This is a genomic window from Streptomyces sp. NPDC045899, from assembly GCF_056431485.1.
Map to the genome: position 1 here is coordinate 283,280 of NZ_JBWKKP010000004.1, position 113,168 is coordinate 396,447.

At 71.8% G+C, this 113,168-nt stretch carries 100 protein-coding genes (2 of these 100 running past the window's edge); 49 read left to right on the forward strand and 51 right to left on the reverse strand.

From position 1 onward, the window contains the following. The 6 genes from AC07FT_RS08100 to AC07FT_RS08125 all read right to left on the reverse strand — a co-directional run. Positions 1–612, reverse strand: the start of a protein-coding gene (locus AC07FT_RS08100) for a DUF1266 domain-containing protein (protein WP_479174933.1). It extends 663 nt beyond the left edge of the window; only the first 612 of its 1,275 coding nucleotides appear in the window; it begins with the start codon at positions 610–612; its stop codon lies beyond the left edge, outside the window. Positions 613–627: 15 nt separating this feature from the next. After that, on the reverse strand, positions 628–1,248 hold the full coding sequence (locus tag AC07FT_RS08105; protein ID WP_479174935.1) for a hypothetical protein: 621 nt from the start codon (positions 1,246–1,248) through the stop codon (positions 628–630). Between the two features lie 61 nt (positions 1,249–1,309). Continuing rightward, on the reverse strand, positions 1,310–3,148 hold the full coding sequence (locus AC07FT_RS08110; protein WP_479174937.1) for a glycoside hydrolase family 15 protein: 1,839 nt from the start codon (positions 3,146–3,148) through the stop codon (positions 1,310–1,312). A gap of 115 nt (positions 3,149–3,263) precedes the next feature. Beyond that, positions 3,264–4,202 carry an ATP-grasp ribosomal peptide maturase gene (gene tgmB, locus AC07FT_RS08115; RefSeq protein ID WP_479174939.1) on the reverse strand — a complete coding sequence of 313 codons (939 nt, stop codon included), beginning with the start codon at positions 4,200–4,202 and terminating at the stop codon, positions 3,264–3,266. 15 nt (positions 4,203–4,217) lie between these two features. Then, positions 4,218–4,412, reverse strand: a complete 195-nt coding sequence (gene tgmA, locus AC07FT_RS08120) for a putative ATP-grasp-modified RiPP (RefSeq protein ID WP_431771550.1) — start codon at positions 4,410–4,412, stop codon at positions 4,218–4,220. 214 nt (positions 4,413–4,626) lie between these two features. Next, the gene (locus AC07FT_RS08125; protein WP_479174940.1) at positions 4,627–5,700 is read right to left on the reverse strand and encodes a mechanosensitive ion channel family protein; all 1,074 of its coding nucleotides are present in this window, start codon (positions 5,698–5,700) and stop codon (positions 4,627–4,629) included. A gap of 254 nt (positions 5,701–5,954) precedes the next feature. Here AC07FT_RS08125 and AC07FT_RS08130 point away from each other — a divergent pair, with 254 nt between their 5' ends. Beyond that, entirely contained in the window at positions 5,955–7,166 is a 1,212-nt protein-coding gene (locus AC07FT_RS08130; protein ID WP_479174942.1) for an MFS transporter, read from the forward strand. Between the two features lie 42 nt (positions 7,167–7,208). On the opposite strand, the gene AC07FT_RS08135 is transcribed toward AC07FT_RS08130, so the two are convergent. From AC07FT_RS08135 to AC07FT_RS08145, 3 genes are all read right to left on the reverse strand, one after another. Next, positions 7,209–7,664, reverse strand: coding sequence for a cytochrome P450 (locus AC07FT_RS08135; protein WP_479174944.1), 456 nt, complete (start codon positions 7,662–7,664; stop codon positions 7,209–7,211). 169 nt (positions 7,665–7,833) lie between these two features. Further along, a complete protein-coding gene (locus AC07FT_RS08140) occupies positions 7,834–8,730 on the reverse strand; it encodes an endonuclease/exonuclease/phosphatase family protein (protein ID WP_479174945.1) in 897 nt (298 codons plus the stop codon). Between the two features lie 168 nt (positions 8,731–8,898). Continuing rightward, positions 8,899–9,756 (reverse strand): lytic polysaccharide monooxygenase, encoded by an 858-nt coding sequence (locus AC07FT_RS08145; protein ID WP_479174947.1) that lies wholly within the window; start codon positions 9,754–9,756, stop codon positions 8,899–8,901. Positions 9,757–9,975: 219 nt separating this feature from the next. On the opposite strand from AC07FT_RS08145, the gene AC07FT_RS08150 reads away from it, so the two are divergent. The 5 genes from AC07FT_RS08150 to AC07FT_RS08170 all read left to right on the forward strand — a co-directional run bounded on the left by AC07FT_RS08150 (position 9,976) and on the right by AC07FT_RS08170 (position 15,640). Continuing rightward, entirely contained in the window at positions 9,976–10,422 is a 447-nt protein-coding gene (locus AC07FT_RS08150; protein WP_479174949.1) for a spore-associated protein A, read from the forward strand. Between the two features lie 288 nt (positions 10,423–10,710). Then, positions 10,711–12,021 carry a PucR family transcriptional regulator gene (locus tag AC07FT_RS08155; protein WP_479174951.1) on the forward strand — a complete coding sequence of 437 codons (1,311 nt, stop codon included), beginning with the start codon at positions 10,711–10,713 and terminating at the stop codon, positions 12,019–12,021. A 486-nt stretch (positions 12,022–12,507) separates the two neighbouring features. Then, positions 12,508–12,747: a hypothetical protein gene (locus AC07FT_RS08160; RefSeq protein WP_479174953.1), complete on the forward strand. Its 240-nt coding sequence runs from the start codon at positions 12,508–12,510 to the stop codon at positions 12,745–12,747. Further along, positions 12,744–14,333, forward strand: a complete 1,590-nt coding sequence (locus tag AC07FT_RS08165; RefSeq protein ID WP_479174955.1) for a sodium:solute symporter family transporter — start codon at positions 12,744–12,746, stop codon at positions 14,331–14,333. The genes AC07FT_RS08160 and AC07FT_RS08165 overlap by 4 nt, the downstream gene beginning before the upstream one ends. 164 nt (positions 14,334–14,497) lie before the next feature. Then, positions 14,498–15,640, forward strand: a complete 1,143-nt coding sequence (locus AC07FT_RS08170; protein WP_479174957.1) for a serine hydrolase domain-containing protein — start codon at positions 14,498–14,500, stop codon at positions 15,638–15,640. 88 nt (positions 15,641–15,728) lie between these two features. Here the strand turns inward: AC07FT_RS08170 and AC07FT_RS08175 are convergent, their stop codons facing one another. Beyond that, positions 15,729–17,648: an AMP-dependent synthetase/ligase gene (locus tag AC07FT_RS08175; RefSeq protein ID WP_479174959.1), complete on the reverse strand. Its 1,920-nt coding sequence runs from the start codon at positions 17,646–17,648 to the stop codon at positions 15,729–15,731. A gap of 58 nt (positions 17,649–17,706) precedes the next feature. Then, complete coding sequence (fabG, locus tag AC07FT_RS08180) at positions 17,707–18,468, reverse strand: 3-oxoacyl-ACP reductase FabG (RefSeq protein WP_471198794.1); 762 nt, start codon at positions 18,466–18,468, stop codon at positions 17,707–17,709. Between the two features lie 498 nt (positions 18,469–18,966). Here fabG and AC07FT_RS08185 point away from each other — a divergent pair, with 498 nt between their 5' ends. The 4 genes from AC07FT_RS08185 (at position 18,967) to AC07FT_RS08200 (ending at position 26,572) form a co-directional block, all read left to right on the forward strand. Next, on the forward strand, positions 18,967–20,115 hold the full coding sequence (locus AC07FT_RS08185; protein ID WP_479174961.1) for a CaiB/BaiF CoA transferase family protein: 1,149 nt from the start codon (positions 18,967–18,969) through the stop codon (positions 20,113–20,115). 61 nt (positions 20,116–20,176) lie between these two features. Further along, positions 20,177–21,382, forward strand: coding sequence for an acetyl-CoA C-acetyltransferase (locus AC07FT_RS08190; protein WP_431771289.1), 1,206 nt, complete (start codon positions 20,177–20,179; stop codon positions 21,380–21,382). 88 nt (positions 21,383–21,470) lie between these two features. After that, positions 21,471–23,654, forward strand: a complete 2,184-nt coding sequence (locus AC07FT_RS08195; protein WP_479174963.1) for a 3-hydroxyacyl-CoA dehydrogenase NAD-binding domain-containing protein — start codon at positions 21,471–21,473, stop codon at positions 23,652–23,654. A 119-nt stretch (positions 23,655–23,773) separates the two neighbouring features. Further along, on the forward strand, positions 23,774–26,572 hold the full coding sequence (locus AC07FT_RS08200) for an AAA family ATPase (protein ID WP_479174964.1): 2,799 nt from the start codon (positions 23,774–23,776) through the stop codon (positions 26,570–26,572). A gap of 108 nt (positions 26,573–26,680) precedes the next feature. Here AC07FT_RS08200 and AC07FT_RS08205 read toward each other — a convergent pair whose 3' ends face one another. The 5 genes from AC07FT_RS08205 to AC07FT_RS08225 all read right to left on the reverse strand — a co-directional run bounded on the left by AC07FT_RS08205 (position 26,681) and on the right by AC07FT_RS08225 (position 33,107). Next, positions 26,681–27,808, reverse strand: a complete 1,128-nt coding sequence (locus tag AC07FT_RS08205) for an acyl-CoA dehydrogenase family protein (RefSeq protein ID WP_479174965.1) — start codon at positions 27,806–27,808, stop codon at positions 26,681–26,683. Further along, on the reverse strand, positions 27,805–29,037 hold the full coding sequence (locus AC07FT_RS08210) for an acyl-CoA dehydrogenase family protein (protein ID WP_471198780.1): 1,233 nt from the start codon (positions 29,035–29,037) through the stop codon (positions 27,805–27,807). The genes AC07FT_RS08205 and AC07FT_RS08210 overlap by 4 nt, the downstream gene beginning before the upstream one ends. Positions 29,038–29,306: 269 nt before the next feature. Further along, on the reverse strand, positions 29,307–29,741 hold the full coding sequence (locus tag AC07FT_RS08215) for an acyl-CoA thioesterase (RefSeq protein WP_479174967.1): 435 nt from the start codon (positions 29,739–29,741) through the stop codon (positions 29,307–29,309). Between the two features lie 160 nt (positions 29,742–29,901). Then, on the reverse strand, positions 29,902–32,460 hold the full coding sequence (locus tag AC07FT_RS08220) for a LuxR C-terminal-related transcriptional regulator (protein WP_479174969.1): 2,559 nt from the start codon (positions 32,458–32,460) through the stop codon (positions 29,902–29,904). Positions 32,461–32,552: 92 nt separating this feature from the next. Further along, the gene (locus AC07FT_RS08225) at positions 32,553–33,107 is read right to left on the reverse strand and encodes a CGNR zinc finger domain-containing protein (RefSeq protein WP_479174970.1); all 555 of its coding nucleotides are present in this window, start codon (positions 33,105–33,107) and stop codon (positions 32,553–32,555) included. A 57-nt stretch (positions 33,108–33,164) separates the two neighbouring features. Here AC07FT_RS08225 and AC07FT_RS08230 point away from each other — a divergent pair, with 57 nt between their 5' ends. After that, a complete protein-coding gene (locus tag AC07FT_RS08230; RefSeq protein WP_479174972.1) occupies positions 33,165–34,430 on the forward strand; it encodes an MFS transporter in 1,266 nt (421 codons plus the stop codon). A 49-nt stretch (positions 34,431–34,479) separates the two neighbouring features. On the opposite strand, the gene AC07FT_RS08235 is transcribed toward AC07FT_RS08230, so the two are convergent. Continuing rightward, positions 34,480–36,819: an ATP-binding cassette domain-containing protein gene (locus AC07FT_RS08235; protein WP_479174974.1), complete on the reverse strand. Its 2,340-nt coding sequence runs from the start codon at positions 36,817–36,819 to the stop codon at positions 34,480–34,482. 134 nt (positions 36,820–36,953) lie between these two features. Here AC07FT_RS08235 and AC07FT_RS08240 point away from each other — a divergent pair, with 134 nt between their 5' ends. Further along, positions 36,954–37,685, forward strand: a complete 732-nt coding sequence (locus tag AC07FT_RS08240) for a MerR family transcriptional regulator (protein ID WP_471198767.1) — start codon at positions 36,954–36,956, stop codon at positions 37,683–37,685. A gap of 57 nt (positions 37,686–37,742) precedes the next feature. Continuing rightward, the gene (locus AC07FT_RS08245) at positions 37,743–38,225 is read left to right on the forward strand and encodes a VOC family protein (RefSeq protein WP_479174976.1); all 483 of its coding nucleotides are present in this window, start codon (positions 37,743–37,745) and stop codon (positions 38,223–38,225) included. A 66-nt stretch (positions 38,226–38,291) separates the two neighbouring features. On the opposite strand, the gene AC07FT_RS08250 is transcribed toward AC07FT_RS08245, so the two are convergent. Then, positions 38,292–39,242 carry a serine/threonine dehydratase gene (locus AC07FT_RS08250; RefSeq protein WP_479175213.1) on the reverse strand — a complete coding sequence of 317 codons (951 nt, stop codon included), beginning with the start codon at positions 39,240–39,242 and terminating at the stop codon, positions 38,292–38,294. Between the two features lie 110 nt (positions 39,243–39,352). On the opposite strand from AC07FT_RS08250, the gene AC07FT_RS08255 reads away from it, so the two are divergent. Further along, positions 39,353–40,006, forward strand: a complete 654-nt coding sequence (locus AC07FT_RS08255; protein ID WP_479174978.1) for a TetR/AcrR family transcriptional regulator — start codon at positions 39,353–39,355, stop codon at positions 40,004–40,006. A 13-nt stretch (positions 40,007–40,019) separates the two neighbouring features. Here the strand turns inward: AC07FT_RS08255 and AC07FT_RS08260 are convergent, their stop codons facing one another. The 10 genes from AC07FT_RS08260 to AC07FT_RS08305 form a co-directional block, all read right to left on the reverse strand. Continuing rightward, a complete protein-coding gene (locus AC07FT_RS08260; protein WP_479174980.1) occupies positions 40,020–41,126 on the reverse strand; it encodes a hypothetical protein in 1,107 nt (368 codons plus the stop codon). Between the two features lie 52 nt (positions 41,127–41,178). Beyond that, positions 41,179–42,234 carry an NAD(P)-dependent alcohol dehydrogenase gene (locus AC07FT_RS08265; RefSeq protein ID WP_479174982.1) on the reverse strand — a complete coding sequence of 352 codons (1,056 nt, stop codon included), beginning with the start codon at positions 42,232–42,234 and terminating at the stop codon, positions 41,179–41,181. Then, positions 42,231–43,094, reverse strand: a complete 864-nt coding sequence (locus AC07FT_RS08270; protein WP_479174984.1) for a carbohydrate ABC transporter permease — start codon at positions 43,092–43,094, stop codon at positions 42,231–42,233. The genes AC07FT_RS08265 and AC07FT_RS08270 overlap by 4 nt, the downstream gene beginning before the upstream one ends. Continuing rightward, a complete protein-coding gene (locus AC07FT_RS08275) occupies positions 43,091–44,017 on the reverse strand; it encodes a carbohydrate ABC transporter permease (RefSeq protein ID WP_471198752.1) in 927 nt (308 codons plus the stop codon). The genes AC07FT_RS08270 and AC07FT_RS08275 overlap by 4 nt, the downstream gene beginning before the upstream one ends. A gap of 2 nt (positions 44,018–44,019) precedes the next feature. Further along, positions 44,020–45,492, reverse strand: coding sequence for an extracellular solute-binding protein (locus AC07FT_RS08280; RefSeq protein ID WP_471198749.1), 1,473 nt, complete (start codon positions 45,490–45,492; stop codon positions 44,020–44,022). Between the two features lie 213 nt (positions 45,493–45,705). Then, positions 45,706–47,610 (reverse strand): molecular chaperone HtpG, encoded by a 1,905-nt coding sequence (htpG, locus tag AC07FT_RS08285; RefSeq protein ID WP_479174987.1) that lies wholly within the window; start codon positions 47,608–47,610, stop codon positions 45,706–45,708. Positions 47,611–47,808: 198 nt separating this feature from the next. After that, a complete protein-coding gene (locus AC07FT_RS08290) occupies positions 47,809–47,964 on the reverse strand; it encodes a hypothetical protein (protein WP_254751559.1) in 156 nt (51 codons plus the stop codon). 130 nt (positions 47,965–48,094) lie between these two features. After that, a complete protein-coding gene (locus AC07FT_RS08295) occupies positions 48,095–49,906 on the reverse strand; it encodes a coagulation factor 5/8 type domain-containing protein (protein WP_479174989.1) in 1,812 nt (603 codons plus the stop codon). A 263-nt stretch (positions 49,907–50,169) separates the two neighbouring features. Further along, the gene (locus AC07FT_RS08300; RefSeq protein WP_432010004.1) at positions 50,170–50,616 is read right to left on the reverse strand and encodes a nitroreductase family deazaflavin-dependent oxidoreductase; all 447 of its coding nucleotides are present in this window, start codon (positions 50,614–50,616) and stop codon (positions 50,170–50,172) included. Positions 50,617–50,774: 158 nt separating this feature from the next. Next, positions 50,775–51,386: a TetR/AcrR family transcriptional regulator gene (locus tag AC07FT_RS08305; RefSeq protein WP_471198740.1), complete on the reverse strand. Its 612-nt coding sequence runs from the start codon at positions 51,384–51,386 to the stop codon at positions 50,775–50,777. A 121-nt stretch (positions 51,387–51,507) separates the two neighbouring features. Between AC07FT_RS08305 and AC07FT_RS08310 the strand changes: the two genes are divergently transcribed. Both AC07FT_RS08310 and AC07FT_RS08315 read left to right on the forward strand, forming a co-directional pair. Next, a complete protein-coding gene (locus tag AC07FT_RS08310) occupies positions 51,508–52,977 on the forward strand; it encodes a cytochrome P450 (protein ID WP_479174991.1) in 1,470 nt (489 codons plus the stop codon). 2 nt (positions 52,978–52,979) lie between these two features. After that, positions 52,980–54,266: an APC family permease gene (locus tag AC07FT_RS08315; RefSeq protein ID WP_471198734.1), complete on the forward strand. Its 1,287-nt coding sequence runs from the start codon at positions 52,980–52,982 to the stop codon at positions 54,264–54,266. 23 nt (positions 54,267–54,289) lie between these two features. Here the strand turns inward: AC07FT_RS08315 and AC07FT_RS08320 are convergent, their stop codons facing one another. From AC07FT_RS08320 to AC07FT_RS08330, 3 genes are all read right to left on the reverse strand, one after another. Then, positions 54,290–54,481, reverse strand: coding sequence for a hypothetical protein (locus tag AC07FT_RS08320; RefSeq protein ID WP_479174994.1), 192 nt, complete (start codon positions 54,479–54,481; stop codon positions 54,290–54,292). Positions 54,482–54,591: 110 nt separating this feature from the next. Next, on the reverse strand, positions 54,592–55,557 hold the full coding sequence (locus tag AC07FT_RS08325) for a DMT family transporter (protein ID WP_479174996.1): 966 nt from the start codon (positions 55,555–55,557) through the stop codon (positions 54,592–54,594). Positions 55,558–55,633: 76 nt separating this feature from the next. Next, positions 55,634–56,107, reverse strand: a complete 474-nt coding sequence (locus AC07FT_RS08330) for an Lrp/AsnC family transcriptional regulator (protein ID WP_479174998.1) — start codon at positions 56,105–56,107, stop codon at positions 55,634–55,636. 94 nt (positions 56,108–56,201) lie between these two features. On the opposite strand from AC07FT_RS08330, the gene AC07FT_RS08335 reads away from it, so the two are divergent. Further along, positions 56,202–57,053 (forward strand): TIGR03619 family F420-dependent LLM class oxidoreductase, encoded by an 852-nt coding sequence (locus AC07FT_RS08335; RefSeq protein WP_479175000.1) that lies wholly within the window; start codon positions 56,202–56,204, stop codon positions 57,051–57,053. An 18-nt stretch (positions 57,054–57,071) separates the two neighbouring features. Here the strand turns inward: AC07FT_RS08335 and AC07FT_RS08340 are convergent, their stop codons facing one another. The 3 genes from AC07FT_RS08340 to AC07FT_RS08350 form a co-directional block, all read right to left on the reverse strand. Next, a complete protein-coding gene (locus AC07FT_RS08340; protein ID WP_479175002.1) occupies positions 57,072–57,644 on the reverse strand; it encodes a TetR/AcrR family transcriptional regulator in 573 nt (190 codons plus the stop codon). Then, a complete protein-coding gene (locus tag AC07FT_RS08345; protein WP_479175004.1) occupies positions 57,641–59,119 on the reverse strand; it encodes an MFS transporter in 1,479 nt (492 codons plus the stop codon). Before AC07FT_RS08345 ends, AC07FT_RS08340 begins: the two co-directional genes overlap by 4 nt. Before the next feature lie 135 nt (positions 59,120–59,254). Beyond that, complete coding sequence (locus tag AC07FT_RS08350) at positions 59,255–59,983, reverse strand: hypothetical protein (protein WP_479175006.1); 729 nt, start codon at positions 59,981–59,983, stop codon at positions 59,255–59,257. Positions 59,984–60,421: 438 nt separating this feature from the next. Between AC07FT_RS08350 and AC07FT_RS08355 the strand changes: the two genes are divergently transcribed. The 14 genes from AC07FT_RS08355 (at position 60,422) to AC07FT_RS08420 (ending at position 75,486) form a co-directional block, all read left to right on the forward strand. Further along, positions 60,422–63,223: a SpoIIE family protein phosphatase gene (locus AC07FT_RS08355; RefSeq protein ID WP_479175007.1), complete on the forward strand. Its 2,802-nt coding sequence runs from the start codon at positions 60,422–60,424 to the stop codon at positions 63,221–63,223. Positions 63,224–63,661: 438 nt separating this feature from the next. Continuing rightward, on the forward strand, positions 63,662–64,360 hold the full coding sequence (locus tag AC07FT_RS08360; RefSeq protein ID WP_479175009.1) for a hypothetical protein: 699 nt from the start codon (positions 63,662–63,664) through the stop codon (positions 64,358–64,360). A gap of 130 nt (positions 64,361–64,490) precedes the next feature. Beyond that, positions 64,491–65,111 (forward strand): DUF4352 domain-containing protein, encoded by a 621-nt coding sequence (locus AC07FT_RS08365; RefSeq protein ID WP_479175011.1) that lies wholly within the window; start codon positions 64,491–64,493, stop codon positions 65,109–65,111. Between the two features lie 57 nt (positions 65,112–65,168). Next, the gene (locus AC07FT_RS08370; RefSeq protein ID WP_479175013.1) at positions 65,169–65,960 is read left to right on the forward strand and encodes a GntR family transcriptional regulator; all 792 of its coding nucleotides are present in this window, start codon (positions 65,169–65,171) and stop codon (positions 65,958–65,960) included. Positions 65,961–66,134: 174 nt separating this feature from the next. Further along, a complete protein-coding gene (locus AC07FT_RS08375; protein ID WP_479175015.1) occupies positions 66,135–67,265 on the forward strand; it encodes a TIGR03364 family FAD-dependent oxidoreductase in 1,131 nt (376 codons plus the stop codon). Between the two features lie 5 nt (positions 67,266–67,270). Further along, complete coding sequence (locus AC07FT_RS08380) at positions 67,271–67,972, forward strand: phosphonatase-like hydrolase (protein WP_479175016.1); 702 nt, start codon at positions 67,271–67,273, stop codon at positions 67,970–67,972. Positions 67,973–67,985: 13 nt separating this feature from the next. After that, entirely contained in the window at positions 67,986–69,122 is a 1,137-nt protein-coding gene (locus tag AC07FT_RS08385) for an ABC transporter ATP-binding protein (protein WP_479175018.1), read from the forward strand. Positions 69,123–69,126: 4 nt separating this feature from the next. Next, positions 69,127–69,984: a 2-aminoethylphosphonate ABC transporter permease subunit gene (locus AC07FT_RS08390; protein WP_479175215.1), complete on the forward strand. Its 858-nt coding sequence runs from the start codon at positions 69,127–69,129 to the stop codon at positions 69,982–69,984. Next, positions 69,971–70,768, forward strand: coding sequence for an ABC transporter permease (locus AC07FT_RS08395; protein ID WP_479175020.1), 798 nt, complete (start codon positions 69,971–69,973; stop codon positions 70,766–70,768). The genes AC07FT_RS08390 and AC07FT_RS08395 overlap by 14 nt, the downstream gene beginning before the upstream one ends. Before the next feature lie 15 nt (positions 70,769–70,783). Then, entirely contained in the window at positions 70,784–71,842 is a 1,059-nt protein-coding gene (locus AC07FT_RS08400) for a 2-aminoethylphosphonate ABC transporter substrate-binding protein (RefSeq protein ID WP_479175022.1), read from the forward strand. A 176-nt stretch (positions 71,843–72,018) separates the two neighbouring features. Beyond that, entirely contained in the window at positions 72,019–72,174 is a 156-nt protein-coding gene (locus AC07FT_RS08405) for a hypothetical protein (RefSeq protein ID WP_471198681.1), read from the forward strand. Between the two features lie 125 nt (positions 72,175–72,299). After that, positions 72,300–73,538, forward strand: a complete 1,239-nt coding sequence (locus tag AC07FT_RS08410) for a hypothetical protein (RefSeq protein WP_479175024.1) — start codon at positions 72,300–72,302, stop codon at positions 73,536–73,538. A gap of 60 nt (positions 73,539–73,598) precedes the next feature. Next, positions 73,599–74,120, forward strand: coding sequence for a glycine-rich domain-containing protein (locus tag AC07FT_RS08415; RefSeq protein WP_471198675.1), 522 nt, complete (start codon positions 73,599–73,601; stop codon positions 74,118–74,120). 43 nt (positions 74,121–74,163) lie between these two features. After that, positions 74,164–75,486 (forward strand): MFS transporter, encoded by a 1,323-nt coding sequence (locus tag AC07FT_RS08420; RefSeq protein WP_479175026.1) that lies wholly within the window; start codon positions 74,164–74,166, stop codon positions 75,484–75,486. Between the two features lie 61 nt (positions 75,487–75,547). Here AC07FT_RS08420 and AC07FT_RS08425 read toward each other — a convergent pair whose 3' ends face one another. Continuing rightward, the gene (locus AC07FT_RS08425; RefSeq protein ID WP_479175028.1) at positions 75,548–77,086 is read right to left on the reverse strand and encodes a Rieske 2Fe-2S domain-containing protein; all 1,539 of its coding nucleotides are present in this window, start codon (positions 77,084–77,086) and stop codon (positions 75,548–75,550) included. 249 nt (positions 77,087–77,335) lie between these two features. Between AC07FT_RS08425 and AC07FT_RS08430 the strand changes: the two genes are divergently transcribed. From AC07FT_RS08430 to AC07FT_RS08440, 3 genes are all read left to right on the forward strand, one after another. Then, entirely contained in the window at positions 77,336–77,845 is a 510-nt protein-coding gene (locus tag AC07FT_RS08430) for an N-acetyltransferase family protein (protein ID WP_479175030.1), read from the forward strand. Between the two features lie 100 nt (positions 77,846–77,945). After that, positions 77,946–79,283 (forward strand): S1 family peptidase, encoded by a 1,338-nt coding sequence (locus AC07FT_RS08435; RefSeq protein WP_479175217.1) that lies wholly within the window; start codon positions 77,946–77,948, stop codon positions 79,281–79,283. A 211-nt stretch (positions 79,284–79,494) separates the two neighbouring features. After that, positions 79,495–80,289, forward strand: a complete 795-nt coding sequence (locus AC07FT_RS08440; RefSeq protein ID WP_471198664.1) for an SDR family NAD(P)-dependent oxidoreductase — start codon at positions 79,495–79,497, stop codon at positions 80,287–80,289. An 81-nt stretch (positions 80,290–80,370) separates the two neighbouring features. Here the strand turns inward: AC07FT_RS08440 and AC07FT_RS08445 are convergent, their stop codons facing one another. The 3 genes from AC07FT_RS08445 to AC07FT_RS08455 form a co-directional block, all read right to left on the reverse strand. Continuing rightward, on the reverse strand, positions 80,371–80,601 hold the full coding sequence (locus AC07FT_RS08445; protein WP_254746656.1) for a hypothetical protein: 231 nt from the start codon (positions 80,599–80,601) through the stop codon (positions 80,371–80,373). 90 nt (positions 80,602–80,691) lie between these two features. Next, the gene (locus tag AC07FT_RS08450; RefSeq protein ID WP_479175032.1) at positions 80,692–81,738 is read right to left on the reverse strand and encodes a cation diffusion facilitator family transporter; all 1,047 of its coding nucleotides are present in this window, start codon (positions 81,736–81,738) and stop codon (positions 80,692–80,694) included. A gap of 165 nt (positions 81,739–81,903) precedes the next feature. Beyond that, positions 81,904–82,542, reverse strand: a complete 639-nt coding sequence (locus AC07FT_RS08455; protein WP_479175034.1) for a hypothetical protein — start codon at positions 82,540–82,542, stop codon at positions 81,904–81,906. 252 nt (positions 82,543–82,794) lie between these two features. On the opposite strand from AC07FT_RS08455, the gene AC07FT_RS08460 reads away from it, so the two are divergent. Together AC07FT_RS08460 and AC07FT_RS08465 are read left to right on the forward strand one after the other, a co-directional pair. Continuing rightward, a complete protein-coding gene (locus tag AC07FT_RS08460; RefSeq protein WP_479175219.1) occupies positions 82,795–84,678 on the forward strand; it encodes an APC family permease in 1,884 nt (627 codons plus the stop codon). Positions 84,679–84,769: 91 nt separating this feature from the next. After that, positions 84,770–85,336 carry a hypothetical protein gene (locus AC07FT_RS08465; protein WP_479175036.1) on the forward strand — a complete coding sequence of 189 codons (567 nt, stop codon included), beginning with the start codon at positions 84,770–84,772 and terminating at the stop codon, positions 85,334–85,336. Positions 85,337–85,374: 38 nt separating this feature from the next. On the opposite strand, the gene AC07FT_RS08470 is transcribed toward AC07FT_RS08465, so the two are convergent. From AC07FT_RS08470 to AC07FT_RS08480, 3 genes are read right to left on the reverse strand one after another with little or no spacing between them, the layout of a single operon-like run. Continuing rightward, complete coding sequence (locus AC07FT_RS08470; protein ID WP_479175038.1) at positions 85,375–85,845, reverse strand: N-acetyltransferase family protein; 471 nt, start codon at positions 85,843–85,845, stop codon at positions 85,375–85,377. After that, positions 85,842–86,351 (reverse strand): hypothetical protein, encoded by a 510-nt coding sequence (locus tag AC07FT_RS08475; protein WP_479175040.1) that lies wholly within the window; start codon positions 86,349–86,351, stop codon positions 85,842–85,844. The genes AC07FT_RS08470 and AC07FT_RS08475 overlap by 4 nt, the downstream gene beginning before the upstream one ends. Positions 86,352–86,379: 28 nt before the next feature. After that, entirely contained in the window at positions 86,380–87,273 is an 894-nt protein-coding gene (locus AC07FT_RS08480; protein ID WP_479175042.1) for a LysR family transcriptional regulator, read from the reverse strand. 184 nt (positions 87,274–87,457) lie between these two features. On the opposite strand from AC07FT_RS08480, the gene AC07FT_RS08485 reads away from it, so the two are divergent. Beyond that, positions 87,458–88,351 carry a DMT family transporter gene (locus tag AC07FT_RS08485; protein ID WP_479175044.1) on the forward strand — a complete coding sequence of 298 codons (894 nt, stop codon included), beginning with the start codon at positions 87,458–87,460 and terminating at the stop codon, positions 88,349–88,351. Between the two features lie 46 nt (positions 88,352–88,397). Here the strand turns inward: AC07FT_RS08485 and AC07FT_RS08490 are convergent, their stop codons facing one another. Beyond that, positions 88,398–89,741 carry a radical SAM protein gene (locus AC07FT_RS08490; RefSeq protein ID WP_471198640.1) on the reverse strand — a complete coding sequence of 448 codons (1,344 nt, stop codon included), beginning with the start codon at positions 89,739–89,741 and terminating at the stop codon, positions 88,398–88,400. A gap of 199 nt (positions 89,742–89,940) precedes the next feature. On the opposite strand from AC07FT_RS08490, the gene AC07FT_RS08495 reads away from it, so the two are divergent. Genes AC07FT_RS08495 through AC07FT_RS08510 form a run of 4 tightly spaced genes read left to right on the forward strand, consistent with a single transcriptional unit; the run spans position 89,941 to position 94,749 of the window. Then, on the forward strand, positions 89,941–90,996 hold the full coding sequence (locus tag AC07FT_RS08495; protein WP_431771241.1) for an NAD(+)/NADH kinase: 1,056 nt from the start codon (positions 89,941–89,943) through the stop codon (positions 90,994–90,996). 20 nt (positions 90,997–91,016) lie between these two features. Further along, on the forward strand, positions 91,017–91,658 hold the full coding sequence (locus AC07FT_RS08500; protein ID WP_479175221.1) for a 2Fe-2S iron-sulfur cluster-binding protein: 642 nt from the start codon (positions 91,017–91,019) through the stop codon (positions 91,656–91,658). Continuing rightward, positions 91,655–92,653: an FAD binding domain-containing protein gene (locus tag AC07FT_RS08505; RefSeq protein WP_471198634.1), complete on the forward strand. Its 999-nt coding sequence runs from the start codon at positions 91,655–91,657 to the stop codon at positions 92,651–92,653. Before AC07FT_RS08500 ends, AC07FT_RS08505 begins: the two co-directional genes overlap by 4 nt. Beyond that, positions 92,650–94,749: a xanthine dehydrogenase family protein molybdopterin-binding subunit gene (locus tag AC07FT_RS08510; protein WP_479175046.1), complete on the forward strand. Its 2,100-nt coding sequence runs from the start codon at positions 92,650–92,652 to the stop codon at positions 94,747–94,749. The genes AC07FT_RS08505 and AC07FT_RS08510 overlap by 4 nt, the downstream gene beginning before the upstream one ends. Positions 94,750–94,874: 125 nt before the next feature. Here AC07FT_RS08510 and AC07FT_RS08515 read toward each other — a convergent pair whose 3' ends face one another. Both AC07FT_RS08515 and AC07FT_RS08520 read right to left on the reverse strand, forming a co-directional pair. Next, positions 94,875–96,131 carry a S1 family peptidase gene (locus AC07FT_RS08515; RefSeq protein WP_479175048.1) on the reverse strand — a complete coding sequence of 419 codons (1,257 nt, stop codon included), beginning with the start codon at positions 96,129–96,131 and terminating at the stop codon, positions 94,875–94,877. A gap of 87 nt (positions 96,132–96,218) precedes the next feature. Beyond that, entirely contained in the window at positions 96,219–96,482 is a 264-nt protein-coding gene (locus tag AC07FT_RS08520; RefSeq protein WP_479175049.1) for a hypothetical protein, read from the reverse strand. Positions 96,483–96,677: 195 nt separating this feature from the next. Here AC07FT_RS08520 and AC07FT_RS08525 point away from each other — a divergent pair, with 195 nt between their 5' ends. The 4 genes from AC07FT_RS08525 to AC07FT_RS08540 all read left to right on the forward strand — a co-directional run bounded on the left by AC07FT_RS08525 (position 96,678) and on the right by AC07FT_RS08540 (position 99,937). Further along, positions 96,678–97,901, forward strand: a complete 1,224-nt coding sequence (locus AC07FT_RS08525) for an MFS transporter (RefSeq protein WP_479175050.1) — start codon at positions 96,678–96,680, stop codon at positions 97,899–97,901. A gap of 100 nt (positions 97,902–98,001) precedes the next feature. After that, a complete protein-coding gene (locus AC07FT_RS08530) occupies positions 98,002–98,427 on the forward strand; it encodes a GlcG/HbpS family heme-binding protein (protein ID WP_479175052.1) in 426 nt (141 codons plus the stop codon). A gap of 128 nt (positions 98,428–98,555) precedes the next feature. Continuing rightward, positions 98,556–99,542, forward strand: coding sequence for an asparaginase (locus AC07FT_RS08535; protein ID WP_479175053.1), 987 nt, complete (start codon positions 98,556–98,558; stop codon positions 99,540–99,542). A 155-nt stretch (positions 99,543–99,697) separates the two neighbouring features. Beyond that, complete coding sequence (locus AC07FT_RS08540; protein WP_479175054.1) at positions 99,698–99,937, forward strand: hypothetical protein; 240 nt, start codon at positions 99,698–99,700, stop codon at positions 99,935–99,937. 28 nt (positions 99,938–99,965) lie between these two features. Here the strand turns inward: AC07FT_RS08540 and AC07FT_RS08545 are convergent, their stop codons facing one another. After that, a complete protein-coding gene (locus AC07FT_RS08545) occupies positions 99,966–100,559 on the reverse strand; it encodes a helix-turn-helix domain-containing protein (protein WP_471198611.1) in 594 nt (197 codons plus the stop codon). An 85-nt stretch (positions 100,560–100,644) separates the two neighbouring features. On the opposite strand from AC07FT_RS08545, the gene AC07FT_RS08550 reads away from it, so the two are divergent. Then, positions 100,645–101,709 carry an NAD(P)/FAD-dependent oxidoreductase gene (locus AC07FT_RS08550; protein ID WP_479175056.1) on the forward strand — a complete coding sequence of 355 codons (1,065 nt, stop codon included), beginning with the start codon at positions 100,645–100,647 and terminating at the stop codon, positions 101,707–101,709. Between the two features lie 83 nt (positions 101,710–101,792). Here AC07FT_RS08550 and AC07FT_RS08555 read toward each other — a convergent pair whose 3' ends face one another. The 3 genes from AC07FT_RS08555 to AC07FT_RS08565 all read right to left on the reverse strand — a co-directional run bounded on the left by AC07FT_RS08555 (position 101,793) and on the right by AC07FT_RS08565 (position 104,742). Continuing rightward, a complete protein-coding gene (locus AC07FT_RS08555; RefSeq protein ID WP_479175057.1) occupies positions 101,793–102,872 on the reverse strand; it encodes an acyltransferase family protein in 1,080 nt (359 codons plus the stop codon). A 76-nt stretch (positions 102,873–102,948) separates the two neighbouring features. Further along, positions 102,949–103,644 carry a dihydroxyacetone kinase subunit DhaL gene (dhaL, locus tag AC07FT_RS08560; protein WP_479175059.1) on the reverse strand — a complete coding sequence of 232 codons (696 nt, stop codon included), beginning with the start codon at positions 103,642–103,644 and terminating at the stop codon, positions 102,949–102,951. A 99-nt stretch (positions 103,645–103,743) separates the two neighbouring features. Continuing rightward, on the reverse strand, positions 103,744–104,742 hold the full coding sequence (locus AC07FT_RS08565) for a dihydroxyacetone kinase subunit DhaK (RefSeq protein ID WP_471198594.1): 999 nt from the start codon (positions 104,740–104,742) through the stop codon (positions 103,744–103,746). Positions 104,743–105,076: 334 nt separating this feature from the next. Here AC07FT_RS08565 and AC07FT_RS08570 point away from each other — a divergent pair, with 334 nt between their 5' ends. Next, complete coding sequence (locus tag AC07FT_RS08570) at positions 105,077–105,865, forward strand: SDR family oxidoreductase (RefSeq protein WP_471198591.1); 789 nt, start codon at positions 105,077–105,079, stop codon at positions 105,863–105,865. Here the strand turns inward: AC07FT_RS08570 and AC07FT_RS08575 are convergent. Then, the gene (locus tag AC07FT_RS08575) at positions 105,825–107,183 is read right to left on the reverse strand and encodes an MFS transporter (RefSeq protein ID WP_479175062.1); all 1,359 of its coding nucleotides are present in this window, start codon (positions 107,181–107,183) and stop codon (positions 105,825–105,827) included. The genes AC07FT_RS08570 and AC07FT_RS08575 overlap by 41 nt on opposite strands. Before the next feature lie 650 nt (positions 107,184–107,833). Between AC07FT_RS08575 and AC07FT_RS08580 the strand changes: the two genes are divergently transcribed. Beyond that, positions 107,834–109,852, forward strand: coding sequence for a spermine/spermidine synthase domain-containing protein (locus AC07FT_RS08580; protein ID WP_479175064.1), 2,019 nt, complete (start codon positions 107,834–107,836; stop codon positions 109,850–109,852). Positions 109,853–109,966: 114 nt separating this feature from the next. Here AC07FT_RS08580 and AC07FT_RS08585 read toward each other — a convergent pair whose 3' ends face one another. Further along, positions 109,967–111,079, reverse strand: a complete 1,113-nt coding sequence (locus AC07FT_RS08585) for a hypothetical protein (RefSeq protein ID WP_479175065.1) — start codon at positions 111,077–111,079, stop codon at positions 109,967–109,969. Positions 111,080–111,349: 270 nt separating this feature from the next. On the opposite strand from AC07FT_RS08585, the gene AC07FT_RS08590 reads away from it, so the two are divergent. Continuing rightward, positions 111,350–112,903 (forward strand): FGGY-family carbohydrate kinase, encoded by a 1,554-nt coding sequence (locus tag AC07FT_RS08590; RefSeq protein ID WP_479175067.1) that lies wholly within the window; start codon positions 111,350–111,352, stop codon positions 112,901–112,903. Here the strand turns inward: AC07FT_RS08590 and AC07FT_RS08595 are convergent. Continuing rightward, on the reverse strand, positions 112,890–113,168 hold the end of the coding sequence (locus AC07FT_RS08595) for a D-2-hydroxyacid dehydrogenase family protein (RefSeq protein WP_479175069.1). Its footprint extends 687 nt past the window's final position; the window shows 279 of its 966 coding nt (coding positions 688–966); the start codon falls outside the window, past its right edge; it ends in the stop codon at positions 112,890–112,892. The genes AC07FT_RS08590 and AC07FT_RS08595 overlap by 14 nt on opposite strands.

A 113,168-nucleotide genomic window follows, 5' to 3' on the forward strand; every position in this document is an offset into this window, starting at 1 on the left:
GCTGGTGTAGCCACCGCCGTGGTAGGCCATGGCGTTCCACAGCTCGCCGTTCTTCACGAACAGCAGTGCCGCGCAGGCCAGTCCGTGGGCCACCGGCCCCTCCGTGGCCCCGCCGGAGTCCAGTCCGCGCAGCTCCAGATGGGAGTGGCCGCAGCCCGGGGCGTTCTGGGCGTGCTGCTTCCACAGAGCGCGCTGTGCGGGCCCCGCGGGGAAGAACGTCTCGCACGGGGTGCCGGGGTTGATGACGATCCACGGCGGATCGTCGGGCCGCCACTCGTCGGCGAACCACTCCAGCGACTGCGAGAGGAAGACCGTCTCCGGATGGGGAGCGGGGAGCATGCCCTCGGTGAACACCGGCAGACACTCCGCCCCGACCTGCTGGTACCAGTACGGGGTGAACCGCACGGTCCTGGGATGTGTCTGGAGCCGGGTGTACGAGTCGGCCACGAACAGGTCCGTGCGCGCCAGCACATCGAAGTACGCGGCCCAGTCACCGCGGCTCTTCGCCGCGTAGAGCTCCCGCTCGACCCGGCTGGGTGCCTGCCAGCCCGTCGTCGCCCCGTGGCCGCCGTGTTGTTCCGGCCCGGCGGCGAGCCCCTCCCCGTTCCCCATGACGGCCAACCCTATCTATCCGAGCGCGGCGAGCACGAACAGGGACAGCACCCACAACACCGGCAGGAGGACCACGAACGACGCAGGACGCCGGAAAACGGGCTCACCGACGGCCGGGCGCGCGCCGAACTGGTCATGTCCCGGGTCCGGCAGCTTGTTCACCTTCGAGCGCGCCACCAGGTCCGCGATGATGGTGAACGGGTTGAACAGCGCCGCGGAGAACGGGCTCCACCAGCCCTGCCACAGTGTCCTGCTCATCATGTCGCGGAACACCGAGGTGCCGCAGATCCGGCAGAACGGCCCCTCCAGCTTGCGGAAGGTCATCAGCAGCACCAGCCCCTGGTGGCTGCGGAAGGTGACGTCCGCGGCGGGGAACCCGCCGCAGACCCGGCAGCTGTGCTGACCGTGGGCCGCGGCCTGGGGATGGACCCCGGGCCGCGGGTATGCCCCGGGCTGGGGATGGCCGCCGGGCCGGCCGTACGGGCCCGGCTGGCCGTACGCACCGGGGTGGGCCGGGGCGCCGGGCACCGGCTGCGGTGCCTGCTGCACCGGAGGGGCCGCCGGGGCCTGGGGCGCGCCGTACCCGGCACCGGGAACCGCGCCGTAGGGGTTTCCGGGCGGTGGTGGCTGTGACATGAACGTCCCTTGGAAAGACTTACGCATGGACAGGTCAAACCTATCGTCCGACGCGACCCGCTCAGCCCAGTGCCCGGTCGAGGTTGAAAGCGGCGCTGATCAGGGCGAGATGGGTGAACGCCTGCGGGAAGTTGCCGCTCTGCTCACCGGTGCGCCCGATCTCCTCCGCGTACAGCCCGAGGTGGTTGGCGTACGTCAGCATCTTCTCGAAGGCCAGCCGGGCCTCGTCCACCCGCCCCGCCCGGGCCAGCGCCTCCACGTACCAGAACGAGCAGATCGAGAAGGTGCCCTCCTCGCCCGGCAGTCCGTCCGGGCTGCGCTGCGGGTCGTAGCGGTAGACCAGTGAGTCGGACACCAGCTCATCGCCCAAGGCGTCCAGGGTGGACAGCCACTTGGGGTCGGTGGGGGAGATGAACTTGGCGAGCGGCATCATCAGCACCGCGGCGTCGAGCACATCGGCCCCCTCGTGCTGGACGAACGCCCGCCGGTCCGCGCACCACCCGTCGCGCATGATCCGGCGGTAGATGGTGTCCCGGGCCCGCGCCCAGCGCAGGGTGTCCGCGGGCAGTCCACGGCGGGAGGCGATCCGCATGGCCCGCTCGATCGCGACCCAGCACATCAGCTGTGAGTACAGGAACCGCTGGTCGCCGCTGCGGGCCTCCCAGATCCCCCGGTCCGGCTGGTCCCAGTGGTCGCAGACCCAGCCGACGAGGTCGCCGATGGTGTCCCAGTGCGCACTGGACAGCGGTTGGCCCCATTTGTCGTAGAGGTACAGCGAGTCCACCAGGGCGCCGTAGATGTCCAGTTGGAGCTGTTCCACCGCCCCGTTGCCGACCCGGACCGGGGCCGAGCCCCGGTATCCCTCCAGATGGGACAGTTCCTCCTCGGGGAGGTCGCTGCGGCCGTCGATGCCGTACATGATCTGGAGCGGTCCGCGCGCACCCTCGTGGAAGCGGATGTTCTCGGACAGGAAGCGGACGAAGTCCTCGGCCTCCTGGGTGAAGCCCAGCCGGAGCATCGCGTAGATGCAGAAGGCGGCGTCGCGGACCCAGACGTACCGGTAGTCCCAGTTGCGGGTGCCACCGATCAGCTCCGGCAGGCTGGTGGTGGGCGCGGCCACGATGGCGCCGGTGGGGGCGTAGGTGAGCAGCTTGAGGGTGAGCGCCGAACGGTGCACCATCTCGCGCCAGCGCCCCCGGTAGCGGGACTGGGACAGCCAGCGGCGCCAGTAGCGCACGGTCGCGCCGAACTGCTCCTCGGCCTCGGCCAGTGGACAGGACCGGAGCTGGACCGAGTCACCGATCCGGTCCAGCGCGAAGACCGCGCTCTCGCCCTCGACCAGTTTGAAGGTGGACACCGCGTCCTGGCCGTCGGCCTCGACCGTGACGCTGGAGGTCAGCGCGAGCGACAGACCGGGGCAGGTGAAGACGGTGTGGGTGGGTCCGATGTCCAGGGTGTGGGTCTGCCGTCCGTAGTCGAAGCGGGGGGCCACCCGCGCGGTGAACGGCATCGAACCGCGGACGCACAGCACCCGGCGGATCAGCCGGTGCCGGTCGGCCTCCCGGGAGTCGTCCACGATCGGCATGAAGTCCTGTACTTCGGCGACCCCGTCGTCGGCGAAGAACCGGGTGATCAGGATGTTGGTGTCGGGGAAGTAGAACTGCTTGTTCCGCACCGGTACGTCCGGGGCGAGCGCGAAGCAGCCGCCGCGGTCGGCGTCCAGGATGGAGGCGAAGACGCTGGGGGCGTCGAACCGGCCACAGCAGTACCAGTCGATGGTGCCGTCGGTGCCGACGAGCGCCGCCGTCCGCAGATCGCCGATCAGACCGTGCTCGGCGATCGGGAGGTAGCGCGGGGTGTCCATCCCGCTGGGGCGGAGGAGTCCTTCGGGCGCGGTCATCCGGACCTCCCGCGCTTGAGGGGGCAGGAGCTCTCGGTTTCAGGGTACGACCGGCCGGCCGGGGCGACGAGTCGGTCGCCGCCGGGCGGTACGGGTCAGCCTTCGGCGGTGCGGGTCAGCCTTCGGAGGTGCGGGGCGCGGCCAGCCAGGCCGCCACGGCCGCCGCGATGGGCTGGCCGGTCTCCAGCTCGATAAACCCGAACTGACCGCCTTGATTGCACTCCAGGAACCACCACACGTCATCCTCGTCCTCGGCGAAGTCGAAGGCTCCGTAGGCGAGATTCGTCAGTGACATGTACTCGTGGATCGAGCGGGCGATTCTGTCCGGGACTTCCACCGGTTCCCACAGATGTCCATGGTGGCCGAAGCGGCCATCCACCTGGTCGGCGGCGGAGACCTTACGCGCTGCGAACAACTGGTCACCGACACAGATCAGCCGGATGTCAGCTTGTTTAGGAATGAACCGCTGGAGAAGGGTGGCCCCCGCCGCGACGTCCGAGAAATCCGTTTCAGGCCCGATTCGGGTGGTCGGGAGGGTGACCGGGGGATCGACGCTGGGCGGGCCGGAAGTGGATTTCACGACGATGTCGCGGAACTCGGTCGCGAACTCGTGGGCCGCCCGGGGATACGTGGTGACGAGAGTGGCCGGCACGGCGAAACCGCTCCGCTGGGCAATCCTTAACTGGAAGGGTTTGCAGCGGGCCAGGGTGGCGGCCCCGGGGTGGTTCATCCACCGGGCCGTCGTGGAGTACAGCATCCCGTAGAGGGCCTGGCCGCACTCGGCGGTCAGCCACTCCGAGGGCTCCTTGGCGTGCGCCGCGGGCTGCCCCGGCCTGCGCACCCAGATGGAGCGCAGGCCGTGCATGCTCATCAGGCGCCCCCCGGTCGACAGATAGCCGGTGAAGTCGCCGCGGTCGAAGTCCGCCGACATGGCGGCGTCCCCGGGCAGGTCCGCGGGATCGAAGCGGACGAGGGGGACGCCGCGTTCGCGCAGCTCCGCCACCACCAGGTCCGCCGTCACATCCTGGCGGCACGTCAGGATGAGTACCGTCATCGAAGTTCTTATCGGTCAGTCGTCGAAGTGCGTCTTCGAACCCGCCGTTGAGGTGGTCGTGCCAGTGGCAAGAAGCACCGCACGGTCGGCGATGGCCGGACGCCCGTCGGAAAGGACATTCAACTGCAGGGCGACGTTATACGAGTAGGGCACAATCACCGGCGATTGGTCGTCGGCCGGGATTGCGTGGCTCAGTGCAAAAGGCTGCATGAGTGACCTCTGGTGCTCCATGAATTGTTCCAACCGTCACGCAACAGTACGCACCAAAAGTGTAGGAGACTCTCTACGAACTGTTATGTCATTTCTATGCCGGTATGAAATACGTCACAAGGGGAACCCTGTGCTCATTCGGGTACACCGGGTCATGACCACTTCATCGCCGGACGGGAAGTCATGTGGAGTACGTATGAGATGAAGCGGCGACTCAGAGTGAGGAAGAGGAGATGAACCCCGGTCCGCCCAGCGGTTGTTCCTGCTGGGGAAGGACGAGGGTGCGCGTCGGCAGCGGGATCTCGATGCCCTCGGTGCGGAACCTGCAGTGGAGTTCCTTCATGAACTCATGCCTGATCAGGTACTGGTCGCTGAACTCCAGGGCGCGCAGGAAGACCGAGAAGTCGATGCCCGACTCGCCGAAGGTGTGGAACCGCACGGTCGTCTCGTGGTCGGCGACCCCGCCCGCGACGGCGGCCATCACCTTCCCGGCGACCTCCAGCGTCACCCGTTCCACATGGGCGAGGTCACTTCCGTAACCGACCCTGCCCTGCACCATGACGGACATCTGCTCTTCCGGCTGGTGATAGTTGGTCATAATGGTATTGCCCAGTTTGGCGTTGGGGATGATGACGAGGTTGTCCGAGAGCTGACGCACCGCCGTGTTCCGCCAGTTGATGTCCACGACATAGCCCTCCTCCCCGCTGCTGAGCCTGATGTAGTGCCCCGGCTGCACCGTCTTGGAGGCGAGGATGTGCACGCCCGCGAACAGATTGGCCAGGGTGTCCTGAAGGGCCAGTGCCACCGCGAGCCCGCCCACTCCCAGTGCCGTCAGCAGCGGGGCGATGGAGACGCCCAGCGTCTCCAGCAGCACCAGCACCCCCATCGCCAGCACCGCTATCCGCGTGATGTTGACGAAGATGGTGGCCGTTCCGGCCACTCCGGAGCGGGACAGCGCCACGGTCCGGACCAGATCGGCCACCACGCGGGCCGCCGTCACCGTGGTGACCAGGATCAGCACCCCGACCAGTATCTGGTTCACGTCGTGGCGGACCGAGGAGGTCAGCGGCAGCGCCGCGGCGGCCGCCGAACAGCCGGCGGCCAGCGCCGCCCACGGTGCCAGGCTGCACAGGGTGTCGACGATGATGTCGTCGCCGCTCCACCGGGTCCGCCGGGCGCGCACTCCCAGCCAGCGCAGGGCCACCCGCAACAGCAGACCGACCGCCACGCTGGCGAGCAGCGCCGCGCCGACCACGATGATGTCGTGCAGGGTCAGTGCACGGTTCACCGGTCACCACCCCCTGTCTCCACCGGGGTGGAAGGCCGTCCGGAGTGCTGTTCTGTCACGCTGTCACCTGCTCGAGCCGGGAACTACGGGTCGCGTCGGGGCACATCCGTTCGGCCCCGCGCAAGATGCCTATCCTGCCCCATACGGTGAGTGCTCCCGGACGGCGGCCGCAGCACGGCCCGGAGGGCGACGCTGCGCCGGGCGGCGGTCCGGGGTCAAGGGAATCACGTCCCTTTGTGGTGAAATGACGCAGCATGGGGACTCAGCCATACGAAGCGGACCGGACCTGGCCGTTCGTCGTGGCCGCCTACGCCTTTGTGGTCACCATGGTCGGCACCACTCTGCCGACTCCGCTCTACGACAGTTACCAGCGGTGGCTCGGCTTCTCCCCGTTCATGGCCACGGTGATCTTCGCCGTCTACGCCCTCGGCGTCATCGCCGCGCTGCTGCTGTTCGGCCATCTGTCCGACGCCGTCGGCCGACGTCCCGTCATACTGGCGGCCCTGGTGCTGTCGGGCGCCAGCGCCCTGTGCTTCCTCGACGCGGACGGACTGCCGGAACTCTTCGCGGGCCGCACCCTGTCGGGGCTCTCGGCCGGGCTGGTCACCGGCACCGCCACGGTGACCGTCATCGAACTGGCGCCCCCGCGGCTTCGCGATTCCTCCACCCTCGTCGCCACCGTCGCCAACCTGGGCGGGCTGGGCCTGGGCTCCCTCCTCGCGGGCACGCTCGCGCAGTGGGCACCGGCCCCGCTGCGGCTGGTGTTCGTGGTCGACCTCGTCCTGGTGGCGGTGGCCGCGGCCGGGGTGCTGGGCCTTCCCGAGACCGTACGGCGCACCGGCCGCCCCCCGCTGCGGCCGGAACGGCTGCGGGTGCCCCGTGAGATGCGCTCCACCTTCGTGGCCGCCTCCATGGCCGGGTTCGCGGGCTTCGCCACCCTGGGGCTGTTCACCTCCGTCACCCCGACCTTCCTCATGGACGTGGAGGGGGTGCGGGACCTCGCCGTCGCCGGCGGTGTGGTGTTCTCGGTGTTCGCCGCGTCCCTCGGTGGTCAGCTGCTGGCCCAGCCCCTCGGTATCCGCCGGGCGCTGCCCGGCGGATGCTCCCTCCTGGTGGCGGGCATGGCCGCCATCGCGGGCTCGCTGGCCGCCTCCTCGCTGCTCCTGCTGGTGCTCGGCGCGGTGGTCGCGGGCACCGGGCAGGGGCTCTCGTTCCACGCTGCGGTACGGGCGGTGACCCAGCGCAGCCCGGCCGAACGGCGCGCCGAGGTCACCTCCGCGCTGTTCGTGCTGATGTACCTGGCCATCTCGATCCCGGTGATCGGCGTGGGCGCGCTGTCCGTCACCGTCGGGGTACGGACGGCCGGGCTGGTCTTCACCGGTTGTGTGGCGCTGCTGGCCACCGCCACCCTGCTCCGGCTGCTCCGCGACGGCGATCTGGACGACCCGCCGAGCCGCGGAGCCTGACGCCCCGGACGGTGCTCGCCCGCGGCCGGGCCGTGCCGGGGTTCACCAGGTGACGGGCAGCGCGTGGACGCCGTACACCATGGCGTCGTCCTTGAAGCGCAACTGGTCCATCGGCACGGCCGGTTTCAGACCGGGGATCCTGCGCAGCAGGGTGCAGTAGACCACTTCCAGCTCCACCCGGGCCAGATGGGCGCCGATGCACTGGTGGATGCCGTAGCCGAAGGCCAGGTGATCACGGGCCTCCGTGCGGCGGATGCCGAAGGTGTCCGGGTCGGGGAAGACCGTCTCGTCGTGGTCGGCCGCGTTGTTGAGGGCGAGGATGCCCTCACCGGCGCGGATCACGGTGCCGTCGAGTTCGATGTCCTCCAGGGCGACCCGCGCGGTGCCGGAGTCGGAGATGCTGAAGGTGCGCAGCAACTCCTCGATGGCCCCGGGCAGCAGCGAGGGATCCCTGCGGAGGGCCTCCATCTGCTCGGGGTGTTCCAGCAGTGCCAGCACCCCGAGGGAGAGAACGGCGCAGCATCTGGGGGCAATCGTCGTCGGTTGCGCATTCCCGGTACGGACGACGCAGGTCGGGCGCCCCCGGGGGCACTTCGGGCGTCGGATCATCCCGTTGATGACCGTTCGGGCATCCCCGGTTCCGCTGGGTGCGCCGCCCCCGCCCCGGTCAGAACTCCAGCACCGTCCGCACCGGCAGATGGTCGCTGGGGAACTGTCCGTCGAGGGAGAAGGTGTCGATGACGGCGTGCCGGGTGCGCACCCCCGGTGAGGTCAGGATCCAGTCGATCCGGTCCCCGCCGGGCACCAGCGGTCCGTAGCCGTGGAACGTGGCGTACTGCTTCCCGCGCCGCTCGGCGGTGTCCCAGGTGTCCACCAGCGCCCCGCCGTCGAGCATCGCGTCATGGACGGGATTGCCGTGGGCGGCCACGTTGAAGTCCCCGGTGACGACGCGGGGGAGTGTGCCGTCGAGCCCGTGCAGCCGCTCGGTGATCAGCGCGGCGGCCCGTTCCCGGGCGTGCTGACTGCGGTGGTCCAGGTGGGTGTTGAGGGCGTAGAACCGACGGCCGGTGGTCCGGTCGAGGAACCGGACCCAGGTGACCATGCGGACCACCGCCCCGCCCCAGGTGTTCGAGCCGATCACATACGGGGTGTCGGAGAGCCAGAAGTGGTCGTACTCCAGCGGCTCCAGCCGCTCGGTGTCGTAGAACACCGCCATGAACTCGTCCTTGCTGCCGCCCGCGCGCCCGGTGCCGAGCCAGGCGTGGCGCGGACCGAGGTCATGGGCGATATCGCGCAACTGCCCGTAGAGCCCCTCCTGGGTGCCCAGCAGATGGGGCCGGGCGCGGCGCAGCAGTTCGCGCATGGCGGGGCGGCGCCGCGCCCAGGAGTTGGGTTCGGTGTCGGAGGCGTAGCGGAGGTTGAACGTCATGGCGGTCAGCCCCGGACCGTCCCCCGAGGGGCTGTCCGCGGCGGCGTGCGGGGTCCGGGCGACGAGCGGGAGCGCGAGGGCGGTGACGGCCGCGGCGCGTACGCCGTGACGACGGCTGAACACAGATGCGGGCATGGCTCCTCCAGGGTCCGGCGGTGACCCCTCAGTCTCGGGCCGCACGGTGTGGGCGGAGTGTCCTGCGGGGACCGCGTGGGGGAACGTATGACCACGCGCCGACGGCCTCAAGGGGCACGGTGCGTCCGGATCCGGCGGCGGTGAGCCGTCCGCCGCGCTCCGCTGGGGTCAGCGGTGCGGCCGCCGCCGTCGTACGGTCGCCGCGACCCCGGCGCCGAGGACCAGCACCGCGGCCCCGCTCGCCAGCAGTACCGGGGCGGTGGAGTCCCCGTCGTCGCCGTCGGCACCGCCGCCGGCCGCCGCGGCGCGGGCGGCGGGGGACCGTCCGGCCGGTGCGGTGCGCGAGGGTTCCTCCGGCCGCCGGTCCCCGGACGCCGTGGCGTCGGCGGGTGCCGTCAGCACCACGTCCGAACAGGAGTAGTAGGTGTCGGGTGTGCTGCTGTTGCGCCAGACCGTGTACAGCATCTGACGGCCGGTCCGGTCGGCGGGCAGCTTGGCCCTGATCCGGTACGCGTTGTCCTTCAATGCCGGGTCGGTGGCCGTGGCGAACGGCTTCGCCTCCAGGTCCGACCAGGTCAGCGGCTGCTTCGGATCGTAGCCCTCCTTGCTGAGGTACAGCTCGAAGGTCCCGGTGTGGGGGATGGTCGACCGGTAGGTGAGCGTGAGGTCCTCGCCTGCGGTCAGCCGGGTGGACGGCCAGTCGTCACGCGGCAGGTCGAGCCCCCGGTAGGCGTCGAGCCCCGCGCTGCACAGCTTCCCGTCCGGGATCCTCTGCCGGTCCTTTCCGTTCACACCCGCCACTCGCAGGTTGTCCCAGTGCTCCGCACCCGGCCCGGAGGCACGGCCCGCGGCCTCGCACGCGGCCGACTCCGCGTCCTTCCCGCCTGCGGGGGAGCAGGCCACCGTCCGGCTGACCGGGTCCGTGGGCGCGCCGTGCGCGGCGGCGGGCCCGGCGGCCAGTGCCGTCAGCAGACAGGGGAGGGCCCCGAACAGGGCGGCCGCGGTGGCGGTGCGGTACGAGGTCATCCGATACGGCCCTCCAGGCTCCGGTTCACAGCGGGGCCGGGCCCCGCCTCGCCCATCCGGTACGCGGCGTAGCGGTCCGTTGTTCATTCCGGATCAGGGCCGCGCCACGGTCGGGCCACAGGTCGAACGAAGAAGCGGTTCAACGCGGTACAACCATCTTCGGTCGATACATGTCACTTTTTTCAGACGCAAGAAGCGTCTAGGAGACAAGGGGGATAAATGAAGATTTCCCGAGGCATCGCCGCGACCGCCGTCCTGGCTTCCGCCATCGCCGGTACCGCGGCCCTCGCCCCGCAGGCGTCAGCCGCCGCCAAGGCCGCGTACAACGGGGCCTGTGGAAGCGGCTACAAGGTGGTCAACTCGGCACCGATCGGGTCGAAGGGCACCGTCTTCCTCACCTACAACTCCTCCAAGGGCAAGAACTGCGTGGTCACCGTGCGCAACACGGCGGGCTCACCGGTTCCGATGTTCGCCTACCTCTACGCACACGGCGCCTCCGAGTCGGTCGAGGACAGTGGCCTCTACCGCTCCTACGCCGGACCGGTCTACACCTACGGGCGCGGCAAGTGCGTCGACTGGGCCGGGGGCATCGACAACCAGTCCACCTGGACCTACGGCTCCAACTGCGGCTCGCTGACGGCGCACCGCGTCACCAAGGGCTGGTGATCCGGTCCCGGTCGCACATCACCGGGACAGCGGCGGGGGCACCGTTTCGCGGTGCCCCCGCCGTCTTGTCATGAGAACCGGGGAGGCTAAGAGGAGGGGTGTGTTCCGTTGGGGCGACGTCGTGATCGATAGTGGGTGCGGGGCGGCGGACCGGTAACGAAATCGCGGAAGGCACCGACCAGGTGGTATGCCGGTGGTGCAATGGCGATGAGGCACCGGCCGTGGAGCGGGCCCCTGCCTCATCACGCCGCGCGGAGCGGCACTGCACGTCACAGGTGGAGGAACGTCATGCACCCAGTCACCGTCTCCGGTTCCCGCCCCTCCGTCCCCGCCGTGGGACGACCCGCTCCCCGCCTGTCCACCGACCGCGTCCGGGCGCTGCCCCGGATGCCCGCCGCCCGCCCGCCGATCCGCTCCCGGGCCGACACGGACACCATCGCGCTGCTGCACCGCACGACCTTGGTGATGGTCGACGAACTGCCCCGGCTGACGGACCGGATCGTCGCCCTGATGAAGGAGCGGGAGCCCGCCTACCGGGCCACCTGCGTCGATCCGCACGAGCTGTGGCGCGAGGTACACGACTCGCTGAGCAGCAACGTCCGTTCGCTGCTCAACCCCAAGGAGGCCCGGGAAGCGGCCCGCTCGGTGTCCTGGCGGATCGGCGCCGACCGCGCCGCCCAGGGCTTCCCGCTGGACGCGCTGCTGCACGCGTACCGCATCGGCTGCACCGTCGTCTGGGAACACCTCCTGGACACCGCCTCGCGCGACGATCCGCAGGGCGCGCAGGCGCTGGTCCACGTCGCGGCCGACGTCTGGAACTTCGTCGACGAGCACTGCACCCTGGTGGCCGAGGCGTACCACGAGGTCGGACGGCAGCTCGCCTGGCACCGGGAGAACCGCTACCGGATCATCGTCGCCGCCCTCCTGGACGGCACCGCCCGGGTCAGCGACTTCCCGGAGGCGGAGGCCGTTCTCGGCCTCCCCGAGCAGGGCCGCTACGTGGTCGTGGCGCTGGAGGGCAATGACTCCTCACCCCGCGCCCCGCGTCCGCCGGAGGTGCGCGGCGGCAGCCGTACGGTGTGGCACACCCGGGAGGGCAGCGCGCACGCCATCGTGCTGCTGGCCGAAGGGACCTCCCCGGCGGACCTGGTGAGGGAACTGGGGGTGCCGCCGAGCGGCCGGGCCGGGGTCAGCCCCGAGGTGAACGGTCTGGCCGCGGTGAACACCGCGCGGCGGCTGGCCGATACGGCCCTGCGCGCCTGCCCCGGTATCGGACAGGCGGCGCTGCTGGAGGACCACTACCCGGCGGCGCTGGTGGTCTCCTCCCCGGAGCTGTCCTCCGCCCTCGCCACCCGCATGCTCGGCCCCGTCCTCGCCCTCGAACCGGCCGACCGGGACGTGTTGCTGGCCACCCTGGCCGTCTGGCTGGAGGCCGATGGATCGGCGCGCCGCGCCGGGGAACTGCTGTTCTGCCACCGCAACACGGTGCTCAACCGGCTGCGCCGCTACGAGCAGTTGAGCGGGCGCTCGCTGGACCGCCCGCGCGACGTCGTGGAGTTGTCCCTCGCGCTGTCCGCACACCGACTGCTGAACACCTGATCACAGCCCGCGACCGGGGGTGATGTGGGCGTGCACAACCCTTCGGCGTGGATCATGTGCCCCTGCCACGCGGTTCGGCGGCGGGGTGTACGAGCTCCCTGGTGAGCTGCTGTCGTGGCGGTCCCGTTCCTACCGGGTACCGGGACGGGACCCCCACGAGGAGCCAACGACATGTCCGATCACGATCAGCCCTGGGCGCCGCCCGTGAGGCCCCGTCCGATGCGCACCACCGCGGCCGCGCCCGGACGTCACACGGCACCGGCAGGTCGTACCGCGCCCGGGCGCCCCGCCGTGCCACCGCCGTCCGCGAGGACGGCGATGTCGGCCCGGCAGGCGATGCCCGCCATCTATGCCATGTCGGGAATCACGGCCACACCCCCGGCACCGGCCGTGTTCCCGACGGCGGCCGAGCCCCCGGCCCGTGCCGGGGGCTCGGCACCCCCCGTCCCCCCGATGCCGACCCACCCCCCGAGGGTGTCCCACGCGGTGCGGCGGACACCCTGGCAGCGGCCGTGGCCGTGGACGGCGCGGGCCGCCTGCGCCGCACTGACCTGCCATGTGGCAGCGGTGGTGGTCAACTGTGCCGCCGAGGGTGTGGTCGACATCGGGGAGGGCGGCGGGTTCACCCTGGGCGCCCTGCTGGTGGCCGTGGACGCGACCGTCCTGCTCACCGTGCTGGCCCGGACCCACCGGCAGGCCCTCGACGAGGGGGAGCCGGACAGATGAGTTTCCTCGATCCGCGGACCCTGGCGTTCGTGCTCTTCGCCTGTTTCATCGCGGTGTCGTTCCTGCTGTGCATCCTCGCGGCCACCGGCAACGACGACCCCACCGAGTTCTACCTCGGCACCAGTGGCCTGAGCCCGATGCAGAACGGCCTGGCCATCGCGGGTGACTACATCTCCGCGGCCACCGTGCTCGGCACCACCGGCACCATCGCGCTGGCCGGGTTCGACGGGGTGCTCATCGCCTCGTCCACCGTGCTGTCGATCCTGATGTTCATGCTGGTGATGTCCGGACCGCTGTGCGGCCACGGCCGGTTCACCCTCGGCGATGTGCTCGCCGAGCGGCTGAGCGAACGCCCGGCCCGCGTCAACACCGCCGTCGTCTGTGTGGTGGTCGTCCTCCCCCTGCTGCTGGTCCAGCTGAACGGCGCCGGGTCGATGATGGCGGTGATGCTCGGCATCCCGGGCAGCGCCGCTGTCACCGGCTGCACCATCTTCATCGGCTCGCTGATGGTCTGCTACGCCGCGCTCGGCGGGATGAAGGGCACCGGCTTCATCCAGATCGTGAAGACCTTCGTGCTGTTCGCCGCGTTCGTCCTGCTCGCGGTGCTGGTGCTCAAGCGGTTCTCCTGGAACCCGGTCAGCCTCTTCGGCACCGCCGCGGACGCCAGTGGCTTCGGCGGCACCTTCTGGCAGTCCGGCCGTCAGTACGGCGACTCCGCCGCCGGGCGGCTGGATGTGCTCAGTGTGCAGCTGACCGTCGCCCTGGGCGCCTGCTGTATGCCCCACCTCACCATGCGCATGCATCCGATCCGCGGTCTGCGCGCCGCCCGCGCCGCCACGACCTGGGCCGTCGGTGCGGTCACCACCCTGCTGGTGCTGATCGTGATCGTGGGTGCCGGGGCCGCCGCCATCGTCGGCGGGGCGGGGCTGCGCACCGCCGATCCCACCGGGAACGACACCCTGCTGGTGCTCACCCGGGCGCTCGACCCCGGGACCGAGTCGGCCCACCGCAGCCTGCTGTTCTCGGTGGTCGCCTGCGCGGTCATCGTCACCACGCTGGCGGCGGTCGCCGGACTCACCCTGGCCGCCGCGGCCTCGCTCGCCCACGACGGCCTCGCCAAGGTCGTCTTCCGCGGGAGGCTCTCCCCGGACCGGGAGCTGGCGGCCGCCCGTACGGCGATCGTGGTCGTCGGTGTGCTGGCCGTCGTGCTGGCGGTGGTCACCCAGCACTGGAACCGTCAGGTGCTGCTCTCCTTCACCTTCGCGGCCGCCGCCTCGGCCCTGCTGCCCGCGCTGTTCTACGGCACGATGTGGTCCGGGTTCACCGTCACCGGACTGCGCTGGTCGCTGTACGGCGGACTGGTCCTCACCGTCGTCACCATGACCTTCTCCCCCTCCGTCTCCGGGGCCCCGCTCGCGGTCTTCCCCGACCAGGACTTCCAGTGGTTCCCCCTGCACAACCCCGGTCTGGTCACCATCCCCGCGGGCTTCGCGCTCGGCTGGGCCGGTTCCCGCTTCGGTCCGCGGCCGCGCCATGTGCGGCGGCCCGCGCCCGAACCGGAGCCCTACGCCACGTACCCGGGCTGACCGCACGGGGGCCGGCCGAACCGAGGCCGGCCGGTCCCCGTGCGGTCCTTTTCTCCCGCCCGAGCGGTTTTCGCGCACCACTCGGCGAGTAAGGGCTACTCCAATTCAGAAATCCCAGGCCAAGGCCGATGTCGACGTCCTGGGACGGATCTACATTGGCCGCCATGACCGAAATTCATGGCTCTTGCGACGAGCGTTTCGCGGCCGTCAAGAAGGTGTTCCAGGAAAACCTGGAGAACGGCACGGACGTTGGCGCCTCCGTCGCCCTCTACCTGGACGGCGAGCCCGTGATCAACCTATGGGGCGGCTCCTTCGACGCCGATCGCACGCGGCCCTGGGAACGGCACACCCTCACCAATGTCTTCTCCAGCAGCAAGACCGTCTCCGTACTGTGCGCCCTGGTGCTCGCCGACCGCGGGGCGCTGGACCTGACCGCCCCGGTGGCCCGTTACTGGCCGGAGTTCGCCCAGGCGGGGAAGGAGGACGTGCTGGTCGAGCACCTCCTCTCGCACTCCGCCGGACTTCCCGCGTGGGATGAGAAGGTCTCGTTCGAGGACGTCTACGACTGGGAGAAGTCGACCTCACTGCTGGCCCGGCAGACCCCGCGCTGGACGCCCGGCAGCGCCAGCGGATACCACGGCTACACCCAGGGCCACCTCATCGGCGAGGTGGTCCGCCGGGTCACCGGTGTGAGCATCGGGCGCTTTCTGGCCGATGAGATCGCCGGACCGCTGGGCGCGGACTTCCACTTCGGTATCGAGCGTGCTGAGCACCACCGGATCTCCCCGGTGATTCCCCCGCCGCGAATGGCGGGTGGAATCGACATGGACCACCCCATGGCCAAGGCGCTCAACAATCCGCCGATTTTTGAAACCGGCCACAAGGTCGCCTGGACACCGGAATGGCGCGAGGCGGAACTGCCCGCCTTCGGCGGCCAGGGCAACGCCGAGTCGATCGCCGCGATCCAGTCCGTCCTCGCAGGCGGCGGCGAAGCCCGCGGGGTGCGGCTGCTCTCCGAGGCCACCTGTGACTCCGTCTTCCGCACCCGCACCGACGGCCTCGACCTGATCCTCCAGTTCCCGGTGCGCTGGGGGCTGGGCTTCGCGCTGCCCACCGAGGCGTTCCCGCTCTCGCCCAACCAGCGCGCGGGCTTCTGGGGCGGTGCGGGCGGCTCCGGCTGTCTGGTCGACCTCGACGCCCGGATGGCCTTCTCCTACGTGCCCAACCGCATGGTCGACGAGGGCGCGGCCACCGACGACCGCTGTATGACGCTGCTCGCCGCGGCCTACGGCTCCCTGGCCGGCTGAGCCCCGCTCCAGGAACGCGACGGTGGCCGTGCGGTTCTCCGCACGGCCACCGTCATGTCCCCCGCGGGGACTGAAGGAGCGAGGAGGTTCAGGAGCCGGGAGCGTCCTGGTACATCGCGTCGATCTCCGCGGCGAAGCTGCGCTGCACCTGGGGCCTGCGCACCTTCATGCTCGGTGTCACCTCACCGTGTGCCTGGTCGAAGTCACGGGGCAGCACCGTGAACCTCTTGAGCGTCTGCCAGCGCTGGAGACCGGAGTTGACCTCGTCCACATAGCCCGCCACCAGGGCCCGCACCTCCTCCGAACCGCACAGCTCGCGGTAGTCGGGACCGGTGATGCCCCGCTCCCGCGCCCAGGCGGTCAGCGTCGGTTCGTCCAGTGTGATCAGTGCGGTGCAGTAGTGGCGGTGGTCGCCCACGACCACCACGTTGCTGACGAAGGGACAGGCGCCCTTCAGCCGGCTCTCGATCTCCAGCGGTGCCACGTACTTGCCGCCGGAGGTCTTGATCAGCTCCTTGATCCGGCCGGTGATCCGCAGATAGCCGTCCTCGGTCAGCTCGCCCTGGTCGCCGGTGTGGAACCAGCCGTCGGGGTCCAGCACCTCGGCGGTCTTCTCCGGGAGGTGGTGATAGCCGCGCATGATGTTGGGACCGCGCATCAGGATCTCTCCGTTGTCCGCGATCCGCATCTCCACCCCGGGGAGCGGACGGCCCGCCACACCGGTGCGGTACTCCAGCAGGCTCATCGACGCGCCGCACGAGGACTCGGTGAGCCCGTACCCCTCCAGGATCGGGATGCCCGCGCCGGAGAAGAACAGCCCGATGTCGGGTGCGAGCGGTGCGCTGCCGCTGGTACAGCCGCGGATCCGGCCGCCGAAGACCTCCCGCACGCCCGCGTAGACCAGCCGGTCGGCGATCACATGCTGCACCGAGAGCCAGAAGGGCACCAGCGACCTGCCGCTCTCCATGCCCTGTCCGGTCTCCGCGCCCTTGCTCTGCGCGGCGCGGGCGTACTCGCGGGCCACCCGCGCCGCCCAGGTGAAGATCCGCTGCTTGGTCCCGCCCATCCGCCGGGCCTCCGCGGCCAGCGAGTTGTAGATCTTCTCGAAGACCCGGGGGACCGCGGCCATCACCGTCGGCCGCAGCAGCCGCAGATTGGCCGGAAGCCGCTCCAGACGGCCGTCCACCGCGAGCGGATAGCCCACCGCGATCTGCGCGCACAGCAGGTTCTTGCCGAACGCGTGCGCCATCGGCAGCCACGCGTACTCCAGGTCCTCCCGCGACAGCAGGCCGAGCCCGAGCGCGGACTGCGCCTGGAACGACCAGCAGTCATGGGCCAGCCGCACCCCTTTGGGGCGGCCGGTGGTGCCCGAGGTGTAGATGAGGGTGGCGAGGTCCTCCGGGTCGATCTTCGCCACCGTCTCCTCGACCACGTCCGGCCGCTCGGCCAGCAGCTCCCCGCCGCGCCGCTCCAGCTCCTCCAGCGAGAGCACCTCCGGGCCGTCCCCGGCCGCCGCCGGTTCCACCGGCTCGAAGGTGACCACGGCGGCGAGCGCGGGCAGCTCGGCGCGGTGCCGCAGCACCTTGGCGAGCTGCCCGGCGTCCTCCGCGAACAGCACCCGGCTCTCGGAGTCCGCCAGGATGTACGCCGTCTCATCGGCGTCGGTGGTCGGGTACACGGTGGTGGTCGCCCCACCGGCACACATCACCCCCAGATCGGCCAGGATCCACTCCACCCGGGTCCCCGAGGCGATCGCCACCCGCTCCTGCGGACGGACACCCAGGGCCATCAGCCCGGCGGCGATCGCCGCCGCGCGCTCCCCGGCGCGGGCCCAGGTCAGCGCATGCCACTCCTCCTCGCCCGGCCCGGCCTCACCGGGCGGACTCCCTCCCGGCGCGGCGGGCACCGGGAAGCGGTACGCCTCCGCGTCGGGGGTCGCCCGCACCCGGGAGAGGAAGAAGTGGGCGAGGGAGACCGGGCGGTTGGCGGTGGACGGCGGTTGGTTCACGGTCACCTCTCAGAAGGGGGGCGGCGCGGCGCGCCGGTGGTACGCGTACCCGGTCCGCTCATCCCTGGGGGCCGCCCGAGACGTAGAGGACCTGTCCGGACACATACCCGGCGTCCTCGCCCACCAGGAACGACACGGCGTGTGCGATGTCCTCCGGCCGTCCGATCCTGGCCACCGGGATCTGCTCGCACATCTGCCGCCGCGCCTCCTCGAAGTCCATGCCCACCCGGGCCGCGGTCGCCCGGGTCATCTCGGTGTCCACGAACCCCGGGGCCACCGCGTTGGCCGTGATCCCGAACTTGCCCAGCTCGATGGCGAGCGTCTTGGTGAAGCCCTGGAGGCCCGCCTTGGCGGCCGAGTAGTTCGCCTGGCCGCGGTTGCCCAGTGCGGAGGTCGAGGACAGATTGACCACCCGGCCCCAGCGCTGCTCGGTCATGTACCGCTGGACCGCGCGGGTCACCAGGAAGGCGCCGCGCAGATGGACGCCCATCACCGTCTCCCAGTCCGGCTCGGACATCTTGAACAGCAAGTTGTCGCGCAGTACCCCGGCGTTGTTGACCGCGACCACCGGCGGGCCCAGCTCGGCCGCCACCCGGGTGACGGCCGCCTCCACCTGGGCGCTGTCGGTGACGTCCGCGCTCACCGCCAGGGCCGTGCCCCCGGCCTCGGTGATCTCGTCCGCCACGGCCGCGCACGCGGTCCCGTCCAGGTCCCAGACCGCGACCGCCATACCGTCGGCGGCCAGTCGTCTGGCGGTGGCGGCGCCGATGCCACGGGCGGCACCGGTGATGACGGCGACGCGGCGGGGGGAGTCCGGCATGGTGTTCCTCCTGCGAAGCGATGGGTCGCTGCGGAGCGACGTTTCGGTTGCGTTCGGCCCGGTGCGGCGGGGCTGTTCAGCCCGGTCTGCCGTGGCCCTTCACCTCGACGGTGGCGCCGTCACCCTGGGCGGCACCGTTGACGCTTCCGTCATCCAACGTCCGCCGCCGGGGACCCGAATCCGTAGGACCACTGGTCCGGGCACGGGGTGCCACGGACGGCTGGACAACGTGGCCGGCGGCTCGTAACACTGAGCCCAGCGGCGCCCGCCGAGCGGGCGGTCACCCACCGCGGGATCACTCCGGCCAACACGCCCCACACCTCCGGTACGCCTCCGTGCGCACCGGCCGGGCGGGCCCTCCCGGACCCGCGGTCGCTTCCCACCCGTGTCCCCGCGATACCGGTCGGCACGGAATGTCACTGTCTTCCGCACCCCGCGGCCCCCACCGTCCGACCTTCGGTGGGGCGTGCCCCGGCGGTGCGGCGCAAGGAGGCGAACATGGGGCCGTTGACCGGCCTGAAGGTAGTCGAGATCGGTGCTCAGGGGCCCGGACCGTTCGGTGCGACGGTGCTGGCCGACCTCGGAGCCGAGGTCACCCGGATCGACCGCCCGGCCCTGGTGGGCAAGGACTTCAACGATATGATCCTGGGCCGCAGCCGCCGCTCGGTGGCCATCGACCTCAAGGACCCGCGGGGCGCCGCGGTGGCGATGCGGCTGATCGGCTATGCCGATGTGCTCATCGAGGGCTTCCGCCCCGGTGTCATGGAGCGCCTGGGCCTGGGCCCCGAAGCCTGTCTGGAGCACAACCCACGGCTGGTCTACGGCCGGATGACCGGCTGGGGCCAGGACGGACCGCTCGCCCGGACCGCCGGTCATGACATCAACTACACCGCGCTGTCGGGTGCGTTGGCGGCCATCGGACGGCCCGACAGCGGTCCGGTGATCCCGCTGAACCTGCTCGCCGACTTCGGCGGCGGCGGCATGCTGCTGGCCGTCGGGGTCCTCGCCGCCCTCCAGTCCCGCACCATCACCGGCCGCGGCCAGGTGGTGGACGTGGCGATGACCGACGGCGTGGCGCAGCTGATGGGCATCTTCTACGCGCTGGCCCAGCAGGGCAGCTGGTCGCCCACGCCGGGTACCAACTGGCTCGACGGCGGTGCCCACTTCTACGACACCTACGAGACCTCCGACGGCCGCCATGTGTCCTTCGGCGCCGTGGAACCGCAGTTCCAGCAGGCGATGCTGCACACCCTCGGCTTCGACCCGGCCGACTTCCCCCAGCCGTACGACCCCACCCGGTGGCCGGAGTACAAGAAGCGGGTCGCCGAGGTGATCCGGGGGCGCACCCGCGACGAGTGGTGCCAGGTCTTCGAGGGCGTGGAGGCGTGCTTCGCCCCCGTGCTGACCCTGGACGAAGTCCCGAACCACCCGCACCACATCGCGCGCGGGAGTTTCGTGTCCCACGAGGGGCTGCTCCAGCACGCGCCCGCGCCCCGGTTCGACGGCACGCCCTGCGGGCCGCCGACCCGCGCCGCCCGGCCCGGTGAGGCCACCGCGGCGGTGCTCACCGAATACGGCTACGCCCCCGAGGAGATCGCGGACTTCCTGGCCACCGGAGCGGTCGCCGCCCCGGACGAGGCCGGCTGACCGCCGTAGCCCACCGCAGACCACCCACGAGTACATCCGGATCCCAGGCAAAGGACTCGCTGTGACCACCGAAGCATTCATCTACGAGGCGATCCGCACCCCGCGCGGGCGCGGCAAGAAGACCGGCGCGCTGCACGGCACCAAGCCGATCACCCTGCTCACCGGGCTCATCGACGAACTGCTCAGCCGCCACTCCGGTCTCGACCCGGCCGCGATCGACGACATCATCCTGGGCTCCGTCATGCCCGTCGGCGACCAGGGCGGCAACATCGCCAAGACCGCGGCGCTGGCCGCCGGGCTGCCGGACACCGTCTGCGGTGTGCAGCTCAACCGCTACTGCTCCTCCGGGCTCGAGGCGGTCAACACCGCCGCCGCGCGCGTCCGTTCGGGCTGGGACAGCCTGATCGTGGCCGGCGGCGTGGAGTCGATGTCCCGGGTGCCGATGGGCGCCGACGGCGGTGCCTGGGCGTTCGACCCGGAGACCAGCCGCAAGGGCGCGTTCATCCCCCAGGGCGTCAGCGCCGACCTCATCGCCACCCTGGAGGGCTTCAGCCGCGAGGACGTGGACGCCTACGCGCTGGAGTCCCAGCGGCGGGCCGCGGCCGCCTGGGCCGGTGGCTACTTCGCCAAGTCGGTCGTCCCGGTGGTGGACCACGGCATCCCGATGCTGGACCACGACGAGCTGGTCCGTCCGGATGCCACCCTGGAGAGCCTCGGCAAGCTGCGGGCCTCGTTCACCGAGCCCGGCACCCTCTACGACCCGATCGCCCTCCAGCGGTACCACTGGGTGGAGCGGATCGACCACGTGCACACCGCCGGGAACTCCTCCGGCATCGTCGACGGCGCCTCCCTGGTCCTGGTCGGCAGCGAACGGGCGGGCGCCGAGCTCGGCCTGACCCCGCGGGCCCGGATCGTGGCGGCCGCCCTCACCGGCACCGACCCGCTCATCATGCTCACCGGCCCGGCCCCCGCCACCCGCAAGGTGCTGGACCTGGCCGGACTCACCGTGGACGACATCGACCTCTTCGAGCTCAACGAGGCGTTCGCCTCGGTGGTGCTGAAGTTCGTCAAGGAGCTCGACCTGCCGATGGAGAAGGTCAACGTCAACGGTGGCGCCATCGCCATGGGCCACCCCATGGGCGCGACCGGCGCCATGCTCGTCGGCACCGTCGTGGACGAGCTGGAGCGCCGCGACGCCCGCCGCGCCCTGGTGACGCTGTGCATCGGCGGCGGCATGGGCATCGCCACCGTCATCGAGCGGCTGTGACCCCCGCCCGCTCCCCGCTTCACCCCTCCGCTCCCTCCGCCCGCGCGACCGCGAACCGCGCGCCCCGCGAACGAACAGGACTCCTCGTATGACCGACAGGGCCGAAACGACCGACACCATGATCCGCTGGGACCGGGACGAGGACGGCATCGTCGTCCTCACCATGGATGACCCGGCGCAATCGGTGAACCTGATGAACGACTCCTTCTCCGCGTCGCTGAAGAGCACCGTGGAGCGGCTGGAGGCCGAGCGCGAGTCGCTGGCGGGCGTGATCCTCACCTCCGCCAAGCGCAGCTTCTTCGCCGGTGCCGACCTGACCGTGCTGCGGCGCACCGCTCCCGAGCGCGCCCCCGAACTCGCCCGGGTCTCCGATGACCTCAAGGGGCTGCTGCGGCGTCTGGAGACCCTCGGCAAGCCGGTGGTGGCCGCCGTCAACGGCACGGCCGTCGGCGGTGGCCTGGAGGTCGCCCTGGCCTGCCACCACCGGATCGCCCTGGACACCGAGGGCAGTGTGATCGGTCTGCCCGAGGTGACCCTCGGACTGCTGCCCGGCGCGGGCGGACTGACCCGTACGGTGCGCATGCTGGGCCTGCACAAGGCGCTGGCGGACATCGTGCTGACCGGCCGGCTGTTCCCGCCGCGCGACGCCCAGCGGCACGGTCTGGTCGACGTGGTCGCCGCCTCGCCCGAGGACATGCTCGGCCAGGCGCGGCGCTGGGTGCTGGACCATCCGGAGTCCGCGCAGCCGTGGGACGTCAAGGGCTACCGCATCCCCGGCGGCGGTGCCACCTCGCACACGTTCCTCTCCCAGGTCGTGGTGCCGTTCTCGGCCACCGTCCGCAACCGCGGCCGCGGCACCCCGATGGACACCCCGCACCACATCCTGGCCGCGGCGGTCGAGGGCACGCAGGTGGACGTGGACACCGCGCTCGCCATCGAGACCCGCTACCTCGCCGAACTGGCCTGCGGCCAGATCTCGTCGAACATGATCAAGGCGTTCCACTTCGACTCCGAGCACATCGCCAAGGGCGGCGGCCGCCCCGACGGACACCCCCGTCACCAGGCCCGCAAGGCGGTCGTGCTCGGCGCCGGGATGATGGGTGCGGGCATCGCCTACTCCTGTGCCAAGGCCGGGATGGAGGTCGTCCTCAAGGACGTGGACCTCAAGGCGGCCGAGCGCGGCAAGGCGTACTCGCAGAAGATCCTGGACAAGGCCGTGGAGCGGGGCCGGATCGGTGAGACCGAGCGCACCGCCGTGCTGGACCGGATCACCCCCAGCACCCGGGCCGAGGACGCCGCCGGGGCCGATCTGGTGATCGAGGCGGTCTTCGAGAACGCCGAGCTGAAGAAGAAGGTCTTCGCCGAGATCGAACCGCATCTGGCGCCCGGCGCCGTGCTCGGCTCGAACACCTCCACCCTGCCCATCACCGGTCTCGCGCAGGGGGTGAGCCGCCCGGAGGACTTCATCGGGCTGCACTTCTTCTCCCCGGTGGACAAGATGGCGCTGCTGGAGATCATCGTCGGTGAGAAGACCACCGACGCCACCCTGGCCAAGGCGTACGACATCGCCCGCCAGCTCGGCAAGACCCCGATCGTGGCAGGTGACAGCCGTGGCTTCTTCACCAGCCGGGTCATCGGCACCTTCCTCAACGAGGCCCTCAACCTGATCGCCGAGGGTGCCGCCCCGGCCTCGGTGGAGCAGGCCGGACTCCAGGCCGGATACCCCACCGCGCCGCTCGCCCTGTGCGACGAGCTCAACATGAAGCTGTCGCAGAAGGTGCGCAAGGAGGCCATCGAGGCGTACGCGGCCGAGGGACGCACCCTGCCCCACCAGGCCGCCTATGACGTCATCGACCGCATGGTGGACGAGTTCGGACGGCCCGGCCGCCTCGACGGAGCCGGTTTCCACGAGTACGCCGACGGCAAGCGGGTGCGGCTGTGGCCGGGCCTGGCCGACGCCTTCGGGGCCGGTACCGCCCGTATCCCGCTGGTCGACATGGTGGAGCGGATGCTCTTCGTCGAGGCGCTGGAATCGGTGAAGTGCCTGGACGAGGGGGTGCTGCGCTCGGTGCCCGACGCCAACATCGGCTCGATCCTCGGTATCGGCTTCCCCGCCTGGACCGGCGGTGTGCTCCAGTACGTCAACCAGTACGAGGGCGGTCCGGCCGGATTCGTCGCCCGCGCCCGCGAACTCGCGGAGCGCTACGGCGACCGGTTCGAGCCGCCGGTCTCCCTGGTGGAGCGCGCGGAGCGCGGGGAGCTCTACGAGTGACCGCCTAATCGCGCGGAGGCGTGACACGACCGGGAGCGGTCTTGACAAGGACCGCTCCCGGTCTTCTGCGCGCTCCGCTGACCAGCACGTTCTACGATGAGAACAGCGCGGACCGGAGGATGAGGATCAACCACACGTATCACGGGCTGTACGGCCGGGACACCGAGCTGGCCGTGATCGACCGTGTTCTCGACGGTGTCACGGCGGGCCGCGGCGGCCTGCTCCTGCTGCGCGGCGAGCCGGGCAGCGGCAAGAGCGCCCTGCTCGAGCACGCCCGGGCGCGCGCGACCGCGCTCGGCCAGGCCGTCCTCGAGGTGTGCGGCGCCGCGGGGGAGTCCGGCTGCGCCTACGCGGGCCTGCACCAGCTGCTGCGGCCCCTGCTCACACGGCTGCCCCGGCTCCCGCCGGAGCAGGCCGAGGCGCTGTCGTCCGCGCTCCGGCTGACCGGCCCCCCGCCCGCCGACCCCGCACCGGTGTCGATGGCCGCCCTGACTCTGCTCACCTCGGCCGCGGCCGAGGGCGGCGCGGTGGGGCCGCGCGGTCTGGTGTGCCTGCTGGACGATGTGCAGTGGGTGGACCGGCCCACACTGGAGACGCTGCTGTTCGCCGCCCGCCGGCTGCGCTCGGACGGTGTGGCGCTGCTCCTGGCCCAGCGGGACCCCGGACCGGAGGTGCTCGAGGACCCCGCACTGCCCCGGCTGGCCCTGCCCGGCCTCGATGAACACGCCGCCACCGCCCTGCTGGCCGCCGCCGGGACGCGTCCCGCGGCCGCCGTGGCCCGCGAACTGACCGCCCGCACCGGCGGGAACGCCCTGTCCCTGGCCGAACTCGGCACCCTCCTGACCACACCGCAGATCCAGGGGGAGGAAACCCTGCCCGTCCCGCTGCCGCTCGGTCCGCGGACCCGCCGGGCGTTCCTCGGCCCCGAGCGCTCCCTGCCCGAACCGGTCCGGCTGGCGCTCCTGATGGCCGCCGCCGAGGAGACCGGTGACCTGACCACGGTGGCCGCGGCCCTGGACCGGCTCGGGCTGGACCCGTCCTGTCTGGAGGAGGCCGAGGAGACCGGCCTGATCACCGTCATCGGGCGGAAGATCGCCTTCCCGAGCGCCGCGCTGCGCACCGCCGTGCACAGCGGAGCCGGCCTCGCCCGCCGCCGCCGCTGCCACCTCGCCCTCGCCGAGGTGGTGCGCCCCCACGAGCGGGACGGCCGCTGGGCCGAGCACCGCGCGGCGGCCGCGCTCGGTCCGGACGAGGAGGTGGCCGGGGAGCTGCGCCGCGCCGCGAAGTACGCGCGTTCCCGGGCCCAGTACGCCGCCGCGGCGGACCTGCTGGACCGTGCCGCCCGGCTGACGCCCGACCCCGTCCGCCGGTCCGAACGGCTGCTGGAGGCCGCGCGCGCCGCCTGGCAGGCCGGACAGGCGGCGCGTACCGAACACCTGGTGTGCGACGGCCTGGCCATCGCCGACCAGCCGGTGGTCATCGGGCGGCTGCTCCAGCTGCGCGGCGCGGTCAGGGCGCGCGGCGGTGTGCTCACCGACGCCTTCCGGGCGCTGCGCGCGGCGGCGGAGGCGCTCGCCGCCGAGTTCCCCGACGAGGCCGCCCACTGTCTGATCCAGGCGGCGGAGAGCGCGTCCCACGCCGGTGACCCGGCCCGCTTCCGGGAACTGTCCGTGGCGGCCGGGCAGCTGGCCGGGGGGACGCCGGTGACCGACGGCACCCGGCTGCTGCTGACCGGTATCGACCAGGTGATGGAGCATGACCTCGAACGCGGCACCGAGCTCATCACCGCGGGGGTCGATGCCGCCCAGCGGTCCGGCGATCCGCTGCTCGTGGCCTGGGCCGGGGTCGGCTCGCTCTACCTCGGTGAAGCCGCCACCGGATTCGCCCTGTTCGAGCAGGTGGCCGAACGGGCGCGGGCCACCGGCCACGTGGGCGTGCTGCCGAGCAACCTGGAGTTCACCGCCCAGCTGGAGATGTTCAGCGGGCGGATGGCCAACGCGGAGGCCCTCACCGACGAAGGGCTGCGGCTGGCCCGCGAATCCGGCCAGGAGAACCTGGCCGCCATCCACCTGGCCAGGCGCGCTTTCATGTGTGCCCTGCGCGGCGACGAGAAGCAGTGCCGGGAGGCCGCCGACGAGGCCCTGGGCACCGCTCTGCGCCGCCGGATCGGCCTCGCCGTGGCCACCGCCCGGCACGCCCTCGCCTCGCTGGCCCTGATGCGCGGCTCCTATCCCGAGGCGCTGCGGCTGCTGGAACAGGTCGCGGTGGCCGAACCGGGCGCCGGACACCCCATCGTGGCGTTCTTCTCCCTGCCGGACCGGATCGAGGCCGCCGTACGCTCCGGGGAGCGGCAGGCCGCCCAGGAGGCGCTGGACTCCCTGGAGCGCTGGCAGGCCCGTTCGGTGCGCAGCGAGGCCCGCGCGCTGCTGGCGCGCTCCCGGGCGCTGCTGGCCCCCGACGACGCCACCGCGATCAGCTGTTTCGAGGAGGCGCTGACGCTGCACAGCGGCAGGGTGCCGATCGAGAAGGCCCGTACCGAGCTGTACCTGGGCGAGACCCTGCGGCGGGCCCGTCGACGCCGGGACGCCCGTGCCCATCTGCGGTCCGCGGCGGCCACGTTCGACCGCATCGGCGCCGACCCGTGGGCCGAGCGCGCCCGTCAGGAGCTGCGGGCCACCGGGGAGTCGGCCCGCGCGGGCACCGCCGCCCGGGGCACCGGGGAACGGCTCACCCCGCAGGAGATCCGGATCGCCCGGCTGGCGGCCGAGGGAAGCACCAACAAGGAGATCGCCGCCCAGCTCTTCCTGAGCCCCCGGACCGTCGAGTACCACCTGTACAAGATCTTCCCCCGGCTGGGCATCACCTCGCGGACCGATCTGGCCCGGCTGTACTTCGAGGACCCCCTGCTCTTCGACTGACGGCCGGGACAGCGCGAGCCCGGGTGAACAGCACGGCGCGGGAGAACCGCGGAGACGACGACGGGCCGCCGCCCTTGAGGCGGCGGTCCGTCGTCGGCCGGTCAGGACTCAGACCGCGGGCGGCAGGTCCGCCAGCAGCGCCACCAGAGACCGGTGCCGGTCCGCCGTGCCCAGCGCCAGCGCGCTGCTCTTGGCCCGCTTCAGATACAGGTGCACCGGGTGCTCCCAGGTGAAGCCGATCCCGCCGTGCAGCTGCAGCGCGGCCTCGGCGGTCTCCACCACCGCCTCCGAGACGAACGCCTGCGCCAGTGACGCCTCCAGCGCGACCGTCGGCGAACCGGCGTCCAGCGCGGCGACGGCGTGACGGGCGACCGCGCGCGCCTGCGACACCAGGCCGTACAGATCGGCCAGCCGGTGCTTCACCGCCTGGAACGAACCGACCGGCCTGCCGAACTGATGACGCTCCTTCACATACGTCACCGTGGTCGTCAGACACCACTCGGCCACCCCGAGCTGTTCGGAGGCCAGCAGCGCCGCACCGGTGGTGAGCGCCACCTCCAGGACCCGTATCGCCTCGGTCCCCAGCGCCACCGGCACGGCGGGCGCCGAACGCAGCGTGATGTCCGCCAGCTGCCGGGTGAGGTCCAGGGAACGGCGCGGGGTGAGGACCACCGTGTCCTCCGCCGCGGTGAGGTCCACCAGATACAGGCCGGGGCCCGCCTCACCGGTGGCCGGAACCAGCAGCACCCGCGCGGGCAGCGCGTCGGCGACGCTGGTGACCGTACCGCTGAGGGTGGAGCCGCTGAGCCGCACCGTGTCGGGGAAGGGCCGGCCGGGGCCCGTGGAGAACGGCACGGCCAGCGCCGCGGGCCGCCGGCCCGCCGCCACCTCGGGCAGCACCCGGTTCTCGTCCGCGGCCATCAGGGCGGCCGTCACCAGCACACTGCTGCCCAGGTACGGCACCGGGGCCACCGCCCGGCCCAGCTCCTCCAGGACCACGGCGGTCTCCCGCCAGCCCGCGCCCGCGCCGCCCTGCTCCTCGGACACGCTCAGGCCCGTGATCCCCAGCTCGGCGCCGAGCGCGGCCCACAGCTTGGTGTCGTACGGCTCGTCGCTCTCGATCCGGGCGAGCAGCGCGCCGGTCGGGCAGCGGTCGGCCAGCAGGGCGCGCAGCGGAATCCGCAGCTCGTCCTCGACCTCGTTGTACAGCAGATCGGCTGCGGGTTCGGTGCTCACCTGGGGAGGTCCTTCCACGGGATGGTCTTGTCGGTCCGGGGCTCCGGCGGCAGCCCGAGCACCCGCTCGGCGATCACGTTGCGCAGGACCTCCGTGGTGCCGCCCTCGATCGAGTTGCCCTTCGTCCGGAGGTAGAAGAAGCCGTACGAACGGGTGGAGAAGTCGTCGTCGGGCTCCGGCCGCCGGAAGGTCCAGTCGTCGTAACCGAGCCCCTCCTCACCGAGGAAGTCCAGGGCCAGCCCGGACATCCGCTGGTTGAGACCGGCGAACGAGATCTTCGCGGCGGAGCCCTCCGGACCCGGATGTCCGGCCGCCAGCTGCTGGCGCAGTCGCTCAGCGGTCAGCCGCAGCGCCTCGGCGTCCACCCAGGCGCGCACCACCGAGGAGTGCAGCCCGGGGGTGCGCAGTTCGGGCCGCTCGCGCCAGAGCCGGGCCAGCCCGCCGGCCAGACCGCCCTCACGGGGCATGGCCCCGGCGCCGATGGCGACCCGCTCGTTCATCAGCGTGCCGGACGCCACCTTCCAGCCGTCGCCGACCGCGCCCACCCGGTGGGTGTCCGGGATCCGCACATCGGACAGGAACACCTCGTTGAACTCGGCCTCACCGGTGGCCTGGCGCAGCGGCCGCACCTCGACCCCGGGGGCCCGCATGTCGATCAGGAAGTAGCTCAGGCCCTGGTGCTTGGGCAGTTCGGGACCGGTCCGGGCGACCAGCAGTCCCCAGTGCGCCTCGTGTGCCACCGAGGTCCACACCTTCTGGCCGTTGACCACCCAGTCACCGGTGGCCTCGTCCAGCTCCGCGCGGGTGGCCAGCGCCGCGAGGTCCGAACCCGCGCCCGGCTCGCTGAAGAGCTGGCACCACACCTCCTCGCGGGTGAACAGCGGCCGCAGGAACCGCTTCTTCTGCGCCTCGTCACCGAAGGTGAGCAGCACCGGGGCGGCCATGCCCAGCCCGATGGTGTGCAGCCCCGGAGCGCGCGGCGGTGCCCCGGCGGCCGTGAGCTCGTCGTCCACCACGGACTGCAGGGCACGCGGCGCGCCCAGCCCGCCGTGTCCGGGCGGGAAGTGCACCCAGGCGAGCCCGGCGTCGAACAGCGCGCCCTGGAACTCCACCGGGTCGGTCGTGGCCGGGTCGTGGGCGGAGACGAAGTCCTGGACTGCCGACCTGAGCCGGTCCGCCGTCCACGCTCCGTCCGTCCGCGCGCCGCGCGCCGGTTGTGCTGATGCCATGCGGATTGCCTTTCGGAGGGCGGGCGCCGGGCTCGACGGCCCGGCGCGCTGATCCGGTGTGGAAGGACCCGCGTCCGCCCCCGGGGGCCGCCGCTTCGGCCCCGCTCGGGGGCGGAGCGGGATAGCCCCTGGCCGGCCTGACACCGCCGGGGCCTCGCGGCCTGGGTTCCGTCCCCACGGCCCGGCCGCCGTCTCCAGTGGACCACCGTCCTGCACCATGACGTGGAGTGATCGCTACTCCATCGTGGCTCTCCGCGGGGAGGCGTACGTCACGCCCAGGGATCCAGCTCCACGACCGCCTTCCGGGCCGCCTCCAGCAGGGGATCCGCCATCGGGACCGCCTTGCGCGCCACGGTGTCCATATGCACCCCCGTCAGCACGGTCACGGCACAGAGCTCACCGGTGACCGAGTGCTCCATCCGGTGGCAGAAGCGCACCACTTTGCTCTTCGCCTCCAGGAACGCGGAGCGGATCACCAGGGTGTCCCCGGCGCGCAACTCCCGCCGGTAGGAGATCCGCTGGTCCACCGCCGCGGTGCCACGGCCCTCGGACCGCAGATAGTCCGGGGTCAGCCCGATGGAGGCGAGCAGTTGCCAGGTGGCCTCGTCGAACTTGCCCACGTACCACATGACGTTCATATGTCCCATGTGGTCGCAGTGCCACGGGTACACCGTGCCCCGGTAGGTGACCGCCAACTCCGTCATCCGTGCCCGTCTCCCTGTTCCGCCGTGCTGATCAACTCACGTTAGGGGGTGCGCCGGACAGGGCGATGAGCAATGGCTACTCCATCGCGCCCCGCGCCGGGACGGCGGGGGCGACGGAGAGGACCGGGAGGGAACGGAAGAGGCCCGGGGCGCGGGGAGTTCAGGCGGGCAGCAGGGCGCTCAGCTCACGCCGGTCGCCGACCCCCAGCTTCTGGTACACGCGGTACAGCGTGTTGCCGACCGTACGCGGTGAGACCACCAGCCGGGCGGCGATCTCCTTGTCGGTGAGGCCACGCGCGGCAAGCGCCGCCACCGTGCGCTCCCGCGGCGACAGCGTCGGCCCCTCGCCCAGGAAGTACAGCGGGGGAGTGATCACCTCACCGCAGCCGCGCAGCAGCGTCCTGGCCTGCGTGGTGGCCGCGGTGGCCGCGCGGGCCCGGCCGGCCCGCCGCTGGAGCCGGGCCAGTTCGGCGTACCCCTCCGCCGCGTACAACTGTGCTCCGCACTCGGCCAGGGTCCGGCAGACCCGGCTCAGCATCCGCTCGTCCCCGGCGGACACCGCGCGGGCGTAGTGCAGCCGCGCGTGCAGATAGGGACCCTGCACCGGCAGGTCGTCACGGACGGCCGCATGCGGCTCCAGACCCAGCCGGGCGCCCTCGTGCAGCGCCATCACCGCGTCCCCGTACGCGGCTTCGGCCAGCGCGACCTCCACGGCGCCCTCGAGCAGCCGGGCGGCCGCCACCTGGTCACCGTCGCGGTGTGCCGTACGGGCCCGCGCCACTGCCAGCGCGGTGGCGTGCGGGCCCGGCTCCACGTCGCGCAGCGCGTCCTCGGCCGACGCGGTCCCGGCGCGGCCGGCCACGGCGGGCAGTCCGCCGCGCACCAGCGCGGCGCAGATGAGCGCCTGGTCCTGCCACGCCTGCCAGCCCACCTGGTAGGCCGGCGTGAAGCTGACGTAGGGCAGTGCCTCGTGCAGTCTGCCGCGCTCGTGCAGGGCCCAGCCCAGGGCCAGTCCGCGCTGGGCGTCGACCCGGACCCGGTGGCCCTCGGTCGCCTCCCGGTACGCCCTGGTGAGCAGCGACTCGGCCTCCTCCAGCCGTCCCGCGTACAGCAGCGCCAAGGAGTACATCTCGTCCATCCAGCCGCGGTCGCAGTGGTCGGCCGACCCGGTGCCGAACAGTTCGTGGTGGAGGTCGAGCGCGTCCAGCGGACGCCCCTGGCGGCACAGCGTGGCCATGGCCAGCAGCGTCGCCTCGGTGATGCGCGTGGGGGAGTGGCGGACCCGTGGCGGCACCTCGGTGGGGACAGTGCGGAACCGCCCTCGGAAGTACGCGGCCACGCCTCCGGTGGCCTCCCGCTTTTCCTCCGGCAGCCGGGCCGTCAGCAACTCGGCCTCACGGTAGCGGCCCTGGAGGATCAGCGCCCGGGCCACCAGCGGATCCAGCCGGGCCCGGATGTCCTTCCCCCCGGGCATGGCCTGCGCCTCGGCCGCCAGCCGCCGCAGCGCCTCGAACTCCGCCTCGGCCAGCAGGACCCGGCCGAGCAGCTCGGCCGCCTCCGGTGTGCGGTAGGTGTGCCACGCGGCCCGTGCCAGCCGGGCGGCGACGGGCAGTTCATAGGCGCGCAGGGCGTGCCGGGTGGCGTCCAGCAGCACCGGTTCGACCGGTACGCAGCCGGTGTCCAGCTGCCACCTCGCCACCGTCACCCACTCCGCGGGCCGCGCGTCACCGCGCGCCTGGAGCGCCGCGGCCCAGGTGTCCAGCCAGTGCCTGCTGCGCAGTGCCGCCGCCTCCTGCCGCAGCACATGGCCCAGATAGGGGTGGCGGACGGTCACCGTGGACACCGGTCGGACGGCCTCCGCACCACGGCCGCCCACCGCCCGGATCAGCCCCTGGTCCTCCAGGGCGAGCAGCGCCGGAACGCCGACCACGTCCTCCAGGACCTCCAGCCGCGCCGGCTCGGCCAGCGCGATCAGTTGCAGGGCGTCGCGTCGCACCTCGGAGAGGGCGTCGAGGTCCTGTGCCACCAGATCGCGCAGGGCGCCGGAGACCGGGACGGTGTCATCGGCCAGGTGCCAGTGGGCGCCCTGCCGAGACAGCAGCCCCTGACCGATGGCGGCCCGCAGCACCTCCCGCAGCAGCAGCGGGTTCCCGGCCGACATCGCCGCGAACCGGATGACGCTGGACCGGGTCAGCCGGTCGCCCGTCATCGTCCCGGCCAGCCGCCGGGCGCCCACCGCGTCCAGCGGCGCCAGCTCCAGCCGGCTCAGCCGCTGGTCCTTCCAGAGCGTGTGCAGCCGGGGGTCGACCCGTTCGGTGTCCCCGGTGACCAGGAGCTTGACCGTGGCCCGGGCAGCGAGCAGGAGCAGTGAGTCCACACCCTCGCGGGACAGCTGCGGGGCGTCGTCGACACACACCACACGCGGACCGCGCGGGGTCTGCCGGAGCAGTCGCGACACCTCCTCGGGCGTCTCGACGGGCGTGATCCACTCGACCCTGGCCACCATCGTGGTGATCTCCTGGGCGAGCCGGGTCTTCCCCACTCCGGGGCCGCCCGTGATCCAGACACCTCCGGAGCCGCCGTTCAATGCCCCGAGAGCCAGGGCGAGTTCACGCTCGCGTCCGGCCAGGGACGGACGGTCGGACACCACCGGGCCGAGTGGTCCCGGCGCGGAACCGGTGGGAATCGGGGACGCCGCCGCGCGCACGGCTGAAGTCATGCTGCCTCTTTCAGACATCGAGAGAGACATCAGCCTCGGTCACCACTGGGGGCACCGCATCCGTAGAACTACCGGTGACGATCTCCTGATCCTCAGGCCCGGGCGCGCCGGTGGGCCGCGACCCGCTCCCGGGTGGCGCACCGCCGGGAGCAGTAGCGGCGCTCGGGCCCACTGCCCAGGGTGAGGAAGACGTTCCCGCAGCTCGGCGAGGCGCACACACCGCCGGGCGGCCGCTGGCGGTCCCAGATCAGCACGGTCAGCGCCATACAGGACGAGGCGAGGAACCACTCGCCCCACGGGGCGTCGTCATCGCTGTCGAGATGGGGGTGCCACGGGGAGCTGCCGTCGTGCGAGCTGAGGCGGATCCGGCCGGTCCCCCTGCGCAGCAGCTCGTTGAGCACGGACGCGGCGCGGTCGGTGTCCTCGGCGGCGAACACCGCGCGCAGCCGCACGGCGGCGCCGCGCATCGCGGCGATGTCCTCGGCGGTCAGGTCGAGGGGGGCCGGTTCGCCATGGGCGAGCAGCACCTCGGCGACCGCTGCGGGCTCCGGCCGCTCCTCGGTGAGGGCGTTGATCAGGGCTGCGGTGCGGTGCGCGGTCGCCTGTACCGAATGCCGGGTGGACCAGTCGTCGTTCGCGGTCGCCATGGGCCCCAATGTAACGCATCTGGTGAAGTTCTGAGTTACCTGCGTAACGTGCTGAGCATGGAAAAGCGTTACGCGCTCAGGAGGTATCTGTTCGGCGCGGCCGTCGCCCGCACCGGGGACGAGACGGCGGGCACCGCGCTGCTGCTGGCCGGGCTCGCGCTCACCGGCTCGGCGGCCTCGGCGTCGTCCCTGCTGGCGGCCTGTACGGTCGCGGCGGCGGTGGGCGGCCCCCTGGTCGGGGCGCTGCTCGACCGGTCCGCCCGGCCGGGCCGGGTGCTGGCCGGCGCCCTCGCCCTGCACGCCCTCGCGCTGGCCGCGATCCTGCTGAGCCTGGGCCGGGCGCCGTTCGCGGTCACCCTCGCCGTCGCGGTGGTCGCGGGGGTGCCGGGGCCGGTGCTGTCGGGTGGCTGGACCTCCCAACTGTCCCGGCTGATGGCGCCGGAGGCGGTGCCGAGGGCCGGTGCGCTGGACGCCATGACCTTCAGCCTGGGAGCGCTGATGGGCCCCGCCCTCGCCGGGGTGGTCGCGGTCCTGGCCGGTGCCCCGGCCGCGGTGGCGACGGCCGTCGCCCTGCTCTGCCTGGCGCTGCCGACGGCCTGGACGCTGCCCCCGGCCGGACGGACGCCGCCGGGGCGCCCGGTCGCGCCCGGGGACGGCCGCTCGGTCCCGTCGGCCGTTCCGGCCGAACTCACCGCCGGAGTACGGGCCATCCTCCGCAACCGGCCGCTCGCCCGCGCCACCGCGACCTCCGTGGTCACCTGTGCGGGCGAGGGCGCGTTCATCGCCTGCTGTCCGCCGCTCGGTGCCGAAGCCCTGGGCGGGGCGGACCGCGGCGCACTGCTGCTGTCCGCCTCCGCCGCCGCGTCGCTCCTCGCGAACGCGCTGCTCGCCCGCCGACCGCGACTGCCGCGCCCGGACGCCGTCATCGGGGGCAGCGCCGTCGTCCTCGCCGTGGCCGCGCTGCTGGCGGCCACGGGAGCCCCCGCCATGGTGATCGCCGCCGCGCTGCTCGCCGGTGCCGCCGAAGGGCCCGGTCTCACCGCCTTGTTCGCGGTGCGCCACCGGGAGGCACCGGAGCGGCTGCGCGGCCGGATCGTCACCACGGGGGCCAGTCTGAAGATCACCGGCTTCGCCCTCGGCGCTGGCCTCGCCGGGACGATCGCCGTTCACACCCTGCCGGGTGCGCTGATCACCGCTGCCGGATGCGGGGTGCTCGCGGCGCTCGTCAACGTGCTGATGTCCCGTCGGTCACCGCAGCCCCCTGTCTCCGGGCGGAATCCCGCGGGCCTTTGGGACACCGTTCCGCCCGCAAGCGCGCCGTAGGCCGCCCGGCGTCCGGTGGTCCCGGGGAGATCCCCGGGACCACCGGTGGCTATTCCCGCCCGGTGTACGCGCGCAGATGGCGGGCGGTGAGGGTGGTACCGGTGTCGACCAGTTCGGCCGGAGTTCCGGTGAACACCACCCGGCCGCCGTCGTGTCCGGCTCCCGGGCCGAGGTCCACGATCCAGTCGGCGTGTGCCATAACCGCCTGGTGGTGCTCGATGACGATCACCGTGTTCCCGTCGTCCACCAGCCGGTCCATCAGCTCCAGCAGCTGGTCCACATCGGCCAGGTGGAGTCCGGTGGTCGGCTCGTCCAGGATGTAGGTCGTCCCGTTCCTGGCCATGTGGATGGCCAGCTTGAGCCGTTGGCGCTCGCCACCGGACAGGGTGGACAGCGGCTGGCCGAGCCCGAGGTAGCCGAGCCCCACCGCGAGCAGCCGGTCCAGGATCACCCGGGCGTGGCCGGTGGTGAAGAAGTCACGGGCCTCGGTCACGGGCATCGCGAGGACCTCGCCGATGTTCTTCCCGCGCAGCCGGTACGCCAGTACCTCCGGCCGGAACCGTTCGCCCCCGCACTCCTCGCACACCGACGCCACCTCGGCCATCATGCCGAGGTCGGTGTAGATCAGCCCGATGCCCTTGCAGGCGGGGCAGGCGCCCTCGGAGTTGGCGCTGAACAGACCCGGCCGGACCCGGTTGGCCTTGGCGAACGCCGCCCGGACCGGATCCAGCAGCCCGGTGTAGGTGGCGGGGTTGCTGCGGCGCGAGCCGCGGATCGCCGACTGGTCCGCCACCACCACCCCCTCGCGCCCCGTGAGCGAGCCGTGGATGAGCGAGCTCTTGCCGGACCCGGCGACGCCGGTGACCACGGTGAGCACCCCCAGCGGGATGTCCACGCTCACATCGCGCAGGTTGTGCGTGCGCGCGCCGCGGATGGGGAGGTGTCCCACCGGCTGCCGCGCCTTCTCCCGCAGCGGGACCCGGCGGTCCAGACAGCGCCCGGTCGAGGTGTCCGAGGCGCGCAGTCCGGCCAGGTCTCCCGCGTAGGTGAGACGCCCTCCGGCGGCGCCCGCCCCGGGGCCGAGGTCCACCACATGGTCGGCGATCCGGATGGTCTCCGGTTTGTGCTCCACCACGAGCACCGTGTTGCCCTTGTCGCGCAGACGCAGCAGCAACCGGTTCATCCGCTCGATGTCATGCGGGTGCAGACCCACCGTGGGCTCGTCGAACACGTAGGTGACATCGGTGAGCGCCGAACCGAGATGACGGACCATCCGGACCCGCTGGGCCTCACCGCCGGAGAGCGTGCCGGACTCCCGGTCCAGGCTCAGATAGCCCAGACCGATCTCCACCAGGGAGTCCAGCGTCTCCTGAAGGGTCTCCAGGACCGGTCCCACGGAGCCGTCGTCGAGGGACCGGACGAACGCGGCCAGATCGCTGATCTGGAGTGACGAACAGTCGGTGATCGAGCGCCCGTCGATCAGACAGGACCGGGCCGCCTCGTTGAGCCGGGTGCCGTGGCAGTCCGGGCAGCCGGTGAGCGCGACCGCCCGGTCGGCGAACGCCCGCGCCTGGGGCTGCATCGTCTCCCGGTCCTTGGCCAGATAGAGTCTGCGCACCTTGGTGACCAGGCCCTCGTAGGTGAGCTGCTGCCCACCGGTCTTGATCTTGGTGGCGGGCTTGTGGAGGAAGTCCTGCCACTCCTCGGGGGTGTAGTCCTCGAGCTTGCGGTCGGGATCGAAGAGCCCGGAGTTCGCCATCACCTGCCAGTGCCAGCTGTCCACCGCGAAGCCGGGGACGGTGATCGCGCCCTCCTTCAACGACAGCTCGCGGTCGACCAGTTGATCGACGTCGATCTCGGACACCCGGCCCAGGCCCTCGCACGAGGGACACATCCCCTCGGCCGTGTTGAAGCTGAACGCCATCGGCGCTCCGGCCGCGGGGGAGCCGAGCCGGCTGTACAGGATCCGCAGCAGAGTGTGGGCATCGGTGGCGGTGCCCACCGTGGAACGGGAGTTGGCGCCCATCCGCTCCTGGTCCACGATGATCGCCGCACTCAGGTTGCGCAGCGCGTCCACATCGGGCCGGGACTGGGACGGCATGAAGTTCTGGACGAACGCCGCGTAGGTCTCATTGATCAGCCGCCGTGACTCGGCGGCGATGGTGTCGAACACCAGCGAGGACTTGCCGGATCCGGAGACCCCGGTGAACACGGTGAGCCGTCGCTTGGGCAGGTCGAGGGAGACACCGGTGAGGTTGTTCTCCCGGGCGCCGCGCACCTGGATCACATCGTGGGTGTCCGCGGCGGTGCGGTCCGGGGCAGGGGCCACCGGAGCCGAAATCGGCTGAGGGCAGGGGGACAGAGCGGAGTGGTCGTGGCTGAGCTCCATGGCTTCAAGTGTTTCATTGAAGGGCTCGTGGAAGGTTGGGCCGCGGACTGCCGCCACGGACCGGGGAAGTGGGGCGATAACCTTCAACTCACCGTGAAGCCCGTACAGAAGAGCCCCGCCGGGAGACCGTGTCCATGAGCGTCCAGCACACCGCCCTGCGCCCGATCGACCTGGCGCGTCTGGTGGGTGTCTCCACCCAGCAGATCCGCAACTACGTCGACGCGGGGATCCTGCCCCCGACCGAGCGCACCGACTCCGGCTACCGCAGGTTCGACACCCGGCACCGCAGGGCGCTGCTCACGCACCGGGCCCTGATGAAGGGGTACGGGGCGGACACCGCCCGGGCCGTGATGCGCGCCGTCCACGAGGACGACCTGACGCGGGCCCTCACCCTCGTCGACGCCGCCCACGCCGCTCTCCACGAACAGCGGCTCTCCCTCCAGGCCGCGGGCGAGGCGCTGGAGACGATCGCCGAGCAGTCCCCGGACACCACCTCGGTCCCCCGCTCGGGGCTGCGGATCGGGGAGGTCGCCGCCCGGCTCGGGGTCCGCACCTCCGCCCTGCGGGTCTGGGAGTCCTTCGGACTGCTCACCCCGCGACGGGAGCCCATCACCGAGTACCGCCGCTACTCCCCGGTCGACGTACGGGACGCGCGGATGGTCAGCCTGCTGCGCCAGGGCCGCTATCCGCTGCCCCAGATCCGGCCCGTCCTGGACGGACTGCGCCGGACGGGCAGCAGCGAGGCCCTGCGAGCCGCCATCGCCCGGCGCCAGGAGGAGCTGACGCTGCGGGCCACGGCCATGCTCGGGGGCTCCGGGCGGCTGCACGACTACATCACGGCGCATGAGGCGCCCGAGGACCGATGAGTTTGTCCGGCGGCGGCGGTCGGTACAGGTAAACACTCCAATGCGCAGGAGGCACCGATGGCCACTGACGGATTCACCACATGCCTGTGGTTCGACGGCCGGGCCGAGGAGGCGGCCCGGTACTACGTCTCGGTCTTCAAGAACTCCCGGATCGGCCGGATCAGCCACTACACCGAGGCCGGGCCCGGCCCCGCCGGTTCGGTGCTGACCGTCGAATTCGAGGCCAACGGTCAGAAGTTCGTCGCGCTCAACGGCGGCCCCGACTTCACCTTCAACGAGGCCGTGTCGTTCCAGATCCACTGCGCCGACCAGGACGAGGTGGACCACTACTCGGCCAGGCTCACCGAGGGCGGAGGCGAGGAGGTCGCCTGCGGCTGGGTCAGGGACAGGTTCGGAGTGTCATGGCAGGTCGTGCCCGCCGTCCTGCTCGACCTGGTCACCGACGAGGATCCGCAGAAGGCCAGGCGCGCCACCGAGGCCATGCTCTCGATGAAGAAGCTGGACATCGCCGCGCTGAAGAAGGCCCACGCGGGCGGATGACCGCACCGCCCGCCCCGTTCGGCCCCGGGCAGGTCCGGCAGCGGACCGGCCCGGAGCCGGGTGCCGTCAGCGGGCGGCGCCGCGCACCAGATCGCCCGGATCGGTGTTGGCACCGCACAGCACCACCGCGATCCGCTCCCCGGGGCGGGGGACATACACACCGGAGGTGACGGCCGCCAGCGCGGTGGCCGCTGCGTGCTCCACCGCGAGCCTGCGGTCGTCCCACAGCGCCTGCCGTGCCGCGACGATCGCCGCATCGGACACCAGCACGGACCGGACCCCGTCCGCGCGGGCCCACTCCAGCGCCGTCGCGGAAGCCCGCCGTGCCCCGAGGGAGTCCGCCGCGACCGAGTCGACCGGTACGTCGACCACCTCATCCGCCTCCAGCGCCGCGTTGAGCGCACGGCAGCGCTCCGGCTCCACGGCGACGACCCGGACACCGTGCTCCAGCGCCGACACCGCGACCCCGGTGAAGAGGCCACCGCCACCGACCGACACCACGACCGTGTCCAGATCCGGCAGCAGCTCGTGAATCTCCTCCATCAGCGTGCCCGCCCCGGCGGCGATCAGCGGATGGTCATAGGCGTGGGACGCGAGCGCCCCGGTCCTGGCCGCGTAGGTCCGGGAGGCGTCCAGCGCGTCCGCGTACTCGGTGCCCACCTGGTGGACCTCCGCGCCCAGTCCGCGCAGCCTGGCCACCTTCACCGCGGGCGCGGTCTCGGGCACGAACACCGCGGCGGGCACCGCATGGCGGGCGGCGGCCCAGGCGCATGCGAGTCCGGCGTTCCCCCCGGAGGCGATCACCACGCCCGCCTCCGGGAGGGTGCCCGCCTCGGCGTGGCCACGGAGGAAGGTGAACGCGCCGCGCGCCTTGAAGGAGCCGGTGTGCTGGAGGAATTCCAGCGCCAGCCAGCCTCGCGCCGTGCCGAGGGCACCCTCCTCCAGCGGGGCGAGGGCGACGGGCCGGACGTGCCCCGCCACCCGCCGCGCCGCCGCCCGTACGTCCCGAAAGCTCACGGTCACCGGGGCACCTCCTGGCCACTGGAAACTCGGACACCTGTAACTGCTGAAACACTGTATCGAACAATGTATGTTCCGCCGTTCCGCAACTTCGCTACGCTTGCCCCGTGAGGAGCGCACGCAGCAGACCCCGGGAAGCCGAGCGGCCGACCCTGGACACCATCGCGGACACCGCCCTGGTGGTGATCGACGAGGACGGGCCCGAGGCCCTGAGCTTCCGCGCCGTGGCGCAGCGCCTCGGCGTCTCCCACGCCACCGTCTTCCGGCGCTGCGGCGATCTGGACGGACTGCTGGCCGCCTGCGCCGACCGGCTCGCGGAGAAGCTGCCCGAGGTGGCCGCGGACACCGACTGGGCCACCGCCACCGAGACCCGGTTCCGGGCACTCCACGCGCTGCTCTCCGCGCATCCGGGGCTCGCGGCGCTGCGCGCGGGCCACGCCTGGTTCGGCCCGCGGCTGCTCGGCCGTCTCGTCGAACCACAGCTCGCCCACAGCCTCGCCGCCGGGATGGCGCCGAAGGCCGCGATCGAGACCTACCGGCGGATGTACCTGTTCACCCTCGGCGCCGTCGCCTTCGTGGACCACGGTGACGACAGGAGGGCGGCGGCCACCGCCCGCACCGCGTTCGCCGCGCTGGACCCCGAGGACTTCCCCGTACTCACCGGCCATCTGGAGGTGATCCTCCCGGCGCTGACCGACCCCGGGGTCTACCGGGACGGACTGCGTCAGCTGATCGACGCCGCGGTGGCCGACCACCTGTGAGCGCCGGACACGCCTAGCGGACCCGGACGTCCGTACAGCCGTGCCGCTTCGCGGACCGCTCGGCGAACGCCGTGAGCGCCGCGCGGGTGTAGCGGTGCGGTTCGCTCCTGTGGCGGGTGTTCATCCTGCTGATGGCGTAGACCGCGGTGGCCGGGGCACCGGGGCAGCGGGCCGTGGCCCGGTCGGCGAAGCTCGTCAGCAGGGGGTCGTCGGAGTCGCGGCGCTCCTTCGACGAGGTCAGCCCGCGCTGGTCGTCGGCGAAGGTGCCGTAGAACGCGGACAGCCGGTAGACCGGCTCGCCCGTCTTCTTCCCCGACGCCTTCGCCAGCAGGAAGCAGTCCTCGATCGGGGCGCGGTCCGCCGCGGTGCCCAGACTCCGAGGGAGGGACGAGGTGCCGGGGATCCCCGCACAGGTGCCCTTCGCCTCCGCCGGCGGCGCGGTCTGTTCCGGCCGCGCCGCTTCCGGTGAGACCAGCGGAGCCATGGCCGTCACCGCACCGCCCGGACGGGCGTCGCAGCCCCAGGAGTGGGCCGCCCGCTCGGCGATACCGGTGGTGAGCCGGGCGAGATGGGTACGGTGGGCGGCCGTCTCGTAGGAGCGGTCGGTCCAGCTGACCACCGATGTGGTGAGGCTGTCCCCCTCGCGCGGCCCCGAGGTGTTGCGGCAGTCCATCACGACGGTGGCGTTGCCCTCGTCCCGGTCGCCGTCCCGCCAGTGGTTCATCATCCCCGACCAGCCGTGGCCGATCGGGGTGGACATCAGCGCGAGGTAGTTGTTCTGGTCCCGTTTGGCCTCGGTGTGCGGGGCCCACGCCCGGGAGCGCCACTCCATCCGCACGACGGCGCGCTTGCGGTAGCCGTCGTCCACGTCCAGCCAGCAGATCACCGGGGCGCCCGAGGTGTTGTGCTCACCGTGGCGGCCGTACCGGGTCGCGGTCTTCAACCGGTCCGCTCCCAGTAGGTCCTTCGCCTCGCCGGGGTCCACCGCCCCGCCGCAGGCCGCGTCCAGGGCGCGGTCGTCCTGCCAGCGGCCGAAGGTGCCGCTCAGGAACAGCCACCCCGCCGCCACTGCCAGAACCAGTGCCACCACACCCGCTATCCGGGTCACCTTGCGCCGCATCTGCGGGAGATTAGCAGCTCAGGGCCCGGACAGCGGGGGGTGGTGGATGGATTCAGAGGGTGTGCGGACGCACCACCGCCTTGAGCGCCGTCGGATCCTGGGCGCCCACGGTCAGGGCCCGTTCCGCCTCCGCGAGGCCGTAGTGATGGGTGGCGAGCGGATCGAGCCGCACCTCACCGGAGGCCGCCAGCGCGATCGCGGCCGGCCATGTGTTGGCGTACCGGAAGGTGCCGGTGACCTCGATCTCGAAGTTCTGCACATGCGCCAGCGGCAGGGGTACGGAGTCCCCGCCCATCCCGACCAGCACCGCCCGTCCGGACCGGCCCAGGGTGCGGATGGCCTCGTCGGCCACCGCCGGGACCCCGGAGCACTCCACCAGCACATCAGGGGTGAAGCCGGTGTCGGCGAGTGGGGTGGTGCGTACGTCGACGGTGGCGGTGGCGCCCAACTCCCGTGCGGCGGCGAGCCGATGGGGCTCCACATCGGTGACCACGACCTCGGTGGCACCGAACGCCCGCGCCGTCTGGGCGGCGATCAGACCGATCGGCCCGGCGCCGGTGACCAGCACCCGGGAGCCGACGGTGACCCGGCCCTTGCGGCAGGCCCACACCCCGACGGACAGCGGTTCCAGCAGCGCCGCCGCGTCCGCGCCGAGCGCCTCGGGCACCGGATGGGCGAAGTCCTCGTCGACGGCCACGTATTCGCACAGCGCGCCGTCCACCGGCGGGGTGGCGTAGAAGGACACCTCGGGACAGAGGTTGTAGCGGCCGTGGCGGCACTGGGCGCACCGGCCGCACGGGACCCCCGGTTCCAGGGAGACCAGTTGGCCCGGTGCCAGCCGCCGGGCCCCGGGGCCGAGGGCGACCACGGTGCCGCTGGGCTCATGGCCCAGCACCATGGGGGCGCGGACGACGAAGTCGCCGATCCTGCCGTGTTCGTAGTAGTGCACATCCGAACCGCAGATGCCGACCGCTTCGACGCGGACCAGGACCTGACCGGGGCCGGGCCGGGGCACCGGGCGCCGCTGGATCTCCAGCCGCCTCGGCGCGCACAGCACCGCGGCGCGCATGGTGTCGGGGATGTCGGGGGGCAGGGCGTCGGCGGTCATTCTCCGGTCACGGCTCCCATGGTCAGGCCGGTGACGAGCCACCGGCGTACGGCAAGGCCGACGAGCATCATCGGGACCACCACGACGGTGCCGATGGCGGTCAGCTGGCCCCAGTCGATACCGGTCTGGGTGACCAGCTGACTGGCGGCGATGGGCAGGGTCTGGGTGCGCGGTCCGCTGAGGACCAGGGCGAAGGCGTAGTCGTTCCAGGAGAAGACCAGGCACAGGACGAAGGTGGTGACCAGCCCCGGGCGGGTCAGCGGAAGGATCACATGGCGGAACGCCTGCCAGGGGGTGCATCCGGCCACCTGGGCCGACTCCTCAAGCGCCGGGGGGAGTTGTGCGAAGAAGGCGTTCAGCAGCCAGATGGCGAACGGCAGGTTGAAGCTGAGGTAGGCCAGGACCAGCCCCGGCAGGGTGTCGATCAGCCCCAGTGTCCGGAAGATCAGGAAGATCGGCAGGACCACGGCGGCGATCGGTGCCATCCGGGTGGAGATGATCCAGAACGACAGGTGGTGCTTGCCCCGCGCCGTGGTCCGCGCCAGTCCGTATCCGGCCAGCGCGCCCAGGGCGGTGGCCAGCAGCGCCGAACAGCCCGCCGCCACCACGCTGTTGCGCAGATACGGCCCCAGGTTGTTGCCGCCGCTGAACAGGTTCCGGTAGTTGTCCAGGGTGGGGCCGAACCACACATCGGGGGTGGCGGCGGTGACCTCGCCGGTCGGCTTGAAGGACGACAGCAGCATCCAGCCCAGCGGGACCAGCGTCCATATCAGCGCGGTCACGACGAGGAAGCGGACCAGGATGCGCGCACCGCGGCCGCCGCGCTCCAGCGGCCCGGCACCGGTGGTGGAGGCGGTCATCGGGCCAGCCCCTTCCGGTCGAGGAGACGGACGAAATAGCGGGCCACGACGGTGGTGACGGCGAGCATCAGCAGTCCGGTCACCGCGGCGTAGCCGAAGTCGAAGAAGCGGAAGGCGGTTTCATAGAGCCGGACGGACGCCGTCTTGGTGGCGTCGGCGGGTCCGCCGCCGGTGGTGTTCCAGATGATGTCGAAGTAGCGCAGCGCGTCCATCGACCGGATCAGCAGTGCCACCAGCAGGACGGGTGCGATGGCGGGCAGCACGATATGGCGCAGGGTGCGCGGCATTCCGGCGCCGTCGAGCGACGCGGCCTCCAGCACGCTGGAGGGCACGGAGGTCAGTCCGGCCAGTGCGATCAGGGTGACCAGCGGTGTCCACTCCCAGATGTCCATCAGGGTCACCGAGAGGAACGCGGTCGTCTTGTCGCCCATCAGATCGCCGTGGTAGCCGGCCTGGCCCAGCAGCCAGGAGTAGAGCCCGAAGGTGGAGTCGGTGAGGAAGCGGCCCAGCAGTCCCACGATCACGGGTGCCACGAACATCGGGAGCAGCAGCAGGCTCAGCGCCGCGTTGCGGCCGTGCCGCAGCCGCCACAGACAGATGGCCAGCAGGGTGCCGAGCACCATCTCGCCGCCCACCGTGAGCAGGAAGTACCCGGCGGTCCTGGCCCAGGCCCACGCCATGTCGGGGTCGGTGAACAGCCGTGTCCAGTTGTCGGCTCCGGCGCCCTCCAGGCTGAGCCCGCCGAGCAGGTGCACCCGGGAGAAGCTCATGATGACCACCGCCGCGAACGGCAGCAGGGAGACACCGGCGAGCACCAGCAGTCCGGGGGCCATCATGCGTCCGGCGAAGCCGGGGAGGGGAATCCGGGAACGGCGTCCGGAGGAGCGTCCGTCCCGGCGGAGGCCGGTCGTCAGGGGACCCATGGTCAGTTCACCCACCCTCGGGCGACGATGCGGTCGATACGGCTGGTGGCGGCCCGCATGGCCGACTCCGGCGAGGCGTCGCCCGCGAGCATGCCGGACAGCTGGGTGTAGACGGCGGTGTCGCACTCCGCCCACATGGGGATCTTCGGGCGCAGCCCGATGGTGTCGGACCGCCAGGTCTTCTTGACCGCGGTCGCCGAGAGCATGTTGGCCATCTTCGAGGGGCGGTGCTGGGCCTCGGTGACGCGTGGCAGTCCGTAGACGGAGGTACGGGTCGGGGTGCCGCCGCCGACTTCGCTGGCCAGGTTGGCCAGTTGGGTCCTGGGCGCGGTGGCCCAGTTGACGAAGAGCCAGGCGGCCTGGCGCCGTCGCTCGGGGATCACATCGGACACCGCGATACCGGTTCCGCCGTACATCCCGGCCGAGCGCGCCGGGCCCTTGGGCAGCCGGGCGTAGCCGACCTTGCCCGGCATGGCCGCCTCGTTGGACGCCGCGTACTCATGCCAGTTGGGACACATGGCGATGCGTCCGGCGCGGAAGGCCGCGCCGAGCCCGTCCCAGTCCCAGGTGCGGGAGCCGGGGTCGGCGATCCTCAGCAGCCGCTGGTAGAACGCGGCACCCTCGATCGCGGCGTCCGAGTCCAGCCGGCAGGCCCCGGGGTCGAGGGTGCCGACGCGGCCGGCCCGGCGGCCGCCGTCGAAGTAGTCGCCGCCGTAGGACCAGAGCAGGTTGGAGAAGTCACACATCAGCGCGTCATGCTGTTTGGCCTGGTGGCCGGTGCCGTAGCGCACCGCGTCGGTCTTGTCGTTGAACCACGTGGCGATGGCGTAGTACTGCTCCCAGGTCGTGTCGTCGGAGGGCATCGGATCGAAGCCGAGGTCGTCCGCCATCCGGTCGCGGTACCGCTCGAAGAGGTCGGCGCGGTACTGCCAGACCATGGTCGGGCAGTCGTAGGGCAGCGCCAGCACCTTGCCGTCACCGCCGAAGCGGCCCGCGGCGTCCAGATGGGTGGGGATGAAGTCGCCGAAGCCGCCGGGCAGCCGGGGCAGCCCGGGATCCTCGGCGAACTCCCTGAGGTCGGCGAAGGCCGGTGCGTAGGGGGCCAGCACCTGGTACGGGTCCGCGTACACCACGTCGTACTCACCGTTGCCCGAGGCGAGGTCGAGGGCGACCTTCTGCGCGAGCGCGGACAGCTCGAGCGTGACGATGTTGACGCGGATACCGGTGAGCTCGGTGAACGGTGTGAGGTCGGCGGCGATCGCGGCGGTGGGGGCGGTGTTCTCGGAGATGAAGTTCACCGTGGTCCCCGCGTACCGGCGCCAGGGCCCGGCGTCGGCGTGGAAGGCGGCGTCGGGCCGGCCGCCGCAGGCGGCCAGCAGCCCCATGGCCCCCGCCCCGGCGGCGCCGCGCAGCACGGAGCGGCGGCTGAGCGGTGGTGCGGGCCGCGGTGCGGAGGAGGGTGGGGGAGAACCCATGTCGTACGTCCCTTGGAGTGTGCGAGCCCCGGGAGGGGGCCGGCGCGAACTCTGACGGACGACATTGTTAGCAGAAGATCGAGCAAGAGTTAACACATTGTGCGAGATATTTTGCTCGTGACTCCTCGGCGTGACGCCGCTGAGGGGCGGGCCATGGCGGCCCGCCCCTCAGCTTTCTGTCCGGAATATTCGGTTTTGTCTGGACTGGCTGGGCTAGAGGGACTTCTCCAGCCGTCCGGCCACCAGCTTGATGAAGCGCGCCGGGTCGGTCAGCTCGCCGCCCTCGGCCAGCAGCGCCATCCCGTGCAGCAGCTCCGCCGTCTCGGCCAGCCCGGCGTCGTCCCCGCGTTCACCATGGGCCGCGCGCAACGCGCTCACCAGCGGATGCGTGGGGTTCAGCTCCAGGATCCGCTTGACCTCGGGCAGCTCCTGGCCCATCGCCTTGTAGATGTTCTGGAGCTGCGGCGAGAGGTCATGGGTGTCGCCCACGACGCACGCGGGCGAGGTGGTCAGCCGCGAGGAGAGCCGCACCTCCTTGACGCTGTCGCTCAGCGTCGTGGTCATCCAGGAGAGCAGATCGGCGTAGTCCTGCTTCTGCCGCTCCCGCTCGGCCTCCGTCTCCTCGTCCTTCTCGCCGTCGCCGTCCAGGTCGACCTGGCCCTTGGCGATGGAACGCAGCGGCTTGCCGTCGAACTCGGGGACCGCGTCCACCCACAGCTCGTCGATGGGGTCGGTGAGGACCAGGACCTCGAACCCCTTGTCCCGGAAAGCCTCCATATGGGGCGAGCTCTCCATGATCGAGCGCGATTCGCCCGTCATGAAGTAGATGTGCTCCTGGCCTTCCTTCATCCGCTCCACGTACTGCCGCAGGGTGGTCGGCTCCTCCGCGTCCCGGGTGGTGGCGAACGAGCAGAGCCCGAGGATCGTCTCGCGGTTCTCGAAGTCGCCGAGCAGACCCTCCTTGAGGACCGGACCGAACTCCTTCCAGAAGGTCGTGTACCGCTCCGGGGCGCCGGACACCATGTCCTTCACCGTGGAGAGCACCTTCTTGACCAGCCGCCGGCGCATCAGCTGGATCTGGCGGTCCTGCTGGAGGGCCTCGCGCGAGACGTTCAGCGACAGGTCCGCCGCGTCCACCACGCCCTTGACGAAGCGCAGGTACTCCGGCATCAGCGCTTCGCAGTCGTCCATGATGAAGACGCGCTTCACATAGAGCTGAACGCCCCGCTTGCGGTCCCGCATGTACAGGTCCTGCGGCGCGTGGGAGGGGATGAACAGCAGCGACTGGTATTCGAACGTGCCCTCCGCCTGCATGCGGATGGTCTCGAGCGGATCGTTCCAGTCGTGGCTGATGTGCTTGTAGAACTCGTGGTACTCGTCATCGGTCACCTCGTCCTTCGAACGCGCCCAGAGCGCCTTCATCGAGTTGACCGTCTCGACCTCCGGGGCCGCTTCCGCGGCGGAGCCGTCGGCGGACTCCTCATCGCCCTCGGCACCCTCCGCCGCGGCCTTCGGCGGCGCCTCGACCGCCATCCGGATCGGCCAGGTGATGAAGTCCGAGTACCGCTTGACGATCTCCCTGATCTTCCACGGGGAGGTGTAGTCGTAGAGCGCGTCCTCGGTGTCCTCCGGCTTCAGCCGGAGCGTGACCGAGGTGCCCTGCGGGGCGTCGTCGGCCGGCGCGATGGTGTACGTGCCCTCGCCGCCGGACTCCCAGCGGGTGCCCTGGCTCTCCCCGGCGCGCCGGGTCAGCAGGGTGACCCCCTCGGCCACCATGAAACTGGAGTAGAAGCCGACACCGAACTGGCCGATGAGGTCCTGCGAGGCGGCCGCGTCCTTCGACTCCTTCAATTCCTGGAGGAATTTCGCGGTGCCGGAGTTCGCGATGGTGCCGATCAGCTGCACGACCTCGTCGTGCGACATGCCGATGCCGTTGTCGCGCACGGTCAGGGTGCGCTGTTCCTTGTCGACCTCGATCGCGATGTGGAGATCAGAGGTGTCGGCCTCCAGGTTTCCGTCGCGGAGCGATTCCAGGCGCAGCTTGTCCAACGCGTCGGAGGCGTTGGAGACGAGCTCACGCAGAAAGACGTCCTTGTTCGAGTAAATCGAATGGATCATCAACTGGAGCAGCTGGCGCGCCTCGACCTGAAACTCGAAAGTTTCGATCCCTGTAGTCACTGATTCCCCTCGTGAGATAAGCGTCGACGACATCAAGTGCGGTGTGCCGTCCCGATCTTATCCAAGAGGGGGGCCGGGAATGCCCGGATCGCGTGGGGGCGGTGGTGCCACCACCCCGCACACGTCCGGGGCCCGATGTCAGTCGCCGGGGCGGAACCGGTTCCAGTCCAGGACCTCCGCGACCTCCCGCTGGATCTCTTCCGCGGCTTCGCGGGTCTCGGTGGGCACATCCCCGTGCTCGGCGACCATGCTGTCGTAAATGGGCACGAGGCCGGATGTGTTCGCGGTTGTCATGGTTGGTACGTCTTTCTTGATCAGGATCTGAGTCTGCTCGGCTTCCGCTACCCGTCGCACGCCAGCACATGCGTACTGGCCACTGTGGCGGGTCTCACGGTCCTGGTCCCGGCCCTGCCCGGCTCGGTCGTCAGGGATAGGACACCACGGTCGACGGCACCGTGGTCGACCCCGAGGTGGCGGCTCCGGTGTCGTTGATCACGTGCTCGTACTGGCCCTTGCCGCCGAGCGAGACCACCAGCAGGTTGTGGAAGGCGACCCCGGCCCGTCGCGGGGCGGCGAAGCCGTGGTCCTGGCGGATGGACGGGTCCACGTTGTAGTAGCAGTAGCTGCCCAGACCCCAGCCCTCGTGCGCGGTGACCGAGTCGGCCACCCGGTAGGCGGCGTACCCCTTGGTGCCGCCGTTCTGGACGGCGGCCTGGTCCGGGGCGTCGTACGCCTTCTCGTTCTGGAAGAAGACGGTGCGGCCGCGCTCTCCGGACCACTGGACGTCGTACTTGTTGAAGTGCTCGACGAACAGCCCGGTGGCCAGGACGTCGTCGCCGTCGACCCGTACGCCGTAGTCGGCGCGGTTGGTCTCCCAGCCCACCCCGGAGCCGTGGTCCGCGCGCCATACCCAGGTGTGGTCCACGATGGTGTGTCGGCTGTTGATCACCATGCTGGTGGTGGCCCGGCCCGGACCCGCGCCGCCGATCCGGATGAACACGTCCTGGACGGTGACGGGATCGGCGGAGTGGTCCGCGGAGGCGCCCGGAGGGCCGACCTCCAGCAGGGTGGGGGAGTTGACCGGTCCCGCGTCGATGAGGAATCCGGCGAGGCGCACCCCGTCGACGTCCGCCACCTTCAGGGCGGTCACTCCGTTGTCCGGCACCAGGGTGGCATAGCCGAGGCCGAGTACGACGGTGTCCGCCCGGTGCACCTCCACCGGCCGGTCCAGGTGGTAGATCCCCGGGGTGAGCAGCAGATGCAGCCCCTGGGCCAGTGCGGCGTTGAGGATCTCCGCGGTGACACCCGGTCTGGCCACGTAGAAGCGGGTGAGCGGCAGTGAGGTGCCCCGGGGTGTGCCGCCGCCCCAGGTGGTGCCGCGCGCGTCCACCCGCTTCTCCGGCAGGAACACCCGGTAGCCGGCGCCGTCGAGGTACAGGAAGGGCTTCTCCCGGGAGACCGGAGTGGTGTGCAGCGTGGTGTACGGGGGGTCGGGGAAGGACTGCGCGGGCGCACCCTCGACCCCGGAGAACACCATGTTCCACACCGCGTTCCGCCAGCCGCCCACCACGCTGTCGCGGGTGTACCACTGCTGCTGCGAGTAGGGGCTCACCGTGCCGTCGATCCGGCTGTCGGCGATGTAGCCGCCGCTGGCCCAGCCGTAGCCGTCGGGCGCCAGGTTGAGCCCGCCGCGGATGTGCATCCGGCGGAACGGCGCCGCCTGCGCCACCGCCCAGCGGTTGGTGCCGTTCACGGGTACCAGCGCGAGGTTCTCCGCGGAGCGCCAGAAGTTCTGCGTGGCGTTGCCGCCGAACCAGCCCGCGTCCACGGTGACATCGCCGTTGATGGTGGTGTCGTCGGGAGAGAGACCGAGGCCCGCGATGGAGGTGTAGAAGCCGAGCTGGGCGTTGAGCCCGTGGTACGTGCCGGGCTTGAACAGCAGGGCGTAGCGGCCGGTGCCGAATTGGGCCGACTCCTGCTCCTTGAAGACCCGGTCCAGGGTGGCCTGGATGCCGGGGGTGGCGGGGTCGAAGACCAGTACCCGTGGGCCGAGGTCGCCACCGCCGGGCAGCGGGGCGCGCCCACGGCCGCGCCGGGCGGGGGCGGCCGCCGCGGCGGTGGACGGGGTGAGCAGACCTGGGGCGGCGGCCGCGGCACCGGCCATCGTGGTGAGCACCGTGCGGCGGGGGAGTGCGGATCCACCGCTGGCCGTGCGGTCGGTGGGGGGTGTGGGCATGCGGCTCTCCTTGTTCAGAAAATGAACGAAACGGAGCTGAGGGAGCGCTCTCTTGCCGCTGAATGCTTCAGTGATGTGCATCACTCGTCAAGGGGTTGAGTCAGAAACTTCCCTTCATCACCTGGCAGTTGGGACCTGGTAGTGGGAACCGTGACCCTGGCGATCCGCATTCAGAAGATGATGGAAGAGATCACGGACGGCGAACGGCCGGTGCCCCTGTGGGCACCGGCCGTTCGCCGTCCGTACGCGGAAGCGAGCGCGGCTCAGTGCGGTGTGGCCGCGGGCTCCAGGACGAACACCGGGATCTGCCGGTCCGTCTTCCGCTGGTAGTCGGCGTAGTCGGGGTACGCCTGCACTGCGCGCTCCCACCACCGCGCCTTCTCGTCCCCCGTGACCTCGCGCGCCGTCATGTCCTGGCGTACCGGCCCGTCCCGCAGCTCCACCCGGGGATCCGCCACCACGTTGTGGTACCAGACCGGGTGTTCGGGGGCGCCGCCCAGTGAGGCGACGATGGCGTAGTGGCCGTCGTGCTCCACCCGCATCAGCGGTGTCTTGCGGATCTTGCCGCTCTTCGCGCCCCGCGTCGTCAGCAGCACGACGGGCATGCCCCGCAATGTGGTGCCGTCGGAGCCCCCGGAGCTCTCGATCAGCTCGACCTGGTCACGCACCCACTTCTCCGGGCTCGGCTGGTACTCGCCCTCCAGTGGCATATCCGCCTCCTCGTCGGTCGGTCGCCGCTCGTCGACGACACATCCGGTGCGCAGCACCGCTGGTGACACTGCCGTAACACCGAACGGCCGCCGGATCATTCCGGAGCGTGGTGACCGGCCGCGCGCTCACCCGGGCGGCTCACCGGCGCCCGGGCGGCTCACGGTGCGGGGGCCAGCGCCCCCATCAGCGCCCGTGCGCACAGCTCGCGCACCTGTTCCCGGGACGGGCCGGGTTCGTCCAGCCACTCCATACAGACGGCCACCATGAACGCCAGCCAGCCGCGTACCACCAGCCGCAGCGCGCCCGGGTCCTGGGGCGGAGCCGCCGAGGGGTCGGCGGCGAGCGCGTCGAGGATCTGCTCCTCCACCCCCGCCAGATACTCCTTGTGCACCGCGCGCACCGTCGGATCGCCCGCCGCCTCCGCGCGGTGGAAGGCGCGGAAGCCCGAGGCGTGCTCCTCGACATGGGTGAGGAAGGCGTCCAGACCGACGTCGATCTGCTCGCGGAACGGCAGTCCGGGGACCGCCTCGGTCAGCGTCAGCATCCGTCCGCTCTCCCGGCGGACCACCGCCGCGAAGAACTCCCGCTTGGTCGGGAAGTAGTGGTACAGCAGCCCCCGGGAGACTCCCGCGATCTCGGCCACCCGCTCGACCCACACATCGTCGTAGGGGTGCTGCGCGAACAGCCGCGCCCCCACCGACAGCAGCTGCTCCTTGCGCTCCTCGGTGCTCATACGGCGACGCACGCGCCCGCAGGGGTTGGCGACCATGGTCAGCACCCTACTTGACGCCGATTCACCGCCAGGACCACACTGATCGCGCTATTGAATCCACGTATAACAAGCGGAGCGGGCTTCCCACGGACCGCCGCACACGAGGGAGATGGCACCTATGGCGCAGCTGACGGGGGCGATGGGCGGTGCCACGGCGCCCGGTGGATTCCGCGGCGCGGAACTTGGCTGGCCCGAGCTCCACCGCATCCCGCACCCGCCCCGCCGACTGCCGCTGCTCGGCGATGTGCTCGGGGTGAATCCGCGCACTCCGCTCCAGGACTCGATGCGGATCGCCCGTCGTCTCGGCCCGGTGTTCCGCCGGAAGGCGTTCGGCCGGGAGATCGTCTTCGTCTGGGGCGCCGAGCCGGCCGCCGACATGTCCGATGAGACCCGGTTCGCCAAACACGTCGGCCTCGGGGTCGCCAACCTCCGCCCCGTGGTGGGCGACGGGCTGTTCACCGCCTACAACCACGAGCCCAACTGGCAGCTGGCGCACGACATCCTGGCGCCCGGTTTCAGCCGCACCGCCATGGAGGGGTACCACCGGGCGATGCTGGACGTGGCCGCCCGGCTGACGGACAGCTGGGACCTGCGGGAGAAGGCGGGCACCGCGGTGGACGTCCCCGGCGACATGACCAAGCTGACACTGGAGACCATCGCCCGGACCGGCTTCGGCCACGACTTCGGCTCCTTCGAACGCGACCGGCCGCACCCGTTCGTCTCGGCGATGGTCGGCACTCTCTCCCACGCCCAGCGCCGCAATGTCCTGCCGCCCGGAGTGGCCCCGCTGATGCGGCGCGCCGAGCGGCGCAACACGGCCGACATGGCGTACCTCAACCGCACCGTCGACGCCATCGTCGCCGCCCGCCGGGCCGACGGGGGCCCACGCGGACAGGCGGACCTGCTGGACCGGATGCTGGAGGTCGCCCATCCGGAGACCGGTGAGCGGCTGTCCGCCGAGAACATCCGCCGCCAGGTCATCACCTTCCTGGTGGCGGGCCATGAGACCACCTCCGGCGCGCTCTCCTTCGCCCTGCACTACCTCGCCGGCCACCCCGACGTCCTGGCCCGTGCCCAGCGCGAGGTGGACGAGGTGTGGGGCGACACCGGGGAGCCCGCGTACGAGCAGGTGGCCAAGGCCCGTTATCTGCGCCGGGTCCTGGACGAATCCCTGCGGCTGTGGCCCACCGCGCCCGCCTACTCCCGGGAGGCGCTCCAGGACACGCTGCTGGGCGGGGTCCACCCGATGCGCCGCGGCGCCTGGGCGCTGGTCCTGGTGGCGATGTTGCACCGGGACCCCTCGGCGTGGGGGCCGGATCCCGAGGCGTTCGACCCGGACCGGTTCGCGCCACAAGCCGTACGGGCCCGGCCCGCCCAGGTGTTCAAACCGTTCGGCACCGGGGCCCGCGCCTGCATCGGCCGCCAGTTCGCCCTCCACGAGGCCACATTGGTGCTGGGACTGCTGCTGCGCCGCTACGACCTGCACCCCGACCCCGGCTACCGGCTCCGGGTCGCCGAACGCCTCACCCTGATGCCGCTGGGCCTTACGCTGCGACTCAGCCGCAGGAGCCGCGCCGCCCGGGAGTAGATATGAGCCAGCCGCCGACCGCCTCCGACGTCTCCGGCGCCCCCGGTCCGCCGCCCTCGGAACTGGGGCGCCGGCTGGGTGTCCTCGACGCGGTGGTGGTGGGCCTCGGCGCGATGATCGGCGCCGGGATCTTCGCCGCCCTCGCCCCGGCCGCGCGCGCCGCCGGGTCCGGACTGCTGATCGGGCTGGCGGTCGCCGCGGCGGTGGCGTACTGCAACGCCACCTCCTCCGCGCGGCTGGCCGCCCGGTACCCCGCGTCGGGTGGCACCTATGTGTACGGCCGCGAGCGGCTGGGGGAGTTCTGGGGCCATCTCGCCGGATGGGCGTTCGTGGTCGGCAAGACCGCGTCCTGCGCGGCGATGGCGCTGACCGTCGGCCACTACGTCTGGGCGGACCACGCGCGGGCGGTTGCGGTGGCGGCCGTGGTGGCGCTGACCGCCGTCGACTACCTCGGGGTGCGCAAGGCCGCCTGGCTGACGAGGGCCGTCGTGGCCGTGGTGCTCGCCGTGCTCGCCGCAGTGGTGGCCGGCGCGTTCGCCTCCGGCGCGGCCGACACCTCCCGGCTGGACCCGGGCGGCGACACCACCGTCGGCGGGGTGCTGCGCGCCGCGGGGCTGCTGTTCTTCGCCTTCGCCGGATACGCCAGGATCGCCACGCTCGGCGAGGAGGTGCGGGATCCGGCGCGCACCATCCCGCGCGCCGTACCGCTGGCGCTGGGTGTCGCCCTCGCCGTCTACGCGGCGGTCGCGGTGGCGGCCCTGAGCGTGCTGGGCGCTGACGGACTGGCCGGGGCCACGGCGCCGCTGGCCGATGTCGTCCGCGCCGCCGGGCTGCCGGGGCTGGTGCCGGTGGTCCGGGTGGGCGCCGCGGTGGGCGCGCTCGGTGCGTTGCTCGCGCTGATCCTGGGCGTCTCCCGGACCGTTCTGGCGATGGCACGCGACCGGCGACTGCCCGCACCGCTGGCCGCGGTCCATCCGCGGTTCGCGGTGCCGCACCGCGCGGTCCTGGCCGTCGGTGCCGTGGTGGCGGTCCTGGCGGCCACGGTGGATCTGCGCGGGGCGATCGGGTTCTCGTCGTTCGGCGTGCTGGTCTACTACGCCATCGCCAACGCCGCCGCCTGGACCCTCACCCCGGCCGAGGGACGTCCGGTACGAGCGGTACCGGTCCTGGGCCTGGCCGGGTGTGCGGTCCTGGCGTGCGCCCTGCCGCTGACCTCGGTGATCGCGGGGGCCGCGGTCCTGGTCCTCGGAGCCTGTCTGTACGGGCTGCGGAGGGCGCCGGCGTCGTGAGTGAGCCGCCGAGGTCGTGGGGGCTACGCCGCGAGGGGGTGTCCGGCGGCGCGACCGGTGGCGGGGGATGGGGGACCGGAATCCTTGTCGCCTTCCCGGTCCACCGCGGTCGTCGCACCGTCGGCCCGGGTTCCCCTGGCGGGGAACGTCAGGTCCGGTACGTCGACCAGAGGCGGCAGATCGGGCGTGAGCAGGGGCTGCTCATTTCTGTCCATGGGCGACGGGTACCCACGAGCGACGGGGTCATCCTGCGATACCGGTCACACTCGGACATCACGGTCAGTTCATGTCCGGAAGCTCCATGGAAACAGCGCACCCGCGGACGTCAGTCGGCCGGTGTCGGCTCCTCGCGGGGCGCGACGGCGGGCTGGGACACCGCCACCACCGTGGTCGCCGCGGGGCGCGGACGGCGCCGGGAGACGGCCACTCCGGCCAGGCACAGCGCCCCGCCCACCAGGGTGAGGACCTCCGGTACCTCGTCCAGGAACAGCCAGGACATGAGGACCACCAGCGCGGGCACCACATAGGTGGTCGCGCCCATCTTCCCCGCGGTGGTGCGGGCCAGGGCGAAGGCCCATGTGGTGAAGGCCAGGGCGGTCGGGAACAGCCCCAGATAGACCATGTTGAGGGTGGCGGCCAGCGGCGCGTCCGCGGCCTCCGACACCAGGACGCCGGTGAACGGCAGACAGGCCACCGTGCCGATCAGACAGCCGAACGTGGTCACCTGGAGCGCCCCGGCGTGGCCCAGCGCGGGCTTCTGGGAGACCACCCCGGTCGCGTAGGACACCGCGGCCAGTACGCACAGCAGCACACCGAGGACCGAGGCGCCGCCCGCGCCGGACATCGAGACCCCCACGACCACCGCGCCGCTGAAGGACACCGCCATCCCGGCCAGCAACGGCCGCGGCAGCCCCTCGCCCAGCAGTCTGCTGCTCAGCAGCGCGATGAGGATCGGTCCGATGTTCACGACCATCGCCGCGGTGCCCGCGTCGACCTGCTGCTCACCCCAGTTGAGCGCCACCATGTAGATGCCGAACCACAGGATTCCCGAGCGGATGATGCCCGGCCACGCGGCGCGGGGCGGCAGCCCCACCCGGCGTATCAGGCTGAACGCGCCCAGCGCGAGGGTGCCGGTGAGCAGCCGTCCCAGCGCCAGCGCGCCCGGGGAGTACGCGGCGCCCGCGCTGCGGATGGAGACGAAGGCCGAGGCCCACAGGAGGACGGTGACGGCTGCCGCCGCCAGCGCGGCCCCTTGCCGGTCGGAGCTGGTGTCCGTGGTGTTGATCGTCATGACGGCGAGGCTGGGCCCCGTTCCTTTCGGCTGCGGACGAAGTGCGGGAGTGCCGGATCGATCGGCAGGACAGGGCCTAGGCCGCGGGCTGTCCGGGCTGTCCGGGCGGTCCGGCGGGGCCGCGGTAGGACAGGGTCCTGCTGTAGACCAGGCTGGTGGTGGTGGAGCCGAACTGGGCCAACTCGTCCACGACCTCCTCCAGATGCCCCATGGAGGTCGCCGCCACCCGCACGGTGTAGCAGTCGTCGCCGGTGGTGCGCAGACACTCCAGGATCTCCTGGCGTTCCTCGAGCACCCGGTGCAGCGGCTGGTGCAGATTGCCGGAGTACTTCAGGCGCACCAGCGCCAGCAGCGGGAAACCGGCCTTCTCCAGGTCGAGTTCGGCCCGGTACCCGGTGATGACGCCCAGCGACTCCAGCCGTTTGACCCGGTCGGTGGTGGCGGAGGCGCTCAGGCTCACCCGGCGGCTCAGCTCGGTGATGGGCAGTCGTCCGTCCCGCTGGAGCTCGGCCAGGATCGACCAGTCGGTGGTGTCGAGACTCTCGGTCATTCGGCCACCGTACCGGCAGATCCACGGCGGGAACACCCTGATGCCGTGAAAACTCTGTTCCGCTGGAGGGTGATCACTGCCTACGCTGAGGGCCATGGAGATAGGTGTGAACGTCCCGAACTTCGGCCCCGGAACCGACCCGGAGACGCTGCGGAGATGGGCGCGGACGGTGGAGGGCCTCGGCTACGACCTGCTGATGGTCTCGGACCACCTCGTGGTGACCCCCGATGTCGCCGAGCAGTACCCGGCACCGTTCTACGAGCCCTTCACCACTCTGTCGTGGCTGGCCGGGATCACCGACCGGGTGCGCCTGGGCACCACCGTGCTGATCGTGCCGTACCGCCATCCGCTCACCGTGGCGCGTATGGCGGCCAACCTGAACCAGCTGAGCGGGGGTCGGCTGGTGCTCGGGGTGGGGGTCGGCTGGGCGCGCCAGGAGTACCGGGCGCTGGGCGTCCCCTTCGAGCGGCGCGGCAGGCTGACCGACGAGTATCTGACAGCCATCCGCGGCGCCTGGGAGAACGACGCCGACTACCGGGGCGGGGACATCCCGGTCTGGGTGGGCGGCAACAGCCCCGCCGGGATCCGCCGGGCGGTACGGCTCGGCGACGCCTGGCACCCGCTGCGGCTGACCCTCGACGGCATGCGTGAGGGACTGGGCCGGCTGAAGGCTGCCGCGGACGAACTGGGCCGTCCAGTGCCGGACTTCGCACCGCGGATCCTGCTCCAGCTCACCGCGGAACCGGTCACCGGGCCGGACCGCCCGGCCGGGAAGGGCACCGCCGGCCAGATCGTCGCGGACCTCGAGGAGCTGCGGGCGCTGGGCGCCCGCAGCGTGGTCCTGGACCCGTTCGTCGGCGATCCGGAGGAGACCCGGAACCCGGAGGTGGCATGGCAGGCGCTCGCCACCGTAGCCGCCCGGCTGGGACGCGGACCCGGGGGCTGATCACCTCGTGGGCCGGGCTCAGCCGCTCGGGGGCCGGTCCGTCCCGCCGGCGATCAGCCGTTGCAGGGCCGGGGCGTACAGATCGGCGATGTGCTCGACGGTGGCCGCGGCCGAGGCCCCCGACTTGTGGAGGCTGAGCGTGGCCCCCAGGCCGATCAGCTGGCCCGCGATCAGCTCGGCGCGCAGCGCGCGCTCCGCGCCGGGCAGCCGCTCGGCGAGCCGCACGGTCACCTGCTCCCGGAACCGCTCCCGCAGCAGTGCCAGCTCATCGGTGTTGCCGAGGGAGAAGACCACCCGCAGCAGGGGGTCCATCAACTCGGTGCGCCGGGTGGAGACCAGGCTCAGCACCATATGGCGTCCGAGGTCCGCCAGCGGCGCGGCCAGCAGCTGGTCCGCCGCGCCGCCGAAGTCCGCGACGCTGTTGAACAGCCGCTCCTTGCTGCCGAAGTGCTTGACCACGAGGGAGGGGCTGACCCCCGCGTCGGCCGCGATCCCGCGGATGGTCACCTCGGCGTACGGCTGCCGGGTGAACGCCCGCCGGGCGGCGCGCTGGATGGCCTGCTGACCGGTCTCGCCGACAGGGCTCGTCATACGTTCTCCTCGCTGCGTACGGCGCCCCGCCCGGTGTCGCCGTCCATCGCGGCCACCGCCCCGGCCACCGGTGCGTCGCGCCCCGGCAGGCACAGCGTAACGGCGAGCGCCAGCACCGCCGTCCCGGCCGCGATGAGGAAGACCAGCTGGTAGGCGTGGAGGGTCGGGGCGGTACGGCCGTCGACCACGAAGGTCACATGGGCCAGCACCGCGGCCACCACCGCGCTGCAGCACGCCTGGCCGACCGAGCGCATCAGGGTGTTCAGACCGTTGGCCGCGCCCGTCTCGCTCGCCGGGACCGCGCGCATCACCAGCGCCGGGAGCGCGGAGTAGGCCAGGGCCGTGCCCGCCGCCACCACGGTGGCGCCCGCGATGATCTGCCAGAGGCTGTGGCTGGTCCCGTAGCGCACCCCGTAGCCCAGCGCCAGGATCGCCGAGGCGAGCGCGAGCGCCACCTTCGGCCCGTACGTGGCGGAGATCCGGGCGGACACCGGGGAGAGCGCCACCATGGCCAGCCCGCCCGGCAGCAGGCACAGACCGCTGACCACGATGGACGCGCCCAGCCCGTAGCCGGTGCCGGTGGGCTCCTGCACCATCTGGGCGGTGGACAGTGAGTTGGCGTAGAAGGCGAAACCGACCAGCAGCGCCGCGATGTTCGTCAGCAGCACCGCCGGCCGCGCCGACACCCGCAGGTCCACCAGGGGGTCGGTGGCCCTGAGCTCATGCGCGCCCCACAGCGGTGCCACGACCGCGGCGGTGGCCAGCAGTCCGAGGGTGGCCGCGGACGTCCAGCCCCAGTCCCCGCCCTGGGTGACGGCGAGCAGCAGGGCCACCAGCGCGACGGACAGGCCGAGCGTCCCCAGGGCGTCGAAGCGCCCGCGCGAGCGCACGGCGGACTCGGGGACGAACCGCAGCACCAGGACCACATCGAGCAGCCCCAGTCCGGCCGAGACCCAGAACATGGTGTGCCAGTCGGCGTTCTCCACCACCAGGGCGGCCACCGGAAGTCCGATCGCCGCGCCGATGCCCAGCGTCGAGCTCATCAGCGCCACCGACGACAGCACCCGCTCGGGCGCCAGTTCGTCCCGCATGATGCTGATGCCCAGCGGGATCACGGCGAGCGCGGCGCCCTGGAGGGCGCGTCCGGCGATCAGTGGTCCGATGTGCGAGCTGACGGCGCACAGCACTGAACCGGCGACCAGGACGCACAGCGAGATCAGCAGCACCGCGCGCTTGCCGTACATGTCCCCGGCCCGCCCCAGGACCGGTGTGAACACCGCACCGGTGAGCAGGGTGACGGTCACCAGCCAGCTGGCGGCGGTGGGGGAGCTGTGGGTGAGGGCCGGGACGTGCGGGAGCAGCGGGACGACCAGCGTCTGCATCACCGCGACGATCACGCCGCAGAAGGCGAGGACCGCGACGAGGGGACGCGGATGGGAGGCCGGGACCGGGGCGCCGGGTATCGCTGCGGACATCTCTCTCCGTGGGCCGGGAGCGGAGCGCACCCAGGGGTGCACAGGCGTTCACCTCCAGGGTAAACGCCTGTGCACCCCCGTGTCCGTGCATTCCCGTGAGTGCCCGCCGCCGCGGACGGCGGCGGGGCGGCACGGTCAGCCCACGCGCTCGATCCGCGCGTTGCGGATCAGGTTCTTCCCGGGCTCGCGGACCTGCTCGAACGCGGCGTTGTTGAGCAGGGCGCAGCTGCCCGAGGGCGAGGTCACGGAGACGGTCGTGGACTTGTCGTTGTCCAGATTGGTCACCTTCAGCTTGGTGCCGATCGGGAAATCGCCGCTGGAGGCGGCCGGCGCTCCGCCCTCACCGGAGAGCGTCACGGTCGAACCCTTGCAGACGACCTCGCCCGCGGCCCCGCCACCGGCGTCCCCGGCGCCGCCCGCCTGGTCGTCCGCTCCGCCACCGGCCTGATCGCCGGCGCCGCCCTCCTCGCCCGCGCCCTGCCCGGCCGCGCCGCCCTCGTCGCCCGCGCCCTGGTCACCGGCGCCGGCGTCGGCCGGGGGCTGGGCCCCGGCCTGGCCGGCGCTCTCGCCGACCTCACAGCCCGATGCCTCCTGCTTGCGCTTGATCTCCTCGATCACGGCCTCGCGGTTCTCGATCCGCGCCTGGGACTGTGCGTCCGGATCGGCCTTCTGGTCCGCGATGAACTTCTCGTTGTTGGCCAGCGCCTGGGCCAGTCCGGCGCAGGCCGAGGAGGACTGGGCCGCTCCCTCGGTGCTCGCGTTGCTGGTCGCCGCCATCACTCCGGCGCCGGTGCCCGCGAGGGCCAGCGAACCGACCAGCAGGCCGAGCTTCTTCTTGCGGCTGAGCGTCCTCTTGCGTGTCATCTCGACTCCTTTTCCGATTGCCCGCAGCTCCATACGGACGGGATCCGGAGTCGTTTCAGAGCGTTCGGAAATTTCTGCCACGAATATGCTTGAGGATTGAACGGAAAGGCGCATTCCGGACCGGACCTTAAAGCAGCCTTAAGTGTTAATGAAGGCTTAAGGTGGAGCGTCTCCGCCGGTGGTCCAGCAGGTCAGTCCCCTTGCCTCCGGTCGTCGTTGTCCGTGCGGGCCGTTCGCGCGGAGCATTGTGCGACGGCGCCCGGACCTTCTGAAGCGGTTCGCGGGAAGGGGAACTCCACCGCAATTTCCGGACCTCCGTGAGGGGCGTTTCGCCGAACGGCCGACGGTGCGGTGATGTCCTTTTCCGGTACAGGGTGGCCAGGGCGTCACGCATCGGCCGAAGATCAGCAACGCCCCATGTGATGTAGGGTTTTTGCTATGAATGGGCGACTTGCCCTGCTTGCCGCCGTGGGCCGGAACACCACGGAGAGCGAAGCTTTCCGGCTGGCCCTTCAGCACGCGGTGGCCGAGCTGGGCGGTCTCGGCGGCATGGTCCACCTGCGGGGTCCCATGTCCGCGTTGCGTCTGGTGTCCTCCGCCGGGCTCCCTCCGGCCTACACCCGGCCCTGGGAGATCGTCGACCAGGAGGACGAGACCGCCCCCGCCGAGGTCGTCCGCCGCGGCCGGCAGGTCTGGGTACCGGGATCCTCCTCGGACGACGCCCCCGGGGCCCGTACCGGGATGGCCGCCGTGCCCGTCGTCGACGGGGACCGCACCGTGGGCGCGCTCACCGTCTGGAGCGGCGACCGCGGAGAACCGACCGCGGAGCAGTGGGCCTTCCTGCGGGACGTGGCCACCTGGGCCGAGGAGCGGATGGGCCTGGCGCCCCCGCTGGTCCGCCCGCCGCGGGAGGAGTCGATCGGCAACCACCTCACCGCCGCCCGCCGGACCATGGAGGTCGGCTCCTGGGACTGGAACATCCGCACCGGTGAACTGGCCTGGGACGAGGCGGCCATGAAGGTGTACGGCACCGACCCGGCGGACTTCGTCCCCAGTGTCGAGAGCTGGATGAAGGTCGTCCACCCCGATGACCTCCCCTCCACCCTGGCCGCCGCCCAGCAGGCGATCCGCGAGCGCGGTGTCTTCGAGGCCGAGTACCGGGTGCGCCGCCCCGACGGCGGCTACAGCTGGACCCAGGCCAGGGCCCGGGTGATCGTCGACGACGACGGGGAACCGGTGCGGATGGTCGGCCACGGATGGGACAGCAACGAAGCGCGTTCGGCGTCCGACGCGCTCAGCCGCGCCCTGCGCCATATGACCGACGGCTTCCTCGCCCTCGACGACACCGCGCGGATCTCCTTCGTCAACCTGGAGGCGGAGCGCACCCTCGGCTCCCCCGAGGCGGAGCTGATCGGCCGGGTGCTGTGGGAACTGCCCACTCTGCGGCGGGTGCCGGGCCTGGAGGAGCGCTGCCGCCAGGCCACCGCGACCGCCACCCCGGCCGGATTCGAGATCGAGCTGCCGGACACCGGACGCTGGTACCACCTGCGCCTGGTCCCCGCGCCCGGCGGCACCACCTGCTACTTCTCCGATGTCACCGAGCGGCGGCGGCACGACGCCGAACGCGAGGCCGCCGAACGGGCCGCCGCCCGCCGCGCCGCCCGTATCTCCGAACTGACCGCGGCCCTCGCCAAGGCGACCACCTCCCGCGACGTGGTGGACGCGGTGGCCCGCCGGGTGCTGCCGCCGTTCGGCGCCAGCGGACTGATCGTGCAGGCCATCGAGGACAACCGGGGCCACAACGTCGGAGCGGTCGGCTACTCGCGGGAGTTCCTGGCGGAGATGGACGGTGATCCCGTATCGGAGTCCACCCCCACCGCCCAGGCGATGCGCACCGGCGAACCCCTGTTCGTCTCCTCCGCGGCGGAGTACATCGAGCGCTACCCCAATCTGGCCGACCGTCCGCACGCCGTCGGCAAGCAGTCCTGGGCCTTCCTGCCGCTGACTGCGTCCGGCCGCCCCTTCGGCGCCTGTGTGATCAGCTTCGACCAGCCGCGCCGCCTCAACGGGGAGGAGCGCACCCTGCTGACCGCGATCGCCGCCCTCGTCGCCCAGGCGCTGGAGCGCGCCCGGCTCTACGACGCCGAGCACACCCGCGCCCAGGAGCTGCAGCGCGGTCTGCTGCCCCGTGAACTGCCCTCGCCGCCCGCGTGTACGGCGGTCGCCCGCTACCTCCCCGCCGGACAGGGCATGGAGGTCGGCGGTGACTGGTACGACATCATCCCGCTCTCCCTGGAACAAGTGGCCTTCGTCATCGGTGACGTGATGGGCCACGGGCTCTCCGAGGCAGCCACCATGGGGCGGCTGCGCACCGCCGTCCACACCCTCGCCCATCTCGAACTGCCCCCCGACGAGATCATGAGCCATCTCAACGAGATCGTCGGCGGTCTCGGCGCGGACTCCTACGCCACCTGCCTGTACGCGCTGTACGACTCCACCACCCGCAGCTGCACCTTCGCCCGCGCCGGGCATCCGCCGCCCGCCGTGGTCCACCCCGACGGCACCGCCTACTTCCCCGGAGTGATCCCCGACCCACCGCTGGGCGCCGCCGTCCCGCCCTTCGACACCGTCGATCTGACCCTTCCCGAGGGCAGCCTGCTCGCCTTCTACACCGACGGCCTGGTGGAGTCCGCGGAGCGCGACATCGACGAGGGGATGGAGCGGCTCTCCCGGCTGCTGCGCGACTCCCGGAAGCTGGATCTGCACCGCGTCTGCGACGCCGTCACCGCCGGTCTGCTCCCCGTCGAGCAGCAGACCAGCGACGACGCCGCCCTGCTGGTGACCCGGGTGCGCGGGCTGTCTCCCGAGCAGATGGCCTCCTGGCCGCTCCCGGAGGATCCGCAGGCCGCGGGGGAGGCCCGGAAGCACGTCCGCGAACAGCTCACGCTCTGGGGCCTGGACGAACTGGCCATGACCACCGAACTGCTCGTCAGCGAGCTGGTCGGCAATGTGGTGCGGCACGCCAAGGGGCCGGTGCGGCTGCGGTTGCTGCGCAGCGCCAGCCTGCTCTGCGAGGTCTCCGACGGAAGCCTGACCACCCCGCGGATCCGCCGTGCCCTGGAGACGGACGAGGGCGGCCGCGGACTCCAGCTGATCTCCGCGCTCTGCCAGCGGTGGGGGACCCGCTACACCACCACTGGCAAGAGCATCTGGACCGAACAGGCGCTGCCCTCGCGGTGAACGCGGTCCCGCCGTCCGGTGCGGACCCCAGGCTCTGGGGCGGCGGGGAGAGCGGGGAGGGCGGAACGAGCCACCATCGACGGGGGGCCGACGCGCACTCAGGTACGGTGCCGTGCACCGTGAACACGTCGGGCCCACGGTGCTCGGCGGCGATGGTGCTGGTCATCGCGCCGGGCCCGCCCGTACGGCGGAGTACCCGTTCCGCGGCTCTCTCCGCCGCGCGCCTCCACTCTCACCCCACCGCGGCCACCTGCGCAATTCCCTTGTCGCCCCTCTGACACCGGATCCCCACGGTTTTGACGCGACCTTTACGTCCGGTGCGCCGGGACACGCGGGGTCCGGCGCCCCCGTCGACCGCCAACAGCCCACTGACCAGCGGCGACAGCTGCCCCGATACCCTCATCGGACCCCTGGCCCCGAAGTACCGAGGTGAACCCCGTGGAGTTGCGTCCGTACGAGCTCGAGCGGATCGGACGCCGGCTGGACTCCCCGGCGTCCTGGGGCACCTGGTGCCGGATCGGCCCCATCCCCGAACCTCCCGCCGAGGTCCGCTTCGCCGCCGGGGGCGGGCGGCTGCGGCCCGGGTGGATCCGTCCGCATGTACTGCTCGGCTATCTGCTCGTGGCACCGGTCATCCTGCTGGGGATGGCGGTACCGCTGGGATTCGCACTGCTCGGGGAAGCCCTGGGCGCCGTTCACCGCGCCTTCTCGGCCACCGCGCGGGAGGCGGCGCGGCGCGAGAAGGAGGAGCGCGAGGAAGAGGAGGCGCGGCGGGAGACGAAGGAGCGGGACGACGCGGCGGAACGGACCGCGCAGCGGCTCGACGAGACCTTCGACGGCGACTGGAACGGCCGCGCCGGACAGCTCCTGCTGGGCTGGTACGGAAAGTCCAAGTACCCCCGGAGGATGCTGCTGCGCACCGACACCCATCTGGTGCTCGCCGGACCGCGGGGGCGGGTGAGCACCGGAACGCTCAGGAAGTCACGGGTGCTGGAGCGGATACCCCTGGAGGAGGTGGTCCTGGAGACCCCGCTGCCCGACCGGCCCACCGTGACCCGGCTGCGTTTCCAGGACGGCTCCTGGCTCGTCGTCACCCAGGTCGAGGACGAGGGACTGCTCGGCAGCCTCAGCCTCTGACGCGGCGGCGACCGTGCCCCAGGTGGTGATGGGCACGGCATTTCGGTCTGATCCCTACACATCGTCCCGCTCGCCAGATACAGTGCCTCTCCCCCCACGAGCACCAACCACCACATTCAGGGGGAGACCCATGTCCATCCGCACCACGGCGCTCCTCGTCGCCGCCCTGGGTTTGTCGCTGACCGCGTGTGGCACCGAGGACGGCACCACCGTGGACACCACGCCCCAGGCGGGGGCGTCCTCGTCGGCGGAAGGGAGCCCGGAGGGGGCCAACGCCGCCGACGCCCCGCGCGACGAGGCCACCACCGACGGACCGCTCGGCCAGGGCGTGTCGACCGTCGGTGACACCATCAGCCTCAAGGGCGCGGAGGACGGCGAGAAGCTGGACGTCACCCTGGTGAAGTGGCTCGATCCCGCCAAGAGCGCCGACAGCCACACGATCCCCAGCCCGGGCAAGCGCTGGGTCGCCGCGCAGATCCGGCTCGTCAACACCGGTTCCGAGAGCTACCGGGACAGTCCGCCGGACTGTGTCCGGGTCGCGGACGCCGACGGACGCCGCTATGACGCCACCGTCGCCGATATCGCCGCCGGGGCCTCGATGGCGACCGATCTGAAGCTCACCACCGGGGAGAAGACCGTGGGCTGGGTGGTCGCCGAGGTGCCCAAGGGGTCCGCGGTGACCTCGCTGCAGTTCATCCCCAGCAGCGGCGCCGCCGACGAGACCGGCCAGTGGGCGGTCCGCAAGGGCTGACGCCGGACGACGGGGCCGTCCGCGGCGACGGAGCCTCCGTCTGCGACGATCACTGCCGTGGACTACCCCAATGACCAGGCCCCCGGCGCACCGGTCCGCGCCGGTATCCCCGAACACGGGCGCGTGCCCAAGTACTACGCGGTGAAGACCCAGCTCGCCGCGCTCCTGGACGATCTCGGCGAGGGCGGGCTGCTGCCCACCGAACGCGATCTGTCGGAGCGCTACGAGGTCGCGCGCGAGACCGTACGGCAGGCGCTGCGCGAGCTGTTGCTCGAGGGGCGGGTGCGACGGGCCGGACGGGGCACCGTGGTGGCGGGGCCGAAGCTGGCGCAGCCGCTGGCGCTGGCCAGCTACACCGAGGGCGTACGCCGTCAGGGGCTGCGCCCGGGCCGTACCCTCATCGGGCTCGACCGCTTCCCGTGCCCGCGGGAGCTGGCGGACGAGGCAGGGCTCGAACGGGGCGAACCGGTGTGGCACCTGGAGCGCGTGCTGCTGGCGGACGACGAGCGGGTCGGTCTGGAGAGCACCTATGTGGCGGTGGCGCGGGCGCCGCGGCTGGACAGCGACTTCGATCCCGACTCGTCCTTCTACGTCTATCTCCGCGACCGGCTCGGCATCGGCTTCGGCGACGCGGACGAGCGGCTGGAGACGGTGCTGGCCACCCCGCGCGAGGCGCTGCTGATCGGTACCCCGCCCGCGTTGCCGATGTTGCTGATCCACCGGATCTCCCGCGACACCGAGGGGCGTCCGCTGGAGCGTGTCCGCTCGCTGTACCGGGGTGACCGCTTCAGCTTCACCACCCATCTCGGGCGGCGGGCCGGGGCGGACGTGCGGGAGCCGGAGGGCTGAGCGCCGTTCTGGCATAGCGGAACAAAGCGAACGAAAAGGGGCGCGGGAGATCTCCCTGCGCCCCTCTTTCTATTACGAAAAGATAACGGGTCTAGTCCAAGATTGGGTGGCCGTTCACGATGGCGTTGCCATCCGGATGAGTCCGGTCCACCCGAGCGGAGGAGCGTCACAGCCATGAGAGTGATAGTCGTCGGAGCAGGCGTGGTGGGAACCATGCACGCCTGGCACGCCGTGGAGCGCGGCCATGAGGTCCTGCACATCGAGCGCGAGACGGAGGCCCGGGGCGCGTCCCTGCGCAACTTCGGCCTGGTGTGGGTAAGCGGCCGGGCCGGCGGCGAGGAACTGGAAACCGCGCTGCGCGCCCGGAGCCTGTGGGAGACCATCGGCGAGCGGGTGCCCGCCCTCGGCTTCCGGCCCAACGGCTCGCTCACCGTCGTCCGCGACGAGGCCGAGCGGGCGGTCGCCGAGGCCGCCGTCCAGCGTCCCGACGCCGCCGCCCGCGGCTACAAGCTCCTCGGCGCCGATGAGGCGCGCCGGCTCAACCCGGCCCTGCGCGGTCCGCTGCTCGGCGCCCTGTGGTGCGAGCGCGATGCCGCGGTCGAGCCGCGCACCGCACAGCGGGCGCTGAAGGCCGCGCTGCTCGCCTCCGGCCGCTACACCTACCTCGGCGGCCGTGAGGTCCGCGAGGTGCGCGAGGGCGCAGGCGGCCCCGCCGTCCGCGACGACCACGGCGATGTGCACACCGGGGACACCGTGGTGCTGTGCACCGGGGCCTGGCTGGGTGGCCTGGTCCGGGAGCTGGCCCCCGAACTGCCGGTGCGCCGGGTGCGGCTGCAGATGATGCAGACCGCCCCGCTCGGCGAGGAGCTGACCACCTCCGTGGCCGACGCCGACAGCTTCCGCTACTACCCGGCCTACGGCGGTGCCGCGCTGGACACCCTCGCCGCCACCCGGCCGCAGCCGCCCGTCGCCGCCGAGCACCGGATGCAACTGCTCATGGTGCAGCGCAAGGACGGCGGGCTCACCATCGGCGACACCCACGAGTACGAGGACCCCTTCGGCTTCGACGTCGTCGAGGATCCGTACGACCACCTCACCGCGACCGTCGAAGCGGTCCTGGGCCGTCCGCTGCCACGGATCCGGCGCCGCTGGGCCGGGGTGTACGCACAGTGCGCCGACACCACCCGGGTGATCCACCGGGAGCAGGTGCGCGACAGGGTGTGGCTGGTCACCGGGCCGGGCGGCCGCGGTATGACCTGCGCCCCCGCCATCGCCGAGACCACCGCAGACGAACTGGGCTGGTAGGAGACATGACCGAGAATCACCACACCCCCGCCATCGACCTCGCCGTGCTCGACATGGCCGGAACCACCGTCGCCGACGGTGGCCTCGTGGAGCAGGCGTTCGCCGCGGCCGCCGAACGGCTCGGCGTGACCCCTGGCTCCCCCGAGCACACCCGCCAACTCGACTACGTCCGCGCCACGATGGGGGAGTCCAAGATATCCGTCTTCCGGCACCTCTTCGGCGACGAGGAACGTGCCCAGCGGGCCAACACCGCCTTCGAGGGGGCGTACCACGACCTCGTCGACGGCGGTCGGTGCGCCCCGCTGCCCGGTGCCGCCGAAGCCATCGAGACCCTGCGGAAGGCGGGCACCAAGGTGGTGCTCACCACCGGTTTCTCCCGCGCCACCCAGGATCGTATCCTCGACGCACTCGGGTGGCGGGAGCTGGCCGATCTCACCCTGTGTCCGGCCGACGCGGGACGCGGCCGTCCCTACCCCGACATGGTGCTCACCGCGCTGCTGCGCACCGGCACCGATGACGTCCGCGCGGTCGCGGTCTGCGGTGACACCTCCTACGACATGCTCACCGGGCGGCGCGCGGGCGCGTCCGTCGTCGCGGGTGTCCTCACCGGGGCGCACGGGCGGGAGCAGCTGACCGGGGCCGGGGCCACCCACGTGCTGCCCTCGATCGCCGGTCTGCCCGAGCTCCTCACCGGCCGGGCGGCCTGAGATGACCGCCGCCATGTCCGAGACCGCACCGGCCACCGCCGGTACCCGCCCGGCCGGGATCCATCTCGACCGGGTGTCCGTCGCCTACGGCAAGCACACCGTGCTCGACGGACTCGACCTGACCGTGGCACCGGGGGAGCTGATGGCGCTCCTCGGCCCGTCCGGATCCGGCAAGACCACCGCGCTGCGGGCGGTCGCCGGATTCGTCCGGCCGGTGTCCGGCCGGGTGTACCTCGGTGGCCGGGACGTCACCGCGCTGCCCCCGCACCGGCGGGGCATCGGGATGGTCGTCCAGAGCTACGCGCTCTTCCCGCATATGCGGGTCGCGGAGAACGTCGCCTTCGGGCTCAGGGCCCGCAAGGCGCCCCGCCGTGACATCGCCGAACGGGTCGCGGAGGCACTGGAGATGACGGGCATGGCGGCGTACGCCCGGCGGTACCCACGGGAACTGTCGGGCGGCCAGCAGCAGCGGGTGGCCATCGCGCGCGCCCTGGCGATCCGCCCCTCGGTACTGCTCCTGGACGAACCGCTGTCCGCACTCGACGCCCGGCTCCGCTCCGGAATGCTGGCCGAACTGGCCCGGCTGCACCGGGAGTTGACCGATGTCTCGATCCTCTACGTCACCCATGACCAGATCGAGGCACTGACCCTCGCCGACCGGATCGCGGTGATGGACAACGCCCGGCTCCAGGACTGCGACACCCCGCAGGAGCTCTACCGCCGGCCGCGCACCGAGTTCACCGCCTCCTTCGTCGGCAACGCCAATCTGCTGCCGGTGACCCTGGCGGAGACGGGGCCCGACGGCACCGTCGGCGCCGACCTCGGCGGCACCCGGCTGCGGGCCCATGGCGCCGGGGCACCCGGTGCCCGCGGCGCCGCCGCCACCCTGTGCGTACGCCCGCATCTGGTCGGGCTCGGACCGGGCCCCAACGCCCTGCGCGGCACGGTCGCCGAGGTGCAGTGGCGCGGGGCGACCCACCGGCTGCTGGTGGACGTCGCGGGCACCCGGCTCACGGCCGACGTCCGTGAACTGCGCACCCCGCCCGCGCTCGGAGACCGGGTCGAGCTGCACTTCGCCGCCGAGGACGCGGTGCTGCTCCCGGTCACCTCCGCGCCGGAAGCGGTCCCGGGAGGTGGCGGCCGTGGCTGATGTCCTGCGGAGCCCCGCCCCGGCCCGGAGCGCCGGGGGCCGTTCGCTGCCGAGCCGGCTGTGGGCACTGCCGCCCGTCGCCGCGCTCGGGGTCTTCTTCCTCCATCCGCTCGCCCTCGTCGTCCAGCAGTCCTTCACCCCCGACGAGGGCGGCACCTCGGTGGAGCCCTACACCGAGCTGTTCGCCTCCGAGGCCTTCCACGAGGCGCTGACGACCACCGTGTGGATCGCCCTCGCCGCCACCGCGGGCTGTCTGCTGCTGGGCTTCCTGCTCGCCCTCGTCATCGCCTTCGTCCCGTTGCCCGGCGGGAAGGCGGTGTCCACGTTCATCGACGTCTTCCTCTCCTTCCCGTCCTTCCTGATCACCCTGGCGCTGCTGTTCCTGTACGGCAACACCGGTGTGGCCAACGGGCTGTGGACCTCCGCCACCGGCGCGGCCACCGGCCCCTTCGACTTCCTCACCACCCCCTGGGGCGTGGTGCTCGCCGAGATCACCTACTTCACCCCCTTCGTGATGCGTCCGCTGCTCGCCGCCTTCTCCCAGCTCGACACCGCGCAGCTCGACGTCGCCTCCTCGCTCGGCGCGGGCCCGCTGCGGATCGTGCGGCGGATCATCCTCCCCGAGGCGCTGCCCGCGCTCGCCGCCGGGGGCAGCCTGGTGCTGGTGATGTGCCTCAACGAGTTCGGCATCGTGCTCTTCACCGGGGCCAAGGGGGTGACCACCCTGCCGATGCTGGTCTACAGCAAGGCCATCCTGGAGTCCGACTACCCCTCCGCCTGCGCCGTCGCCGTCGTCAACATCTGCCTCTCGGTGGGTCTCTACGGTCTGTACCGGGTGGTGAGCCGTCGTGCTGGTGCATAGCCGCGCCGCCCGCTGGGCCGTCCGGATCCTGTTCCTGCTGCTCTTCCTGCCGCTGTTCGCGCTCCCCCTCCTCGTCATCGTGGCCGCCTCGCTGTCGAGCTCATGGAGCGGTGTGCTGCCGTCCGGGCCGACCGGCGCGCACTACACCGCGGCCGTCCGCGGCGACGCGCTCACCGCGCTGACCACCAGTCTGATCACGGCCGTGACGGCGAGCCTGCTCGCCCTGGCCGCCGGGACCTGGGCCGCCCTCGCCGCCTCCGGTGCCGGACGGCGGACGCGCCGGGTGCTCGACGCGCTGTTCATGCTGCCGGTGGCCGTCCCCTCCGTGGTGGTCGGCCTCGCCGTGCTGGTGGCGTTCAGCAAACCGCCGCTCCTGCTCAACGGCACCCCGTCGATCGTGATCGTCGCGCATACCGTCCTGGTCACCGCGTTCGCCTACCAGTCCGTCGCGGCGGCCCTCGCCCGGCTGGACCCGGCGTACGAACAGGCGGCCGCCGGTCTCGGCGCACGCCCCGCGTATGCGCTGTGGCGGGTCCGGCTTCCCCTGCTGCTCCCGTCGCTCACCGCGGCGGCGGGTCTGTGCTTCGGCCTGTCCATGGGCGAACTCAGCGCCACGATGATGCTCTACCCGCCGGACTGGCTGCCGCTGCCGGTCCGGATCTTCTCGGCCACCGACCGGGGTTCGCTCTTCACCGGCTCCGCGGTCGCCGTCGTCCTCATGGGAACGACGCTGCTCGTCCTGCTCGCCGTCTCCCGCCTCCGCACCAGAGCCACCTTCCGCTAGGAGAAGCGAAACGTCATGTCCCGCGCACTCAAGCCGATCACCGCCGTCGGCGGGGTCCTCGTCCTCGCCGCCTCCCTCGCCGCCTGTGGCGGCGCCGCCGCCGATCCGAACGCCAAGGTCGTCACCGTCTACAGCGCCGACGGGCTCAAGGGGGAGGGCGGCGACGGCTGGTACGACACGGTCTTCAAGGACTTCGAGAAGCAGACCGGGATCAAGGTCAAGTACGTGGAGGGCGGCTCCGGCGAGATCGTGCAGCGCGCCGTCCGCGAGAAGTCCAACGCCCAGGCCGATGTGCTGGTCACGCTGCCGCCGTTCATCCAGCAGGCCGACGCCAAGGGGCTGCTGGGCTCCTACGCGCCCAAGGGGTCGGACAAGGTCGCCGCGTCCGGCAGGTCCGCCGACAGAACCTGGACCGCCGTCGTCGACAACTACGCCGGATTCGTCTACAACAAGAAGGAGCTGAAAACCGCCCCCACCACCTGGGAGCAGCTCCTCGACGGCTCGTTCCGGGACAAGGTGCAGTACAGCACCCCCGGGGTCGCGGGCGACGGCACCGCGGTCCTCATCAAGGCCATCCATGACTTCGGCGGCGAGGACGCCGCGCTGGACTATCTGAAGAAGCTCCAGGCCAACAACGTCGGCCCGTCCTCCTCGACCAGCAAGCTGGCGCCGAAGGTCGACAAGGGCGAGATCCACGTCGCCAACGGCGATATCCAGATGAACTACGCCCAGTCCCGGTCCATGCCGAACCTCGGCATATGGTTCCCGGCCAAGCGCGGCGGCAGGCCCACCACGTTCCCGCTGCCCTACGCCGCGGGGCTGGTGAAGAACGCCCCGCATGAGGGCAACGCCAAGAAGCTGCTGGACCATCTGCTCGGGGCGGCCGCGCAGCGGCAGGTCAGCGAGGTCGGCGGCGGCTTCCCGGCGCGTAAGGACATCGAGGCCACCGACGCAAACGCCCGTTCGCTGGCGGAGATCATGAAGGGTGTCCAGGTCTTCCACCCGGACTGGAAGGACATCGACGAGCACCTCGACGCGTATATCGATGGCTGGAAATCAGCCACCGGTAGCTGAGCTCCCCGGACCGGAACGATCCATGGCGACGTAGGTGCGCCATGGATCGTTTCGCTTTGGCCAAGTGGCTTGATTTGACTGTCCGTTGACACTTCATTGACGATTCTTTTACTGTCGGAGCGCGGCGACAGCAACATCATCTTCGCCGTCCATTCCCCATTCCGGAGGTGTCACACATGGAGCAGTTGATCAAGAAGATGGCCCAGGACGAGGTCTGGAAGAGCTGGGTCGCGGCCAACTCCGCGCAGGGTGGCAGCAAGGACGGCTGTATCAGCGCGTCCCCGAAGGGCGGGTGCATCAGCGCCGCGGGCAAGACGGGCTGCATCTCCTGACCCGTCGCTCCCCGAGCACCACCGGGGTGGGGCCGGCGGGACATGATGGCCGCCGCCCCACCCCGGCACGTTCACGCCCCGCCCGCGCGGGGCCCTCCGTCTCCCCGAGGACGCCCAAGGTGGCCATGGACGACCAGCCGACGCCCGACATCATCGACCAGGTGCGGAACATCCCGCTGTACCGCGAGTCGATCGAGCGGGGACACTTCCCCGTACTGGAAAAGACCGAGATAGCCCGTGACTTCCCGCACAACTGGATGACCCCGGAGCTCGCCCGCGCCCTGGAGACCGGTGCCGCCGAGTATGTGCTGTCCACCGGCACCAACCACGCCCGGATGCGGCTCATCCGGCCCCCGTACTTCCTGCTCCACTCCTATTACCGGCTGTGGAGCGAACACCCCGACATCGCCCACACCTGGCACGACGGATGCAGGCGCGTCTCCCTGACCACCGTGCTCGCCACCGAGCATGTGGCCCGGGTCAACGCCGCCAAGCGCGGGGCCCAGCCGGACGAGCTCCCCTCACTGGAGGAGCGGCGGCTGGACGAGCGCACGCTCTACCTCAATCTCCGGCTGGACCCGGACCACTGGGACCGTGCCGATGTCGAGCGTATGCTCGCCGAGATCCGCGACATCTGTGCCGGCCACCCACAGGGCCGCTACCACCTCGACTGCTCCGGGTACCACCTCGCCCATCTGGTGCGGAAGGTGGACCAGTGGGGGCTGTGGGACGACTTCCCCCGGCCCGCGAGCATCATCCACGCCTACGAGTACACCCCGCGCGGGGTGCGGCGGTATCTGCGCGAGCACTTCGACTGCCCGGTCATCGACCTCTTCGGCAGCACCGAGCTGGGCTACCTCTACTACAGCGACCGCGATGGCCGCTATCACCCCTATCTGGACCGGATGAGCGTCGAACTGCTCCCCGTGGCACCCGACAGCGATATCCACCGGCTCGTCGTCACCAGCGTCCGCAATCCCCATATGCCGCTGATCCGCTACAACTCGGGTGACTGCGTCCGTACCCTCGACGGCTCGGCCGACCCCGGCAAGGTGGCCGCCTTCTGCGGCCGTGAGAAGGAACTGCTGGACACGGTGCGCGGACCGGTGGCCCAGGCCGACCTCGACGACCGCATCGACGCCGTCTCCCCCCGGATCTTCCTGCACCAGCTGGTGCTCACCGGGGAGAAGGAGTGCCGGTTGCGCTACACCACCTTCGACGGGCGGCCCCTGGAGCCCGGGGAGAGTGCCGTACTGGAGCACGGCACGGCCCAGCTCACCGGCCTCCACTGCGTCCTGGAGCACCGGAGCCACCTGCCCGTCGGCGCCTCCGGCAAGTACGCCTGGCTCGCCGGCGAGCGCTGACGGCCCGGTCCTCACCCGGACCACGACCCCTCACCACCCGACCACACCAGGGACGTGCCCATGACCCCACAGACCACCCAGCCCTCGGTGTCGGCCGAGGAACTGGCCGACCTCCTCGGCGAACGACTGCACCAGGAGGTGGTGCGGTACGCCGCGGCGAGGACCGACGCCGGACCGGAGTACGCCGGGCGGCAGGTCCTCGAATGTCTCCGCTACCTCTATCTCGTCTCCCGCCACCAGGACCGGCTCAGCGGTCTCTTCCTGCCGGTCGAGCAGGAGATCGACGAGATCTGGCACTACCTGATCCTCCAGACCCGTGAGTACCGCACCCTGTGCGAGGAACGGCTGCCGGGCCGCTACTTCATCCACCACCGCAGCATCGGCTACGACGACTACCAGCAGGAGCCCGGCCGGGAGCGGGCCATCGAGGAGGCGCTGCGCTGGATCCCCCTGTACCGCGCGGCGTTCGGCCCCTTCGACGAGGGTGCGCTGCCGCACTGGACCGTGGTGCGCTTCCTCCACACACGGATGGACATGTCGCTGGAGGAGATCTCCGCGCTCGAACCGCTGCCCGCCGGATAGCCTGCCGACGGCCGGACACCGGTCCATGTGAAGGGGGATGACCATGAGTGTCACACCGGCCGGGCGGACCGCCCGCGCCAGCGCGGAGCCGGACGCGGCACCCGCCCAGCGACGGGTACTGACCGTCCTGGTCACGGCCCAGATCCTCAGTGGCGCGGGAATGGCCGCGGGTATCACGGTCGGGGCACTGCTCGCCGAGGACATGCTCGGCACCACCGGTCTCGCGGGACTGCCCGCCGCTCTGTTCACCGCGGGCGCCGCCGTGGGGGCCATGGCCATCGGACGGCTGTCCCAGCGCTGGGGCCGGCGCCCCGGACTGGCCCTCGGCTACGCCACCGCGGCGGCCGGGAGCCTCGGTGTGGTGGTGGCGGGCACGGCGGACAGTGTGCCGCTGCTCTTCCTCTCCCTGGTGCTCTACGGCGCGGGCAGCGCCACCAATCTGCTCGCCCGCTACGCGGGTGCCGATCTGGCCCCGCCCGACCGGCGCGGACGCGCGGTGAGCACGGTGCTGCTCGCCACCACCTTCGGTGCGGTCCTCGGGCCCAACCTCGTGGGCGTCACCGGGGACCTCGCCCACTCCTGGGCCATGCCACGGCTCGTCGGACCCTTCCTGCTGGCCGCCGTGGCGTACACCCTGGGCAGTGGTGTGCTGGCCGGGTGGCTGCGGCCCGATCCGCTCCTGCTGGCCCGCGAACTGGCCGCGCGCGAGGCGGCGTCGGACAGCGGTGACGCAACGGAGGCGGGGACCACCGCGGGCCCGGCCGTGGTTCCGGCTGACGGGGAGCGGACCGATGGCCGTACCGCACCCGGGGTCGTCACCGGTGCCACCGTGATGGTCATCGGTCAGCTGGTGATGATCGCCATCATGACGATGACCCCGGTGCATATGAAGGACCACGGCCACAGCACCCAGGCGGCCGGTCTGGTCATCGCGCTCCATGTGGGCGCGATGTTTCTGCCGTCACCGCTGAGCGGCTACCTCGTGGACCGCGTCGGACGGCTGCGGGTCGCGGCGGCGGGCTCCGCCGTACTGCTCTTGGCGGGTCTGGTCGCCGCGTTCGCCTCCCCGCACAGCGTGCCCGCCCTGGCCACCGCGCTGGTCCTGCTGGGCCTCGGCTGGAATCTGGGGCTGGTCAGCGCCACGGCCATCATCACCGACGCGGTACCGCTGGAGCGCAGGGCGGCCGTCCAGGGGCTGGTCGACGTCGGCGTGGCCATCGCCGGTACCACCGGCGGACTGGCTTCGGGCCTGGTCGTGGCGGGCGGTGGCTACGGATATCTGGCGGCGGGCGGTGGCATCCTGGCGCTGACGGTCATCCCGGTCCTGGCCCTGGCCACACAGCCCCGGCCCGCTCCGCGGACCTGAGACCGCCCGGCGGATGCGCGCACCGGTCCGCGAGGTGCTCGTATCCGCCGGGCGGCGGAGTTCACTTGAGGGGCGTGGCCCTGATGTCATGACCCTCGGACGTCAGACAGCGTCCGGTCGTCAGGTCGTAGCGCCAGCCGTGCAGGGTGCAGGTCAGTACCTCGCCCTCGATCTGCCCGAACCGGGCCAGATCGGCGCTCAGATGGGGACAGCGGCGCTGGACCCGCCAGTCGCCGAGTTCGATGTCCTGTCCGTCGTCGGCGCTCGCGTCGTAGTAGTTCTCCACGTACTCGATGCGCTCCATCGACAGGCACTTGAAGAACACGTACAGGAACTCGTTGTAGGGACCGATCCGGCTCGCGGTGAACCGCATCGACAGCAGCAGGCTGTTGGACCAGTCCACCTCGCGCCGCGCGATGTTGGTGGCCACCAGCTCGCCCGAGGTGGACAGGGTGTAGCGGCAGCGCTCACCGTCCCACAGCCTGACCTCCCGCGCGGAGAAGTCGATCACGATCGGCACCTGGCCCACATCCAGCCGCGCCGGACCGCCCACTCCGGTGCAGATGTGCTCGGCGCGCGCCAGCAGCGGTTCCCACCACTCCTTCAGCTCCGCCAGCAGCCGGTCGGGCGGCAGTTCGGGGGAGCGGGCGGCGCGTTCCGCGGCGAGGACCTCCCGCTGTCCGCGGGCGAAGTCCTCCAGGTATGCGCGCTTGTTGCGGAAGATGTGCTCGATCTCCCGGTCGGTGTAGCGGTGGGTGAGCTTGCAGACCGATTCCTCGGGCTCGGCGACCGTGCCCGGCAGCAGCAGATGGGCCTGCACCTGCGGCCGTGCCCCGGCCAGTTCGCCCAGGAACTCCACTTGGTCGACGAAGATGCTCTCCCCGTCCCGGCCGGTGCCATTGTGCTCGAACAGCGCCTCGTCGAGGAAACAGGGCGGACCCGCGTTGGGGAACACATGCGTAGCCCCCACCGCGTCGATGTAACGCAGCGCCCGCTCGAACTGGCCCTTCCGCTTGCGCGCGGCGAACTCCTTCTTCGCGGACAGCGGCAACTGGTACACCATCGGGTACCAGATGGCCCCGGAGAACTGCACGAAGTACGCGTCCACCTCGCCGAACTCCCGGATGGCCGCGATGTCCAGCGGATGCGCGTCGTTCTGGTTGAGCAGGACCGTCTGTCCGTCGTCGAGCGAGAGCGCGGAGTCGCCGATGGGGCCGTCACCGGGGCCGGTCAGTGCGGTGATCATGATGCGCAGGCCGTCGCGCTCCACCGGGACGCCCGACTGTGTGCGCAGGAACCGGCTGAAGCCGAGCCCCCGCAGCTCACGCTCGAGTTCGTCGGTGGCGAAGGCCGGCAGCAGCACCGTGATGTCCTTGCGTACGTTCCGGCGCAGATTCTCCGGGTCGAAATGGTCCCGGTGCAGATGGGAGACGTACAGATAGTCGGCCGACCGTCCGTAGTGGGCCCAGTCCAGATCGGTGTTGTCCGGGAACGGGAACCACGAGCCGAAGAAGGCGGGGTTGACCCACGGGTCGCAGAGCACCGATCCCGCCGCGGTCTCGATGAACAGTCCAGCGTGCCCCAGTCCGGTTACGCGCATTCCACAGCACCCCAGCCAGCTAGGCGACATCGGATATGTCAACCGTGTCGGGGTTCTGCGCGGTCTGCACCCCGAGTTGGGCTCCGCGGGTGGCGGCCGTCCGCCAGCCGGGTCATCCCCGGGCCAGGGGCTTTCCCCGCGCGCCGGAAACCGGTCGGCGGCCGGATACCCGCTGGCGCGGGGGCACACCGTGGCGGAATGATCCCCGCGGAACATCACGACCGAACGCCGGAAGAGGAGCTGAACCGCATGTCCCAGCTACGCCGGGCCCGTGTCTCCGACCACCGCGCCCTCGTCGAGTGCGTGGGCACCTGGTGGGGCGATTCGCGAACCCCCGGACAGGCCCGTGAGCTGTCGCTGTTGCTGCCCAGCCTGTTCCTCCGGTACTTCGCCGGCACCAGTCTGGTCCGGGAGCACGCGGACGGGTCCATCGCCGCTTTCCTGGTCGGTTTCCACTCCGCGGACAACGACGACGAGGCGTACATCCACTTCGTGGGCGTGGATCCGGCGCTGCGCGGCCGGGGGCTGGCCCGTGAGCTGTACACCGCGTTCTTCCGGAGCGCCGCCGAGGCGGGCCGCCGCGAGGTCCGCGCCATCACCTCCCCGGGGAACACCGGCTCCATCGCCTTCCACCGGGCGATGGGCTTCACCCTGGAGCCGGGCGACCACGAGCTCGACGGGGTACCGGTGCACCTCGACCACGACGGTCCGGGACGGCACCGGGTCTGCTTCCACCGGCCGATCACGCGCACCGGATGAGCCCGCGCCCGCGGTGAGCGTCACGCCGCTCCGGTCCGTATAGGGGGAGGGTCCTCGCCGTCCGGGGCCCGGTGCGGATCGACGTGAAGGAGGCAGGGTGGTGAAGCACACGCGGCGACGCGTGCGCCGAGGCGTGCGGTTCGCGGCCGTAGGCGCGCTGGTGGCCGGCGGTCTGATGGTCTCGCAGTCGGTGTCGAACGGAGCGGTCCAGGGGGCGGGTGATGCGCCCGGGGTCCTCCGTGACGGGGGCGCGGGCCTCGGCGGCCGTCTGGAGACGGCGCTCGGCGCCTCCCGCACGGCCGGGAGCTGGCTCGCGGCCGATGGGCACACGGTCGTCGCGGTGACCGACGAGAAGGCCGCCGCCGAGGTCACCCGGGCCGGGGCCCGGCCCAAGCAGGTGCGCTACAGCATGGAACAACTGGACTCCGCCGCGCGGACGCTGCGCGCCGCGCCCCGGGTCGCCGGGACCGCCTGGATGGTGGACCCCACCTCCAACGAGGTCGTGGTGCTCGGTGACAGCACCGTCTCCACCGACCGCTGGTCGCGGATGAAGGGCGTCGCCGCGCGGGTGGGCGGCGAGGTGCGCATGGAGCGCACCACGGGCGCCTTCACCCTCAGAACCAGCGGCGCCGCCCCGATCTTCGCCAGCGGCAGCCGTTGTTCCGCCGGGTTCAACGTCACGGACGGACAGAACGGCTACATCCTGACGGCCGGGCACTGCGGCCCCAACGGCACCACCTGGTTCACCGACACCTCGGGCAGGACCGGTATCGGGACCACCGTCCAGAGCAGCTTCCCCGGCAATGACTTCTCGCTGATCCGCTACGACAACAGCGCCGTGGACCGGAGGGGGGTCGTCGACATCGGCGGCGGCCGGACGGTGCGCATCACCGCTGTCGCCGATCCCGTCGTCGGCCAGGAGGTGTTCCGCAGCGGCAGCACCACCGGACTCCGCTCCGGCAAGGTGACCGGTCTGAACGCCACCGTCAACTATCCCGAGGGCACCGTCAGCGGGCTGATCCGCACCACCGTGTGCGCCGAACCCGGTGACAGCGGCGGTCCGCTGCTCGCCCAGGGCGTGGCGCTCGGGGTCACCTCCGGCGGCAGCGGCGACTGCGACAAGGGCGGAGTGACGTTCTTCCAGCCCGTCACCAAGGCGCTCACCGCCCTCGGGGTGACCATCCCGGGCACCAAGACCGGCGGCGCCAGGGCGGGCGGCGCGCCCACCGGCCCCGCGGGCGGCGCGATCGCCCCCGACGGCACCGGGGCGGAGGACCGTTCCCTGTCCGTGGACGGTGTGGTGAACCGCTTCCGGGACCTGGACCCCGGTGTGCTGATCATCGGAGCAGGTCTGGTGGGACTGCTGTCCACCCTCACCATCCGGCCCGGCGGCCGGAAGCGCCGCTACCCCGACCACTACTCCACCGGCTGGGGCTGATCCCACGGACCGGGGCGGCGGCGCGTCCGGGCCATCCCGCGAACGATCCGCTCGGCGATGCGCGCCGTCGCCCCTCCGCCTCCCGCGGACGGGCCGGAGTGCCCGCCCCGGCACGCCGTGTCCCCGCGCTCCGTCACGGCGGCGGAGGGGTTGCGTACGGTCGGGGCGTGCGGACCGCCGATCCACGGCGACGACGGCGAAGGGCGCAGACGTGCAGATCGACCTCACCGGCAGGACCGCCGTCGTCACCGGCTCCTCCCAGGGCATCGGCCTCGCCATCGCCACCGGTCTGGCCGGGTCGGGTGCCACCGTCGTCCTGACGGGCCGTCGCGCGGAGGGCCTGGCCGCGGCGGCCGACCGGCTGCGCGAACGGGTGCCCGCGGCGGACGTCGTCACCGTCGTCGGCGATCTGACGGAGGAGGAGGGGGCCGCCACGCTGTACGACGCGGTGCCCGCCGCCGACATCCTCGTCAACAACCTCGGTGTCTTCGGCGCCCAGCCACCCCTGGAGATCACCGACGCCGAGTGGCGCGCCTACTTCGACACCAACGTCCTCAGCGCCGTCCGGCTGATCCGCCGTTACCTGCCGGGTATGACCGACCGCGGCTGGGGACGGATCCAGAACATCGCCAGCGACTCCGCCATCGTCATCCCCGCCGAGATGATCCACTACGGGATGTCCAAGACCGCGCTGCTCGCGGTCTCCCGGGGCTTCGCCAAGGAGGCCGCCGGAACCGGGGTGACCGTCAACTCCGTGATCGCGGGTCCCACCCACACCGGGGGAGTGGAGGACTTCGTACGGCAGCTCGTCGGCGACGAACTGCCGTGGGACGAGGCACAGCGGGAGTTCATGCGGCAGCACCGTCCGCAGTCCCTGCTGCAACGGCTCATCGAGCCGGAGGAGATCGCCCATATGGTCGTCTACCTCAGCTCCGCCCAGGCGTCGGCGACCACCGGGGCCGCGGTACGGGTGGACGGCGGCTACGTGGACGCGATCGTGCCATGAGCCGGGGAGGCGGCCGGGGAACGGAAACGCGGATGGCCCCGTCGTCATGGGGCCATCCGCGCCGGAAGGGGTGAGTCGGACTCAATAGGTGTGATGGTGCCGGTGCTCCGGGTCCTCCACCATCGGGGCCTGCGTCGGCGCGACCACGCGCCGCCGCTTGTAGACGCTGACGTACGCGGCCATGCCGATCACGCCGACAGCCATCAGGATCAGACCCACCAGGTGGACGTTGAGGCCATTGGCGTCCCAATCCGTAGCGAAGGTGAGGATGCCCCCCACCGCGATCATGAGTATGCAACCGCCCAAGCCCATGGGTATTGCCTCCGTACACGAGTTGTCTGATCCGGGCTGGTGAGAAGTCGGGTACCCGCACCCGGCGGGGTCATTCCCGCCCCGGCGTCCTCAGTGGTCCCCCTCGGCCCGGGCGGCCGCCGCCTCCGCCAGCGCCTGGCGGTCCCGGCGCGCCCGCGCCCGGTCCTTGGCCGAGGCGTCGGTGACGTCAAGGAAGACCTGGTCGGCGTGCGGCCAGGCGCGCCTCATCGCCGCCTTCACGCGGACGAGTACCTCCTCCACCTCCTCGCTGTCCAGCCCGGAGACCAGGTCGACCCGGGCCGCGACCAGGGTGGAGTCATTGCCCAGACGCATCGTCAGCAGTGAGGTCACGGTGTCGATCTCCGGCTGCTCATCGAGGAACACCCGCAGCTCATGACGCTGGACCGGGTCGATCGCCTCCCCGATCAGCCGTCCGCGCGACTCCATCGCCAGCCGGTAGGCCACATAGCCCAGCAGGACCCCGATCAGGAACGAGGCCGCGGCCTCGTACGCCGCGTTCCCGGTGACCATGTGGAGCCACATCCCGGCGATGGCGAACAGCACCCCCAGACAGGCGGTGGAGTCCTCGGCCAGCACGGTCCGCAGGGTCGGGTCATCACTGTTGCGCAGCTCGGCGAGCACACCGCGGTCCGCCTCCCGGGCGTGGCCGCGGACCTGGACCAGCGCCCGGACCAGTGAGGAGCCCTCGGCGAGCAGGGCCACCCCCAGGACGGCGAGTCCGACCACATAGCCGCTGTGGTCCTCCGAACCCTCGGCGTGCAGCGCCTCGAACCCCTGGAAGACGGAGAAGCAGCCGCCCATGACGAAGATTCCGACGGCGGCGAGCAGCGACCAGAAGTAGCGCTCCTTGCCGTAGCCGAAGGGGTGCTGGTCGTCGGGGGCTCTCCTGCTGCGCTTGAGGGAGGCGAGCAGGAACACCTCGTTGAGGCTGTCGGCCACGGAGTGGGCGGCTTCGGACAGCAGCGCGGGGGAGCCCGCGAAGACCCCGCCCACCGCCTTGGCCACGGCGATGACGAGGTTGGCGGCGAGCGCGACGAGCACCGTGACCGCGGTCTTCGCGTCCTGGTCCGGCCTCTCCTCCCCGGATCGGTCTGCGGACCGCGTGGTGTCGCTCATCGGCTGGATCTCCGTCCGTCGTCCTGGGGGCCTCCGGATTCTCGGTGGCCGGGTGCCCGTGGTCCTTCCGCTTCTGTCCAGGCTCCGGGACGTCATTCGTCACACACCGCGGGCCGGACCGCTCCCCAGGAGCGGTCCGGCCCGCGGTGCGTGTCCGACAGGGGGTCAGCCGGTGGCGCCACCGGGGGAGGAGGGGATCGTGGGAAGCGCGGTGAACAGGTCGAGCCCCATCGCCGTGGCGATGAGCAGCCCGATGACACCGAGCGCCACGGCACCCCAGGCCACCGCGGTGACCCACGGGGCGGTGACCGGGGCGGGCGAGGTGGCGTCCGGCGCCACCGCGCGGCGGCGCGTCAGCACCACGGCGGCGATCACCACGGCGGCCAGCGCGAAGAGTCCGTTGACGAGGGCGGCGGTGTGCCACGGGGTGCCGTACAACGCGGCGACCTGGTCCCGGGTCGCACCGGTCTGGGCCGCGATCTGCCCGCTCAGCTGCTTGCGCTCCTGCATCATCGTGCCGAGCCAGGTGCCGCTGACGGAGGCGAAGCCCAGGCCAGCGGCGACGATCGCGGCCGCGCCCGGGAGCACACCGGGGGTGGCCGCCCGCGGCGCGGGCCGCTCGTCCGGGTGGCCGTCGGTGAGCGCGTCGTCGTGGTCGTCGGCGGCGGGGTCCCCGCCGGGGGTGTCGTTGCGGTCCTCGGCCGCCTCGGGGACATCCTCCGCCGTCTTCTGCCCGGCGTCCTCGGGTGCTTCCCCGGTCTTCACGGGGTCGGTCGCGTGGTCGGTCCTGGTGGTGGTGTCCATGGTCGCGACCGTAGGCACCGAAGATGAGAGTCGGCTGAGAAAGCGATGTCATCCGTCCGCGCCGGAACGGCGGTGCCGGCCGGGTGGAGGCCGGCACCGGCGCATACGCTGGCCGAAGCGTCTCTCCGTTGGCCGGAAACCATCGCTGGACGACAGGAGCACACCGTGGTCAGCCCCACCCACGACGGCGCCGCCCCTGACGGAGGACCGCGGCACCGCCTCCGTGCGTGGCTGCTGGAGGGGCTCACGGACATGGCGAAGCGCCAGCCCGGCCCCGAGGCCCAGGAGGAGTCCGCGCACCGGGGACAGCCCTGGTGGCGGGTGATGTGTCTGACGGGTCTGGACTACTTCTCCACCCTGGGTTACCAGCCGGGTATCGCCGCGCTCGCGGCCGGGCTGCTCTCCCCGCTGGCCACCGTGGTGCTGGTGGTGGTCACCCTGGTGGGCGCCCTGCCGGTGTACCGGAGGGTGGCCGAGGAGAGCCCCCACGGCCAGGGGTCGATCGCCATGCTGGAGCGATTGCTGACCTTCTGGAAGGGCAAGCTGTTCGTCCTGACCCTGCTGGGCTTCGCCGCCACCGACTTCCTGATCACCATCACGCTCTCGGCCGCCGACGCCACCGCCCACCTGGTGGAGAACCCGCACCTCACCAGCGCGCTGAGCGGCCATGAGGTGGCGATCACCCTGGTCCTCATCGGCATGCTGGGCGCGGTGTTCCTCAAGGGGTTCACCGAGGCCATCGGTATCGCGGTGGCCCTGGTCGGGGTGTATCTGCTGCTCAACGCGGTGGTGGTGGCCGTGGGGCTGTGGCATGTGTTCACCGCCCCCCATGTGATCCCGGACTGGTCCCACGCCCTGACCGCCGAACGCGGCAGTCCACTGGTCATGATCGGGGTGGCCCTGATCATCTTCCCCAAGCTGGCGCTCGGCCTCTCCGGGTTCGAGACCGGCGTGGCCGTCATGCCACATATCGAGGGCGCGCGCGAGGACACCGAGGACCGCCCCACCGGGCGGATCAAGGGCGCCCGGAAGCTGCTGACCACCGCCGCCGTGATCATGAGCGTGTTCCTGATCACCTCCAGTTTCATCACCACCCTGCTGATCCCGCAGCAGGCGTTCGAGGAGGGAGGCCAGGCCAATGGCCGCGCCCTGGCCTATCTCGCCCACGAGTACCTGGGCTCGGCGTTCGGCAGCGTCTACGACGCCTCCACCATCGCCATCCTGTGGTTCGCCGGGGCCTCGGCGATGGCCGGACTGCTCAACCTCATGCCCCGCTATCTGCCGCGCTACGGCATGGCACCCCACTGGGCGCGCGCGGTCCGTCCGATGGTGCTGGTGTTCATCCTCGTCGCGTTCCTGGTGACCTGGCTCTTCAAGGCGAGCGTGGACGCCCAGGGCGGCGCCTACGCCACCGGCGTCCTGGTGCTCATCACCTCCGCCGCCATCGCCGTCACCATCGCCGCCCGGCGGGCCCGGCAGCGCGGCTGGACGCTGGGTTTCGGGATCATCTCGGTGATCTTCCTCTACACCACGGCGGTCAACGTCATCGAGCGGCCCGACGGTGTCAAGATCGGTGCCTGTTTCATCGGCGGGATCATGGCGGTGTCCCTGCTCTCCCGGGTCGCCCGAGCCTTCGAGCTGCGGGTGACCAGCGTGACCTTCGACCCCATGGCCGAGCGGTTCATCCGTGACACCGCCCACCGCAGGATCCGCTTCATCGCCAACAAGCCCGAACGCCGCGACCTGGCCGAGTACCGCGAGAAGCAGCACCAGATCCGGTCCGACAACGACATCCCGCCGGAGGAGGACATCGTCTTCGTCGAGGTCACGGTGGCCGACCCGTCGGAGTTCGAGAGCGAGCTGCGGGTGTGCGGGGAGGTCGCGCACGGCCGCTACCGGGTGCTCACCCTGCAGAGCGCCACCATCCCCAACGCGCTGGCCGCGCTGCTGCTGCGGGTGCGGGACCAGACCGGACAGCGGCCGCATATCTACTTCGAGTGGACCGAGGGCCATCCGCTCGCCCACTTCCTGCGCTTCTTCCTCTTCGGACAGGGCGAGGTGGCGCCGGTCACCCGTGAGGTGCTGCGGGAGGCCGAACCCGACCGGGCCCGCCGCCCGCACGTCCACGTCGGCTGAGCGTCAGGGTTCCGTCAGGGCCGGGCCGCCGGGCGTTCGGAAGCCGCCGGCACGACAGGCAACCGGCCCCCGTTCGGCCTAGCGTGGAGACATGGGACGGGGAACGGAACAACCGGCCCCGGTGCCCGGCGGGGAGCGCGCCGGACACCGGGTGTCCGCGCCATCCGACAGCGACCGCCGGTGGCGCGGGGACGCCCGCTGCGCGGCGTACTGCGCCCTCGCGTTCGTGGCGCTGACCACCCTGCTCGACTGGGGCTCGGGCGGGCTCACCATGGGCCGTGCCGATCTGTGGGCGCTGATCGGCGCCGTGGTGTTCACCGTGCTCCGCCCGGCCAGGGTCACCGCCGGAGACGGCTGGATGGCCGTCCGCGGCCTGCTGTGCGAACGCCGGGTGCGCACCGACGCCCTGGTCTCGGTGACCCAGTACGGATCCGTCTCCACCCGGCTGGTGCTGCGCGATGTGCACGGCCACGTGGTGGAGCTCGACCCCGATGTGCTGGTGACCAACCCCCTGCTGTGGCACCGGCTGGACACCGGTGCCCGCCGCTCCCGCCGGAGCGGCACGCTGCGGCAGGGCGGCGCCGTACTCGACCGGCTGGGTGAGCGCATCGACGGCGGCACCGCCCGCGAGATCCTCAGGGCGTCCGGGCTGGACTGACCCAGGTGGGGGAGGCTTTCGGGGGAGGCGGGCCGCGGTCAGCGGGGGAGGCGCAGCCCGTAGCGTGCCTTGTCCCGCCGTACCGCGCCGAGCCGTTCGTAGAAGCGCATGGCGTCCTCGTTCCACAGCGGGGTGTTCCACTGGATCTCGGTCAGTCCCAGTGCACCGGCCTCGGCCGCCACCGCGTCGAACAGCCGTCGGCCGAGCCCGCGGCCGCGGTCCTCCGCACGCAGGTACAGACAGTCCATGTGCAGATAGCGCCGCCCCTGCCAGGTGGCGAACTCCGGCGCGCAGGTGGCGTATCCGGCCAGCCGCCCGTCCGGGAGCGCCGCCACCAACAGGCTCACCCAGGGCGGTGACCGGTCGAACAGCGCCTCGGCGAGCCGCTCGGCGAAGTCCCCGGCAGGCGGGTCCGCCCGCTCGTACGCCGCGTGTTCCGCGGCCAGCTCCGCCACCCGCGGCAGATCCTCCCGGCCCCCGGCCCGCACCTCCACGCCGTCACCGCTCATCGCCCGCCCTCCAGGGTGGGGAGCACGTCCTTGCTCCAGAGGTCCACGCGGTCGGCCAGTGTGCCCTCCCCGGCCAGTACACGGTCCACATAGGCGGTGCGTTCATGGGCGAGGACGGCCGCCTCCCAGACACAGGGCGCCAGGCCCGCGGGGGCCGGTCGCATCGACTCCGGGGCGCCGGCCGGACCGGTGAACACGGCCAGCCGGGACATATAGCCCTCGATCCAGGTGTGCACCAGGACGTAGTCGCCGTCACCGCCCGCGTGCACGATGCCGCAGGCGAGCCCCACCGATCCCGAGTGCCGGTCCAGCCGGAGCTGGTCGGCGGCGAGCTCCAGCGCCTGCTCCGTGGCGCGCGGCGCCACCGTACGCCCCGGTGCCTCGATGGCGTACAGCTTGAGCAGATGACCGGCCAGCCGGTGCAGCCCCAGGAATTCCGTGGTGCGTCGGTGATACCCCTCGGCGAGGGTGAGCAGGGGCGCCGTACCCGGGTCATGTGTGGTCATCGCATCCGCCTTCCCATCTGACCGGCCGTCATGCGGCCGCCGTTTCCTGGAGCGCGTCGAGCAGTCCGCGCAGCGCGGGCTGGGCGAGCGAGGTCTCGCGGACCGCCGCGTACACGGCCCGGGTGGGCTCGGGGCGGCGGATGTCGCGCACCACCACACCGGGGTGACGCGCTCCCATCCCCAGCCGTGGGATCAGACCCACCCCGAGCCCGGCGGCGATGAAGCCCTGGGCCGTGGCGTAGTCCTCGCTCTCCACCGCGAAGTCCGGGCTGAACCCGGCCGCGGCACACGCCTCCAGCACGAAGGCCAGACAGGTGCCGTCGGCGGACTCGGCGTTGACCCACGGTTCACCGCCGAGGTCGGCGAGGTCGAGCACCGGCTCGGCGGCCAGCGGATGGCCCTCGGGCAGCACCGCGCGATACGGGTCGTCCAGCAGCGGCACCAGCCGTACGCCGTCGCGCATCCGCTCGCGCGGGCGGACCACGATGGCCAGGTCCGCGGTGCCGTCACGCATCCCGGCCAGCGGGTCACGGGGGTCGGTCAGCCGCAGATCGACCTGGACGCCCGGGTGTTCGCGCCGCAGCCGGGCCAGCGCGGGCGGCATCAGGGCGGCCCCCGCGGTGGCGAAGTAACGGATCGCCAGCCGTCCGGTGCGACCGGCCCGCAGGTCGGCCAACGCGGTCTCCGCCTCGGCCACATGACGCCCGATGACGGCCGCGTGCTCGGTGAGCAGCCGCCCCGCGGCCGTGGGCCGCACCCCCCGGCCGACCCGCTCCAGCAGCGCCGTACCGGCCTGCTTCTCCAGCGCCGCCACCTGCTGGCTCACGGCGGACGGGGTGTAGCCGAGGTTCGCCGCGGCGGCGGTCACCGAACCGCTGGTGACCACGGCGCGCAGCACCTGCATGCGTCGCACATCAAGCATGTAGGGGAGCTTAATGGTTGATGCAATTCTTTTCGCTTGTTCTGTTGAATTCTCTGCGGGAGCGTACGGAGGGCGACGTACACACCGGGGAGCACCGGACACACACCGGGAGCACCGGACACATGGGAGGGCGCGGATGATGGGCGGCGGACACGGAACAGGCGGACACGGAACACTGGTACGCATGGGCGCACTCGCCCTGCTGTGGGGATCCACCTTTCTCTGGATAAAGATCGCCCTCGACGCGCTGGCCCCCGCCCAGGTCACCCTGGCCCGCTGTGCGCTCGGCGCCGCCGTCCTGCTGATCCTGTGCCGTCGCAGGGGACACCGGCTGCCGCGTTCGCGGGCCTTGTGGGGCCGCCTCACGGTGGCCGCCTTCTTCTGCAACGCCCTGCCGTTCGCGCTGTTCAGCCTCGGCGAGCAGACGGTGGACTCCGGAGTGGCGGGCGTGCTGAACGCCACCACCCCGCTGTGGACGCTGCTCATCGGTCTGACCACCGGCACCGAGCGCGGGCTGTCGCGGGCACGGCTGGGCGGGCTGCTGCTCGGCTTCACCGGGGTGTTGCTGATCTTCGCCCCGTGGCAGCGGTCCGGACTCGCCGGATGGGGGTCGCTGGCCATCCTCGGCGCGGCGGCCAGTTACGCCGTCGCCTTCGCCTACATGGGACGCGCGCTCGTCGGCAGGGGCACCCCCGCCCTCGCCCTCTCCGCCGCCCAGCTCGTCGCCGCCACCGGGCTGAGCGCGCTGGCGCTGCCCGCGGGCGGGCTGACCCCGGTGCACACCGACGCGGCGGGCCTGGCCGCCGTGGTGGCCCTGGGCGTGCTCTCCACCGGTGTCACCTTCCACCTCAGCGTCCGGCTCATCGCGGACGAGGGCGCGACCACCGCCGCCACCGTGGGCTATCTGCTGCCGGTCGTCTCGGTGCTGCTCGGCGCCGCCGTCCTCGGCGAGGCCCTGAGCGCACGGGTCGTCGCGGGGATGGCGGTGGTGCTGACCGGGGTCGGGATGACGCGGTGGCGGAAGCGGACGCCCGGGACGGCGGTGGCGGCCGCCGAGCCCGCCCCGGCCGTCCGCTGACGCGGCCCGGCGGCGCGCCGCGCGCCCTGCGTGGTCTCCGCCAGGATCAGCGAGCCACCGCCTCGGCGTCCGGCTCCGGATCCACGGCGGGCAGGCTGTCCATGAAGGAGCTCACCGAGAACACCGCGCGCCCCGGCCCCGGCGGACCGTAACCGGGGGGCGAGGTGAGCCCGAAGTCCTCCAGCGTCGCCCGGTAGGTCTCCAGCAGCCGGATGTGGTACTCCAGCGGCGCGCCCTGCGGATTGGCCTTGCCCAGCGGGGTGGTCGGCTCCGGGCACCAGGTGGTGAACCGGGGCACCACCCCGTGCGACATGAAGAACCGCAGTCCCTCGGCGGTCGAGTCGATGGCCTCGCCCACCGAGGTGAAGCCGAAGGGCTCGGCCATCTCCACGCCCGCCACGAAGTTGGGGATCACATTGCGGGCACCGAACACCTCGGTCGAGTCCAGGATGCGCCGGTGCCACTCGTCACGGCCGACGTAGCGCTCCTTGCCGGGGCAGTACAGCTCGAACAGACGCCGGTCCCACACCTCGAAGTTGGGGTGGTAGATCCGGACCCCGTAGTCGTGGAACCGCTGTACGTCCGCCTTGGGCAGTGCCTGCGCCACCACCTTGCCGATCCACCGGCCGGGGAAGCGCTCCTCGATGGCCTTCGCGTACTGCCCGTAGAAGTCGGCCTCGTCCCGGCCGCCCACGCGCGAGGTGATGGCTCCGCCGGTGAGCGTGTACGCCTGGGAGGCGCGGGCGGTGTCGTGCCGGTCGATGATCTCCAGCGCCTCCAGCACCTCCTCAACCGGCTTCACCCCCGTGTAGGGGCGCCCGGCCGCCTTGTGCTGGCGCCAGTTGTGGTTGATGTCGCAGTACTGGCACTCCTCCTTGGCGCCGAAGTACTGGCACACCCGGAAAACCGTCAGATAGACGAGGTAACCCCACTGGATGGTCGGCGCGACCTCCATCACCGACTTGCCGTTCGCCAGGGTGTGGCGGTAGTAGTCCGGCATCGGCGGCAGCCCCACGTCCGCGATCCGCCGCCCGTCCAGGTACAGGCCCAGCGCACCGTCCTCCCCGGCCCGCACCACGTACGGCGACTCCGGGTTGACCCGCACGGACACCACGGTGCGGCGCAGTTCATAGGGGCCGCCGGTGAGCACGATCTCCTCGGGCGGCCGGTTCAGGGCCGCCGCCCCCAGCTCCGGCAGGGTGCGGTGGTCGAAGGAGAAGATGAAGTACGACTTCGGCTTGACGTCGCCGTCCTCGTTGCCGCTGAGCGCCGACTCGTCGAAAGCCATGCCACCACGCAGCAGGTCCTCCTTGAGGACGGCTTCCCGGGGCACCTGGGGGAAACGCTCCATCAGGTCCTCGACCAGCGCGGTACGTCCTTGGCTCGCCATCAACTGCACCATCCCTGACTTCGTATGGACTCTCTCGGGGCTCGGTGGTGTCCATGCAGGTCATCTGCGTTCCACACGATAGATGAGGGCAGGTGCCGGTCCGCGGGGAGGCCCCCGCACACGACGTCCGGGCGCGCCGGGACCGGCCGCGCGGCCGACCGGGACGCGCCCCGTGGCGGTCCGCTCTACGGTGGGAGGCATGGCCGTCACCCGGCTCGGCCTGGTGATCCACCGGGCCCGGCCCGCCGCCGTCGAGGCCGCTCGTGCCGCGAGCGCGTGGGCCGCTGCCCATGGCCTCAGCTGTACCGAGATCGACGTATGGCGCGGTGATCATCCACGGCGCAGCGCCCAGGAGGAGGCCGAGGCCGCCGGGCACCCCGATCTGATCGTCACCTTCGGCGGTGACGGCACCTTTCTGCGCGGTGCCCGGATCGCGGCCAAGGACGGGGGCTCCGCGCTCGGGGTGAACGTCGGCCGGGTCGGCTTCCTCACCGAGATCACCCCCGACCAGGTGGAACGGGCACTGGACACCGTGCACGCGGGCGACGCCACGGTCGAGGACCGGATGCTGCTCACCCTGCGCTGCTCACGGCTGCTTGAGATGCCCGTCGGCATGGAGGCGCTGCTGCGCTACGGCCGCGGCCCCGCACTGCCCCCGCCGAAGATCCGTCCCGGCGGTCCCGAGGAGGTCGGCTGGGGTGTGGCGCTCGACGTCGTCGCCGTCAACGACGTGGTCTTCGAGAAGCTGGCCCGGGACCGGCAGGCCAGCCTCGGGGTGTACGTGGCCGGGCAGCTGCTGGCCTCCTACTCGGCCGATGCCATCATCGTGGCCACTCCCACCGGCTCCACCGCCTACAGCTTCGCCGCCGGCGGCCCGGTGGTCTCCCCGTCCATGGACGCGCTGGTGTTCACCCCGGTGGCGCCGCACATCGCCTTCGACCGCACCGTCGTGGCCGCCGTCGACGAGGCCGTCGCCGTACGGGTGCTGCCCCATTCGGGGCGGGTGGCGGTCAGTATCGACGGCCAGCTGCGCGGTGTCCTGGAGCCGGGGGACTGGGTGGCGGCCTACCGGGCGCCGGACCGGCTGCGGCTGGTGCGGCTGGAGCCCATGGAGTTCTACCGGAGGCTGCGCGAGCGGTTCCGGCTGGCCGACTCGCCCGCGGCCGACCCGGCACCACCGTTCTACCGTCCGCGCACCCCGGTCCCCGCCGACCTGGCGCATCTGCGGCTGCCTCCGCCACCACCGGACGCATGAGGCGGGCCGTCCGACTGGAGATGCGGGGCCCCGGGCCCGGTGCCAGTCTGAAGGGTGTGACAGCTCACACGTATCACACCGATCTCACGCTGCGTGTCAACGGTGATGACCGGGTCCTCACGCTCGACAACCGGGTGACGCTGCTGGACGCCCTGCGCGAACACCTGACGCTGACCGGGGTCAAGAAGGGCTGTGATCACGGGCAGTGCGGAGCCTGTACGGTCCTTCTCGACGGCGAGCGCGTCAACAGCTGCCTGGTACTGGCGGTGACGGCGGCCGGTCATGACGTCACCACCATCGAAGGGGTCGCGGGCCTCGCCGCGACGGGTGAACTCCACCCGCTCCAGCAGGCGTTCCTCGACCACGACGGTTTCCAGTGCGGCTACTGCACACCGGGCCAGATCTGTTCGGCGGTAGGCGCCCTCACCGAGGCCGCGCGCGGCTGGCCCAGCCATGTCACCGAGGACGTGGCCGCCGGTGTGTCCGGGGCCGCGTCCCTGGACGCCGACGAGATCCGGGAGCGGATGAGCGGCAACCTCTGCCGCTGCGGCGCCTATCCGGGCATCGTGGCGGCGATCCGCGAGGTCTCCGGCGGCAACGGCGGCAGAAGGGCCGGTGCCACGGCGCCGGGCGGTGCCACGAGGCCGGGCGGTGTCCGGTGAAGCCCTTCGCCTATGAACGCGCCACCGCGCCCGACGCCGCGGCCACCCTGGTCACCGACACCGATGACGCCATGTTCCTGGCCGGTGGCACCAATCTGGTGGACCTGATGAAGCTGGGCGTGGCCGAACCCGCCCTGCTGGTCGACATCACCGGGCTGCCCTACGACCGCATCGAGCACCGCGCCGACGGCGGTGTGCTCATCGGCTCGCTGGTGTCCAACAGTGAGCTCTCCGGCGACCGCGGCATCCGCGAACGCTTCCCCGCGGTGTCCGAGGCGGTGCTCGCCGGGGCCTCCGGACAGCTGCGGACCAGGGCCACCACCGGCGGCAACCTGCTCCAGCGCACCCGCTGCGCGTACTTCCAGGACGTCACCAAGGCGTGCAACAAACGGGAGCCCGGGAGCGGGTGTTCGGCTCTCGAGGGCAGCCACCGCGACCTGGCCGTCATCGGCACCTCCGACGCCTGTGTGGCCACGCATCCGTCCGACATGGCGGTGCCGATGGCCGCGCTCGACGCCGTCGTCCACCTCCGCCGTGCCGACGGGGACTCCCGCGCCGTGCCGCTGACCGACTTCTATCTGCTGCCCGGTGACACCCCGGACCGGGAGACGGTGCTCGAGGCCGGGGAGCTGATCACCGGGGTGGAGCTGCCACCGCCGCCCGCGGGGGCCGCCATGCGCTACCGCAAGGTCCGCGACCGCTGGTCCTACGCCTTCGCGCTGGTGTCGCTCGCCGCCGTGGCCGCCACCGGCCCCGACGGCACGCTGAGCGAGATCCGGCTGGCGCTCGGCGCGGTGGCGCCACGCCCCTGGCGGGCCCATGAGGCCGAGCGGCGGCTCCTCGGCCGGCGGCCGACCGCGCAGACACTGCGCGAGGCGGCCCGCGCCGAGTTCGCCTCCGCGCGGCCGCTGCCGCACAACGCGTTCAAGATCGACCTCGCGGTGGACCTCATCGCCGACACCGTGCTGGACCTCGTCGGAGGGGGAGGACGATGACCACGCTCGAACGGACCGTGGGCGCCGATGTGACCCGGGTCGAAGGGCGCGACAAGGTCACCGGTGCCGCGCTCTACGCGTACGAGTACCCGGTGCGCGACGCCCTCTACGTCTGGGCGGTGCAGTCGACCGTGGCGCGCGGCCGGGTACGCGCCGTCGAGGCCGGCGCCGCGCTGGCCCTGCCGGGCGTGGCGGCCGTGCTCGACAGCGGCAACGTCCAGCGGCTGCACCCCACCGACGATCCCGAGCTCTCCGTCCTCCAGTCCGCCGACGTCGCCTACCGCGGCCAGATCGTGGCCGCCGTCGTCGCGGACACCTATGAGACGGCGTGCCAGGCCGCGGCGCTGGTGCGCGTCGAGTACGACGAGCAGGACCACGACGTCCAGCTGCGCGACGACGACCCGGAGGCCTTCGTCCCCGAGACCGTGAACGCGGGCTACCCCGGTCTGCTGGAGACCGGTGACGTGGACACCGCCTTCGCCACCGCGCCGGTGACCGTCGACGCCACCTACACCACGCCCCCCGAACACGCCTCCCCGATGGAACCGCACGCCACCATCGCGGTCTGGGACGGTGACGCGCTCACCCTCTACAACGCCGACCAGGGCCCCTGGATGACGGCCGCCACCCTCGCCGAACTGTTCGGCCTGCCCCCGGGCGGCGTAAGGATCGTGGCCGACCACGTCGGCGGCGGCTTCGGCTCCAAGGCGGTGCCCCGGCCGCCCACCGTGCTCGCCGCGCTGGCCGCCCGGGCCGTCGGCCGCCCGGTGAAACTGGCGGTGACCCGGCAGCAGATGTTCAGCATGGTGTCCTACCGGACGCCCACCGTGCAGCGGGTCAGACTCGCCGCGGAGCGGGACGGCCGGCTCACCGCCATCTCGCACAACGCCCTCCAGCAGAGTTCCCGGCTCACCGAGTACTGCGAGCAGACGGTGGCCTCCACCCGCATCATGTACGCCGCGCCGCACCGCCGCACCATCCACCGGCTGGCCCAGCTGGACGTGCCCACCCCGTCCTGGATGCGCGCCCCCGGTGAGGCGCCGGGGATGTTCGCGCTGGAGAGCGCGATGGACGAACTGTCGTATGCGCTGGGCATGGACCCCGTGGAGCTGAGGGTGGTCAACGAACCGTCGGTGGACCCCGAGTCCGGACGGCCGTTCAGCAGCCGCAACCTGGTGGCGTGTCTGCGCGAGGGCGCCGCCCGCTTCGACTGGCGGCGGCGTGACCCGGCCCCCGGCCGCCGCCGGGAGGGGAGATGGCTGCTCGGCACGGGAGTGGCGTCGGGCAACTACCCCGTCTACACCATGCCCGCCTCCGCGACCGCCCGGGCCGAACCCGACGGGAGCTTCGTGGTGCGGATCGCCGCGGCGGACATCGGCACCGGCGCGCGCACCGTGCTGACCCAGGTGGCCGCCGATGAACTCGGCGTCCCCCTGGACCGGGTCACCCTGGACATCGGCCGCAGTGTCTACGGCAACGCCCCGATGGCGGGGGGCTCCATGGGCACCGGGTCGTGGGGCTGGGCAGTGAGCAAGGCATGCCGGGCGCTCACCAAGCGGCTCGACGAGACCTCCGGCGCCGTGCCGCCCGGGGGGCTGGAACAGAGCGCGGACACCACAGAGGACCTCCGCGCGCAGAAGGACCTCGCCCGCTGCTCGTTCGGCGCCCAGTTCGCCGCGGTACGGGTCGATGCCGTCACCGGCCAGGTGCGGGTGGACCGGCTGCTCGGAGTCTTCGCGGCGGGACGCATCATCAACCCCCGTACCACGCGCTCCCAGTTGCGCGGCGGGATGTGCATGGGGCTGTCCATGGCCCTGCACGAGATGCTCGAGATGGATCCGCGCTACGGCGACTTCGCCCATCATGATTTGGCGGGCTACCACGTCGCCGCCCACGCCGATGTGCCGGACATCGAGGCGTACTGCCTCGACGAGGAGGACGACGAACTCAATCCGATGGGCACCAAGGGCGTGGGCGAGCTGGGGATCGTCGGCACGGCCGCCGCGGTGGCCAACGCCGTGTACCACGCCACGGGTGTGCGGGTCCGGGACCTGCCGGTCACCCTGGACCGGGTGCGGGCCGGACTGCCGGGCTGACTCGACGGCGGCCCGGCCGGTTTTCCGGGGCGGAACGACGGCCGGGCCGGTGCGGTCCGGATGTCCCGCGGTGACGGCGCGGGACACCCGTGGTGTGACGGTCGGTGTGACCGGGTGTGCGGGGATCAGCCGTTGTCGGCCGCGCCGCCCTGCTCCGCACCGGCCGCACCCTGCCCGGCGCCTTCCTGGCCGTCGGCCGCGCCACCGTCACCGGCGGCACCGCCCTGGTCGTCCGCCGCGCCACCGTCGTCGCCTCCGGCCGCGCCACCGCCGTCACCGATGGTGGCGCCGACCGCGGTCAGCGCGGTGGTCACCGGCTGGAAGAAGGTCTCGCCACCGGAGGTGCAGTCGCCGCTGCCGCCCGAGGTCAGACCGATCGCACTGCCGTCCTGGCTGAACAGGGGGCCACCGCTGTCGCCGGGTTCGGCGCACACATCGGTCTGGATGAGCCCGCTGACCGTGCCCTCCGGGTAGTTGACGGTGGCGTCCAGGCCGGTGACCGAACCGTCGTTGAGCCCGGTGGTGCTGCCCATCCGGGTCACCTGCTGGCCCACCGTGGCGTCGGCCGCCTTGGCGATGTTCACCGTGTTGCCGTCACCGGTGTTGACCGTGCTGGGCGCCTCGGTGTTGGGGTCGTCATAGGTGACCAGCGCGAAGTCGCCGTCACCGGGGAAAGTGGCGTCCTGCACGGTGCCGATCGGGGCACCGTTCTGGGAGTCCGACCACTCCTGGGCGGCGACACCGCAGTGACCGGCGGTGATGAAACCGGGTGCGCCGCTGTCGGTGGTGACGTTGAACCCGAGCGAACAGCGCGAGCCGCCGCCGAAGATGGCGTCACCACCCTCGGCGAAGGGCTTGAACCGGCCCTTGGACTTCGTGATGGTGGCCACACCCTCGCCCAGCGAGTCGACGGTGGACTCCAGCTTGTCCCACCTCGTGCCGGTGACGGTGCGGTCCGCGGTGACCCGGATCTCGTTGGTCTTGGGATCGACGGACCACGCGGTGCCGGGGATGGTCGCCTTCGTCTTCAGCGTCTTCGCGGCGGACTTGAGGTCGGCGGTGCTGTTCTTGACGCTTCTGGCCACCGCCCCGGCCTTCTTCACCTCCACGTCCACATCGTTGCCGTCCCCGATGACATTGACGATGACCTGCTGCTTGTCCTTGTCGTAGTAGGCACCGGCGAAGGCCTCGCCCAGCTGGGACGCCAACTGCGAGGCGATGTCCGCCGCGGAGGCCGCGTTGACCTTCTTGGGCTGGAGGTCGGTCTGGTCGCCGTCCTGCGAGGCGTTGGCGTTCGGCAGCAGGATCGCCGCCGCCACGACGGCGGCCGCCCCGGCCCCCGCGAAGACGACCTTGCGCTTCGGTACGCGTTTGTGGCTCAACTCATGACCTCCTGTCAGGGGGTGCTCTTCGTCCGCAACGGACGAGGCTCGACCCGGCAGTTGATACGAGTGGTGTGCCGGTTGTGTTCAGAGTGACTTTGGCCGGTCGTGCCGAGCGGCTCCTGGAACCGCTGCCACCAGCGGTTCCAGCAGGGGATCGCGGCGGGCCAGGTCGAGCGCCGCGCACAGGGCGGCCTCGTAGGTCGGACGTGCCTGGCCGAGCAGCCGCAGTCCGGCCCCGGCGACCTGCTTCATCCGGAGGTGGCCGCCCTCGCCGTCGTCCTGGCGGCTGAGGACGTCCGGCGTCTCCGGCGCCGGGTCTCCGGTCTGGGAGATCTCCGAGGTGGTCATGGGTGCCTCCGGGCTGATGCGGCTGCGGGCTGCGCTGATGGGGTCGATGGGCGGGTCGGGGAGGACGGGCCGCGCGCGGGATGAGCGGGGTTGTGATACACGGCACTAGCAATATAGCGCGCTTGCAATTAATTTCTCGCGCAAGTATTGTCGACGCACGTAAGAGGCAGATGCAATCGCTTGGAGTGAACCCACATGCCCATCGCACTGCTGGCCCTGGCCATCGGGGCCTTCGGGATCGGAACCACCGAGTTCGTGATCATGGGCTTGCTGCCCGAGGTCGCCGGTGACTTCGGTGTTTCCATCCCCACCGCCGGTTTCCTGGTGACCGGCTACGCGCTCGGCGTGGTGGCCGGGGCGCCGTTGATGACCGCGCTCGGCACCAAGATCTCCCGCAAGCGCATGCTGATGCTGCTGATGGGCCTGTTCATCGTGGGCAATGTGCTCTCCGCCGCCGCCCCGGCCTTCGGGGTAATGGCCGCCGGGCGGATCGTCGCCTCCTTCGCCCACGGCGCGTTCTTCGGTATCGGATCGGTGGTCGCGGCCGACCTGGTCGCCCCCGAGAAGAAGGCCGGAGCCATCTCGATGATGTTCACCGGCCTGACCGTCGCCAACGTCGTCGGCGTACCGCTGGGCACCTCCATCGGCCAGTCCCTGGGCTGGCGGACCACCTTCTATCTCGTCGCCGCCCTCGGTGTGATCGGCCTCGCGGGCATCGCCCGGCTGGTCCCCGAGATCCCCAGGCCGGAGGGTGTGCACCTCCGCCATGAGCTGGCCGCCTTCCGCAATGTGCAGGTGCTGCTCGCCATGGCGATGACGGTCCTCGGCTTCGGCGGTGTCTTCGCCGCGATCACCTACATCGCGCCGATGATGACCGAGGTCGCCGGATTCGCCGACTCCTCCGTCACCTGGCTGCTGGTCCTCTTCGGCCTCGGCATGGTCGGCGGCAACCTGGTCGGCGGCAGGTTCGCCGACCGAGCCCTGATGCCGATGCTGTACGTGTCGCTGGGCGCCCTGGCGCTGGTCCTCGCGCTGTTCACGGTCACCGCCCACCACAAGGTCGCGGCCGCCGTCACCATCGCCCTGGTCGGCGCGCTCGGCTTCGCCACCGTCCCCCCGCTGCAGAAGCGGGTGCTGGACCAGGCGGCGGGTGCCCCCACCCTCGCCTCCGCCGTCAACATCGGCGCCTTCAACCTGGGCAACGCGCTCTCGGCCTGGCTGGGCGGCCTGGTGATCTCGGCCGGGCTCGGCTACACCGCCCCGAACTGGGTCGGCGCCGCCCTCGCCGCCTCCGCCCTGGCACTCGCGGTGCTCTCCAGCGCGCTGGAGCGCCGTGCGGCTCACCACCTGCCCGCCGCCGAGGTCCCCGCCGCGACATCGGCCCCCGAGCCGGTCCACGCCGCCGCCGACCACGGCTGACCCCGCGGCCCTGCCGCACCGTCCCTCCGTTCGCCCGACTCTCCCCGTTCCACCCCTTCGCACCACCACCCCTTCGCACCACCAGAGGAGTACACCGCTCATGAGCGCCACCGAGACCGCCGTCGCCCCGCTGACCACCCAGGACGCCGAGGCCCTGCTCGACGCCGCCCGCGCCGCCGCCGAGGCGGCCGGGGTGACGGCCGCCATCAGCGTCCTGGACGCGGGCGGTCATCCGCTCGCCTTCCGGCGTGATGACCGGGCCGTACTGATCGCGGGTGAGACCAGCACCCGCAAGGCGTTCACCGCCCTCCAGCTGAACGCCCCCACCGCGGACCTCGTCGACGCGGTCCAGCCCGGCGGACCGTTCCACACCCTGCCCACCGCCCTCGACCGCCCGCTGCTCTTCATCGCCGGCGGGGTGCCGGTACGGCGCGGCGACCGGCTGATCGGAGCCCTCGGGGTGGGTGGCGGCGCGCCCGAGCAGGACCACGAGATCGCCACCACGGCGCTCACCACCCTCGGCTGACACCGCCCCCCTGCCGCTTCCGGCCCCGCCCGCCCCGAGCGCGCGGCCGGAAGCGGCGGCGGCTTCCCCTCGGGGGCATCCCTGTCCGGGACTTCCCCGCAGCCGACCGCTCCTGATGTAGTCGGCGCATGAGCATCGCACTGTTCACCCTCGGGGGCACCATCGCCATGGCCGGGCACGGCGGAGCCGGTGTGGTGGCCCGGCTGACCGGCGCCGACCTCACCGCGGCGGTACCCGGCCTCGCCGACCTCGGCGTACCGCTGGAGGTACGGGACACCCACGCCGTCCCCAGCGCCCATCTGACGTTTCCTCAACTGCTCGCCGTCGTCGGGGCCGCGTCGTCCGCGGTGGCCGCGGGGGCGGAGGGCGTGGTGGTCACCCAGGGAACCGACACCCTGGAGGAGACGGCCTATCTCGCCGATCTGGTCTGGGCCCACGAGGCACCGCTGGTGTTCACCGGAGCCATGCGCAATCCGACCCTCGCGGGCGCCGACGGCCCGGCCAATCTGCTCGCCGCCGCTCGTGTCGCCGCCGCCCCCGAGGCCCGTGGCCTGGGAACGCTGGTGGTCTTCAACGACGAGATCCACGCCGCGCGTTGGGTCCGCAAGACCCACAGCACCAGCACGGCCACCTTCGCCTCGCCGAACACCGGGCCCCTCGGCCATGTCATCGAGGGCCGGGTCCGCGTGCTCACCACACCGCCGCGCCACGCTCCCCGGCCCGTCCCGGCCGCCGCGCAGGAGGGCGACACGCCCCGGGTGGCGCTGTACACGGTGTCACTCGACGACGACGGTGTGCTGCTCGACGGGCTCGCCGACACCCATCAGGGCCTGGTCGTCGCCGGGTTCGGCGTCGGTCACGTACCGGGCACCCTCGCCCCGGCGCTGGGCGCACTGGCCGAGCGCGTCCCCGTGGTGCTGACCTCGCGCTCCGGCAGCGGCTCGGTGCTGCGCCACACCTACGGCGCGGTGGGTTCGGAAACCGATCTGCGGCGCCGCGGTCTGATCGACGGCGGACTGCTCGATCCGTACAAGGCGCGCGTGCTGCTCCGGCTGCTGCTGGCCGGGGGCGCGGACCGGGAGGCGGTCAGCGCCGCTTTCGCCCGGCACGGCTGACCCCGCATGGACGCCTCCCGGCCGGGCACTCGCCACGGGAGGCCGCCCCCGGCCGGGTGGCCGGCCACCGTGGAGGCGCGGGCGTGCATCGGTCCGGATGTGCTGGGTACGGGCCCTGGTATGCCCGTGCACACGCCGAGGAGAGGAGCGGCACCGTGAACGAGGACCGCAGGCGCGAGGAGCCCGGAGACGACAGCCGCGCCATTCCGCGGGACCTGCCCGATCAGCAGGCTCAGGAAGGGCCCGATCCGCTGGACGTGGAGGGCGTGGACCCGGCGCCGGACCACGCCGAGGACGTACCCGACCTGGACGAGTCCGGGAGCGGGCGCCGGGGGAGGCCCCAGACCGGGGGTGTCCACCCGGAACAGCCGGTCCCCGACGAACCGTCGGGCTGAGCATCCGGGCAGCGTGCGGTGGCACCGGTCAGGTGGCGGTGGGGCGGGCCCTGACGTGCATCCGCTCGCCCTGCGCCCCGAAGAGGGACAGGAACTCCACCGGCCGGTCCCCCGCGTTGCCGAAGCCGTGCGGGGTCCGGGTGTCGAACTCGGCGGCCTCGCCGGAGGTGAGCACCAGGTCGTGTTCGCCCAGCGTCAGCCACAGCCGGCCGGAGAGCACGTACATCCACTCGTAGCCTTCGTGGACCCGCTGCTCGGGCCGTCCGCGCTCGGCGGGCGGCCGGGGCGGCAGGATCAGTTTGTAGGCGTTGAGCCCGCCCAGATAGCGGGTGAGCGGCACGATCGTCTGGCCGTTGCGGGTGAAGGGCCGCGGATGCACCCGCGGATCGCCCGTGGCGGGTGCCCCGACCAGCTCGTCCAGCGCCACCCCGTAGGCCTTGGCCAGCGGCAGCAGCAGCTCCAGGGTCGGTTTGCGCTGCCCCGACTCCAGTCGCGAGAGGGTGCTCAGCGAGATCCCGGTCGTCTCGCTGAGCCGGGCCAGGGTGAAGTCACGGGTCCGCCGCAGCGCGCGCAGCCGCGGGCCCACCGCGGTCAGCACATCGGCGAGGTCATCGTCGGCCATGCCCTCCATTTGCCGCCTCGGCAAAGGTGTTTGTCAAGTGGTGGCGTCAGTGCGCACGCTGCTTCCACGAACGGAGGTACCGCGTATGAACGGATACACAGCACACCCGGCGGACCCGGACCGTGCACCCGCCGAGCGGCGTTACGACGTCGTGGTGGTCGGCGGTGGCGCCGCCGGACTGAGCGGGGCGCTCACCCTGGGCCGGGCACGGCGCTCGGTGCTGGTCGTCGACGCCGGCGAGCCGCGCAACGCCCCCGCGGAGGGGATTCACGGGCTCCTGGGGAACGAGGGCACACCGCCCGCGGCCCTGCTGGCCACCGGCCGCGACGAGGTCCGCGGCTACGGCGGCGAGATCGTGGACGGCACCGTGGTGGCGGCGGAACGTGGCGCGGACGGCGGTCTCCACGTCACCCTCGCCGACGGCGGCGCGGTCCGCGCCGCACGGCTGCTGGTGACCACGGGGCTGGTCGACCGACTGCCCGCGCTGCCCGGCCTGGCCGAGCTGTGGGGCACCGATGTGCTGCACTGCCCGTACTGCCACGGCTGGGAGGTCCGTGACCAGGCGATCGGGGTGCTGGCCACCGGCCCCCAGGCGGTGGCCCAGGCACTGCTCTGGCGCCAGTGGAGCGACCGCGTCACCCTCTTCACGCACACCGGACCCGAGCCGGGGGAGCAGGAGTACGAACAGCTCGCCGCACGGGGCATCGCCGTGGTGGTCGGCACGGTGGCCGCGCTGGAGACGGCAGGGGGCGGCCTCTCCGGGGTCCGCCTCGCGGAGGGGCAGGTGATCGCCTGCCGCACCCTGGTCGTCGCCCCGTACTTCGCCGCCCGCGCCGACGTCCTCGCCTCCCTCGGACTGGTGACGGTCGGTCAGGAGGTGGCGGGCCAGGAGACCGCCCGCCGGATCGAGGCGGACCCGACGGGCGCCACCGCCGTCCCGGGGGTGTGGGTGGCGGGCAACGTGGCCGATCCGCTGGAGAAGGTGGCCGGTGCCATCGCCTCGGGTGTCCGGGCCGCCACGGCCATCAACGCCGATCTGGTGGCCGAGGAGACCCGGTGCGCGGTGGCCGCGCGGCGGGACCCGTTCTCGGCCGAGCTGGAACGTGAGGTGTGCTCGGCGGTGCTGGGGGACCGCCGCCACGGACTGTGAGGGAGCCCGCGGGGGCCGGGGCGGGGACCGGCGGCCCGCCATCCACCGGCCCCCGGCGGATGGCAGGTCCCCCTTCGCCCGGCCTACTTCCGCAGGGGCCGGAAGGCCCAGTCCACCCGTGGTTCGACCAGGGGACGGAAGACCCTCCGCACCGGGGCGGTGCACAGGACGGAGATCATGGTCACCGCGGCCACGGTCACCATCAGCTCGCCCAGCGGGGTGTGCACCCACGCGTGGTCGTACCAGCCCCAGAAGCGGGAGGACTTGATGATGAAGCCGTGCAGCAGATAGCCGTAGATCGTCCCCGTGCCCAGCGTGGTGAACCACATCGCCCGCCCCGGTACCCAGGCCAGGAAACAGGCCGTCAGGCCGAGCGCCAGCAGGAACAGCGCGGGTGTGGTGAGCAGTCCCGCCCAGCGCGGGACGTCCAGGCCGGTGACGCTCTTGCGGTGGTAGAACCACTCCGCGTCCAACCACGGCGCGGCGGCGTAGGCGGCGCTCAGCACGAAGGCGATGAACGGCAGCGATGCCAGCCGGGCCCGCCGGGTGCGCAGCCGTGTGAAGTGTGCCGGCCGCAGCGTGAGCCCGGCCACGAAGAACGGGAGGAACGCCAGCACCCGCTGGAGCGACAGATCGCCGCCGGAGTCCGGTGAGATCGAGGCCGCCGCGGCCACCGCCAGCGAGATCGGCACCGGATGACGCAGCGCCAGCCACAGCGGGGTGGTCAGCCGCCAGATGAACAGCGCGGCCAGGAACCACATCACGTACCAGGGGTCCAGCAGGCTGAACGGCTCGCCCGGGTTGTCCAGCACCCACCGGGAGAAGAGGGTGTACGCGGCCTCGAAGACGAGGTACGGCACCACCACACTGCTGATGAGCCGCCGGGCCCGGCCGGGCGCGAGGTCGAAGTTGCGAGAGAAGTAGCCCGATATCAGCGCGAAGGCGGGCATGTGGAAGGCGTACACCATGAGATAGACCGCGGTGGCGGCGCGGCTGTCGTAGGTGAGCGGTTCCCATGCGTGGCCACAGGCCACCAGCACGATCGTGAGGTACTTCGCGTTGTCGAAGTACGGGTCGCGGGTTCTGGATCCGGACGCTTCACCGCCCGTGGGCCGGGTCGCGGCCGGTGGTGGGGTCACTCGGGCGGTGGTGTCCTGTGGCATGTGGTTCCCGGGCACTTTCGGTGGAGACGTCAACGCGTCCCCTGCGCATGCCCGGTTCGGCCCGACCCATGCGGATTCAGTGTTCCGGCAGCCGGTCCAGCACGGTGACCTCCTCGTTCGCGGAGGCGAACAGCAACGCCACGGCCAGCGCCCCGGGATCGGGGACCCCGCGCGAGTGGTCGCCGGTGTAACTGGCGCGGCCGCGCCGGGCGCGCAGCCCGCTGGTGGACAGGGCACCCCGGTGGGCGGCGACCGCGGCCAGGTGGAGGGCGGCCGCCGGGTCGGCGGTGGGCGGGCATTCGGCGAGTGCCTTCGCGGCCGGGAGGAGGGCGTCCACCATCGTCTTGTCGCCCACGTCGGCCTCCCCGACGCGCTGGATCGCGGCCACCCCGGCCGCGGTACCGGTGGCCAGTGCGGCGGTGGCGGGTAGCGCGGGGGAGGCGTCGTACAGCGCGTCGGCGAGCTCCTGGAAGAGCAGTCCGAACAACGGCCCGCTGGTGCCGCCGACATCGTCGAGGAAGACACGCGCGGCGGCGGCGAGCGGTGCGGCCGGGCTGTCGCCGTCGGACCGGGGAACGGCCGTCAGGGCGTCGAGGGCGCGCCGCACCCCGTCCATCCCGGTGGTCAGGTTGGCGCCGAAGTCACCGTCGCCCGCCTGCTGGTCGAGGGCGGTGAGCTCGGGTTCGACGGAGCGTACGGAGGCGGCGAAGCTGGTCAGCCACGCCGCGACGCTGTCACGGGTCAGGGCGTTCGAACCGGGTCGGTCGGACATGGTGGGGCTCCTCGGGGCGGTCGTGGCGTGGGGCGGGGCTGGGCACGCTGAGGTGGCGTCACCGTGCGGACCTCTCGTTCGCACCGTGGCGCGCGGACCTCACAGCGGCCAGGCCGGGGTGCGGGCGGGGGCGTCCCACAGCCGCAGTGTCTCGGCGTCGGAGGCGAGCAGGGTCAGGGAGAAGCCGCGCATGTCCAGGGCGCTGACGAAGGTGCCGGTCAACGAGCGGTCCAGGGCGACGTCCCGGGTGTCCAGGGCCTTGGCGAGGGCGTGGCGGATCCCGTACAGCTCCAGCGAGGTGATCGAGCCCAGTCCGTTGCAGAGCGCGAGCACCCGGGAGCGGGAGCCGTCGGGGAGCGCGGCCAGCAGCTGGTCGGTCATGGTCTCCACCAGCTTGCCGAGCGGTGCGTGCGGGGTGGTGCCCTCGGCGCGTTCACCGTGGATGCCCACCCCGAATTCCAGGACGCCTTCGGGCAGGCCGAAGGCCGGGGCACCGGAGGCGGGCGCGGTGTGCGCGGCCGCGGCCACGGCGAGGCTGCGGGCCCGGCCGGTCAGCTCGGTGCCGAGGGCCGCCAGTTCGTCCAGTCCGCGCCCCTCGTCGGCGGCGGCGCCGAGGATCTTCTCGACGAGCAGGGTGGCCCCGGTGCCGCGGCGGCCGACCGCGATGTCGTCGGAGTCGGTGGCGAGGTCGTCGTCGATCAGGACGCGGGCACAGGCGACCCCCTCGTGGTGGAGGCGTTCGGCGGCGATACCGAAGTTGATGCGGTCGCCGGTGTAGTTCTTGACGATGTGCAGGACACCGCCGGGCCCGGCCACGGCACGGCTGGCCTCGAAGATCTGCCGGTTGTGCGGGGAGGCGAAGATCCGGCCGGGGCAGGAGGCGTCCAGCATCCCCATGCCGAGGAAGCCGGAGTGCAGTGGCTCATGGCCGGAGCCGCCCCCGGACACCAGGCCCACCCGGCGGGTGGGCGCGGGGTGGCGGGCGCGGAGGTAGCCGTGGTCGGGGTGGTAGGCGACGAGGTCGGCGTGTGCGGCGGCGAAGCCCGCGAGCGCGTCGGGAACGAGGGACTCGGGTGAGTCACGGAAGTACTGGGGCATGAACGCGGCTCCCTGGGCGAGTGGGGCGGACGGGGTGGACTCGGGGGTCGTGCGCCGGACCCGGTGGTGCGGTGCCTCAGCCAACGATGGTCGCCGTGACATGGCGACAGGGTGCTCAGGCTGGACAGCAGCGCGACCCCAACGGCCTACTGTCATACGCCGGTCGTGTGCTTTCCGTACTGCTCGGACGGGTCTGCCGGGCGTGGTCCGATGGGAGCAACGGGGGCGATCCGGGACCGGGATCGGGGTACCGGACCCCTGCCGTGGATGCGGACGCGCGGAGGGTGCGAGCATGCGTACGGCAGATGATCGTCCGCACGAGCAGGGAGCCAGGGTGACGGAGACGAGGACGGGGAACGACCGGGGTGTGGACACCCCGCTGGCGGGGTGCGCCGTGCTGGTGACCGGCGCCTCCAGCGGGATAGGGGCGGCCACCGCCCGGTCGCTGGCCCGGCAGGGCGCCGATCTGGCGCTGGTCGCCCGCCGTACCGACCGGCTCGAGGAACTGGCGTCCGGGATCCGGGAGCAGGGCCGCTCCTGTGTGGCACTCACCGCCGATCTGCGGGACCCGGCGCAGGCCCGGCAGGCGGTCGAGGACGCCGCGGAGCGGTTCGGGCGGCTGGACGTGCTGGTGAACAGCGTGGGTTTCGTGGCCGCCGGGGACATCGAGGACGGCGACCCCGAGAACTGGGAGCGGATGATCGACCTCAATGTCAGGGCGGTGCTGCACACCGCGCAGAAGGCGCTGCCGCATCTGCTGCGGGCGGCGGAGGAGGGCCCGCGCGGAGTGGCCGACCTGGTGACCGTGAGTTCGGTGGCCGGCCGGGTCGCGCGGGCCCACAACGCCGTCTACTCGGCCACCAAACACGCGGTGGTCGCGTTCAGCGAGGGCCTGCGGCAGGAGGTGACCGCGCGGGGTGTGCGGGTGGGGCTGATCGAACCCGGTATGACCGCCACCGAGATGACGGCCGACAGCACCACCGGGGCCGTGGCCCGCGGTATGCCGCGGGAGCTGTGGCTCCGGGCCGAGGACATCGCCCGGTCGATCACCTTCATGGTCACCCAGCCCCCGCACGCCGCGATCAACGAGATCCTGGTGCGTCCGACGGCCCAGCCGCACTGACCAGGGAGGACGGTGCCGGCTCTGTGACCTCCGCCCCGGCCTTCCCGGCGGTCGCCGCGGGATCGTCGTCGGGCAGCCGCAGGAAGAGGGTGAGCACCGCGCTGACCACGTAGAGACCCGCGAAGATCCACATGACGCCACCGACGCCCAGGGGCCCGATCGCCAGCCCCACGACGGCCGGTCCGATGAAGGTGCTCAGCCCCGCTCCGAGGTTGAGCACGGACATCGCGGCGCCCTTGTGCTCGGGGGAGAGCGAGGGCATCAGCGCGGACAGCGGTACGTATCCGGCGAGCGTGGCGCCGTAGACGACACCCACGGCCACGGCCACCCACACCTCGGCGCCCGCGGCCAACGGGACGTAGTACAGCAGCAGGGTGCTGGCCGCGCAGCCCAGACCACCGCAGTACGCGATGGTCCGCCGCCAGCCGAGCCGGTCGCCGATCACCCCGAACAGCAGGTTCCAGACGATGTTGCTCATGAACATCGCGCTGAGGACGGTGAGCCAGGAGCTCATCGACAGTCCGACGGTGTCGGTGAAGAAGAGCGGGAGGAAGACCAGGAACCCGAACTCGGGAGCGGTGTTGATGGCCCGCACCACACCCCCGATCCCGATCTTCGGCTGCTGCCAGATGATGGTGACGCTCTTGAGGAGGGTGGCGACCGGGCGGCCCTCGGCCACCCGCAGATCGCCGTGCGGCTCACGGACGCACAGCAGCGTCAGCAGCCCTCCGGCCACGACGAGCACGAGCGACAGCCAGAGGGTGAGGTACTCGCCCACCACCGGGATGGTGGCCTTGGCGAACAGCGAGCCCAGGGTGGGCAGCCCACCGGTGAAGGCGAACCAGAACCAGCCGACGGCGGTTCCCAGGCGCCGCCGCGGGGTGGCGGTGGTGATCCAGACCAGGAAGCCGAAGGCGAAGAGCGGATAGCCGAATCCGCGCAGCATGTAGGTGGCCACCATCACCGGGTAGCTGAACGTCATCACGCCGAAGACGAGGAACAGCACCTCGCACACGGCCCAGATGCCCAGGCCCGCCCACATCACCCGGCGCGGACCCCACAGCTCCGACAGGGCCCCGGAGGACCACGCCGCGACGGCGGCGGTGATGCCGTAGGCGGACAGCAGCACGGCGACCTGCTGGGTGGACAGGCCGCCGCGGACGAGGAACGGCGACAGATAGCCGGATTCGACCCCGTCGCCGATCATGAACAGCAACAGGCCGAGGAACCCCCAGGCCAGTGGCCGGGGTATGCCGATGCGGTCGAGGAACGTCGCCGACGATGGCCCGGTGTGGGTGGGGGACGGTGCGGAACCCACGGGTGCCTCCTTGCCTAGGACGTCCGACGGCCGCGGTGGCCGTCCGGACGGTCCGGGGTGGCTCCCGGACCGCACTCAGCGTCGGTGTCTCCGTTCAAAATATCAAGAGCAATGTTAAAACTAGCCAATCCACTGTTACAGCGATGTGATCTCGGTTGATGCCATGGTGGCGCCACCGTAATGGTGTCTTCCATGCCTGATGCGGGGGGAAGTCATGGCAGGTGTGGGCGCCGTTCTCATCGCAGAGCGCGTGACAAGTAACTATGGCGGTGTTAAATTCCGGTGGAGCTCGGTGGCGATTGCGCTCATCAGGTGACGGATGCCGCGCCGGGGGTCACACGAACGCCGTACGGCGGCGTGGGGTCCCGCGACTGTCGACGCCTCGTGCCGGTGTGCCCTCCCAGGGGTGCGCACCAGGTGTTCCCGTGTCCATCTCAAGGCGTTGACCTGCGCAAACCATGGACGTGGCGGATGCCGACGGCGATGTGACGAGGTGTCGGCGGTGCATAGGCCGTACGCCCCGGTGGCGTAACTCCGGTGTTCCCCGGGGCCGCCGTCCGGCCTACGGCACGGCTCGTGCGGGTGCTCGACCTGCCCCGCCTCGGATGACAGCGTGTGCCGACATGGAGCACAGCCCTGGACCGCAAAACGTGCGCGCGAGGCTGCTGCTGGCCAGCGCCACCATGCTCTTCGTCGAGCTGGCGCTGATCCGGTGGACCGGCGCCAATATCGTCCATCTGAGCTATTTCTCGAACTTCATCCTCTTGGGCTCGTTCCTCGGGATCGGCCTGGGATTCCTCATCCCCGCCGGCCGTGGGCAGTGGCTCACCCGCTGGGCGCCCATTCCCCTGGCCGTCCTGGTCGTCCTGGTGCGGGAGTTCCCCGTCCAGGTGCGGCAGAGCAGCGGTGAGGTCATCTACTTCACGGCCGTGAAAACCACCGGACTGCCCCAGTGGGTGACGCTGCCCGTCCTGTTCGGACTGACCGCGCTCATCATGATGGCGATCGGGAAGATGACGGCGGACCAGTTCCGCCGTCTGCCGTCGCTGGAGGCGTACCGCTTCGACCTGCTGGGTTCGCTCACCGGGTCGGTGTCCTTCGCGCTGCTGTCCTGGCTGCGCGCGCCGTCGGTGGTCTGGGGAGTGATCGCCGCGGTGGCCCTGCTCGTCCTGGGCGGGCGCCGTAACACCATCCGGTACACGATCCCGCTCGGGGTGATGGTGGCGGTTCTCGCCCTGGAGTCCGTGGCGAGCGGTATCTCCTGGTCCCCCTACTACAAGATCGAGACCAAACGCTCGACCTCGACCGCCCGCGACTACAACATCTCCGCCAACGGTGTGCCGCACCAGAGCATCGCGCCGTTGAAGGCGCTGACCAAACCGGGCTCACCGTACGACCAGCCCTACCGTGAGACACCGCGCAACTCCCACCGCAACGTCCTGGTCATCGGGGCGGGCAACGGCAATGACGTCGCCCTCGCCCTCGCCCACGGCGCCAAGCGGGTGGACGCCGTGGAGATCGACCCCCGGCTTCAGGAGATCGGTGCCTCGCTGCATCCGGCCCGTCCGTACGACAACCCCCGGGTGCACGTCCACATCAACGACGGCCGGGCCTTCCTGGAGCAGACGAAGACCCGCTACGACCTGATCGTGCTCGCCCTCCCGGACTCCCTGACCCTGGTCTCCGGCGCCAGCAACCTGCGTCTGGAGAGCTATCTGTTCACCCGTCAGGCGTTCGAGGCGGCTCACGACCACCTCGCCCCCGGCGGCGCGTTCGCCATGTACAACTACTACCGGCAGAACTGGCTGATCGACCGGTTCGGATCGACCCTCACCTCGGTCTTCGGCCACGCGCCCTGTATCACCCACTACGGCAACAAGCGGGCCGCGATCATGGTGGCGGGTGTCACCACGCGCGACCAGTCCTGCTCCAGCTCCACATGGCAGCCCTCCGGCAAGGTGCCCAGCGCCGCCACCGACGACCACCCCTTCCCCTATCTGCTGCACCGCACCATCCCCAGCCTCTACATCGGTGTGCTGGGCGCGATCCTGCTGGTGACCCTGGTGTCGGTGCGGATGACCGGTGTGCGCATCCGGCGCACCGCGGCCTACGCCGACATGTTCCTGCTCGGGGCCGCTTTCATGCTCCTCGAGACCAAGAACGTCATCGGCTTCGCGCTCTACTTCGGGACCACCTGGCTGGTCAACGCCATGGTGTTCGCAGGAGTGCTGGTCGCCGTGCTCTGCGCGGTGGAAGTGCGGCGCAGGATGCGCAGGCTCAACCAGCTCGCGCTGCAACTCCTGCTCTTCGCCACTCTCGCCATCGCCTGGCTGATCCCGACCGATCTGGTGCTCGGACTGCCGTTCGCGGGGCGTCTCGCCGCCGCGATCGCCCTGGCCTTCGCACCGATCTTCTGCGCCAACCTCATCTTCTCCGACCGGCTGGCCGCGGCCTCCGATCCCACGGCCGCCTTCGGGGCCAATCTGCTGGGCGCCCTCACCGGCGGCGCCCTGGAGTACCTGGCCCTCGTCACGGGCTACCAGGCCCTGCTGCTGGTGGTGGCGGTGCTCTACGCGGGCGCCGGCATCACCATGCGGTTCACCCGGCCCGGCTCCCAGGACACCCCGGCCCCGGAACCGCTCACGGTGCAGGCGGCGCCGCGCACCTGATCCACCGACTCCCTGTCCGTCTCCCCACCCCCGTCCCGCCCCCGCCGCCCGGAACGCTCCGGGCGGCGGGGGCGGGCCCGTTCGGGGCCGCGGTCCACTCGTCCGTGCCGCGGTTCACTCGTACATGATGTAGTCCGGCCGCGGACGGAGGGCGAGCACCTCCTTGGGGGTCATCAGCCGGCTGCCCTCGGCGTCCTCGTCGTAGAAGAGCTTGAACCCGGTGCGCACGCCCTCCGGCTGGTCCTTGACCAGCTTGCGCCAGGTGCTCCGCTTCATCCCCGGCGATCCGATCCCGTCCGCGCTCTTGATCATCACCACCCCGGGCTGCGGACGCAGCGCCGACTGGTCGTGCACCACGGACACCGCCACCTGGTGGTAGACCAGCGGCTTCTGCGGCAGATCGTGCTCGTCCACCAGCTTCGACAGATAGCGCGCCACCTCGGTGAGTTCCTTGCCGCTGGTGTGGCCGTAGGTGTCGCCCGGCACCTCACCGGGACCCATGTCCCACTCCGGGTCCAGGGCTATCCCGACATCGGGGTGGACGAGCCAGCGGCGCAGGGCCTTCACCTCGTCCAGCGCGGAGGCCCGGCCCGGCTGGATGTTCAACAGCAGCAGGGCGCGATGGCGCCGGGCGGCCTGGTGGAAGCGGCGGATCGTGGCGGCGGGTGTGCGCGAACGGTAGGTGCCGTCGGGGCCCGCGCCGCTGTTGGCCACGGTGGCGAGGAGCTCCAGCACGGGCTGCGGCTCCCGGCCCGCGGCGTACGAGCGCGCGGTCTTCTCGATCTCGGCCACCCGGTCGTCGAGATCCCCGGTGCCCAGACGGCCGAGCGCCGCCGCGCCGGGGAGCCCGCAGTAGCCCACCAGCCGGTACCGCGACAGCTCCCGGCCGCCACGAGGCAGTTCGGGGCGGCGCTTGGCCGGGCGGCCGCCCGGTGCCCCGCGGCCGGACCCCGACGGAGGACGGGTGGTCCCTCTGGAGCGCCCGGGGGACGTGGACGGCCGGGCGGACGCCGAACCCTTCGCGGATGCGTCCGAGCCGGCCGTCCGGCCCTGCTCCCCGCATCCGGCGACCAGGCCGAGACCGGCCGCCGCCGTCGCCGTGAGCAGTCCGCGCCGGGTGGGCGAGGCCGCCCGGGTACGGTCCGCGCCGTCACCGGTCCACCCGGCGCTGCGCCGGGTTGACGCATCGTCATCCGGCGCGGTGTTCCCCGATGTGCTCTGAGCCACGTTCCCTCCGTCCGCGGTGCCCGGCGGGGGCCGTGCACCGGTGTGTTCTGCGGGCCGATGGGGCTTGTCCGTGCCCTCACGCCTCTCCGGAACCACCGGGGGTGAAACGGAATCGGTGGCCTCCATGTGACGAAGAGCAACGATCGGCAGCCCCTGGAGCCGGTCATCCCGTCGGGACATCCCCCGTGGAGGACTGACGGCCCCGGCGCCGCCGGGGCACCCTGGTGACCAGGAAGACGATCCGGCTCGACGAGAGGCCCAGGGAACGATATGACCCTGCTGCTCGGCATCGACATCGGCACCTCAGGCTCGAAGGGCGTCCTGGTCACAACCGACGGCACGCTGCTCGCCCAGGCGTCCCGGGAGCACACCACCGCCACCCCCCGGCCCGGCTGGGCCGAACACGACGCCATGACCGTGTGGTGGCGCGAGCTGACGGAGCTCAGCGCCGAACTGCTCGCCGCGGCCCCGGCCGGGGAGCCGATCGGCGCGGTGGGCGTCAGCGGGATCGGTCCCTGTCTGCTGCCCGCCGACGCCGATGCCACCCCGCTGCGCCCGGCGATCCTGTACGGCGTGGACACCCGTGCGGGCGAGCAGATCGCCGCCCAGCGGGAGCGGTACGGCGAACGGCGGGTGCTCGAGCGCTGCGGCTCACCGCTGACCAGCCAGGCCATCGGGCCCAAACTGGCCTGGGTACGGGAGCGGGAGCCCGGGGTCTTCGCCCGCACCCGCCGCTGGTTCATGGCCAGTTCGTATCTGGTGCACCGGCTCACCGGGGCGTACGTCCTCGATCACCACTCGGCCAGCCAGTGCACCCCGCTGTACGACCTGCGGAACGGCGGCTGGATCGAGGAGTGGTGCGAGGAGATCGCGCCCGGTCTCGCATGGCCGCGTCTGGTGTGGCCGGCGGAGGTGGTCGGAGAGGTGACCCCGTGGGCCCAGCGCGCCACCGGCATCCCCGCGGGCACCCCCGTGATCGCGGGCACCGTCGACGCCTGGGCCGAGGCCACCGCGGCCGGGGCCATCGCGCCCGGCGATCTGATGCTGATGTACGGCAGCACGATGTTCCTGGTCGACGTGGTCGACGAGGCCGCCCCCGATCCCCGCCTGTGGTCCACCCGGGGCGTCTTCCCGGACACCTACTGCCTGGCGGCGGGCATGGCCACCTCCGGCGCCGTCACCGGCTGGCTGCGTGACCTCACCGGCACCGACTACGACACGCTCGTGGCCGAGGCAGCGGCCGTCGCCCCCGGTGCCGAAGGGCTGCTGATGCTTCCGTACTTCGCGGGTGAGCGGACACCGCTCTTCGACCCCGATGCCCGCGGACTCGTCCTCGGGCTGACCCTGCGCCACGGCCGGGGACACCTCTACCGCGCGGCGCTGGAGGCCACCGCCTTCGGGGTGCGGCACAACCTGTCCGTCATGGAGGCGGCGGGCGGGGACATCCGGCGGGTGACCGCCGTGGGCGGCGGCGCCCGGGAGCCGTGGACCCGCATCGTCTCCGATGTGACCGGTCGGGCGCAGGACGTCCCCCGGTACACCATGGGAGCGGCCTACGGGGACGCGTTCCTCGCGGCGGTCGGGACGGGCCGGGTGGAGGCGGCGGACATCGCCGTGTGGAACCCGGTCGCGCACACCGTGGAACCCGATCCGGCGACGGCGGGTACGTACGACGAGCTCTACCGCCTCTACCGCGAGCTGTACCCGGCCACCCGCGACGCGGCGCACGCCCTGGCCGCGTGTCAGCACGCGACCGCGGACCGTCCGGCGACCCAGGGCGTGTCCGCGACGTCTCGCCGGGGCGAGCGGCCTACCGCGCGATGAGCTCCCGGACCGGATCGCCCGCGAGGAAGGCGCGGATGTCCTCGACCGCCTCGGTGAAGTACCGCTGGTAGTTGTTCCGAGTGACATAGCCCAGATGAGGGGTGGCCAGCAGGTTCGGAAGCGAACGGTAGGGGTGGTCGGGGGCCAGCGGCTCCTCCTCGAACACATCGAGGCCCGCGCCCGCGATCCATCCGCCCCGCAGGGCGTCGGCGAGCGCCCGCTGGTCCACGATCGCCGCGCGCGAGGTGTTGACGAGGAACGCGCT

Excerpts from the sequence above, each read along its gene's own strand:
- AC07FT_RS08520 (WP_479175049.1), bottom strand. The coding sequence starts at position 96,482 with ATGACCACCTCGGAGATCTCCCAGACCGGAGACCCGGCGCCGGAGACG.
- AC07FT_RS08365 (WP_479175011.1), top strand. The coding sequence starts at position 64,491 with ATGTCCATCCGCACCACGGCGCTCCTCGTCGCCGCCCTGGGTTTGTCG.
- AC07FT_RS08145 (WP_479174947.1), bottom strand. The coding sequence starts at position 9,756 with ATGACCTCGTACCGCACCGCCACCGCGGCCGCCCTGTTCGGGGCCCTC.
- AC07FT_RS08590 (WP_479175067.1), top strand. The coding sequence starts at position 111,350 with ATGACCCTGCTGCTCGGCATCGACATCGGCACCTCAGGCTCGAAGGGC.
- AC07FT_RS08305 (WP_471198740.1), bottom strand. The coding sequence starts at position 51,386 with ATGGTCGCCAACCCCTGCGGGCGCGTGCGTCGCCGTATGAGCACCGAG.
- AC07FT_RS08490 (WP_471198640.1), bottom strand. The coding sequence starts at position 89,741 with ATGGCGAGCCAAGGACGTACCGCGCTGGTCGAGGACCTGATGGAGCGT.
- AC07FT_RS08195 (WP_479174963.1), top strand. The coding sequence starts at position 21,471 with ATGACCGACAGGGCCGAAACGACCGACACCATGATCCGCTGGGACCGG.
- AC07FT_RS08410 (WP_479175024.1), top strand. The coding sequence starts at position 72,300 with ATGGACGACCAGCCGACGCCCGACATCATCGACCAGGTGCGGAACATC.
- AC07FT_RS08225 (WP_479174970.1), bottom strand. The coding sequence starts at position 33,107 with ATGGCGACCGCGAACGACGACTGGTCCACCCGGCATTCGGTACAGGCG.
- AC07FT_RS08325 (WP_479174996.1), bottom strand. The coding sequence starts at position 55,557 with ATGACGATCAACACCACGGACACCAGCTCCGACCGGCAAGGGGCCGCG.
- AC07FT_RS08315 (WP_471198734.1), top strand. The coding sequence starts at position 52,980 with ATGAGCCAGCCGCCGACCGCCTCCGACGTCTCCGGCGCCCCCGGTCCG.
- AC07FT_RS08265 (WP_479174982.1), bottom strand. The coding sequence starts at position 42,234 with ATGACCGCCGACGCCCTGCCCCCCGACATCCCCGACACCATGCGCGCC.
- AC07FT_RS08350 (WP_479175006.1), bottom strand. The coding sequence starts at position 59,983 with ATGACACGCAAGAGGACGCTCAGCCGCAAGAAGAAGCTCGGCCTGCTG.
- AC07FT_RS08290 (WP_254751559.1), bottom strand. The coding sequence starts at position 47,964 with ATGACAACCGCGAACACATCCGGCCTCGTGCCCATTTACGACAGCATG.
- AC07FT_RS08295 (WP_479174989.1), bottom strand. The coding sequence starts at position 49,906 with ATGCCCACACCCCCCACCGACCGCACGGCCAGCGGTGGATCCGCACTC.
- AC07FT_RS08445 (WP_254746656.1), bottom strand. The coding sequence starts at position 80,601 with ATGGGCTTGGGCGGTTGCATACTCATGATCGCGGTGGGGGGCATCCTC.
- AC07FT_RS08275 (WP_471198752.1), bottom strand. The coding sequence starts at position 44,017 with ATGGGTCCCCTGACGACCGGCCTCCGCCGGGACGGACGCTCCTCCGGA.
- AC07FT_RS08525 (WP_479175050.1), top strand. The coding sequence starts at position 96,678 with ATGCCCATCGCACTGCTGGCCCTGGCCATCGGGGCCTTCGGGATCGGA.
- AC07FT_RS08510 (WP_479175046.1), top strand. The coding sequence starts at position 92,650 with ATGACCACGCTCGAACGGACCGTGGGCGCCGATGTGACCCGGGTCGAA.
- AC07FT_RS08430 (WP_479175030.1), top strand. The coding sequence starts at position 77,336 with ATGTCCCAGCTACGCCGGGCCCGTGTCTCCGACCACCGCGCCCTCGTC.
- AC07FT_RS08150 (WP_479174949.1), top strand. The coding sequence starts at position 9,976 with ATGAAGATTTCCCGAGGCATCGCCGCGACCGCCGTCCTGGCTTCCGCC.
- AC07FT_RS08485 (WP_479175044.1), top strand. The coding sequence starts at position 87,458 with ATGGGCGCACTCGCCCTGCTGTGGGGATCCACCTTTCTCTGGATAAAG.
- AC07FT_RS08500 (WP_479175221.1), top strand. The coding sequence starts at position 91,017 with ATGCGGGGCCCCGGGCCCGGTGCCAGTCTGAAGGGTGTGACAGCTCAC.
- AC07FT_RS08210 (WP_471198780.1), bottom strand. The coding sequence starts at position 29,037 with ATGGCATCAGCACAACCGGCGCGCGGCGCGCGGACGGACGGAGCGTGG.
- AC07FT_RS08300 (WP_432010004.1), bottom strand. The coding sequence starts at position 50,616 with ATGCCACTGGAGGGCGAGTACCAGCCGAGCCCGGAGAAGTGGGTGCGT.
- AC07FT_RS08345 (WP_479175004.1), bottom strand. The coding sequence starts at position 59,119 with ATGTCCGCAGCGATACCCGGCGCCCCGGTCCCGGCCTCCCATCCGCGT.
- AC07FT_RS08530 (WP_479175052.1), top strand. The coding sequence starts at position 98,002 with ATGAGCGCCACCGAGACCGCCGTCGCCCCGCTGACCACCCAGGACGCC.
- AC07FT_RS08480 (WP_479175042.1), bottom strand. The coding sequence starts at position 87,273 with ATGCTTGATGTGCGACGCATGCAGGTGCTGCGCGCCGTGGTCACCAGC.
- AC07FT_RS08535 (WP_479175053.1), top strand. The coding sequence starts at position 98,556 with ATGAGCATCGCACTGTTCACCCTCGGGGGCACCATCGCCATGGCCGGG.
- AC07FT_RS08105 (WP_479174935.1), bottom strand. The coding sequence starts at position 1,248 with ATGTCACAGCCACCACCGCCCGGAAACCCCTACGGCGCGGTTCCCGGT.
- AC07FT_RS08425 (WP_479175028.1), bottom strand. The coding sequence starts at position 77,086 with ATGCGCGTAACCGGACTGGGGCACGCTGGACTGTTCATCGAGACCGCG.
- AC07FT_RS08165 (WP_479174955.1), top strand. The coding sequence starts at position 12,744 with ATGAGTTTCCTCGATCCGCGGACCCTGGCGTTCGTGCTCTTCGCCTGT.
- AC07FT_RS08245 (WP_479174976.1), top strand. The coding sequence starts at position 37,743 with ATGGCCACTGACGGATTCACCACATGCCTGTGGTTCGACGGCCGGGCC.
- AC07FT_RS08310 (WP_479174991.1), top strand. The coding sequence starts at position 51,508 with ATGGCGCAGCTGACGGGGGCGATGGGCGGTGCCACGGCGCCCGGTGGA.
- AC07FT_RS08320 (WP_479174994.1), bottom strand. The coding sequence starts at position 54,481 with ATGGACAGAAATGAGCAGCCCCTGCTCACGCCCGATCTGCCGCCTCTG.
- AC07FT_RS08270 (WP_479174984.1), bottom strand. The coding sequence starts at position 43,094 with ATGACCGCCTCCACCACCGGTGCCGGGCCGCTGGAGCGCGGCGGCCGC.
- AC07FT_RS08335 (WP_479175000.1), top strand. The coding sequence starts at position 56,202 with ATGGAGATAGGTGTGAACGTCCCGAACTTCGGCCCCGGAACCGACCCG.
- AC07FT_RS08110 (WP_479174937.1), bottom strand. The coding sequence starts at position 3,148 with ATGACCGCGCCCGAAGGACTCCTCCGCCCCAGCGGGATGGACACCCCG.
- AC07FT_RS08130 (WP_479174942.1), top strand. The coding sequence starts at position 5,955 with ATGGGGACTCAGCCATACGAAGCGGACCGGACCTGGCCGTTCGTCGTG.
- AC07FT_RS08240 (WP_471198767.1), top strand. The coding sequence starts at position 36,954 with ATGAGCGTCCAGCACACCGCCCTGCGCCCGATCGACCTGGCGCGTCTG.
- AC07FT_RS08220 (WP_479174969.1), bottom strand. The coding sequence starts at position 32,460 with ATGACTTCAGCCGTGCGCGCGGCGGCGTCCCCGATTCCCACCGGTTCC.
- AC07FT_RS08215 (WP_479174967.1), bottom strand. The coding sequence starts at position 29,741 with ATGACGGAGTTGGCGGTCACCTACCGGGGCACGGTGTACCCGTGGCAC.
- AC07FT_RS08470 (WP_479175038.1), bottom strand. The coding sequence starts at position 85,845 with ATGAGCGGTGACGGCGTGGAGGTGCGGGCCGGGGGCCGGGAGGATCTG.
- AC07FT_RS08355 (WP_479175007.1), top strand. The coding sequence starts at position 60,422 with ATGAATGGGCGACTTGCCCTGCTTGCCGCCGTGGGCCGGAACACCACG.
- AC07FT_RS08260 (WP_479174980.1), bottom strand. The coding sequence starts at position 41,126 with ATGCGGCGCAAGGTGACCCGGATAGCGGGTGTGGTGGCACTGGTTCTG.
- AC07FT_RS08170 (WP_479174957.1), top strand. The coding sequence starts at position 14,498 with ATGACCGAAATTCATGGCTCTTGCGACGAGCGTTTCGCGGCCGTCAAG.
- AC07FT_RS08495 (WP_431771241.1), top strand. The coding sequence starts at position 89,941 with ATGGCCGTCACCCGGCTCGGCCTGGTGATCCACCGGGCCCGGCCCGCC.
- dhaL (WP_479175059.1), bottom strand. The coding sequence starts at position 103,644 with ATGTCCGACCGACCCGGTTCGAACGCCCTGACCCGTGACAGCGTCGCG.
- AC07FT_RS08235 (WP_479174974.1), bottom strand. The coding sequence starts at position 36,819 with ATGGAGCTCAGCCACGACCACTCCGCTCTGTCCCCCTGCCCTCAGCCG.
- AC07FT_RS08415 (WP_471198675.1), top strand. The coding sequence starts at position 73,599 with ATGACCCCACAGACCACCCAGCCCTCGGTGTCGGCCGAGGAACTGGCC.
- tgmA (WP_431771550.1), bottom strand. The coding sequence starts at position 4,412 with ATGCAGCCTTTTGCACTGAGCCACGCAATCCCGGCCGACGACCAATCG.
- AC07FT_RS08375 (WP_479175015.1), top strand. The coding sequence starts at position 66,135 with ATGAGAGTGATAGTCGTCGGAGCAGGCGTGGTGGGAACCATGCACGCC.
- AC07FT_RS08450 (WP_479175032.1), bottom strand. The coding sequence starts at position 81,738 with ATGAGCGACACCACGCGGTCCGCAGACCGATCCGGGGAGGAGAGGCCG.
- AC07FT_RS08545 (WP_471198611.1), bottom strand. The coding sequence starts at position 100,559 with ATGGCCGACGATGACCTCGCCGATGTGCTGACCGCGGTGGGCCCGCGG.
- AC07FT_RS08460 (WP_479175219.1), top strand. The coding sequence starts at position 82,795 with ATGGCGAAGCGCCAGCCCGGCCCCGAGGCCCAGGAGGAGTCCGCGCAC.
- AC07FT_RS08200 (WP_479174964.1), top strand. The coding sequence starts at position 23,774 with ATGAGGATCAACCACACGTATCACGGGCTGTACGGCCGGGACACCGAG.
- AC07FT_RS08140 (WP_479174945.1), bottom strand. The coding sequence starts at position 8,730 with ATGCCCGCATCTGTGTTCAGCCGTCGTCACGGCGTACGCGCCGCGGCC.
- AC07FT_RS08385 (WP_479175018.1), top strand. The coding sequence starts at position 67,986 with ATGTCCGAGACCGCACCGGCCACCGCCGGTACCCGCCCGGCCGGGATC.
- AC07FT_RS08155 (WP_479174951.1), top strand. The coding sequence starts at position 10,711 with ATGCACCCAGTCACCGTCTCCGGTTCCCGCCCCTCCGTCCCCGCCGTG.
- AC07FT_RS08565 (WP_471198594.1), bottom strand. The coding sequence starts at position 104,742 with ATGCCCCAGTACTTCCGTGACTCACCCGAGTCCCTCGTTCCCGACGCG.
- AC07FT_RS08405 (WP_471198681.1), top strand. The coding sequence starts at position 72,019 with ATGGAGCAGTTGATCAAGAAGATGGCCCAGGACGAGGTCTGGAAGAGC.
- AC07FT_RS08420 (WP_479175026.1), top strand. The coding sequence starts at position 74,164 with ATGAGTGTCACACCGGCCGGGCGGACCGCCCGCGCCAGCGCGGAGCCG.
- AC07FT_RS08555 (WP_479175057.1), bottom strand. The coding sequence starts at position 102,872 with ATGCCACAGGACACCACCGCCCGAGTGACCCCACCACCGGCCGCGACC.
- AC07FT_RS08380 (WP_479175016.1), top strand. The coding sequence starts at position 67,271 with ATGACCGAGAATCACCACACCCCCGCCATCGACCTCGCCGTGCTCGAC.
- AC07FT_RS08455 (WP_479175034.1), bottom strand. The coding sequence starts at position 82,542 with ATGGACACCACCACCAGGACCGACCACGCGACCGACCCCGTGAAGACC.
- AC07FT_RS08340 (WP_479175002.1), bottom strand. The coding sequence starts at position 57,644 with ATGACGAGCCCTGTCGGCGAGACCGGTCAGCAGGCCATCCAGCGCGCC.
- AC07FT_RS08330 (WP_479174998.1), bottom strand. The coding sequence starts at position 56,107 with ATGACCGAGAGTCTCGACACCACCGACTGGTCGATCCTGGCCGAGCTC.
- AC07FT_RS08230 (WP_479174972.1), top strand. The coding sequence starts at position 33,165 with ATGGAAAAGCGTTACGCGCTCAGGAGGTATCTGTTCGGCGCGGCCGTC.
- tgmB (WP_479174939.1), bottom strand. The coding sequence starts at position 4,202 with ATGACGGTACTCATCCTGACGTGCCGCCAGGATGTGACGGCGGACCTG.
- AC07FT_RS08550 (WP_479175056.1), top strand. The coding sequence starts at position 100,645 with ATGAACGGATACACAGCACACCCGGCGGACCCGGACCGTGCACCCGCC.
- AC07FT_RS08465 (WP_479175036.1), top strand. The coding sequence starts at position 84,770 with ATGGGACGGGGAACGGAACAACCGGCCCCGGTGCCCGGCGGGGAGCGC.
- AC07FT_RS08400 (WP_479175022.1), top strand. The coding sequence starts at position 70,784 with ATGTCCCGCGCACTCAAGCCGATCACCGCCGTCGGCGGGGTCCTCGTC.
- AC07FT_RS08185 (WP_479174961.1), top strand. The coding sequence starts at position 18,967 with ATGGGGCCGTTGACCGGCCTGAAGGTAGTCGAGATCGGTGCTCAGGGG.
- AC07FT_RS08475 (WP_479175040.1), bottom strand. The coding sequence starts at position 86,351 with ATGACCACACATGACCCGGGTACGGCGCCCCTGCTCACCCTCGCCGAG.
- htpG (WP_479174987.1), bottom strand. The coding sequence starts at position 47,610 with ATGATCCATTCGATTTACTCGAACAAGGACGTCTTTCTGCGTGAGCTC.
- AC07FT_RS08280 (WP_471198749.1), bottom strand. The coding sequence starts at position 45,492 with ATGGGTTCTCCCCCACCCTCCTCCGCACCGCGGCCCGCACCACCGCTC.
- fabG (WP_471198794.1), bottom strand. The coding sequence starts at position 18,468 with ATGCCGGACTCCCCCCGCCGCGTCGCCGTCATCACCGGTGCCGCCCGT.